Source organism: Alphaproteobacteria bacterium, assembly GCA_033762625.1.
Taxonomy (GTDB): domain Bacteria; phylum Pseudomonadota; class Alphaproteobacteria; order UBA9219; family RGZA01; genus RGZA01.
The window spans coordinates 1-115,343 of record JANRLI010000005.1; the positions used below are offsets into that span (position 1 = coordinate 1).

The following is a 115,343-nucleotide window of genomic DNA, read 5'->3' on the forward strand; positions in this document are numbered from 1 at the left end:
CAACCCCGTGGAATCGCCCAAACCGATGGTGTTGGAGGTGGCAAAAATACGAAAGTATGGGTGCGGCGTAATCACCGAGTTTTGATCCAGCAAGGTAAGCTTCCCCGAAGATTCCAAAATTCGCTGAATGACGAACATCACATCAGGGCGGCCTGCATCATATTCATCGAACACCAATGCAGCGGCATGTTGCAACGCCCATGGCAATAATCCTTCGCGGAATTCCGTTACTTGCTTTCCGTCTTTCAGCACAATCGCATCCTTGCCGATTAAATCGATACGGCTGATATGGCTATCGAGATTGATGCGGATGCACGGCCAATTCAAACGTGCGGCCACCTGTTCGATATGCGTGGATTTGCCTGTGCCGTGATAGCCTTGCACCATCACGCGGCGGTTATGTGCAAAGCCTGCGAGAATGGCGAGCGTGGTTTCTTTATCAAACTGGTAGCTGTCATCCACCGCTGGCACATGTTCGGAGGCGTTTGAAAACGCAGGCACCTGAAAATCATTGGCGATGTTCAGGCCAAAGGTCTGTTTTACGGATACGCGGATGTCGGGCGCGCCAAGTTCTTCGGTACGTACTTTTGCTTTTGCGGCAGATGACATGAATTCTTCCTATATGATATCTGAAACGAAAATAACGGGTTTAATGTGGTGCGTCACGCGATTTATGCTGTGTTTATTCTTTAATCTGCGGCATTTTCCATATTCACGGTTTCAAAGGCGTAGAATTCCTTCAAGACTGTAAATGCAACATTGAGGCGTTTGATTTTTTCTTCCGCATCCGCGTTGCCTTTTTGAACATCGGGATGGTGTTGCTTCACCATATCGCGGTAGCGTTTTTTGATACCTTCGAAATCAATCGGCGGCGCAAGCCCCAGTTCGCGTAGTGCATTAAGCTGCGCGGCATAACGCGGATCAACGCCCCGTTCCTGCGCTTTGGCATGAATATGTTCGGCATTCTGTTCGATATCATCTTCATCAAAGACGCGTTTGAATGCCGCGCGTACCTTGCGTTCGATCTTGCGGTCGCCCATGGGCCATGTCGGGCGTTCCCATGTGGTGCCTGCCCGCAGCGCTTCTTCGATTTCGGCAACGCTCATGCCCTGATAATAATCCCATGCGGCGTTATAAATGCGCACATGGTCAAGGCAGAACCAGTAATAGCTCTCAAGATTATAGCGTGATTTGGGCGCGCGAAACTCGCCGCGCTGCCCGCAATTGGGATTATCGCAATGGCGCACTTGCACCATGGCTACGCGGTCACCAATCCATTTTTTGAAAAGGTGCGGCGCGTTTTCCGGATCATGCATATTTATATTTTGCTGCGATGCGTCTGCGCTACGCGCAACCCGCCCTGCAGTATGAGGCGACTGCTCTGCGCCCCCTTTTCCAAAATTGGGCGCAACCGTGTCTGCCCCGGTTCCGTACCGTTGCTCTTTGAAAGATTTTTTGGGCGCGGGTTTCGCCTTCGTTGCGGCGAGCGCTTCTTTCAGTTTATCAAGATTGGTCTTTATTGCGTTTTTTGGCATACTTCCCAGAATATCAAATTAAGGGTAGGGTTTGAACATGAAAGACACGTCTTATGCCACGCGCATTGAAAAAAAAATCCGCGAAAACCTCTCGCCGGAAACTTTTTTATTGACCGATGACAGCCACCGCCATGCGGGGCATGCAGGTGCCCACCCCCATGGAGATAAGGGTGGCGAAACCCATTTCACCCTTGCCATTACTTCATCCGCCTTTAACGGGCTTAGCCGCGTTGCCCAGCAAAGGCTGGTCTATAACCTGCTGGCCGATGAAATGAAGGAACGGGTCCATGCGCTGGTTTTGGACCTAAAACCCACTGCCTAAACCAATCGGCTGAATACATAGCAGCCAAAATACCACACATCCCGATATTCAACCTAAGGTTGTCATAAATATGTTGTAACAATCAAAAGGTGTATTATATTACAACTATAAGTTGTATGGAGATAAAGCCATTCCCGCATACAAAAATGGCGATATGCACCATGCCACTGCCCACACAAATGAATGTACGCCCTGCATACCTATGTAACCACCCTTTTAGACCATAACTGAGAATGGAGAGAATTCATGACGTTCAATACATCCCATATGGCTTCCCGGCAGCCTGTTGAACCCGCGCCCCAAAAGCATGAAGAGATGGCGACGCTTAAATCATCACTGATAAGCCGCAATATTACGTTGAACGGCCACCGCACATCGATGCGCCTCGAACCTGCGATGTGGAATGCATTGATTGAAATATGCCGCCGCGAAAAACTCAGCATCCACCAATTGTGCAGCATGGTTGCGCAGCACAAGGCGGAGGAATCGTCGTTCACCGCCAGTGTGCGCGTTTTCGCAATGAGCTATTATAAATCTGCCGCCACCGAAGAAGGTCACCGGCAAGCAGGGCATGGCACCGCGTTTCTGTTTACCGCCAAGCAGGATTTTGCAGCGTTAAAACCTCGCGCTATACGAATGGTCTAATAGGCACAAGCACACCGCTACTTAGACCGCAATTTCCAAAACCATTGCCCAATCAGCATCGCAACCATCATTCCTGCACATTGCGCTATGATAAATGCCAGCACCCCATCAGGGGCAATGCCCGCAAATGTATTTGACAGCGACCGAGCGATCGTAACAGCAGGATTTGCAAAAGAAGTTGAAGCTGTGAACCAGTAAGCAGCGGTAATGTATAAGCCCACAGCATAGGGTATGGCGGCAGGCGAGCGTGATTGGCAGCCAAAAATGGTAAGTAACAGCCCGAAGGTTGCCATTGCTTCTGCAAGCCATTGGCCTGGGCCCGTCCTAACTTTTTCCGAAATCTGCCAGACTGGTAATTCGAACATCAAATGTGCAAGCCATACCCCTATGACGGCTCCGGTAATTTGTGCGGCAATGTAAAAGACCGCATCACCCCAAGGCAATTCCTTTCGCAAGGCAAAAGCAATACTAACGACCGGATTGAAATGCGCACCGGAGATGTCGCCAAATATCAGAATCAGAACGATAAGCCCGGCGCCAGTGGCCAGGGTATTTCCTAACAGTGCGATTGCTTCGTTACCACCAGCAAGCTTCTGCCCCATCATGCCGGAGCCGATCACGATCATCAGCAAAAAGGCCGAGCCAAGAGCTTCGGCGGTAAGGCGTTGTGGCAAAGACATTAACATGCTCCGTGGGTAATCAATTATGTCCATGATTATTGACATATTATATTTTTTATGTCCATATTTATAGACATGAATATACACGCAGCCCTTATTGCCTTTGATGCGCTATCGCAGGAAACGCGACTTAAAGCCTTTCGCCTGCTGGTTGAATATGGTCCTGAAGGTATTGCTGCAGGCATCTTAAGCAATAAGCTCAAGATTCCGCACAATACGCTCTCGTTTCACCTTGGCCACATGAGTCATGCAGGTCTCGTGGTCTCTCGCAAGGTTGGCCGTTCAGTTATCTATTCGGCTAATTTCGCATTCGTACAGACGCTCATCCGTTTCATGATTGAGAACTGCTGCATCGTGGATTTTGCCCGCGTCGGGAAAGACAAGAAACGCGGCTGTGATGTCATTGAGTTATCCGAATGCTGCCCACCTTCTAAAAAAAAGAAAAAACATGAATGAACTTCCCAAACACATTCTGTTTCTATGCGTAGCCAATTCAGCCCGTAGCCAAATGGCCGAAGGCTTGGCGCGAGCGATGCTGCCAAGAGAATATACGGTTCAAAGCGCAGGGTCAGAGCCAAGCCGTGTAAACCCTTTTGCGGTAAAGGTGATGCAGGAAATCGGTATCGATATTCGCCAGCATGCCAGCAAATCGGTGAACGATATTCGCACGTCGGATGTTGAACTTGTTATCACGCTATGCGCCGAAGAAGTTTGCCCCCTGTTTCCGGGCAAGGTACAGCGCCTTCACTGGCCTATGCCTGATCCTGCCAGTAAAGAGCCATTGTCGGATGAGATAATGGCAAGCCGCTTTCGCACAGCGCGGGACGCGATAAAGCAGAAAATTATTGAGCAATTCAGACTGGAGCGCTAGCCGCAGCTATTATTAATTCAAATCCAGCACAGCCTTAACGTCGCTTGCGACCACGTGTTGCTGCACAAAGGCCTGACCGATGCCGCGGGTGACGACAAAATTCAATTGACCATCTTCGGCTTTTTTATCGCGGTACATTGATGCCAGCAGCTTGTCGGTGTTCCAGTTGCGGCCCTGAATGGAAATCGGCAGATTGACCGATTTCAAATGTTCCTTCACGCGCGCGGTATCGCTTTCCGGGCACAGGCCAAGGCGCGTTGAAAGTTCAAACGCTTTGGCCATGCCGATGGCAACGGCTTCGCCATGCAGTAAACTGTTATCATAATTTGCCATGAGTTCGAAGGCATGACCAAAGGTATGGCCGAAATTGAGTAGCGCGCGTTTGCCGGTGGATTCTTTTTCATCTTCCGCAACAATTTGCGCCTTCATCTCGCAGCTGACCTTAATGGCGTGGATCTGCTTTTCCTTCATACCTGTCAGCAATTTATGGCCCTTGGTTTCCAGCCATGTAAAGAAATCAGGGTTGCTGATGAGGCCGTATTTTACGACTTCGGCATAGCCCGCACGCAGCTCGCGCGTGGGTAGTGTTTTCAATGTATCTACGTCTGCAATCACCATTTTTGGCTGATGGAATGTACCAATCAGGTTTTTACCGCGCGCCGAATTAATCGCGGTTTTGCCGCCAACGGAACTATCAACCTGCGCCAGTAGTGTGGTTGGAATTTGAATGAAATCAATCCCGCGCATGGCGATGGACGCCGCAAAGCCGACCAGATCGCCCATCACGCCGCCGCCAAGGGCAACGAGCATGGTCTTGCGGTCAATGTTCTTTTGAAACAGATGATCAAGAATAAAGGAAAGGTAGGAGAATGTTTTGGCCTGTTCCCCTGCGGGAATAACCAGCACATCATCTTTGCACAGGCCAATGCGCGTCATATTCGCGTGAAGTTTTTCGCCATAGAGATTGGAGAGATGGCTATCAGTAATGATGATGCAGCGGCGCATGCCGAATGCTTCGCGGATGAGCAGGGGCGCTTCGTGCAACAAACCGCTGCCGATGTGAATAGGATAACTGCGATTACCCAGGGATACGGTAATCGTTTGCGGTGCTTCGTGCGGCAGGATACTTCCAAGAATGCTCATATTATTCCTTTAGCGGTATGTGATGATTTTGCACGGCCTTGAGCATGGCTTCAACCGTTTCTTCAAAGCCTTTTACATCGGTTTCGATGTGGATGGGCGCTTGGCTGTAAAACGGCGTGCGGGCATCAAGCAACTGTTGCAACTTGGCAGCAGGGTTGTCGGTTTTAAGCAGCGGGCGGTTCTTGTCTTTGGACACACGGCTGAGCAATGTTTCAAGGCGGGCTTTGAGCCAGATAACGGTTGATTTCGTTGCAATCAATTCACGTGTTCCGGCATCCATCACCGCCCCGCCGCCGGTTGATAATACGCATGGTTCACCTGCCAGCAATTTGGCGATTTTAGTGCGTTCATAGCCGCGAAAGGCTGCTTCGCCCTGCTCTTCAAAGATATGGGAGATACGCATGCCGGTCGCTTTTTCAATTTCGGCATCGGTATCAAGAAAGGGCAGGTTCAACCGCTGGGCCAGCTGGCGGCCAAGCGCGGTTTTGCCCGACCCCATCATCCCGACTAAAACGATTGTTTGACCCATGTGAACCTTGCCATAATTTTTAACTTATATTTTAGTATAAGAGGGCGTAGGTGACTATACCTAATTCATAAGATTATCTTGAACTGTTCATGCGCAATTCCCTTCATCTTTTCGTTGCAAGTTTGCTGTACCTCGGCACAGGCCTGGCGCATGCCCAGCCGCCCTATCACGCGCCTTATCATATGGCGGCAGGTGCGCCACAAGACCTCGTTTATGATGATGCCAATGAAGGCGAAGGCGTAAACATCGACACCCAAACCGATGAGCAATTGGCAACGCCGAATATGCCGATGCCACTGGCGTCGCCACCACCGCGCGTGATGCAAACGCCGCCACAACCCATGGGAATAATGGGGGGCTATGCGCCGGCGATGAACCCGCCATCGCCATTACGCCGAACCGATTATGTTGAAAAAAACGAGCTCGCCGCGCCGGTACTGACCAATTACGGGATTCTGGACGAAAAAACCGGCAGCTTGCCGATGGATATATGGAAACCGTTTTCCTATAGCGAAGCGGCAGCGCTTTTGAATAATTCAACCCATACCGTAAATAGCGGCGCGGCCAATGCTGTGTTCAAAGATGTGCTGCGGCTTGCCGGTTTAAGCAAGACGTATGAACCAAGCGGAACACCAGAAAACGCGAACGCGTTTTTTGTGGCGCGCGTCATGGCTTCGCAAGCAGCAGGGGATAGTGCAGGCGCGTTGGCATTGGCCAAAACACGCGAAACGGCATTTAAACCATTGGAATGGCAGATGTTCATCGAAGAAGAATTGCGCCAGCGCCGCGTGGTGGATGCATGCGTGTTAGCTGCGCAATATGTGCCCTCAACCAGCGGTGTGTTTGGCCAAAAAATGGGAATTTTGTGCAGCATCAAAGATGGCAAGCATGATGAAGCGCGACTTGCGTTAGATCTTTTCCGCGAAGCGGGTGATGGCGATGCGCTGTTTCTGGAATTGGCGGAGCGCGCATTGGCGCCAAATGTAAATCCGAAGGATTCCAAAAAAGCGCCCCCCAAATATGAAAATCTGTCGGTGCTGCAAGTGGCAGCAATTGCGATTGGCCGCGTGAAACTGAAAACCGATAACATCGAAGCATTGATGGTGCCGCCGCAACCGATGGTATTGGATATTGCGATGGGCGATGTTCAACGCATTAAGCTGGCGGAGCAATTTGCGCAGCGGCGCCAGATTGCATCAGATGTGTATAATGCGGTGATTAGCGGTATAAAATTTCCAGCCAAAGCAATCGAGAAATTCCGCAGCAATCCTGAAACATTGCTGACCGTGCCGGAAAAAGAATGGCCCGCGCCATTGCGCCGTGCCGCCGCTATCCGCGCGATAATTGAAGAAGAGAATGCGGCGCAAAAAGCGCATATTATTGCTGCCGCGCTGCCGGGCTTTAGTAATGCGGATTTACTTGGCGTGCTGGGCGATAGTCTGGAAGCCGATGTATCAGGGCTTGCGGCCCTTCCTGATAATCTTGCGGCTGCGCCCGCGATGGCGCGATTGCTGCTGCTGCGCGGCAATAAGGATGCGCAAAGCTGGTGGCGGCTTGCCAGCGCTGCGCCCGCAAACCGCGAAGCATTATTGCCGTTATTCCCCTTGGCGCTCCTGCGCGGCGTGATGAGCGAGGATGAACGCACCATCTGGTTTGAACAGTACGGCCGCACACAGGCGTTTTCGGGCGATAAGAAAAATTTCAATCTCGCCATGATTAAAAGTCTGGGCGTATTGATGCCAAGCAATGTGGAAAGCCAGCTTGCATCACAAAATGTGCTGCCGGCGAGCAATGCGAATGACGGGCGTTTGAATATGCTGTTATCGAATATTAGCCGCGATGCGAATGATGCGGTGTTGCGTGCGGTGTTGGCGCTTAAAGCCATGCGCCAAGATGCACTCGCCGAAAAATTGGTATTGCTGAAACTTTAAGGCAGATTTCTATCGCGCTCTGACATCAGCAAATCTGCCCATTTCGGCCATTTTTTATATGCGATATGCGTGTGGTTCAAGATGTGCGACATTTGATAGCCGTGTGATGCAAAAATTTTCTTGAGCATAGCTTTTGGATAAAGCGATACATGCCCGACGCGCGGGTCAACATACCACCATTTGGTTTTTTGCTGCTCAATATCATCCGGCAAACATTCGGTGGTAATGAAAATAAGACCATCATCGGGGTTGGTGAAGCGCACCACATCTTCAATCATCGCCAATGGATTGGTTGCGTGTTCCAAAACCTCCACAGCGCTTACCACGTTGAAAAACCCATCGGGACGTTTCACGCCCTGCGCGAAGGGATCAAAGGTAAGCGAACGCTTTGCGCCAAATGCGCCCACAAGCGCGGATTGGAGGCCAATGCCGCCGCCGTAATCAAGAAATTCCAGTTCCTTGAACGCATCAAAGAAGGCGAGATAAAAGAGGTTGCAGATTTTCCCTGCGCGCTGGCCGTTATAGGACCCATCGATGCGCGGATAATCCTTGTTATAAATCATCTGCGCAAACATGCCGTTGGTGTGCCAGTCATCCATCAGGGTCGTGAATAAAAAGCCGCAACCGGTGCAGCGGTAATAATCGACCATCAGCCCGTGGGGCGGCATGGGCATCTGGTAATAACCCAGATGGATTTTTGCCTGATTGTGAAAATCACAGCTTTCGAAAAAGACGCTGGGTGCGTTACAGAGTTTGCAGTTCGGCGTGTGCGTCATGCTTTTGTTCCGTAAAGATAAAAACGAACCATCGCAATACCATAGCTGCGTTCATCCACCATTTCAAATGATGGGGGAAGGGTGACCGCTTCGTCCTTTTTTGTTTCCAGCATGATGACGGTGTGGGTTTTCAACAATCCCTGTTTTTCAAAATGCAGGAGCGCTTTTTCACCCAGGTTTTTTCCATAAGGCGGGTCAAGCATCACCAAATCGAATTGCGGGCGCTTGAGTTCAATTTTGTGCGCATCGCTGGTGATGAGCGTGCATTGCTCCGCGCATTTGAATTTGGCGATATTGGCTTTGGTAAGCTGAATGGATTCACGGGCGTTGTCGATGAAATGCACATGTTTCACGCCGCGCGATAATGCCTCCAGCCCCAAGGCGCCGGTGCCGCAAAACACATCGGCCACATGGCATTCAGGAAGCAAGGGATGTGCAGGCCAGTTGCGGTGTTCCAGAATATTAAATATCGCGCCGCGTGTTTTATCGGATGTGGGCCGGATGGTTTCATCAGCGGGGGTTTCTAATGTTCGATTACGAAAATTTCCGGAAATAATGCGCATGATTATTTTTTCGGTTTAAAGAAAGCAGCCAAATGGTCTTTGAGCACGCGCTGGGGAATTTCTTCCACTTCGTTTTTTTCTAATCTTCCCAACTGGAATGGCCCAAAGGAAACACGCAGCAAGCGGTTCACTTCATACCCCAGATGTTCCATGATTTTGCGGATTTCGCGGTTCTTACCTTCCTTCAATTCCATGGTGACCCATGCGTTCGAACCTTTGGTGGTATCGAGCTCTGCTTTGATGGAGCCATATTTCACGCCTTCAACAGTGATGCCAGCTTCCAAGGATTTTAGTTCTTCCTCATCAATGCCGTTGCGGCCAACACGCACACGCACGCGGTAACAGCGCGACCATCCTTCGGATGGTTTTTCCAGATACCGCGCAAGCTCCCCGTCATTGGTCAGCAACAGTAGCCCTTCACTGTTTAAATCGAGACGGCCTACGCTGACCACGCGCGGCAATTCATCGGGCAGATATTCGAATACGGTGGGGCGGCCTTGCGGATCCTTTGCAGTGGTGATGAGACCAACAGGTTTGTAATAACGCCACAAGCGCGCAACATCTTTGCGCGGTAAGGGTTTGCCATCGACAATAATTTTCTGATGGTCTTCAACATTAAGGGCGGGACTGGTAATTTTTTTGCCATCCACACTGACGCGCCCTGCTTCAATCCAGCGTTCGGCATCGCGGCGTGAGCATAAACCTGCCCGCGCCAAAACTTTTGCTAACCGCTCGCCCTTAAATGTTGTTTGGCGCGATGTATTTTTATCCGCCATTCGCTCTGTTCCATCTGGCGATGGAACAACCGCTCGGGCGGTTTTTGTTTCTTTCGTTTTCATGTGGGGCATGATAGATGAAGCAGTATGAGCGATAAACAAAATTCCTTCATGCCCCAATCTTTCATGCAGCTTGCATTTAATGAAGCACGCGCGGCTGAGGCGCGCGGCGAAGTGCCCATTGGCGCGGTGGTGGTTGATGCGGGGGGCCATGTGATTGCGGCGGCCAGCAACCGCGTTGAAGAATTAAAAGACCCAACCGCCCATGCCGAGATGCTGGCGCTGCGCCAAGCGGCTGCCAAGCTTGATGCACCGCGCCTTGTGGACTGCGATTTATACGTAACGCTGGAGCCATGCACCATGTGCGCCGCCGCCATCAGTTTTGCGCGGGTGCGACGATTATATTTTGCGGCCTATGACGCAAAAGGCGGTGCGGTTGACCATGGCGCAAAGTTTTTTACGCAAGCGACATGTCACCATGCGCCGGATGTCTATGGCGGAATTATGGAAAGCGAAGGGCGCGACATATTGCAGCAGTTTTTCAAAACCTTGCGATAATCTCTAACTGCGGTGTTGGCTTTTTGGCGCTTTCTGCGCTAAAACACTTGCCATGAATTTCGATTTTGAAAACCCCCATACCTATTATGTAATTGCGGCTTATGGCGTTGCAGCGCTGGGCTATTTGGGAATTGGCCTTCATACTTTTTTCAAATCCTGTGCATCACGCAAGGCGCTGGGTGCAGTGGACAAAACAAGATGAGTAGAAGCTGGCAAGCAAAACATACACGGCTTGCGCTTATCCTGAGCATCACGGCAGGGATCGGATTAGCCGTTGCGTTGACGCTGATGGGCCTGTCGCAAAACGTAACCTATTTTTATGCGCCGGCGGATGTGCTCGCCGCGCAAGAAACATTATTGAAGGAACAAAAACATATCCGTATTGGCGGGCTGGTGGAACAGGGCAGTATCAAACATGCGCAAGACCAGAATGCCACCATTACGTTTGTGGTGACCGATTTGAAAGAAACCTTGCGGGTGCGTTATACCGGTATTACGCCGGATTTATTCCGCGACGGGCAGGGCGTTGTAGCCGAAGGTAAGTTGACCGCGCCGGGCGAATTCACCGCAACCACGTTGCTGGCCAAGCATGATGAAAAATACATGCCGCCCGAAGTTGCCAAAGCGCTTGAAAAGAATAAGGAAAAGCCATGATGCGGAAATGGTGGTTACTGCTGGTTCCCGTATTGGTTTTTGCGGGTTTTGTCTGGTTGGCCATCGCGGGCTTAACCCAAGACAAGAACGGCCAGCCGCTGGTTTCATCGGCGGGTAAGGCTGTGCCGGAAATGAAATTGCCGATATTAAACAGCCGCAAGCTGCTTACCGACCACGAGTTGAAGGGTAAAAAAGTACTGGTGAACTTTTTTGCAAGCTGGTGTGTGCCATGCATTGCCGAACATGAATTTTTAAAAGCGGTGCAACTTGCTATTCCGCTGCCGATTATTGGCATCGTCTATAAGGATAAAGATGCGGCAATCAAAAAATATCTCAAGGAACATGGCAATCCGTTCCAGACCGTGGCGCTTGATCGTGAAGGACGCGCTGCAATTGATTGGGGCGTGACAGGTGTGCCGGAAACATTTCTGGTTGGCGCAGACGGCGTGATTATCAGCCATGTGTCAGGGCCGCTTAGCATTCCCGTATGGGATAAATATTTTAAACCTCATTTAACCGAATTCCTTGGCAAGGATAACAGAGGCAAGGATAACAGATGAACAAATGGGCAATCGCTTTTGTCTTTTTGCTGATATCTGCCATGCCGTGCTTGGCGATCGAGGCGGGGGAGCAGTTAAAAGATGCGGCGCTGGAAAAACGCGCCATGCAATTAGGGCAACAGTTACGTTGTGTGGTGTGCCAGTCGGAATCCATCAATGATAGCCCGGCAGGGCTTGCCAAGGATTTACGTACATTAGTGCGCGCCAAGCTGCAGGATGGCATGACCGATGCCCAAATTTTAGACTTTATCCATGCACGATACGGGGATTATGTGTTGCTTAGCCCCCCTGTGAACGATGCCACAGTTGCACTATGGATTGCGCCATGGGCATTTTTGGGGGTGGGTTTTGCCCTGTTTGCGTTGTTTGTATTGAATAATCGCGGCTGGACCAAAGATTAATCTTTACCTTTTTCAACCAAGAATTCAGAGAATCGTCAAAAAAAGCATGGAATCACCGTGTGCAAGCGTGCCAAATCCTTAAAACATTATTAACATTGTTTTTTGACCCCTTTAAAACCACATATGGGGTTGAAAATCGCCTCTAACACCCCAAAATAACCCGTCTCGTAGTTCAAAAACAGGGTTGAGTGGCCAAAATAGACCCGCTAAGCGACGAATATTGCCTGTTTGAAAGAAAAAAGCAAAATTAACCCTTAAAAACTTGCGCTTTTGCGGTTTTGGCTTAATGTGCGTAACTCAATAAATACTAGAAAAAACGGGCTTTTACTACCGACCCAGAGGGGTATAAAGCGCCTAACTATTTGAAACATATATGACCTTTTTGGTCTTTTGATAACTTTTAGGGTGTTGATAACTATGGCCCTCACGAAAAAGAAACCAGCAGCAAAGCCTGTTGCTAAAAAACCTGCTCCAAAACTTGTTGGTAAGGCAAAGCCTGTCGCCAAATTGGTAGCCAAGCCACAAATGAAACCTGTGGTTGCAAAGCCCGTTGCTAAATCTCCTATCAAGCCAGAGCAAAAGCCGGTGGCAAAGAACACTGTGCAAGCCGGTGGCCGCACCATTGTGAAACCTGTTTTGCCGGTGAACAAAGAAAAAGAAAACGCGCTGCGTGAAGCTGCCAAGATCGCCGAAAGCCTATCGACCAAGGTTGATAAGCCAATTACCTCGGTTGAACGCAAAAAGGATTTAGCGCCGATTGACCCCAAGGAAGCTGCAAAAGCCATCAAGCAAATCAAAGCATCATTCTTTTCATCATTGGGTGGGGGTTCAACTTCCGCGCCAACGACAGTGACCAGCTCCGCCAATTCTCCATTCCCGCCACGTATTCAGGCATTGGTGGATAAGCAGGAAATTGTTGACCTTATGTATTCCTATGCACGTGGCATTGACCGCTCGGAAGAAAATCTGTTGCGCTCGGTATTTCACCCTGATGCGTCGGTTGATTTTGGCCCCGGTATTTTTCAGGGCAGCGTTTCCGAATATATTCAATGGGCGCTTGATGTACGCGGCCATATGAAGGCAACCCATCACATGGTGGCCAATGTGCGCGTGGATTTGCGCGGCGATGTGGCCTTGTGCGAAAGCTATTTCATGAACTGGCACCGCCTTGATAAATCAACCGGAAAGGAAGATTTCTTTGTGGGTGGCCGTTATCTGGATAAACTGGAACGTCGCCCCGGCGGCGCATCGGGCGTTTGGAAGATTGCCCACCGCAAACAGGTTAAGGATTGGACACGTACCACCCCGGTTGCAGAATTGTTCTATCACCTCAACCCCGATGCGTTATGGGCACATCACAGCCGCAACGATTTGTCCTACGGCATTGAAAACTTCCCGACCGGAAACAATGCCAAGGCGCCAGCGTTTTTAGGTAAGCGCTATGATGCGAAAAGCATGAAGTTATAAACCAGTTTCTACATATTGGTCTGCAAATTGCGTCTTTCTGTGCTTCCGGTGCTCACGTACTTAAATGTACGCTGCGCTCCGGTTCTCGAAAGCCACAATTTTCGACTCAATCTGTAAAAACTGCATTTCCGAATTTAGCTACTTTTTGTCGCGCCGTGTCATGTCCACAGGGCTTAACGCGGGCGTGAATAGTTGCTATATCTAGGGCATGAACTTCGTAGCCCTGTTTCATCCCCGATGTGTATTCATCCTATCCCTGCTGGTGGCCATTGCCGCGCTGGGCGCTGCGCTTGTGGCGCAATTTGTTTTTGATTTGAAGCCGTGCATTTTGTGCCTCTATTCACGCATCCCTTATGCGTTACTTATTCCGCTATCGCTTGTTGCATTGCTGTACCCCGAAAAAAACCACCGCTTGTTTTTAATCCTGATCATGGTGTTGTTCTTCGCAAGCTTTTGCATCGCGTTTTTCCATATTGGCGTCGAGCAGCATTGGTGGCAATTATCCGGCGGTTGTCCTGTAGAAGCGTTAGACACTACTAAAACATCGGAGCAGATGCTGGCGGAATTATTGGCTACGCCGCTTGCGCCGTGCGATAAGGTGGCGTGGCGCTTATTCGGTATTTCCATCGTGATATGGAATGCGGCGCTGGCGCTTGCGATGCATGATTATGTCTTGATTGCATTCGTGCTGCACGCGAGGAAAGCTAGGGCAAGGTTATGAAGCGTAAGACGTCCCTTGAACGTATGCTGCGCGTGAACCAAGCCGGTGAATATGGCGCAAAACGCATTTATGCGGGCCAGCTTGCGGTGCTGAAGCGCCGCGGTGCATCCAAAGAGACATTGGACCAAATTGCGCATATGGCGGCGCAGGAACAAACGCATCTCGATACATTCAACACCATGGTCGCTGCGAACCAAGTGCGCCCAACTGCATTGCAACCGCTGTGGCATGTCGCCGGTTTTGCGCTTGGCGCCGTTACGGCATTGATGGGCGAAAAAGCCGCGATGGCATGCACGGTTGCGGTTGAAGAAGTGATTGATGGTCATTACGCGCAGCAAAGCGAAGCGCTGAACGATAATCCCGAATTAAAAAAAGTAGTTGATCAATTCCGCGATGAAGAAAACGAACACCGCATGACAGCGTTGGAAGCCGGCGCGGAGCAAGCGGTGGGTTACCCCGTATTACGCAAAGTGATACAAGCAGGTTCGAAAGCTGCGATTTGGCTCGCCGAGCGCGTTTAAACCGATTCCAGTTCGGAATCCCAGTAGAGGAAATCGCGCCAGGATTGATGCAGGAAGTTCGGCGGGAAGGCTCTGCCCCGTTCTTGTAATTCGAACGATGTCGGTTGATAGGGATAGGTTCTGGGGTGCATTCCGCATTCATGCGGCAGCTTTGCGCCTTTGCGTAAATTACATGCCGAACATGCGGTGGTGACGTTTGACCACACGGTGCGCCCACCATGGGCGCGCGGCGTCAAATGGTCAAAGGTAAGTTCGGATGTATTTTTCTTCATACCGCAATACTGGCACATGAACTGGTCACGCAAGAACACATTGAAGCGCGTAAAGGCCGGATGCCTGTTCACCTGCACGTAATCTTTGAGCGCGATGACGCTGGGAATTTTAATGTCGAGGGAGGGTGAATGTGCAACGCGGTCATAGGTTGCAACGATATTCACACGGTCTGAGAAAACGGCTTTAATGGCATCTTGCCATGACCAAAGCGATAACGGGTAATAGCTGAGCGGCCGGAAATCGGCATTGAGCACGAGGGCAGGACACGTATCAAGCGAGGGTAGCACTAAGTAAAACTCCTCTCATATTGAGGAGTATGGCGTAACTTGATGAAGTTACCCTTAACCAAATCTTTAGCGTTTCGCACTTGCACCATGAACATATGCTTCAGCATATATCCTTGTTAAACAAGGTTTTTGTCATTAGCAAGGCTGATTTGGGGCGGTTTTCCGCGTCGTCCATTTAAGCAAAAATACGTTGCAGAAATGCTGCGCCAATACGAATTCCGCTTTCATCAATACTGTGGCCCAGATTGGGTTGCAAATGCAATTCGCATGGTATCGCTTCGGCTTGCAGCATTTCCTGCGCCTTTTTTGAATAGTCGGGCGAGACAATATCATCCATCAACCCGCTGACCAGACAAATGGGCGGGCGGCTTCTAATCTCCGCATGCAGAGATTTGTGGCTGAGCAATGAACCCGAATATCCAAGAATACCTGCAAGCCCATCTTCGCGGCGCGGGCCAACATCAAGGCTGACCATCGTGCCTTGCGAAAAACCAACCAGGGCTAGTTTGTTGGACGGCAGTGAAAATTCCGCCAGCAATTTATCTATGTAGTCATTGACGATGGGCCGATTGGTAATCATATCCGCCGCCATGACTTGCGGCGTGCGGTCTTTAAGCGAAAACCATTGGCGACCAAAGGGTGCCATATCATAGCGGTGCGGTGCATCGGGCGAGACAAACACGCAGGCAGGCAAAAGGTTTTGCCAACGATGGCCTAAGTCCAGCAGGTCTTTGCCATCGGCGCCCACGCCGTGAAGCAGCACAACAATCTGTTGTGGTTTTTCGGCAGGGATAATGCGGTAATCATTCAGCTTCATGGTGTTATTTGGCGGCAGGTGTTACTGGCGCGAGCGCGGCAAAGGATACGGATGCGTTCATTTCAATCTTTTGCGATGTTTCAACGCCGCCCATACTGTTCGTTACGCCTTCCATTTGCGGTGCGGATGCAACTTGCGCATCCATCATCGCCATACGCCCTTTCATCATCATTACCTGCGGTTGCATGATGCCGCCTGCACCGCCAAAGCTGATATTTGCGATGCGGAATTTGCGGTCCGGATAGGCAGCGTTGATGGTTTCAAGTTCCTTGGTTGCTTGTGCCATCAACTCCTTGCGGAGTTGTGCGCGCACCGCTTCAAATTCGGCAAGGGTTGGCGAAAAATCAACGCTGACCACGGCGATTTGCATCCCTGCTTTGCTGGCTGTCTTGGCCTTGGCCTGAATGCCGCCCAATTCGCTTTCAGGCAGACGCGCTTCGAATAGCGCAACCCATTGTTCAATGCCGCTGGGATCCTGATTGCGGTTAAAGCTGGTTAAACGCCACTCTGTTTTATTATCGGCGGTCTTTGATGCCAGATCACCCACGGCTTTGATCATCGTATCGCGCGTCGAGCTGGCCTTTTCGCCAACCACTGCGGCATTCACCGAAACGGTAACACGTGCAGCTTTGGCCTGCACCCAGCCTTCGGAAACGAGGTTGACGGAAATCATGTCATCGGGTTTGGCTTCTTCGCCCGCATATACAAGGGAAGGAAGGAGAAGGGCAGATAGCAGAACAAGTGCGCGTAGCATCATAGCAGGCTCCTTTTGATTGAATTAAAAATCCAGATTAGCGTAATTGGGCGGCGGTGGCAGACCAGGGATATGATCAGCAAGAAGTGGGCGAAAGGATGGCCGTGATTTAATGCGCGCATACCAGATATGCGCATCATCGTATTTATCCCACATAATATCGCCCAGATAATCAATGACCGATAAATGTGCCGCTGCGCTGATATCAGCCAGTGATAATTCATCGCCCGCCAGCCAGTTATTTTGCCCCGCCAGCCAGTTGATGTATTTCATATGTTCATCGAGCGCGGTATAGCCCTTGCGGATGGTGAGCGCATCGGGCGTTCCCAAACTTTGCAAACGCTTCAAGGCTTTTTCGCCCAGCAGCGTCACGCCCACATCGGCATAAAAGACGCGGTCAAAAAAACCGCTTAAGCTGCGCACCTTGGCTTTTTCTTCCAAGGTATCGCCGAGCATGTTCGGGCGGTCTTTCACCTCCTCCAGATATTCGCAAATGGCATGCGTATCGGAAAGGGTGAAACCATCCTTGATGACCAATAGCGGTACTTCACCCGTGGGTGAAAGCGCCATGAATTCCGCGCGGCGTTCCCACGGTTTTTCAATCACCGGTGTAAACGCCATATCTTTTTCAGCCAGCAACAGCCGGATTTTCCGGCTGAACGGCGATAGGGGATGGTGGTAAAGGGTGTACATCAGGGAAAAGCGCGAAAAGCACTGGAAAAGGAATGAAGGCGCTAGAATAAGTCACAAATCACTTTGGTTTCAACCTGCAATCAGCATCCTATTCGCGGAGTTGGTAAGGTTCATTAATGGGCAATTTTGCTGCGAATACTTTCGTTTTGCGGGTGTATATTTCCAGCATTAAAACGCAGGCCAATTTTTTAGGTGAGCATTATGTATCCGGTTAATTGGGTTACCGCAAAAGTGGTCGAGAACTGCCCCCATCATTTCATCATGGAATGGGAAGGTGCCAATGTGCCCAAGGGCGCAAAGGTTGGCGGTCTTGTGGTGACCGAGATAAAAGGCAATCTGCTTGAAAACCCAAAAACGCCACTGATTGGCTTTTTCATAGTGCTGGATAAGCCCGATAGCTTTAACGGCAAATGGCGTATTCTGGTGGGCAGCGACCACAATACCGCAACAAACCCCGATGGCAGCGTGTGCGTCAATGCGCCACCGCATGTTTTGGATGAACTAAAAAATTATACCGGCAGCATCGTGCCGCGTGATGAGGCAGTTAGCGGCGCTATTACGCGCCGTGCAGGCGCAACGCAGCGTACATACGCAAGATAACTAATTCAAATTAATCACCAGCACTAATCACCTGTGGTGATGCGTTCGACCAGTTGCTTCACGGTTGGAATAAAGCCATTGGCATAGAACGGGTCGCTGGCAAAGCGGTAAGCGTTGTGGCCAGCAAACATCAATGAATTCTCCACGTCACCATCATGGCTGATGTTCTGCAATGTCTTTTGAATGCAGAAACTGCGCGGGTCTGGCTTGCGGCCAGTGGTGCCTTCTTCGTTCTGCGACCAGTTGGAAAAATGGCATGCGGACAGACAGCCCATGCATGCGACTTGGTCAGCGAGAATTTCGCGCTTGCGCGGTTCATCAACGAAAATAAGCGTGTTGTCGGGTGTGCGCATCGCTTCGGTGAAGCCTTGGGATATCCAGCCTTGCGCACGTTCTTTATCGTGCGGGGCAACAAATACCCCGCGTGAACGCGGGCCAATCGGCAATTCCGCAGTGTGTTCGCCCACGGCAGTTACCGAATACGGAATTTGCCGTTCGGAACGCGCGGTGAGTTCGAGCAAGAACGGATTTTTTACGGCGGATGAATAAAATCCGGTTGGCGAAAAGTGGTTTAAATAAATATCGCCCTTTTTTAAGGTGAGCAGGCGTTTTTTCCACGCATCCGATATCGGGCTTTCCTTGGTCATTAAGGGGCGCGTACCGAATTGGAACCCCATGGGCCCCAGTTCGCTATTGCCAATCCAGTCTTTCCATTCGCGCAGATACCACACGCCGCCCGCCATGATGATGGGGGTGTTTTCCAAACCCAGCGTGCGCATCAAATCGCGCAAGGCCTTCACGCGCGGGAATGGCGGTTCGGGTTTGAGCGGATCTTCGACATTCGATAGGCCGTTATGACCGCCCGCAAGCCACGGGTCTTCGTACACCACCGCGCCTAACCACTGCGCAAATTTGTGATAGGCGCGTTTCCAAAGCGCATTGAATGCGCGCGCGGATGACACGATGGGATAATAATAAACGCCGTAGGATGCGCAGATTTCAGCTATTTTATATGGCATGCCCGCGCCGCAGGTCACGCCGTGCACCATGCCTTTGGTTTGTTCCAAGATGCCTTTTAAAATACGTTCTGCGCCGCCCATTTCCCACAAAATGTTCATGTGGATGCGGCCTTTGCCATTTGACATTTCATAGGCGGTTTTGGCTTGCGTGATACCGCCTTGAATGGCATAGGCAACCAGTTCTTCATGACGTTCTTGACGCGTGCGGCCTTTGTAGATTTGCGGGATGCGGTTGCCGTTGGCATCATAGCTGTCGGCATTTACGCCGGAAAATGTGCCAATGCCACCCGCAGCAGCCCATGCGCCGGAGCTTTCACCGTTGGAAACCGAAATACCTTTGCCGCCTTCGATGATGGGAAGAACTTCGCGGCCGGACATGATAATAGGGTTGAGCGTAAACAATGCTAAATCTTTCTAGTATCTAAGAGGGGGTGACGCTACCAGATGAACAGGCTGCGTACAATTTGAATGGCGGAGATGATGAAAAGGATAACAATAACGCTTATTCCCATGATGAAGCCGGGGAAGCGGTTTTTAGGATTTTTGTAATACGCCATGGCGTAAATAATCCGGCTGATGGGCCAGAACACACCAATTGCGGCGGCGATTTCATCACGCGCAGCTAGCGCGGTAATCCATAGCAGCGGCAAAAAGATAACCAGATATTCAACCGAATTGGCATGGGCGCGAAGTACGCACATGAATTCTTCAGGGCCGGTCATGGTTGGAACCTGAACGCCATATTTTTTGCGGGCCACGCCGACCTGATAGGCCAGCACGAACACCACCAGCAGGGTGAATAACGTCACAAGACCGGTAAATGGCCAGCCAAAGACGTTGAGTTCAAGTGCTTCGCCAATACCAGCGGGCATGCCATTCATGACTGGCGCAGAAGATGGAATGATTTCATTCATATGGAGCGTCGCATGCAAGAGGGAAAGGAAAAACCTGAAGAGGGGCGCAGCATATCAGCAAGAGGGGCTGTGAAAAAGCATATTTATCACTATACCAACGGGTAAAAAAGCTTATATTGATTGATGTTATTCAAATCAATGGGTTTGAGAGGGGTTGGAACGATCCCCTTGAACCGCTCATTTTAGAACCCCGCTGCTTGAAGGACCATTCATGTCACGCCCTTGCCTGAAACCTGCTGAAGTGAAATCCGCTTTGAAAAAGCTCCCCAAATGGAAGCTCGCCAAAGGCGGAAAAGCCATAGAGCGCGAATATACGTTCAAGAATTTCAGTCAGGCCTTTGCCTTTATGACGCGCTGCGCGATGAAAGCCGAAAAGCTTAATCACCATCCCGAATGGGGCAATATTTACGATTGGGTGATGGTGACATTGACCACCCATGATGCGGGCGGTGTAACGGAACTGGACATCCAGTTAGCAACCGCGATGGATGCGTACGCGAAGTAAGTTATTTAAAAATTACGCTCAATCATATGAACTTCGCCCGCAGCGAAATTATCCTGCGCACGTTCATAATGGCGCGCGGCAACGCTTTGCGCAGATGATGGCAATGCGCCGTGATAGCTTAGTTGCTCATTCGCCTTTTGAATAAGCCCTTCGACTTGGTGTTTTAAACCCAGTTCCAACAATTGCGCGGAAAACGATGGATGCGGCAGACCATCACCCAGCCGCGATGATGCAGGATAAATCGGCGTAATTTCCAACCCCACCGCGCCATCGGCAAACGGGCCAACATGCGCAACGCGTTGCCGCATCAATTCGTTTTGACGGGCGCTTTGACGTGTCAGAATGGGTTTGGACGAAAGTGGGAATACCGATATCGACATGAAACAGCAGCAGTTGGATTGATTCGCGAACCAGCCCAGTATGGGAAGGAATTATCTTGTCCGTACAATCAAAAGCATTTCTGTGGATAACTTTGCGCCGGTAATGATTCGGAATCTGTCAGGGTTGGCATCATCCGTTTATTGTTTGTTTACATCATCGCTCCCCAATTCTACGCTGCTACCCTTGGGTCTTTCGCGTTTCTTTCAAAGTGATTTGGTATGAAAAAAACTTATCTAAGCCGTTTTGCGCTTTTGCTGGCCGTTATGTCGGTAGCTGCATTTGGCACTTTATCGGTTTCGGATGCTTACGCTGCCGCACAGTCAAACGCGCATCATGCCAAGACGCATCACGCCAAAAAAACAACAGCCAAGAAAAGCAAAAAATCCGCCAAAACCGCGAAGAAGCCGAAAAGCGGTTTTGAATTAAAGGCGCCGCCGGCATCAAAGGCGGCGCATGCGCGCGCGATTATGGGAACACCTGATCCGAATGTCGATGAACCATCGGAAATGATTACTGCGATCAAGAACCGCGCGCAGGATAAATTCTGGGATGGCAAGCGCCCTTATCCCGAACAATTGCGCGAGCAAATGAGCCCGCCACCACCCGCGCCGATTTTTACCGGCGCGATTGCGCAAAAGGAATTGCAAAAGCGGGATGGCACCAATCCGACAGGTCTTCGTAACGATACATTGCGCCGTGCCAGCTATTCCGATATTTCCGGCGTAACCTTTGATGATCAGCCCTTGCGCATGAACGCATCGGAAGCATTCCGTCGTTCGCTCGACACGGTTTCATTCGAACTGGGTCGGCCGTGCAAGACCCAAGAATATTTTGGCTGGCCGATGCAGCAAAGCGAGCAAGCGCGCGTTGACCGTATTTTTGAAGAAACCAACGCCAAATTCAAATTGCGCGGATATAATTTGCAACCCAAGAAACCGCGCTCGGTGGGCAGCGATGTTGCCGCCTTTACTGCAGACCGCAGCAATAAACGCATTTTGGGAATTTGGTCAGCGGGGGATGTTGGCTTGCTATTGCTGATGTGCGATTCAGATGTGCCAGCAGCCACCGCAGCAAAAGCAAAACCCGATGCGGCGCTTTCCAAAAAGAAACTGCGTAAAGCGAAAAAGAAATCACGCAGCGCCGTAACATCAACATCGATTACCCCGTCCAGCACTGGCGCAACACAGCCTGATGCGCCCACAGCAGGCGGTGATCCGAATGGTGGTGCAAGCCCCGCCGGTGCACCCACAGAAGCAAAACCGCAAGTTATTCCTGGCGCGCCGCCAAAAACTTTGCCGCCAGAACCTGTACAATCCGTGCCAACGCAACCAACAGCTCCGGCTGTGCCTGCGCCATTACCCGCGCCAACCCCAGTGCCAACACCTGCTGCACCAGCACCTGAACCAAAGGCGGAAACACCGCCTGCAAATTCTGGTGTGATTAATCCATCGAACGCATTTATCCCTGCCGATGCGCCAACCGCGATGAAAGCAGGTACGCCGGATATCAAGCCACCAAGCGTGGATGGCGCAGTAGATGCTGCCAAAGACGCAGTTAAAGACGCGGTTAAGCCATAGGCGCAAAAGTTAATCTATTTACTTTCGTTATCTATCCATAAAATGCCCGATATAATTTATCGGGCATTTTTTTATGACATTTAAAGTCCAAGTCGCAGGGTTGCAGGGCAGTGAAATTGTGCATCTGCGCCCGATTAAGCCATGGTCACACTGGGACAGCGCGGTGACGGTTGCGTATTTCGGCGCGGCTGCGGCGATGATGCTCACGCTTGGCGCTGAGGTGACGAATATTCTATCGGGTGGTCTTGCTGATCCAACCTCGTCGGTTGATGTTGCAAAGCAGGCAAGCGGTGTTGCGATCTGGTGGTTTGCAATGCAGGAAGCGCGGCAAGCCTATCAGGATCTGAAACGCTTTATTCAAGTCACCAGCGCAGCGATTGAAAAACTACCGCAGGTATCGCATCCCATGCTGGATGCGTATCGCAACGAACTTTATACCCAGATGCGCAAGAACGGCGATATGCGCACCATCCGTTTTGTCGATAAAGATGATATGGAAACGATACTGGGTTATCAGGAACGCAGTTTGTCGCCGCGTGCCTGCACCAATCCCACGTTATCAAATAATGTAATCTGCATTGGCGTAAACCGCGCCTTTTTGCGTAGCCGTGACCATGTGATGCAATTTGCAGTTGTGGCGCATGAGGTCGCGCATCCCTATGGATGGAACAAGATCCAGCTTATCGCCCGCGGCATGCAGCGCGCCAATACGCAAATGGTTATCTTTGGCGTGTTGCAGGCATTGGCTTTTCAAAATCCTATCACCCTAGGTTTGGCGCTGACATCGGCGGTGGTGGTTCCCGCATTATTGCAGGCGCATTATCGCCGGCAGGAATTCCGCTGTGATCGGGGCGCTGCGCTATATACGGGCGATGCTGCGAATGTTGCCCATGCGCTAACCCAGCTTGAACATAATGCGAAGCGCTTTTCGCCAACCCAATCACGTCTGGGCGGATCATCGACCGCTACAGGCTGGCAGGATAAATTGAACCAGATCATGTGGCGCGGGATTGAAAAAGGGCTTGGCGCATTGATGGATACACATCCGCCTGTCGAACGACGCATTCGCGTGCTGCATACGCTTGCCAAACACCAAGCGTATCAGCGACAAAAACTGGGATAAACGGGAAGTGTAGCGTTAGCCGGCTTTTTTGGAAGCCGTGCTGGTGCCTGCATGTTTACGGATGAAATCCTTCACAATCGGCTGAATCTCACCTCTCCAGCGGCGGCCATTGAAAATACCGTAATGGCCCACGCTTTTAATCAGGTGATCTTCTTTTTGTGATGCCTTCAATCCGCTGCACAAATCATGTGCGGCGATGGTTTGGCCAGGCGCGGAAATATCATCCAGCTCCCCTTCGATGGTGAGCAGTGCGGTTTGTTCAATCGCGCTTGGGTCAACAATCATGTCTTTCCAGCGGAAGGTGCCTGCGGGCAATGCGTGTTCCTGAAATACACGTTGCACGGTTTGCAGATAAAATTCTGCGGTGATGTCCATCACCGATAAATATTCATCATAGAATTTGCGGTGCGATGCGGCGGATGAACCATCGCCCTTTACCAGATGGTGGAACAGGCGAAGATGCTCACCCACATGGCGATCCATATTCATCGACATAAAACTGGAAAGCTGCACGAAGCCCGGATAAATCTTGCGCATCGCGCCCGGATAATAGGGCGGAACGGTAGTGGTTACGGTGCGTTCAAACCATGATAATGGCTTGTCCTTGCCCAGTTGCGTTACCTTGGTTTGCGCACGGCGCGTATCAATCGGGCCGCCCATAAGCGTCATGGAGCGTGCTTGAGCAGGATCATTCATCTGCGCCATTAGCGATACTGCACAGAGCACCGGCACCGCAGGCTGGCATACCGCCATCACATGGACCTCGGGTCCAAGGGCACGAATGAAATCCATGATATAGGAGATATTATCTTCCAAATCGAATTTGCCATCACTTAGCGGCACAAGGCGCGCATCGATCCAGTCGGTGATATAGACATCATGTTCGGGCAACATCGCTTCCACGGTGCCGCGCAGCAGCGTGGCATGATGGCCCGACATCGGCGCAACGATTAAAACCTTTGGATCGATATTCGGGGTCTTGCGTTCGAAATGCAGCAAATTGCAAAACGGTTTGTGCATCACGGTTTTGATGGTGACGGGAATGCGCACATCGTCAATTTCGGTGTGGTCCAGCATCCATTTGGGTTTGTCATACCGGCGCGTCGTGCGTTCGATTAATTCGGCACCTGCCGCCATCACACGGGCGTAACCGGTTTCAGGCATCAACGGATTTTGGAAAATGGCTTTGGTAACACCGGCCAAAGCGCGCATCGGCGCGGCCATAAGATGTGAGAAGTCATAAACGTGATAAAGCATATCTGTTTCCTGACACCGCTATTGCAGCATGTAAACATTAATAAGAGGTAACTATTTGATAACCATAGATAAGTTGACTAGCGCACTATAGAGGCAGGGTATGAAGGAGGGTTTAATCTTGTTGTGCATTTAATATAAAAAGACAAGGTCGAATCATTATAGTTCAAAGGGTTAGAAAGAAAGACGAAAATACCATTCCAGCGTATGTAGCGCATAAAAACCTTTAAAGATCATGGGCGCGGTTTTGGCAAACTGCGTAACCAAAGGGTGGTGAGAAGGAAGGCTGTAACCCCGTCGATCCGTTTGCGCTGTATGGGTGTTTGCTGGATGCCCAGTGTTTTGGTGGAGCCAAGCCAGATGCGTATGGCTTTGCGTTGCTGGGCTTTCATCCGCAATTGTTTTTCAAACGCATCAAGGCTAAGCAAAATGCGCAACGCGTCAAGCTTGGCGGCTGCAATATCTGCCAGCAAATTCAAAATCACATGACAGGAAAAAGGATTACGCTTGGTTTGAATGAAAAGGCCGGAGCGTTTTGCGCGCAGGTTCATCAAGGTGGTGCGTGCGGCATGAAGTTCCTGATACGCGGTTGCGCGGTGGTTTAAAACAGCAAGCATAAGTATCCTTTAAAGTAACGCCCGTATTAGCGGGCGGGTCAGCAGTCGCTGCCCTCAAAAATAAAACTTAGAATATGAGATAAGCATACGTTCCAAGTGTTTTACTTGCATGAACGCAAAATGCTTTCAGCAAAATTTCAATTTTGAAATTAGTTCAAATTAAAAGTATTTTACTCAAACGCCGTAAGGCTTCGCTCGCATAAGCTCCCAGATTTTTCTTGGGAACGACGGTCGTCGTTCTTATGGCATTGCGGCGAGTAATTTATCTGCGTTGGGCGAGGTGAATTTGCGCTCGACCAAAATGGCTTCGGGCACGGCGCCTTTGCCGTAGAACGCTTCATTCCAGCCATTATCCGGGGTAATGACAGTGCCATCTAATGAAATGCCAACATATAACCCTTCAGAGCGCGCAAACGCATAGACATCTGCATCTTGTCCCAAACCGGTTGCCGCATGTGCGCCGCGCCCAATCGTGCCGATGGATGCGCCCGCATCCGCGCCAAGCGTGAGTTCGTGGTCAAGCAAGGCGCGCAAACCTTTTTCGCTCATCACGGTTAGGATAAGTTCGGATGACTGTCCACCAAGCTGGAATCCGTAATTGATGCCGCCAATGGTATAGAATGCAGGATTGCTCCATTTATTATCCGGCCCTCTGGCCAGTAACACACCGCTGCCGCCATGGCCGCCAATAAGAAAGCTGAGCTTGATCATGCGCGGCACAATCAGGATTGCTTTCGCTCTGGTGGCGAGATTAAGCAGCGATGGATAATCAGGGTTTGATAACATCGATTCCACCGTGGCCTGTGCCTTGACCAGCAGTTCTTTTTGATCGGTGATGTCATCGGGCGCTTTAACCGGCGGAGATGGCTGCGTTTCTTCGCGGGACATACCGCTGACTGCATAGGCGGGCGCGCTGATCAGCGCAAAAAGCAGGAAGACATAAAAAGGCAGAAAACGCATGAGTGTCCTTGGTATTGATTCGAAAGCAATATAATAGATTTAACCTGTGTTCAAAACAGGGCAAGTGGGTATTCGTGCTAAAATCTGCGCGGGTGTGGCTTACTCGTTCAAATTGAGCAGATTCCCGCGTTTTCTTGCGCCATGCAGTGTGGCGAAGAAAATACAGATGGCAATAGCAAGGTAGAGCAGATTGGTGAGGCTGGCATGCAGCATCAAGGTTGCGTCAACCACCCCGCCAGCGGCAAGTACGCGCAGGCTTTCGAACACATGCGAGATAGGCAAGGCATGGCCGATGAGCTGGAAGGGGAGCGGCAAAATATCAATCGGGTAATAAACCCCCATGAAGGGGATGAATGCCCAGCTTAGCATCCAGCCAAACCATTCCGCGCTTTGCCCGAAACGCAGCAACAAACTGATGAGCAAGATGCCGCAGGTAACCCCCGCTAGCAGCATGTTCAGCGTAAAGGGCAACAACCATTCCCCAAGGCTAAGCAGATTATAGCCGAATAACACCCAACATAATGCCACCGCAGGCACCAAAGCGAGCATGCGGATCAGCATGATAACCACATACGATGCCAGTTGTTCCCAGCCACGCATGGGGCTGGTATAGAGCTGCCCCAGATTGCGCGAATAGATTTCTTCGACAAACACCAACAGGAAACTGAGCTGGCTGCGCAGGAAAAATTCCAGCAACAAGGTCGCGCCCAAAATGGAATGGAAGTTTATTTCCGCGATCCCGCGTTGTTTGAGCAGATAATAATTCATAAAGCCCAGCAACATGGTGTTGATGACCGGCCAATAGAGGCTTTCAAACAACCGCGGCATGGAATGCAACAGCAGCGTAACGTAACGCAGCACCAGCGCATAAATGCGACGAATGGATAAAATCACCGCGTTCATGCCGTGCCCGTTTCGCGCACCACATCCAGAAAAATAGCTTCCAGATTAGTGCGGTTGAATTGCGCATAGAGTTCGTTGACGGTGCCGCGGTGCATAATCTTGCCTTTATGCATCAGCAGCACATGATGTGCCATCCGTTCCACTTCCTGCATATTGTGCGATGCCATTAAAATGCTTGCGCCGGTGTCTTGTTGATAGTGCTTCAGATAGTTGCGCACCCAATCCGCGCTATCGGGGTCGAGGGATGCGGTCGGTTCATCCAGTAACAAGACCTTTGGTTTATTGAGCAAAGCTTTGGCAAGCGAGACACGGGTTTTTTGCCCTGCGCTTAGGCTCCCGAATTTTTTATGAAGGAAATCCTTGAACTGTAATGCGACTGCCAATTCGTCGATGCGGGCTTTTAAATGGGGTACTCCGTATAAATCACCATAGACCGACAGATTTTGTGCCGCAGTAAGCGCTGGCGGCAAATCCACATAAGGGGATGAAAAATTCATATCGGGCAAGGCAGCAAAACGATGGGTCGCCATATCATGGCCCAGAATATGCGCGCTGCCCGACGAGGGAAGGGATATGCCCAGCAACATCATCATGGTGGTGGTTTTGCCCGCACCATTGCTGCCCAGCAGCGCAACAATTTGCCCCGCATCAACCGAAAAGTTGATTGTGTTAACGGCAGTAAAGCCAGCAAATGTTTTAGAAAGATTTTGCACAAGAATAGGTTGCATGACGTGACTATATAGTCATGTTTGCAGCAAACGTGTAGGTAAATTTTAGTATTTTTTGCTGGTGAGAATGGGAACACCGGTTTTGGAAATACCCAGCAGACGGTCAATAAGCCGTCCCTGGAATTGCCTGAAGCCCAGTTCGCGGCCAACGGTAATCGCATCCTCACTATCACAGCGGCACAAGACGACACTTTTCTCGCCAAATTCCGATAGCAGCAATTTCACTTCTGCCAAGGCGGGTGGCTGCGCGGTGTTCAAACCTTCTGGCGCCCAATAGACTTTGAAATAATCAAACCCCAATTTGTTTTTATCAAAAAAGGGCAAGGTGTGTTGAGTTAACCCATCAAGGCAGAGCTGGTAGCCGCGTTCACGAAGGAAATCGCGCGCAAATACAAACGCGCCCATATCGCTGAATAAATCCACCTTATGTACTTCAACCACTACGCGGCCGCGCAATTGCGCAGGGATAAGCGCATCAAATTTCGCAAATTCAGGCGACAGTACGGTTTGCACATTCAAATTCAAACTGAATGGCATGTCAGGATTGATGCCAGTATTGGAAAGCAGCGTGAGCACGCGTTTATCCAGCGTGCGCGTCAGGTAATGGAACAGCCAGCGGTCTGAAAGCAAATCGATATCCGGCGTGCAGATTTTTTGCAAATCATCGATGGAGACATATGCTTCCTGAAACAATGGTTTGGGAATGCCGGTTTCATCAATCGTACATGCCATTTGACGGCGTAGAATATTGGTCAGGTCCGCGCGTTCCAGAATGGAAATCAGCTTGGCCAGATCGCCGGGCACAAACGGGCGCCCACGGGTCGATGTTTTGATGTTCTTGGCTTCAGTGGCTTCCTTGGTTTTGCGCAGGCGCTCCATGCTCTTGTATAAAATGAGCACATCTTGCTGCAATAAATCGTAATTTTCTTCAAAGTCGTAATAGCTGGCAAAGCCACCGGTTTCATCATCGCTGGAATGGTATTGCGCGAGCGGATCTTCGGAAAACAAAATGCGCAATTTATCCACTGCTTCGATGAGCGAGTGCATTTCAACGTCTTTGCCAAGGAAAAACAAATCGCCATTGCTGAGCGTGAAAATGTGGCCAGCGTAGGATTTAACATGGTTTTCAAAATTATCGGCCGCGATACGCAAATAATGTTCGCGTCGGTTATGATGCTGCAATTTCGAAAAATGGATATGCGCCGCGATGCGGCCTTCGCGGAAGGCGCCCATACGTTCCACCGCATCAAGCAATAGCCGTTCCGGCATTGCCACACGTTCTTTGTTGGTGTCTTTGGAAAGTTGCCATACGGAATTGTTCGGCGTGACCGATGGGAAGGCGGGTGCTTTGGGATCCTTGGCCATTCACGCGTTCCTTAAAATAAGTCAGCACTCATACTCATGACCGGTTTTGCGCCCGCCTGAATATTCATCATGCGTGCATTGATCTCCGGCAGGACCTTGGCAAAATAAAAATCAGCCGTTTTAAGCTTGGATTCATAGAATGCTGTTTCGCTGCCTTCAGCAATCTTGGCATGCGCAGTCTTGACCATCAGCAGCCACATATAGCCCAGCACCAGCAGTGAAAAGCCACGCAGATAATCGGTGGCGGCCGCGCCCGCTTCTTCGGGGTTGGCGAAACTGCGCTGCGCCATCAGCAATGAAATCATCTGGAAGCGCTGGAAGGTTTTGGCAAAGTTCGGCAAGATATCTGCAAATGCGGGATTATTGGAATTTTCCTTGATGAATTCCGCGCAGGGCCAGAAGAAGCGACGCAACATGCGGCCAAATCGTTCCGGCATTTTGCGGCCAACCAGATCAAGCGCCTGAATACCATTCGTGCCTTCGTAAATTTGCGTGATACGTGCATCGCGCACAAATTGTTCAACGCCATATTCGCGGATATAGCCGTGCCCGCCCATAATCTGCACCGCCAAATTTGCAGCATCAAAGCCATGATCGGTCATCAGGGCTTTGGTGATGGGGGTGAGCAGCGCGACGAGTTCGCCTGCTTCCTCGCGCACGGTTTCATCGGCATGTTTGGTCTCGATGTCCAGATTCATGCCAACCCAAACCGCCAAGGCACGCGCGCCTTCGGTGATGGATTTCATGGTCAGCAACATGCGGCGTACATCGGGGTGTGCAATGATGGGATCGGCCACTTTATCCGGGAATACCGCGCCCTTTAATCCTCTGCCTTGCAGACGGTCTTTGGCGTAGGATAGCCCGTTTTGATAGGCAATTTCGGCAATACCCAACCCTTGCAGACCAACCGCAAGGCGGGCTTCGTTCATCATGGTGAACATCGCTTTCATGCCCTTATTGGGAACGCCAACCAGCCAGCCGGTTGCGTTATCAAAGTTCATGACACAAGTCGCGGATGCCTTAATCCCCATTTTGTGTTCAATTGAACCACACACCGCGCCATTGCGCGCGCCAATTCCGCCATCATCCTTCACCAAGAATTTTGGAACAAGGAATAAGGAAATGCCGCGTACACCCGCAGGCGCATCAGGAAGTTTAGCAAGCACCAGATGGACGATGTTCTCTGTTAAATCATGTTCACCGGCGGAGATGAAAATCTTTGTGCCAGAAATCGAATAGCTGCCATCACCTTTTGGAATGGCTTTGGTTTTAATGAGGCCAAGATCGGTGCCGCAATGTGGTTCGGTCAAGCACATGGTGCCCGACCATTCACCGGTAACCATTTTTGGAAGATATTTTTGTTTGAGTTCAGGGGTGCCATGTTTTTCAATGGCGTTATACGCGCCGTGGGAAAGCCCCGGATACATCCCAAAGGATAAATTGGCAGAACACACCATTTCATCGAGCAGAAAGTTCAGCAACAACGGCAACCCTTGGCCGCCAAATTCCTTACTGCATGAAAGGCCCATCCACCCGCCTTGGGTGAATGTTTCGTACGCTTCTTTAAAACCTTTTGGCGTGGTTACTGCGCCATCTTTAAACTTGCAACCTTCTTCATCCCCCGATTGGTTGATGGGCAGCAATACTTCTTCGCACAGTTTTGCGCCTTCTTCCAAAATGGACTGGAACATATCGGGCGTTGCTTCTTCATAACCGGGAAGTTTGGCAAGCGCGGCCGTATCAAAAACTTCGTTCAGCAAAAATTGCATATCACGTAAGGGGGCTTTGTAGGTGGGCATAATTTCCTCGCTTTAAGACGCTTTTTGCAATTGACCGTAAACCACAAACCCGATGCCCGACAGCATCAGTAACCCGCCAATCACCATGGAGGTATTGAGCTGTTTTTGACCGAATAGCAGATAGGCAAATAACGGGATAAGAATGACGTAGAGAATTTCAACAAGCCCCGTATAGGTGGCGGAATTCAATTTCAAACTGAGATGCAAAAAGCTGGAAGCGACGATCACCGCCAAGGGCACAGACCACAACCATGGTTTATGCTCGTGGGTAAAGAAGGGTGTAAAATCGATGGGTGATTTTAACAACAAGCTAACCAGTACGGCAGCGCCCAGCATGCCAATACCATGTCCGGCAAGGCCGGTGGGCACGGAAATAACATCGTAATTGCGAGCATTGACGGTGTAAACAAATGCCCAGCCCAGTGCTGCAAAAATTGGTAGATAGATGGCGATATTCTTCAATTCCATACCAGTTCCACTTATTGGTTTCACGTTCTAGTTACGCAATGGCTTTCCAGTTTCCAGCATGTGTTCGATGCGGGCAATCGATGCAGGTGTGCGAATAAGTTTCATGAACCCTTCAAATTCCAGTTTGTACACATCATCTTCGGTCATGACTTTGATGATGTTGGTGTTCTTGCCCGTGAGGATATCGGCCAGCACATCGATTACCACTTCATCATGCGGCGTTACTTTCCCAACCGCTTTCATCGCACCGACGGATAAGCCAATCGCGGCTTTGCCCGGCGGGCCTGCCAGACGATAGGTATAGGGTTCTGGCGCTTTGTAATCTTTTGCCAAATTCAATGCGGCGTTCTTCGCATCCTGCAATAAACGGTCAACATTGAAGGTGATGGTATGATGCCCATCCAAAAGCACCATCATATCGCGCGCTTCAAAGGCGGATTTGGAATATTTGGCGGTAGCAATTTGTTCGAAGACCTGTGCCAGCGCAGGCATTGGGCCTTTCTTTTGCTTGGGATGATGATAAGCGCGGCCCAGTAATTGCGCGCAGCCGCCCCAACCGGGGATAACGCCAACGCCAACTTCTACCAAACCCGTATAGGTTTCAGCATGCGCCACAACGTGGTCAGCATGCAGATGAATTTCACAGCCGCCGCCCAGCGCCATGTTATGGGCAACCGTGACTACAGGGAATGGTGCATAGCGCAATTGGCGGTAGGTGTTCTGGCCTTCCTTTACCAATTGTTCGATGGTTTCCCATGAAGCGATGTTGATCGCGAAAAGTGCAAGGCCAAGATTTGCACCAACGGAGAAGTTCGAGCCTTCGTTATGAATGACCAGTGCTTTGTATTTTCCATTGCTTGCAGGAATGATTTTACATGCTTCCTGCAAGGTTTTGAAAATATCGGGATCAATCGCGTTCATCTTGGTGTGGTATTCGGCACATAATACGCCATCGCCCACATCCCATAAACTGGCGGAACCGGTTTTGAATACAGGTTTTTCAGCCGCGCGTTTCACATCAGACAGCAGCAATACGCCCGCCGCACGTTTGACAGGTTGGAATTCACCCGATGTCGTCAGGTAATGCAGCTTGCCATTGATGGTTTTATAAAAGCTTTTTCCAGCGGCCTTTTGCAGCAATTCGGGGATGCGTGCGTTCTCACGCTTCAAACGGTCAATGAACCAGTCAACGCCCAAACGGTCAATCAGTTCAAACGGGCCTTCGCCCCAATTATAGCCAAAGCGCATCGCTTCATCGACCGCAACAATATCATTGGCGATCTGCGGAACGAGCGATGCAGCGTATGATAAGCCATCACGCAGACATGTCCATGCGAATTGGGAAATTTTATCGCTGCCTTCACATAGTTTGGCGATATTTTTTCCGGCAGATTCCAGCGCGGAAAGTTTTGCACTTTCGGATTTGGAATATTCGCCCGTTTTCAGATTGATGGATTCCTTGACCTTGCCACCGTTTTCTTTGTTGATGCGGTAAAAGCCGCCCTTACCTTTACGGCCCGTATAGCCATCGGCAATCATTTTATTGAATAGCGGTACATCGCGGTGCAGGGCGCGATACGCATCTTCGGATGGCAGCGTTGCCAAGAAACTTTTTGCGATCAATGGCATCAAATCAAGACCAACCAAGTCGATGAGGCCAAACACGCCTGTTTTTGGCATGTTGAACGGTTTGGAGCACACAGCATCCGCCTCTTCAACGCTGATGCCCAGATCCATCGCGGCATAAACCGCGCGTTCCATCCAATAGGTGCCGATGCGGTTGGCGATAAAGCCCGGCGTGTCTTTGCATACCACCACGCCCTTGCCCAAAACCTCATCGCATGTTTTGCGGATAAGCGCAGCGGCATCGGGGCGTGTTTTCGGGCCGGTTACAAATTCCAGCAGACGCATATAACGCGGCGGGTTGAAGAAATGGGTAATTAAAAAATCAGCTGCAAATTCTTCCGATTGGCCGCCGGTTAAAACACCAAGTGGAATGGTGGAGGTGTTGGAAGAAACAATGGAGCCTTTTTTGCGAACGGCATCAATTTTTTTATAAAGGTCGGCCTTGATAATCGGGTTTTCGATGATGGCTTCGATGATCCAGTCCACCTCGCCAAGTTTATTCAAATCATCGCGCAGATTTCCGGCGGCAATGCGCTTGGCAAAATCCTTGTGCATAAACGGTGCGGGATCCATCTTCAGCAATTTTTCCAATGCGCCTTTGGCAACCACATTGGGGTCAGATGCGCCATCCGGCACGATATCCAGCAACATCACGGATAAGCCAGCATTGGCGAGATGCGCTGCAATCTGGCTGCCCATGACGCCCGAACCAATCACTGCGACTTTGGAAATTTTTTCAATCATAAATAGTTCTCCTGATGGGGCGCTTTATACAGCTTCCAGAATGGTTGCGATGCCTTGCCCGCCGCCAATACACTGCGTGGCGAGCGCGAATTTTTTGCCGGTACGTTGAAGCAGCGATGCGGCTTTACCGGTGATGCGCGCGCCGGTTGCGCCGAGCGGATGGCCAAGCGCAATTGCCCCGCCATCAATGTTGATCTTTGCTTCGTCCAATCCAAGATCACGGATGCAGGCCAAAGATTGCGATGCAAAGGCTTCATTCAGTTCAACAACATCGATATCGGCAACGGTAAGGCCAGCGCGTTGCAATGCTTTACGCGTTGCGGCAACAGGGCCAATGCCCATAATTTCCGGCGCGCAACCTGCAACGGCAATGCTGCGGATTTTTGCTATTCCCTTCATGCCATTGGCACGAAGGAAATCTTCCGAGACGACCAAGGTTGCGGCAGCGCCATCGGTTAATGGGCTGGATGTTCCTGCGGTCACGCTGCCTTTTTCTTCAAAGGCAGGTTTTAGGTCAGCCAGTTTTTCAACCGTGGTTTCAGGGCGGATGCAGCCATCGCTGTTAGCAGAATAGCCATCAGCAGAAATGGGGATGATCTCGTCGGTTAAATAGCCTTTGCCTTGCGCCCCGGCTGCTTTTTGATGGGAGCGCACGGCGAATGCTTCTTGTTCGGGGCGTGAAATTTTATACATGCGCGCGACGTTTTCCGCCGTAGTGCCCATGCCCATATAGGCGCCAGGCAAGCGCAGCGTAAGCGCCGGATTTGGCAATGGATTAAAACCGCTCATGGGAACGCGGGTCATGCTTTCAACGCCCGCGCAAATAAATGCTTCGCCCGCATTCATTTGAATTGCGCCTGCCGCCGCGTGAATACTTTGCATTGATGAACCGCAGAAACGGTTGATGGTTTGCCCCGCAACCGATTGCGGCAAGCCCGCAAGCAGCACCACAAGCCGCGCCATATTCAACCCTTGTTCACCTTCGGGAAATGCGCAGCCGAGAATTAAATCTTCGACATATTTGGCATCCATGCCGGTTTTTTTGAGAAGGCCAAGCACGGTTTGCGCGGCCATGTCATCCGCTCTTATGCCTGCCATCGCCCCTTTATTTGCCGGTGTGAAGGGGGAGCGTGCATAGCCCGCAATATAAACGTGGCGCATATTTAAACCCTGTGTTGAAAAACCTATGAGGCAGGAAAACGTAAGTAGAAACTTAAGAATAAGTCAGCATTTCTGACTAAATGATGAAGAACATCGTGTCTTGCGCAGGACTGGTTAATGGATTTTAACCAACTATATAATTTCCATAAAGCATCTGACCTCCATTACTTTCAAAAATCTAGGTTATGATTTTGATAGAGGCAGTGATTCATTGAAGGACGGGAACAATCCATGACGCGTATGGTTAGAAAATCAGTGGCAATTACAAAAACCGCAGCATTTGATTTTACATTGATTGCCGCGAGCAGCATGTTGGCTATAGCCGCCATAATAATTAAACTGATCGGTTAAATATCAGATAAATAATTGATTTTATTTATTTTTATTCAGTGGCATCGAACTGAATCTGCGTCTATAACCAAGCTCCGTTAACAGGGCGTTGTTTCGAAATCATATTTATTCCGAGTTAAAGATAATGCCTGAAAAAGTTTTGGGCATTTTTTATGTTATCATCCGTAAATCACAGCGCTGCTTCGGGCGATCTTGCAGTGCAGCACGATTTTCTTACCGCACTTGAACGTGTTTTTGAATTTGCTGAAGCCCAGCATGAAGGTGAAACGCGTCACCGCCCCAACAGCGACGGCAGCCCGCGCGATTATCTGTGCCATACCCTAGAAGTTGCATTTATCGCCGCCCATTACGAAATGGTGATGCGCAAAAAATGCGAAGATAATTTTGATGATCGTTTTGTCGTGCAGCAGCTTATTCGGGTGGTGAGCAATACCGCGCATAACACCAAAGACCAGCTGAAACATAAATTGCGTCGTGTTGTAAAACGCCTTGACCAATCACAGATGCGCGAAATTGTCGGACTTATTTGCCATGATGTGATTGAACGCGCCTATAAGCGCGATTTGCAGCCCGGGCAGGTACGAACCGCGGCAGAAAAAGAAGCGATTGCCAAACCTTTGCTGGCTGAAATTGCCAAACTGTTTCCAGGTGCGGATGATGTGGTGTTTCGTTTAACCGACCCATCTGAAGTCATGAGCAAGCAGATGAAATCCGCAGCGCAGCAACAACGCGCGCTGGATGATCCGCTTTACGCAAAGTTAAAGAGCATCGACGGGCTTGCCAATACCAATGATCAGGCATCCATCCCCGATGATGCACGCGGGCGCGATGATATGCTGCGCAAACTGGGTGATATGTATAATGTGGTAGAAGCGGGATGCGCGTATCGCCCGTCATTGCGCCATATTCACATGGCTTACCTGATTATCCACCAGCGCACAGTAAACCGTCTCAACGCCGCTTAGATTTTGCTTTTGGCGTTACTTTTGCTGGCACCGGCGCGGTGCGGTAAATTTCGAGCTTCAGCATTTTGCCTGCACCAATGCTAAAGCCATCGACATTACCGGTGAGCAGGGGCATGAGCTGAAAAAACTTCGCTTTTTCCAGAAATTCGGCTTTCTGCCCGTTTTCTACAACGCCGATTAAACAGGGATTGCGCTTCATTTCAACCGCAAGGCGTTCACCCATATTCAGGAATTCGGTTTTTATCCTCGCGTCAAATACAAGGCTTGGCTCGCTATAGCCTGCGGTTGCCAACATAGGTTGTTCGCAGTTTTCCAACACAGGAAGATTGCGCACAATCTGTTCACTGATAAAGAGATGATGGAGATTGGGCAGCATCACGCCAAATAACGATGCCATCAGCATGACAGCCGCAACGGGAAGCGGGGAAAGACCGATGGATGGATCAGATTGTTTGCCGCGCATCAGATGAATGGCGGTTAAACATGCGGCAAAGGCAAGTGTGCCAGCGAATAATGCCCAATAAAATAACGTGCCTTCCAGCATAATCGGAAGCGCGGCAGGAATGAGTGCAAAGCCAAGCGATACACCCGCAAAGGCTAGATAACAAAAACCATTCCATAACGAATGACCCGTATCGCGCACACCTGAAAACAGCCAACGCATGGCAAGCAGACATAACGCCGGATAAGCAGGCAGCACGTAATGCGGCAATTTGGTCAGGGTAAATTCAAATACCAGCCAGATGGGAATGGCCCATGCCAGACAAAAGCGCACATCTTTGTCATGACGTGATGCCCAGATATATGGAATTGCCAGCATGAAGGGCAGCGATGCGGGCCACAGCATTGCGGGCAAAATAAATGAGTAAAGCCCCGGGAATGCAAAGCCCCATTGATGGGCAAACCCTTGCACCTCCCAGATTTTGGCGAATAAATCATGGCCGGCAGAATTTTTATAAAACTCCGCACCTGCTTGATGGGTAATCAGAATAAACCATGGCAGGATAAGCAGTAGCGCAAATGGAATGCCCAGCAGCGGATTTAGTTTTTTTGCAAAGCTGATCGGTTCTTTGAACAGTTTTAGGGTGATAAGGGTGCCTAGTGGTGCCAGCAGAACCAGCGGGCCTTTAATCAGAAAGCCCGCAGCCAGCGCGCCCCAAAATAACAGGAAATCTTTTGCCTTTAATGCCTTGGCCTGTACGAAGGCTTTGGCGAGCACAAACTGACAGGCCACAATGGTTGCGAGAAGCATCGCATCGGTTTTGGCAAGGCGCGTTTCCACATTCAGCATGAAACAGCAGGCCAGCATAATGCCCGCGGCAAATCCTGTTTCCGCATTCAGCAATTTGCAGCCCAGCGCCGCAGTGAGCAGCACCGCAAGGATTGCACCAATCAGCGATGGCAAACGATAAGGCCAGATGCTGTTCGCAATCTCATCACCCGCAATGCGTTGCACGATTTGTACAGCGCCGGCTTGTAGCCAGTAAATGCCGATGGGTTTTTTGTAACGCGGTTCATCTTGAAAGCGGATATCGACCAGATTGCCCGTTTGCACCATCTGCTTGGATGCCTGCGCAAAGCTGGGTTCATCACGGTCAAACACCGGCAGGGTAAAAAACCCGGGCAGGAAAATGGCCAGACAAAATAAAACCAGCACGCCATAAGCCGCGCCGGTTAAGCGTTTTTCATGCGGGAATAAATTGGATGATAAGGTTTTAAACATTGCGCATCAGATTATGGTGCGCTGCTGCTTACTTCAACAGGCTTATTTTTTGATATGCTGCAGCGTGACTAATGCTTCGCTGGCCGCTTTTAGTTCTTCGGGCGTCAATTCGTGGCTTTTGGCGCTAAGCTCGGTCACTTCAAAGGATAATTCATGCAGGATTTGCGCAGGATTATTGGCAAGCTGCTTGGCTTTGATGTTATGGATAAAAAACACGTTGCGGGCATAGATGAAGAGCCCCAGCGACTGTCCGACGATAAATACAAAATCGTTTTTCAAAATGGCATAGATAAGCAAAACCAGACCGCCGCCAATGCTGAAGACCCAGAAAATTTCCGGCACCGCGCTGCGGCCCATTTTCTCGCTATGCACCCATTGGGCGACAAAGCGCATCATGAACAGGGCCTGACCCAATAGGCCAAACAGCACTAAAAAATTGAAATGACCGGATAGCCACGTCCAGATAACGTCAAATACATGATTAATCATGGCAGGGAAGATAGAACGAAACCTAGTGTGGGATTGAAAAGTACGCTTAAGTTTTTGACATAGACTGGTTTAGCGGACTTTTCAATCTAAACCACACTAGTTTTTATAATTTTACTAGTGTCCTTATCGATTTTGAAGTTCGTTGAGGGCGTGCCACAAAGTGAAGCGAACTTCAAAAATCGGGACACTAGGCCTTAAGCAACAGCCTGTTTTGACGAATCTGTAGATTCAGCAGCTAAATTGCTGATTGTTTCGGTGTGTGGTTCGAGCTGTGCAGGAATTTCCGACAATTCGTTGAAGGCAGCCGAAAGCTCTGCCGCTGCTTTTTGCAGCACAGGTGTGGCATCGCTGGGCACAATCAGCGCGTCCTTTACAAGGCCACATAGGGCAAGAAAAACACTCGGTGTCATATCTACTCGCACGGTACTCTATCCTTACAAAAGCATATTCTTTTTTTATTTTTCGCCATTCGCTCTGCGCTCTCATTTGAAGAATGGGCACGCAACCGCTCGGGCGTTTGTCTTATTTTGGAACCTTTGGCCTCTTTGTTGGGCTTTTTTGATTCTCTATCCTCAGATTACTCCCTAACCATGAAAGCAAAAACACCTGAAATCACATTTTTTAGATGTAACTAAAAAATGTGTAAAACAAGCATTAAGCTAAGGAAAATGGGCGTTAATCCTGGCCTTTTTGAGTATTTTCGAGTTTTTTCAGGGTGATGGCCGTTAAAATTCGCAGCAAAATAATGGCGCCGCAAAAGAAAAATACGCCCCCAGCCATCAAAAAAAGCGGTGGCATCATGGTTGAATCAAGGGCTGGCCCGCCTTTACGGATAACCGTTGCGCCTTGATGCAGTGTATTCCACCAATCAACCGAGAATTTGATGATGGGAATATTGATTAGCCCAACGACCAATAAAATCTGGCTCGCTTTTTCACCGCGCTGTCCACCATCGGATGTGTCATCAAACGCATTGCGCAAAACTATAAAACCAACATAGAGAAAAAATAAAATCAGCATTGATGTCAGTCGCGCATCCCACACCCACCATGCGCCCCACATGGGTTTGCCCCAGATGCTTCCGGTAATCAGGCAAATCGCGCTTAGCACTGCACCAACAGGTGCGGCGGCCTTGCAGAATAAATCAGCAACGGTGTGTTTCCACACAAATGCGGACATAGCGGCAAGCGCCATAACTGTATAAAGCGCAAGCGCCATCCACGCAGCAGGCACATGCACATACATAATACGCACGGTTTCGCCCTGCTGATAATCGGGCGGGGATGTCACCAATGCGGCATGGGTTCCAAGCGTGAACAGAGCAAGGCTTAAGGCGCCGAATAGCGGCCACAGGAAGCGCGCAATGTTCTGGAAACGGCTGGGATTGGCAAAGTAATGCAGCATGGTGAACCTATGAAGCTTCTATGGCGGAGCGAAGTGCAGCGCCCGTTAAAAATGGCAGCGTTGACGAATAGAGAACCAATAATGCGCCAAGGAAGTACAGGGCTTGCAAGCCTTCACCTTCAGCGCCAGCGGTAGCAAGGCTGACCGCAAAAATCATCACCGGAATATAAAACGGAATAAGCAAAAGCGGTAGCAAGAGGCCCGCATTTTTTGCGCCAAGCGCCAATGCCGCGCCCAGCATTCCCAATTGCTGGATGATATAGGATGCAAGAAGCAGCGCGAGGATAAGCACCGGCATGTGCATAACAGGTACATGCAGCAGCACCATGAGAAGAGGGCTGCACACAATAATCGGTAGCAATAATGCGCACCATTGCGCTTTGCTTTTTACTATTGCGTAAAACGAAAGCGACATGCGCGAGCCATGAATAATATCCAGCGTACCGTTTTGATAATCCATGCTGAACAGTTTTTCAAAACCAAGCATCTGTCCAAGCAAAATGGCAAGCAACAGCAGGCCGGGAGCAACGTGTTGCAATTGCACTGCATCGGGGCCAAGTGCAAAGGGGAATAACGTAACCATCAACAGCACAAAGACCAGATGCGCAATGCTTTGTGCACGTGTGCGCCATGCAATGACCGTTTCACGTTTGAAGAGTGCAAGAATGGCGTTCATGCGGCGGCCTGCAATTGAATGATTTGCGCGCTGTTAATCGCCAGATCATCATGGCTGGCGATAATCGCTGCGCCGCCATTTTGTGTATGTTGCCCAACAAGCTTGAGCAGCATTTGCACACCCGCAGCATCAAGCGCGGCCTGCGGTTCATCCAGCAACCAGACATCTGCCTGTTGCACTAACAGCCGCGCAAAGGATAAACGGCGTTTTTGCCCGTTGGATATTTGCGCCGCCAATTGATGACGCTGCGCGGTTAGCCCCAGCGTATCCAAAATCAATTCATTCGTGCTTTTTTGTCCATCATTCCCCGTTTGCTGCGTGGCATAAAGGGCGCGCCAGAAATCCAGATGTTCAATCGCAGTCATCGAAGGGTGCAGCGCATTGGCATGACCCAGATAAAGGTATGAGGATAACGGCGCGCCGTTATACGGGAATAAACCCGCCAATGCGCGCAGCAATGTGCTTTTCCCGCTGCCATTTTCCCCGTGCAGAATAAACACGCCGCCGGCATCAAGCGTAAAGTTTACCGGCGCAAAAAGATTACGCTTTGCACGCGTGCAGGAAAGGTTGGTTATGGTAAATGGAAAAAGCGGCATGCCGCCAAACTAAAACCCTTGGCAACATGGTGCAAGCGCTGACTTATAAAGCGCTGGCTAAAGCCACTTATCTAAAGCCACTTATCTAAAGCCACTTGGTTTCAATCGGTGGCGGTGGAACGATGGGCTGCTTGAGCAGCTCGAATACTTCTTCCAAACTATGCGCAACCTGATACATGCTGCGGTGGCGTTCCGTGGCAAAGCCTTCTTTAATCAGATTATCCATCAGTTTAATCAGCGGATCCCAGAAACCACCATCATCAAAAATGATGACGGGCTTTTCATGCAATTGAAGCTGCTTCCAGGTGATGATTTCAAAGGCTTCATCCAATGTGCCAAAACCACCCGGCAATACCACAAATGCATCGCTGCGTTCCGCCATCATTGCTTTGCGGGTATGCATGCTTTCAACCACATGCAATTCGGTTAAGCCGTTATGTTCGATTTCTTTGGATTGAATATGCTGCGGAATAATGCCGATGACTTTGCCGCCTGCATTCATCGCGGCATCGGCCACAATACCCATCAGGCCTACGCGCCCGCCACCATAGACCACATCAATGCCCTTTTGCGCGAGCATGGTACCGATGGTTTTCGCATTATCTTTATAACGCTGCGCCACGCGCGAGGATGATCCGCAATAGACGCACACGCTGCGGATAAGAATTTTTTCGGCCGAAGGGTTGGTGCTTGGCTTCCATTGTTCGGACGCGGCAAGATTCACCTGTGGTTCAGATGTCATGGGTTGTTTCATGATTTAAGTGGGGTTGATGGTGATTGAACCGTATAATGCATACGTAATGAAGCATAGCGCAATAGCTGTTAACAGCTTATTAAGTAGCGAAATCAGCTGCGAATTCCTTATTTTAAAGCACTATAAACACGTGCGAAGCCATGTTGCAGCTGCTAAGGCAGGGCGGCCAGTTCATCAAAGCAGCACACGACAAAAATGCCCCAGCTTGCGCTAAGGCATGCGATTGGCGAAATACGTTTATTGAATTAGTGAATCACGCGGCTGGTTTGGTTTTGTGCATCCGCACTGACTTCGCGTTGTTCAAAACGCTGGGCAAGCGCGTTGATGTCATTGCGCGCACGGGTTTGCGCTTCGGCGAGGAGCAGCGTCTGGCCTTCCATCTTTTTCTGGTTTTGTTGCAGCACCGATAATGCTTCTTCCACTTTTTGGCCGTGGGTGATTTGACGAGCAAGAGCTTCGGAAACGGCGGAGGCCAGATTGGCGCGAAGGCGCTTTAGCCACAGCATTGCGCCGAGTACAAAACCGCCCGCAGCAACAACCATAATTCCAAGCATGATGAGGGTAGGCAGATTAATAATGTTATCCATTTTCAGCGTCTCCCTTATGCCAAGAATGGTACCAGAGCGTCTGTTGTCAACGCAAGGGGGACAGGAGCAAGGGAAAATGCCATTAACCCGTAATATCGCGGTTTATCCCCAGAATTGCGGCCCCGCCGTTAAGCTTTGCGCGGTATAATTGCAGGGCTTCCAGAACGCGCTGAACATAATTGCGCGTTTCGTTAAAGGGGATGGTTTCAATCCAGTCCACTACCCAATCCACATCCTTGCCGCGCGGGTCGCCCATGGAGCTGTTAAGCCATTGGCGCATGCGTCCTGGCCCCGCATTATACGAACCGATGGTGAGTGGCAATGAGCCATCGAAATTTCCCATGAGTTCTTGCAAGTAAGCAGTACCCAGCGCCACATTGGTTTCCGGATCATATAAATTGGTTGGGTCAACCGACAGGCCCGCTTTATTCGCGACATGCTTTGCGGTGGAAGGCAAGAGCTGCATCAAGCCTTGCGCGTTCGATGAACTGGCAATACGCGCGTCGAACTGGCTTTCCTGACGCGTGATGGCATGGGCAAGCGGCGCAATATCGCCCGATACAATATTCAGAACCGGATACCCTTCAACCGGTAGCGCGATTTGTTTTTTCGCGGCGGCCTTTGCAACCTTCACCGCGACATCCGGCATGTTGAGTTGCAAAGCAAGGCCAGCCATTAAACGGAAATCATTTTCCTGTGTCGCATTATTCGCAAAGGCCAGTGCAAAACGCTCCGCGATTTTCTTGGCGCCCACTTCCGCCAATTGCGTGACAATTGCGGTGGTGACAAGACTGTTAAAATACGAAACGGCATCTGATGGTATGGGCGGCGCATTGGCAGAAATCTGGCTGGTGGGATAGAGACGTGCGGCCGCCAATTGTCCGTAATAGGTTGTGCCGAAACTGGCAGCACGGGTGAACCAGCTTTGTGCCTGTTGCGTTTGGCCCAACGCTTCCTCGGCGCGGCCAATCCAATACGCCGCACGCGCAAAGGTGATAGGGGCGGTTGCGTTACCATTCAAGCGCTGGAAATGCCCAAGCGCAGCGGTTGGATTATTGAGATAACGCAGCGCCAGCCAGCCTGCCATGAATTCAGCGTCGGAAAATTCCTGCCCCTTTAATGTGCCATGCTGCGCCGCCATTTGATAAGCTGCGGCATAGCTTCCGGTGGACATCAAATCGCGAATAACCAGATTGCGTTCTTCCCACCATTCATCGGGTCGGCCAAGGCGCGATGAAGCCGCACGCATCATCGCGTAAGCGCCTGCCATGTCGTCATGCTTGCGGCGCCAGCGTGTGCGTTCATACATCAAGCCCGGATCATTTTGCAGATTGCCCGGTACGCGTTCCACCAGCTTGGGCGCTTTGTCGCTATTTTTGGACAATGCAATGCGCGCTTCCGCAAGCGCCTTTAAGCCCGGGCTAATCATTCCATAAAGCCGTTCGGCCTGTTCATATTGCTTTTCCCACAATACGCGGTCGAGGCGGTAAAAGGTATCTGCGCCGGAAAGCTGCTGACCAAAGCGGTTGATGAAGATGCGCTGTTCATCTTCCCCCAGATTATCTTCGCGCCAATGCTCGCGAATGGCTTTGGCAATTTTCGATGACTGGCCCGTTTGCGATAATGCATCAATATAATTTACAAATCCGTCACCGGTTTGCGCCGGATAGGCAGTAAAAAATGCGATGAGGGTTTGCGGATTGATATTGCCGTCAATTTTCTTTTCGGCTTGCTTGGCGATGTTCTTGCGGTCGCTTTCCGGCCAATAGGTGTGGTTCAATAAAAACTGGTATGCGGTATTGAAATCATACGGGCTGTCATCTTGGCCCATGGCAAGGCCCGTAATCACATCAATCATCAACGGGTTATTGCTGCCCTGTATGGCGCGCACGGCTTCCTGCCCTGAGCGTGTATCCAGCGCCGCCAATGCTGCGCGAAGCCCGCCGCCATCATAGCTAAAACTGCCCGATGAACTGCTGGATGAATTGCCGATTGATGAACTGGGGCCGCCTGCGTAAGCGACTGCAAATGCTGGGGTTATTGATGTTGTGAGCCATAAAAAAGCGCAACTGAAAGCGATTAAGCAAGTGATTATCCACTGGCAAAATGCAGGTGAAGCAGTTATCATTTTTGAAGAATTTAGAGGATTTAGAGGTTTCATATGTTGCGACTGCAAGGATTGATGACCGCGCTGGTGACCCCGTTTCGCGGCGGACAGGTTGATGAAAAAGCGTTCGAGCGTTTTGTAGATTGGCAAGTTAAAGAAGGCGTTAACGGTCTTGTGGTGTGCGGCACGACCGCTGAAAGCCCGACCTTGTCCGAAGCCGAACAAGACCGTTTGCTGGAAATTGCGGTGCAGGTCAATGCGCGCCGTGTGCCCGTGATTATGGGAACCGGTTCGTTCGATACGGCCGATGTCATTCGCCGCACGAACCAAGCGCAAAAGCTGGGTGCGGATTGCGCGCTGATTGTCACGCCGTATTACAATAAGCCTAGTCAAGAAGGGTTGTTCCAACATTTCAAAGCGGTGCATGATTCGACCGAATTACCCATATTGCTTTACAACATTCCGCCGCGTTGTGTCGTGGATATTTTACCGCCAACTATGCAGCGGCTGTCACAATTGCCCCGAATTATCGGGGTTAAGGATGCGACCGCCGATTTGACCCGCCCCGTGCGCACCCGTATTGATTGTGGCGATGCGTTCCAGCAATTCTGCGGCGATGACATGTTGGCTTCGGCGCATCTGGCACAAGGCGGCGTGGGCTGCATTTCGGTGAGCGGTAATATTGCGCCCCGCCTATGCGTGGAAATGCAGGATGCGTGGCGCGCTGGCGATATGCCACGCTTTAACGAATTGCGCGATCTATTAATGCCGCTGCATCAATCCATGTTCCTTGATACCAACCCCGTGCCGGTGAAATATGCCGCCAGCCTGCTTGGCTTAATGAGCGAGGAAGTGCGCCTGCCCATGGTGCCCTTGCAGCAGAATGTAAAGGCGCAAATAGCGCAGGTATTGCAGCAAGTTGGCCTTACCTCTGCAAAAGCGGCTTAATGAACAGCCGTATCGAAGCCCAGAAATATGTCGCGCAGAACCGCAAGGCGCGATTTGAATTTGCCATTACCGATAAGCTGGAAGTGGGCATGGTGCTGACTGGCACCGAAGTAAAAACGCTGCGTGGCGGCGGCGTCAGCATCAACGAAGCCTATGCCGGCCCGGCGCAAGGCGAGATTTATTTGTTTAACGCCAATTTCGCCGAATACAAAAAAGCCGGCGCGCATCTGCAACACGAAGCAAACCATCCGCGTAAATTGCTTATGCATAAGGCGCAGCGCAATAAACTTATTGGCGCGGTACAACGTGAAGGGGTTTCACTGGTACCCCTTTCCATCTATTTCAATGAAAAGGGCAAAGCCAAGCTGGAGCTGGGCGTTGCCAAAGGCCGCAAGAAAGAAGACAAGCGCGCCGCGATAAAAGAACGTGATAGCAAACGCGAAGCGGCGCGGGCGATGAAGAACAAGGGACGGGAATAATATCAAAATTCAAGGGAGCCGCTTATGAATGAAGTAGCAGAGTTATCGCCAATGAAAGATCCGGTTATCTTATTTGGCATAGCTGGAATAAGCCTCACCATCCTTTTTTATCTCTCGGCCTTAGCCAAAGAGTGGCTAAATAAAAATGCATCTACGGTCACCACGGGAACAATCAATAGCGCGGGTGCCATTAGCAATCCGGTTGTAGGCATCTATGATCTGTGCGGTGATCCCAATATTAGTGCCGATGAAAAAGTCCTTGGAACTATTTTCAGCAAAGTTCTTAAAAGTACGGTTTATCCACCGCGCTGCAATGTCTTGTTTTTATATTGCAAAATTGGTGCGGACGGAAAAATTGAAAATACATCTGCCAGTTTAGGCGAAATCATTGATGCATCTGCTGCTTCGATTGCCATCGTGGCTACTGAAAATATCGGCAATCATTACATTCAGACAGGTAAAAGAGGGCCGCATAGCAGGACCAATCTTGTGATGACGACAAATCGTAATGGTCCAGTCTTTATGAGGTTTTTTGAAAAACTATTCAATGCCATGAATGCAGGAGAACCCATGACCGCAGCTTGGAGTAGGTTGGCTCCGCAGATTGCAGGTATGGAGCATAAAGATTGTCCGGGTACAATTTTCTCTGCTGAACTTGGTGATATTACTTTTAGAAATTGATGCAGCTGGCCGCCATAGAAATTCTGATATGTATTTCCCTGTTTTGTTCTCTTGATAACTTCGAAAAGTTACTTACCTCTAAGCTCTAACCCTTCAAGGAGCATGCCTGTATGACCAGCCTGTTTGACCCGCTTTCGATTGGCGATATATCTCTCAAAAACCGCATTATCATGGCACCATTGACGCGCATGCGTAGCCAGCAACCGGGTAATATCCCCCACGCACTCAATGCCGAATATTATGCGCAGCGCGCAGGGGCGGGGCTCATTATCACCGAAGCAACGCAGATCACCCAGCAGGGCCAAGGATACCCCGCAACACCGGGCATTCATTCAAAAGAACAGGTAGCAGGCTGGAAATTAGTGACCGATGCCGTGCATAAAAAAGATGGAAAGATCGTATTGCAACTTTGGCATGTGGGGCGCATTTCGCATCCATCGCATCAACCCAATGGCGGTTTGCCGGTTGCACCATCAGCGATTGCTGCAAAAAACAGCGGAACCTATACAGCCGATTGGAAGCCAACGCCCATCATGGTACCGCGTGCATTGGAAACGAATGAACTGTCCGGCATTGTGAATGATTACCAAGTGGCCGCGCAGAACGCGAAGGATGCAGGGTTTGACGGCGTGGAAGTGCACGGCGCGAATGGATATTTGCTGAACGAATTTTTAGAAGATGGTTCGAACCAGCGCACCGATAATTACGGTGGCAGCATTGAAAACCGCGCGCGCTTATTGCTGGAAGTGGTCGATGCCGTTGTGGGCGTGTGGGGTAAAGGCCGCGTGGGCGTGCGTTTATCACCCTATGGCACCTTTGGTGATATGAGCGATAGCAACCCTGAAAAATTATACACCTATGTTCTGCAACAACTCAGCGCGCGCGGGATTGCCTACGTGCATGTGATTGAACCGCGTGCAACGGGTGCAGGTGGCGGTGACAGCGTGATGGAAAACGCGCCCAGCACATCGACCATCTTCCGCAAACATTTTAATGGCGCGTTCATTTCCGCAGGCGGTTACACACCGGAAAGTGCGAAGGACGTGGTAGCAAAAGGCAATGCGGATGCGGTGGCATTCGGGCGGTATTATATCTCCACGCCGGATCTGGCGGAGCGTATCAAGGCGGGAGTCCCGCTCAATAAATACAACCGCGCCACATTCTATGGCGGCGGCGAAAAAGGATATACGGATTATCCAACCGCGGATAAGGCGAACGCTGCCGAATTAGCTGCGTAAGCTTGCGCCGATCTTTTGTGCGGCGGCAATAACCTTGGCGGAGAATGCATCCAAATCCGCATCGGTCAGGGTTTTGCCGCGTGGCTGCAGCGTTACCGAAACCGCCAATGATTTATGGCCTTCCTGTACGCCCTTGCCTTCGTAGACATCGAATAATTCAACATTCGCAATCAAATCCTTATCCGCAGCGCGGATGGCTTTGATGAGTTTATCTGCAGCCACATCACGCGCCAAAATGAACGCATAGTCACGTTGCACGGCTTGTAAATCAGGAAGGTCAGCTAGTGGTTTGGCAGGACCCGTATCCTTAATCGCGGGCAGTGCATCAAGGAATACTTCAACGCTCACTAAGGGATGAGGGATGCCAAATAGTTTTAAAAGTCTTGGGTGGATTTCGCCAAAATGTGCGAGTACCGATGGGCCAAGGCGAAGCACGCCCGAGCGACCCGGATGGAAATATTGTTGGCGCGATGCCTCTGCGCCTTGCGGCGCAACCGGCCCTGCGCTGAACGGTTCTATCTGCAAATTACCTGTCGGGGCTTTTACCGCTTCTAATGCTGCCAACGCATCGGCTTTTGCATCGAACACATCAACGGCACGTTCCTTTACATTCCAGCTGCGTGGCATATTGCCCATTCGTACTATAGCAGCGCAGAGTTGCTGGCCTTCAGCCTTGGCGGATTTATAAATAGGGCCAATTTCAAACAAGGCAACATCGTTAAAGCCTCTGTATGAGTTGCGTTCTGCTGAGGCAATTAAGTTAGGCAAAATTGTAGAACGTAAAACGTCTAGTTCAACATTGATTGGATTTTTAATTACTAAGCTAGGGTGAATACTAATAAATTGTTGTGCAACTACCGAGGGCATGAATGACCATGTAACGGTTTCAAGTAAACCGCGCGCGGCGAGTGCGCGGCGCATCATCGCCGCTTTTTTCTGTGGTGCAGAAAATGCAGAAACCGTGAGCGAGGATGGCCGCACAAGTGATGTCGCGGGGATATTCGAATAGCCTTTGATACGTAAAATTTCCTCAACGCAATCGGCTTCCATGCTCAAATCAGGACGCCAGCTGGGGAAGGCCACATCAATGATGCCTGATACACTGTTCACAGTGCAGCCTAGCGCTTGTAAGATTTGCTTTTGCTCCGCAACAGGTACGTCCAGCCCGCCCAATGTTTTGCAGCGGTCAGGGCGCAAGGTAGTTGCGCGTTTTGGCGCGGCTTCATTGCCCGCAATCACCAATTCGCTCACCGTTACATTTTCTGGGCCGCCGCAGCATTCAATAATAAGCTGTGTGGCTAGTTCCGTGGCATCGCGCATAAAGCCAATATCCACGCCGCGTTCAAAGCGGTAACGTGCATCGGAAATAATACCCAGTTTGCGGCCTGCCAATGTTGTACGTGCGGGGTCAAAATAGGCGCATTCCAAAAACACATCGGTGGTCGCATCACTGCATCCGCTTTCCAAACCGCCCATGATACCGGCGATGGCATGTGCCTTTTCATCATCGGCAATGACGGTGATGGTTTCATCAAGCGTATATTCTTTTTCATTCAGCGCGGTGATCTTTTCACCGGCCTTGGCAACGCGCACCTGAATATTGCCTTTTAATTTGGATGCATCGAACACGTGCAGCGGGCGCGCATGATCGAACGCCATGAAATTGGTGATATCCACCAATGCGGAAATCGGTTTTAGGCCGATGGATGTCAAACGGTCTTGCAGCCATTTGGGTGATGGGCCGTTCTTTACACCCTTTATCATGCGGCCGATGAAGAGCGGGCAGGCAACTTTATCCTTATCCGATAAGGCTAAATTCACGCCGATCGCGCTTTTGAATGTTGGCTTTTGCTGTTTAATAGCAAGGGGTTTCAGTGTGCCCAAACCCGCCGCTGCTGCATCACGCGCAATGCCGCGCACGCCATTGCAATCGGCGCGGTTGGGGGTGAGTTTGATCTCGAATTGCGGGTCATTTAGCCCTGCGTAATCTACAAATGAACCGCCCACCGGTGCATCTGCTGGCAATTCCATAATCCCGTCGGATTCAGCGCTAAGTTGTAATTCTTTTCCGGAACACAACATACCGCGGGATTCTACATCACGGATCTTGGAGATCTTCAGCGTGATATTCGCGCCGGGCACAAAGGTGCCGGGTGCACCGAACACGGTTTTCAAACCGGCACGCGCATTGGGCGCTCCGCACACGACCTGCACGGTTTCTTTGCCAATATTTACCTGACATACACGCAGGCGATCTGCATTGGGGTGTTGTTCGGCTGTTACAATTTGCGCAATCACGAATGGCGCAAGCGCTTGCCCGGGATTATGCACGCCTTCCACTTCCAAGCCGATATCGGTCAGCTTGGCGGAAAGCGCATCGACGCTAACCGATGTATCCAGATGGGTTTTGAGCCAGGAAAGGGTGAATTTCATGTTATGTCTTTATGCTTAAGGTGCCGGTGGAATGACAGGGATATAAACCGCGGCATCGCATACATTCGTGCCGCTGATGAAAGATGGTTTGGTGTTGCGCGTAGCGCGAAGATAATAAACCGCGCGGCAATCGGTAATGTGTTGTGCCGCATCGAGCCCCTGGGCAAGGCCGCGCGTGATGGTATCGGGATCGGTGGTTGCGCCGCTTTGATCGCCGCGCCCATCGCCGCCATCGGTTGCAAAAAAGTTGCCCACACCGATTTTATCCTTGGGTAATTCATTGTGCATGGTTAGTGCGAACTGCAAGGCCATGTGGTTGGCACGGCCGCCATCACCATCAAAGCCTTCGGGCGCTTTGACCGTGGGTTCGCCGCCCGCAAACAGCATGACGCGTTTACCGCGATAATCGACATTATCATAAAAGCCGGTGCGGGTGAGGGTGAGCGCGACTTCGGCGAATTGTTTGGCAGCTTGCGCGGCATCACCGCTGACCCAATCGGGCAGGACAATCGGCACAAAGCCGTGTTCACGCGCATAGGTTGCGGCCGCATTGATCGCCATGCGGTTATTGGCAATGACGCGTGTAAAATCTTTGTTCCCTGCGGCGAAGGTTGGGTGTGATGCATCAATGACCGGCGCGGTTTCATTGCCAAGGAATGCGACCACTTCATCGGGGAAGGGATATTTTGCTTTTGCAATCGCGGCTCTGGCTTCGGCATAACCGGTGGGGTTAGGCACGCTGGGGCCGGAACCAATCACTTCAAGCGGATCGCGGCCATCCGCGGAAGGCGGCACATCGGATACAGCATAGGTGCGCATTTCAATTTCCGGCCCAGCTAGCGCAGCAAGACCGCCACCGGGAAGTTGCGATAGCACGCGGCGCACGATATTCATATCCACGATATCAAGGCCGCTATTGACCAGGGTTTTTGCCGCAGCAAAGGCTGCTTCTCGTGATAAGCCTTGTTCAGGTTTGAAAATAAGTGCGGAAGCACCGCCCGACATGAACATTAAAATGCGATTGCCGCGTTTGCCGTTGGCTTTCAGTTTTTCAACCGCGGCGATGATCGCGTCTGCCGCTGCAACACTGGTGTTATCGGGATCAGGGTGCGCCGCAGTAATCGCTGTTAATACGCGCGTATTGGCAAGGTTGCCCTTTTTGGTGACAACGATGCCGGAAAAGCCATTTGGGCCTAATTGCTCAATCAGTTTTTTTTCAGCCTGAATAGCCATTTCTTCCGCGGCCTTGCCCACGCAAATGACGAGCGTATCGCCTTCGGCTTCGGGAAGGGTGCTGAGATGTTCAGGAAGCGTGACTTTGGGTTGCACGGCATGAATAGCGGCATCTTGAACGTGTTGTAGTGTTTCAAGCTGTTCTTGGACAGATGGCATGGTTAACCCCCACGGGCCAGATTTGGGATATCCAGTGCAGCAAAACCATAATGGCGCAGCCAGCGTAGATCGGATTCAAAGAAAGTACGCAAATCAGGGATGCCGTATTTAAGCATCGCCAAGCGTTCAACGCCCATGCCGAATGCGAAGCCTTGGTACTTGGTGCTGTCGATCTTGCAGTTTTCCAAAACATTTGGATGCACCATGCCGCAACCCAAAACTTCCAGCCAGTCGTCCCCTTCGCCGATTTTCAATTCACCGTTCTTGCGGGAACAGCCGATATCCACTTCCGCGCTGGGTTCGGTGAACGGGAAATAGGATGGGCGGAAACGCACGTTCAAATTCGGCGCACGGAAGAAGGTGCGCAGGAAATCCATCAGCGCGCCTTTTAAATGACCCATATGGGTTGCTTCATCAATCAATAACCCTTCGACCTGATGGAACATCGGCGCATGGGTTTGATCGTAATCGCAGCGGAACGTGCGGCCCGGCGCGATGATGCGGATGGGCGGTTTGGTGGACAACATGGTGCGCACTTGCACCGGTGAAGTCTGTGTACGCAATACAAGCGGCTCGCCTTTGGCTTCGCTGCGCCATTCGCTCTGTTCCGCTGGCGCGGAACAACCGCTCGGGCGATGGGCTGCGCCCACAGAATCATCAGCCAGATAAAAACTATCCTGCATTTGGCGGGCGGGATGCCATGGCGGCATATTCAGTGCGGTGAAGTTATAAAAGTCACTTTCCACATCGGGGCCTTCGGCGATTGAAAAGCCCATATCGGCAAAGATGGTGGAGATTTCTTCGATGGTTTGGCTGATAGGGTGGATGGCGCCTTTTACTTCCGCGCGTACGGGCAAAGTGATATCCACTTTTTCATTTGCCAGTTTTGCATCCAAGGCTTTGGCATTTAAAACTGCGCGGCGTGCCTCCAGCAATGCGGTGATTTCTTCCTTGATCACATTCACTTGTGCACCGAATTCCTTGCGTTGGTCGGCGGGCAGCGTGCCAAGGGTTTTTAAAACTTCCGTCAGACGGCCCTTTTTGCCCAGCGTGTTCACGCGTACTTCTTCAAGGGCCGTGACATCATTCGCGGCTTCCACAGCGGCGGTGCATTCTTGTTTTAGGGCAGATAGGTTTGTCATGGACGTACTATGGGAGAAATTGAGCAAAAAAATAAGGGGCAAAAAGAATTATCTCTTTGCCCCTTAATACGTTTATTCGCCATTCGCTCTGCGCCATATTGTGCGAAGCCTCTGTGCTTCGCACAATCGGCCCTGCAATCGGCGCAACCGCTCGGGCGGTAAGGTTTGACCTTAAGCGGCTTTCTTTTTAGCAGCTGGCTTAGCGGCCAATGCAGCTTTTGCTTGTTCGCATACGGCCGCGAAGTTTGCAGGTTCTTTGGCTGCCAATTCAGCAAGCATCTTGCGGTTCAGCTTGATGCCCGCAAGGTTGAGGCCATTGATGAGGCGACCATAGGTGGTACCGTTCGCGCGTGCGCCAGCATTGATACGCACGATCCACAATTTGCGGAAGTTGCGCTTGTTGGTGCGGCGATCGCGGTATGCATAACGCAGTGCCTTTTCAACCTTTTCAATCGCTACGCGAAAGCAGGTTGAAGCACGGCCACGATAGCCCTTTGCCATATCGATAATTTTTTTGTGACGTGCGTGGGTTGTGACCCCGCGTTTAACTCTTGCCATAGTATATCTCCTTAAAAAATTTGATTAAGCGTTGCGCAGGTAATGCTTGATGATGTTGTCACCATCCGTCTTGAACAGCACCTTCATGCCGCGCGCATTACGTTTCATTTTTTGTGTGCGTTTACGCAAACCATGGCGTTTACCGGCGTAGCCGGATTTAACTTTGCCGGAAGCGGTTACTTTAAAACGCTTTTTGGCACCCGAATGGGTTTTGATCTTGGGCATTTTCATCTCCGTAGTTGAGGTTGTCATGAAGTGGCAGGCAGCCCTTACTGGCCCGCAGCACTTTGGAAGCGGTGGTTCTAGCAAATGGGCCAAGGCCAGCGCAACAGCTGTTTTATTGTTAACACTTCAAAACAAGGGGCAGAAAACCACAATTATTCATAAACAAGTGGTTACGGAAATGGCATGGGAAAGGCCATTATTCCATTTTTAATCAATATCTTAGAGGATATGAGGGGTTGAAAACCACGTCCTTAAATCCGCACTGCTTTGAGTGTTTAATAAGCCATGTTGAAGTCCCTCAACATTCACGAGTTCATTATTATAGAAGATCTGGCGCTTACCTTTAAGCCCGGGATCACGGTGCTGACCGGTGAAACCGGTGCCGGTAAATCGATTTTGCTGGATGCGCTTGGCCTGATTTTGGGCGATGTGGGCGAAGCCGATTTAATCCGTGCAGGTTCCAAAGACAGTTTTGTGCGCGCGCAATTCGAAGCCAGCACCAAGCATCCGGTCTGGAAGAGCCTGACACCCTATGACATCGAAATAAAAAGCGACATTGTCATCGAACGCATCCTTGATCGCGAGGGACGCAATGACACGCTGGTAAACGGCAAGCCGGTTCCCATCGAGATTATGAAAGATGTTGGCTACCAGCTGTGTGAAATTCACGGCCAGTTCGCCAATCAATCCATTCTGGATCCGAATAAGCAACTTGAGCTGCTTGATTTGGTGGGCGGTTACCGCGTGCTGCTGGAGCAGACCGCTAAAGCATGGTGGGATCTAAAAGGCTTTGAAAAAGCATTGGATGATGAACGTAAATTCATGGCCAATTCTGCTGCGGAGCGTGAGTTTCTGAGCAAAGCGGTGGCCGAATTGAAGGCGCTGCGCGCCGCGCCCGGCGAATTTGAAAAAATGGACGCCGAATATAACGAATTGGTGCGCATTCGCACCATCAATGAAATGTTGCAATCCATCCAGTCGCAATTGGTGGCCGGTACCGGCGCGCAGCGCTTGCTGGTTTCGGCCAACCGCGTATTGGAAAAGCAAAAGAATTTGGATCCCGAAGTTTTGGAAAATCTGGTCAAGCATATGTCGGCCTGTTTGGCATCGTGCCATGCCGCTTCGGATGAATTACTGGTCGTTATGCCAAAGTTTGAATTCGATGCTGAGCATATGCACAAGGTTGAAGACCGTTTGAACAAATTCGATGCGATTGCCGAAAAGCATGAAGTGGCAGGAAATGAATTACCCGATTTGCTTATTCGTCTGGATGCAAAATTGCAGCGTATTTTGAAAGCGCCCGAATTCATCAAGGAATTGGAAGACAAGGTGATGGTGGCCAAGGGTGAATATGCCCGCAAAGCGCAAGCATTATCCGAAGCACGTAAACATTCTGCCAAGGATTTAAGCGAACAAATTACAGCGGAAATGCCGCCGCTTAAATTAACCCGCGCGCAATTCATCGTGGAGGTCAGCGAACTGCCGAGCAACCGTTGGTCGCATCTGGGTATGAACGAAGTATTATTCACTGCGCGTATCAACCCCGGTATGCCGTTTACTACCATTGCCAAAACCGCATCGGGCGGTGAGTTGGCACGTATGATTCTTGCCCTTAAAGTGATTGTGCAACGTGTGCAATCGACCGAAACACTTATCTTCGACGAAATCGATACGGGGCTTGGTGGTCCGACCGCGTCTGCCGTGGGTGAACGCTTGGCGCGGCTTTCCGACCAGACACAGGTGTTTGTGATTACCCACAGCCCGCAGGTTGCAGCCAGAGGCGAGCAGCATCTGAAAGTTGAAAAAACCGCCGATAACAAGACGACGACATCGAACGTGCTTATGCTTAGCGAAGAAGAACGCTTTGATGAAATTGCCCGTATGCTTGCGGGTGAAGAAATTACGCCGGAAGCAAGGGCTGCTGCGCAAAGTCTTATGCGTGAAGCCGCCCGCGCAGCAGTACAGCGCCGCAAGGAGTTGCATCCAGAGCGTGATATCGAAGCCGAATTGCTAGCCGAAGCCGCCGCGCGTAATGCAGCAGTAGCGCCGCCATCTGAACAAACCTCTGCGCATTAAAATAGTGACGCATTGTTGCGTATAGTTTAAGAAATTGAAATCATAGTTATTTTTATTCCAAAAATGCGATTTTTTGATGAAAGTAATATTCTCTTCAGGAGTTTCAGGACAATTTGTTAAACTGGCTATCTTTATGATGGAAAAAAGATATGCCAACGCCAATTTATAACGCGACGATTTTTAATGTCAGTGATGTCACTAATGCCGCTGACCGAATTATTCGGTCTGGTGAATATGAAGAGTTTTCTAATTTATTGACTGCGCTGCGCGATGCGCCCGAGTTGAGTATCGGCATAGAACCTATCCAAGTTGCCACGGTATTGCCACGTCTTATAAGCGATGAGGCAATATTTACCAGAGTTTTTCAAGAATTTAAAGATAACCCAAAATTTAAAACTGCACTCACTCAGGCGATAAAAGAAAGTTCCAGAAGGCTTGGCGTCTCTTTCGCCGTCAGATACGGAGGTATAATACTTGAAGAGCGCGATCCACTAAAAGTAGACACTTTAGAGAAGCTCACTGAGCACGACAAAGAACTATCTGATGCATTTTTTGTTGGCCTTAGATGCGATATGGATGAAGCCAGCACCGGACGTCACGGGAATTTAGGTGCCTTTGTTAAAGGCACCGATAAAGTACGGCAGTTGGCAAAAATTGTGGTGGCATCGGATGTAACACGATATCTTGATGAAGAAGATGACAGGTTCAAAATAAAAAGCATCCAAGAGCTTCTACCCATCCTGAAAGATAAACCTGCCCTGCGCGCCGGTATAACAGAAAAACACATAACGGCGCTTGTGCACGATGTTCTACAAAAAAATATAAGCAATCTGCACGATATTGAAGATGCCCTCAAGGATGATGCACGGCTTCATGCGGCATTTGTGGTTGCCGTGTCAACATACAAGCCTCCAAAACCAGATGGTCATGGTGAACATATCCGAGTCAAGGTGAGAGAAGATTCAGCGATTTCCCAGGGAACCGCATGGCCAAGCGATAAAACGGTTTTTCGTAGCCATCATCCGGCAAGAGACTTTTCTGACTACCAGAGATCGTCCATCGAACGTCAGTGGGATGATCATGTTTATGAAAACAAGAAAGTTTATAAAGACCAAATCGTATACACCTATAGCCATGGCGCTTCTGTAACCATTACTTCCAATAGTATTATTTTTGGAGGCAAACCAAGTAATGAAGTAATCATGAAAGGCATCGAGCATGCTCGTGACAACTGGAATTTCAAGGCACATGTGATTTCAAATGATAAAGATTTTGTTGTTCGGGTCATGGCATGCGCAGAATTGCTGGGTGTTGAGCTTACGCATGAGCATTTAAATATGCTAGGGCGATTGGATATTGAACGGAGTACCGAATTCAGTAACGCGTTTAAGGCATTTATTGAGCAATATCCTCATTATGCCAGAGCATATGAGAACAACCGTCAGCGTGAAGCGCAGAGATCTCAGCAAGCGCAACGAAGCAGAGGCCTTGATCGCGGGCTGGAAAGATAGATTGCCGCGTCGGGCTAATGCCCTCCTCGCAATGACGGTCATATTGTGAGTTTAGTTCTTGATGTCCAGCGCGGCGCGGATTTGCGCAAGCGTGGATAAAAGACCGCCAAGATAGCGGATTTTTGGCAGCATCGCGACCTTGGTCACGTGCACTTCATAAATTTCATCTTCATGGAACAAGTGCTGGTCTGGATCTTTGGGATGCCATTGCGCTTCTTCCTCGGTTAATTCGCGTGCGACGTATTTTTTAGTAATACGGCAAATTTCGTTATGAATGGGGTTATAGCCATTGATGTTTTTGATGATACGCTGGGCTTCACTGCGCCAACCCATTTCACGCCATTTATCCAGCGTGCCTTCGCGAAGATTGCTGGGGAGAGGCCCCAGCAGGCGTTCCACGGATTCTTCACGCATGTACATATCCATGCTGACAAACGGGTTATCAAGCTCGGGCACATGGCTGCGCTGGATTTCGGTCAGCACTTTTTTGCGGCCGTCATAGCCACCCTTCATAATCTGGTATTGGGTCAGTTCGTCCGCTGCTTCCTTGCCATCGCAGATGCGTAGGCGGAAGCCTTCGCGCGGATTGGCATTCACCGCAAAGTTGATGCCGAATTCCTGACCAATTTGGGTGAGTTCCACGCCGTTGAGCGGGCAGCGGTCTTTGAAAATCTTGTTCTCAAGGCTTTGGCCAACCTTGTCTTCGGCAACGCCATGCAAATGACCTTGCATAATGTCAAAGCGCACATTGGGCTTGGCAATACTGTTAGGTGTGCCTTCGATTTTCGAAACTTGTACAACGCCAACCGTTTCGTATGAACCAGTAATGCCAGATCCCATAATTGCAATCTTTATAAAAAAGTGTGGCTTTAAAAAATTGGCTGATCAAAAATTGGTTAGTAAGCGTTCAGTATAGTCAGCACCCGTTAACCCAAGCATAAAAAACATGGTTAACGGATGGTAAAGATTTGAGCTGAAAACAGACTCTTTTAGCTGCTTCGACTTATCCACCATGGGCCAGCATCAACCGCGTGAACATGCCAATCGCATTGATCTGGCGAAAGAACAGTTCAGGGTCCTGCGTATCCCAGTTAAAGCCCATGGTGGCGGCGTGTTCAGGCGGGACCTGTTTGATGTAATGCGCGATCGCGTTCTTGAACACGCCCACGGCGTTGTCATTCAGCGTGTACAGCATCTGGTCGGATGTGGCTTGCCATGCGCTGCGTTTTCGAAACCATGCATGGGTGAGGCGTGATGCGGGAATGGAATGGGTCGCCTGTGCCAGTGGCGCGTAGCCCACGTTGTGCCCCACCCCGTTTTGACTGAGTGATTTGATGCGGCGCAGGCAATCGGATTCCTCTCCGGATAATAAACTGTGAACTTCCAAACCGGTGCGACCCAATGCGGGGTTGAACCCGCCACTTTGCACAAGCGCAGATTTGCGGAATGCGATATTGGCGCCAACAGGTTCATCACTTCCGGTCAGCAATTTAGTGGTGTCGCCAAAATCACAAAGCGATAAGTAGGTCAGTAAACGGTCATCCAGCCATACAGGCTTTGGAATGGCATAATCCGGCACAACCTTCCCGCCGATGACGGCGCAGGATGAACCCAATTGTTCAAATGCTTTTTTGTATTCAGCGAGTAATGCGGGTGCGGCGACTGCATCATCATCCAGATAGAAAATGAATTCACCTTGCGCGTGTTGTGCAGCAAGATTGCGTGCGTTGGATAACCCCGCGCGGTCAACGGTTGCGTAGGTTAGGCCAGCGGTTTTGCCCCAACGGTCGGATGATGCCTGACGTTCGGGCGTTGCTGGCGAATTATCGATTACCCAGATATCGAATTCGGATGAGGGCAGGGTTTGTTTTTGTAAACTTTCGATCGCGCGCGGCAAGACATCATAGCGGTTATAGGTGCAGATGACGGCGGAGAATTGGGGCATGTCAGCTTCCGTATTTTTTCAATAATGCATCACGCCAAGCAGGCACGCGGTCATATTGATGCACCAAGGTGAAAGGCGCACCCGATGGTGTGCGCACCGTGTTGCCATCAAAAACAGGTTCGGCTTCGGTGAGGTGGGGTTTATACCCGCCCAGTTTTACAGGGTCAGCGGTAACGCCCAATTGACATGCCCAGCCCGCATTGGCGGGCGCGAAGTAGGTAATGTCGCGGTAGGCTTTGGTATTTAGAATGATGTTCAGCGCGGCCTGATCAGGATTGATGGATTGCCCCGCTTTGGATGCCAGATAAACGGTGAGGAACAGATCGACCATCGTGTCAATCTCGCCCGCGATGGTGCCGGCATTGATGATGGTGTTTTTACAAAAAGCCGAATAAATATCGCCGCCATAGCTTTGCAGCAGGTTCTGTTTGCCCCATTTTTCATGCTCATACGCGATGGATTCCTGCGGCGCGATGATCTTTTTATTGCCGATATTTTGTTCGATCCATGTGCTGGGGTTTGTTTGGAACAACACATCGCGCACATCGGGCGCAATGACATAACGCAGATTATATTTTTCCTTCGCGCCTTGCAGGAACAGCCACATATGCATGAAGCGTTCAACCACAATGTTGAACGGTTTGGTGTAAACCACGCCTTCGGCATTTTGTTCAAAGGCGAAAATCGTGAAACCGCGCGATGCCAGTTCGTTGATTACCGATTGTTTGATGTTATAGCACAGCATCGCTTTCATACCGGAAAAGCCAGAGCGTTCCAGTGACACGACCCATGGCTTTATCGCTTCGAAATCATAGCCGGTGATGGAACCGATAACCAAGTCTTGCATCATAGTGATGTTGTCCATGCGTTGGATAAGGTTATTACGCGTGAACACTCGCTCTGCGCTTCGCGCAACCGCTCGTGACCAAGGCTAGGGGTTTGATAGAACGTGTATCTCATTTTACCGCCAACATACGAAGGATGGAATTGCGTGCAGGAACGGGGTTGCGCGTGTCATCCACGCGGTCGGCTGTTTTGAAACCGGCTTCGAGTAACATGCGTTTTAGCTTGGTTTCATCAAAGCCGTTGATATGCCCCATGCCGGGGATTTTATATTCGCTTTCGGTCATCCAGCCGCCGAACAAGTAAGACATGGCGTCTTCAAAGGCATCACCGGTAGGGTTCAGCCACGGCACATTGGCGTGTTCGGCCCAATCATTCTTGGCGACGCGTTCACAGATCCAGCGTGCATCAGGGCAGGTGATGTCCAAAACACCGCCCGGTTTCAAAATGCGCAGGATGTCTTTCAGCACGGCAGGCGCGATGAATTTATCAAGGTGTTCAATCACATCGCCGAAGTAAATTTTGGTCGCCATATCATCCGGGAAAGGATAGGGGAGTTTGCGCAGATCATGCTGCACATTCACGCGCGGCCACGGATGAAAATCAACGCAGATATTTGCATCGGGTTTGGGATGGGGGCCTGAGCCAAGATCGATGATCATTGAATAACTTTTAGGATATCGGAAAGCGTGTGTTCGATGAGGTGATTGGATGTAACGTAATCATATGCCTTTTTAATCTGACCCGGCCAGTTTTTATTCGGGTGCTTAAAGTCGCGCATAAAATGCAGTAATTCGGCATCATCGGTATAGGTAAAGCCGTATTGTTGCATCAATTCCGCGCCCGCAATCCGCCGCGCCGCCCACGGGGTTTCATTCAGCATTGCTTCCAGCAATACCAATCCGAACCCCTCCTTTTCGGAATGGAGGATGAGGAGGTCCGCTTCACACATCGCATCCATCACGGTTTGCTTATCATCCAGTAAAAGCGGTTTGACGAATTGGGATGCGGCAGGCATTGCACCCGCACGGTTATCATAGCCCGTGAGCACCAAGGTGGTATCGCTTACGCCTGTCTGATTGAATACCTCCACCAACTCGCGCATTTTTTTGTGTGGCCAATATCCGCCGCACGACAGAAACATTTTTGGCGTGGTGATAGCATGCGCAGCACGGAACCCTTCGCGGCCCAAGGATACGTCCGCACGGATGCCATGGCGCACTTCCACCGCTTTATGTGCGACATTGTGTTTTTCAACATGTGCCCAATCAGCAGGCGTTGAGCACCCCAGCCAACGCGCACCGTGTAATGCTTCAAGTGCAACTGGTGTTTCGGATGGCAGAATAAGCATATACAGGATGGGTGATGGAATTTTTGCGGCGTTTTTCAATACAAAATCCTGCACCGCGACATCCGCGCCATGCACGATAATCAAATCGAATTTCTGGGTGAGGATCTGGCCATCGCTGGTGACATGCACGCCGCCGCGGTCGCCTTCATGTTGGCCAGCAAGAACCGATGCGTTATGCCCTGCCGCGACGGCAGCTTCCGCCATATCGCGCACATAATATTCACTCCCGCCAGGATATGGTGGATAGCGGTGAACAACAAAAAGAAGATTAAACGTGCGAGGCGGCGCGCCCACAGCTTTTACGCAACCTGCGAATTATCTGGCGCAGCTTCATCGCCATCTTCATCAAGGTCATCAAGGATGGGGGATGGTTCGCGCGATGGTTGGTCATTACGTGAACCGTGCGGTTGCGGACCGGCTGCTGCGTTCTGACCGCCAGCGCGTGCGATTAAATTTGCAAGCTCAGCCAGTTCAATGAAGTTATCGGCTGCGCGGCGCAACTCATCGGCCACCATGGGCGGGGATGAACGCATGGTCGATACAACGCTGACGCGCACACCCTTGCGTTGGCATGCTTCAACCAAACGGCGGAAGTCGCCATCGCCGGAGAAGATGATGATGTGATCGACCTTTTCGGCCATTTCCAGAACGTCAATCGCCAGCTCGATATCCATATTGCCTTTGATTTTGCGGCGACCAAATGCATCGGTGTATTCTTTGGTTGGTTTGGTAACCATGGAATAGCCGTTGTAATCCAGCCAATCGACCAGTGGGCGGATGGGGGAGTATTCTTGGTCTTCCACTAATGCGGTATAATAGAATGCACGGATCAGGCGGCCGCGCTGCGCGAATACCTCCAGCAATCTGCGATAGTCGATATCAAATCCAAGGCCACGGGCGGCAGCGTATAAATTCGCGCCATCAATAAACAGGGCGCAGCGCTCTTCTTTGTAAAACAGCATGGCAGTATCTCCTAAAATCCCAAATTTCTTATTTATCCGGATATTTACTTTTTTTGATTTTTATTTCCGAAAACCCAATCTGTTCATAGCATTACCCTGTTTTTTAATGAAGCGCAAGCTGCCCTAAACCCGCCCCATTGAATTAGTTGTTTACAAAAACCATTCTGGTCATTATCAAAACCCTTAATAACCACTTCATATTACAGGATGTCGCCCGATGGCACGCGTTACCGTTGAAGATTGCATTTTACTTGTTCCTAATCGTTTTGAATTGGTGATGATGGCTGGACAGCGCGCACGCGAAATCGCATCTGGCGCAGCGCTGCACGTTGACCGCGACCGCGATAAAAATCCGGTGGTAGCGCTTCGCGAGATTGCTGAAGAAAAACTCAGCCTTGAGGGCATGAAGGAAAGCCTTGTGAAAGGTTACCAACGCCGCGTTGACAGTGACAGCAGCGAAGAAGAACTAAAGGAATTGATGGCGGAAGAACAAAAATGGGCAACCGCTGCCGCAGCAATGGCCGAAGGCATGGCTGGCGCTGATGAAGATGAAGAAGATGATGAAGAAGGCGCAGCCGATGAAGAATTGAACGAAGTTCAATTCGAAGACGCATCACCCGATGATCTTAAGGAATAAGGTCAAGCGTCACACCACGACGTTTTAACCAAGTTAAAACCCCGCAAAATGCGGGGTTTTTTTATTTGCTGGTTTTGTGTGTAAGCTAAGGGTATGGCTCTCTATCCCTTGGATGAAAAAAGCATATATAAAACGCTGCATGATGGCATTGTGTCCTATGCGGGCGAGCTTTCACCACGGCAGCAAGCATGGCTTAGGAATGCAATCAATGAAGCGGTGCAATTTCCCGTCACAGATGTAGTAAGTAACCGCTTGTTCAGTGACCCCTTCAAGGTCGCAGGAATTTTAATTGAAGAAAAACAAAGTCTGGAAATCATTATCGCCAGCCTGATTTACAGCCGCGTTAAAAAAGAACTGCTTTCCGAAGATGCGTATCTGAAAAAACTGGAAGACATCGCATTGAAGTACAATGCAGATGTTCAGCGCATGGTCCGTTTTGCTTTGCAAGAAGCCTATACGGATATGCCGAAAGTCAGCCGAAAATTGCAACAAAAATTCGATGCAAGCAACGAAGCACGCAAAGCGCATTTTGCTGCTATTCGCCAAGAGAAGAAAATCAACCCCGGTGCAAAGGCCAAACCGCAACAAACGCTGGAAGAAAAACAAACCAGTATTTTTGTGCGCTATGTTGATAGCCGTAATCCTGTGCCATCCAGCCAGGCGATACGCATTGCAGACCGGTGGGTATTGTTACAGGACATTGATCCAGATCATGCAAGCGACATAGATAAGGCACGCATTAAAGAAAGCTGGTACGTGCATGCGCAGATGGCAAATAATCACGGGCTTCGCCGTTTTTATTATGACTTTGGAAATTTGTACTATCGTACATTCTATCCTGAAACGTATAAGGCAATCGAGCAATCCCTGGAGATTCTGGCAAATGCCGTGGGCAAAGACGGCAATCCGCTAAACGACGTGATTGATTATCTCAGCACCCATTTGGCAGGGCCGAGCACCGGGCTTGAGCGTAAATTCAGCCTTGAGGATGTTGAAGGCGGATTTTACATAAAAGAGCGACTTAAAAAATCAGTTGTATCGATATGTACGAAATTGATCGGCGATGGAATTGATCCGGAAGATTTTTTCAAAAAACATGCATTGCAAATCGGCAATGACCCCACGGCGCGTTTACGCATTTTGCTTCAGGAGGTGTTGAAGGAGGTATATGATCTATTTGCATTCGCAGTGATTATGGACGAAAAGCCGCTGATTGAAAAAGGGTTGATCGTCGATGAACCGCACAAGCCGTGGCATGCACATAAACACGCTTGCGTGATGGGCGCGGAATTCTTGACCATGGGTTGCACACAAGGATTGCCGCTAAGCAGGCTGGGCTATTCTGTATTGCCTGCGCGCCGCAAAAACTATTTTGAAAAGCCACGCGGGCGGCGCTCTTACCGCAGTTTGCATGTAGGTCTTTCCAAAAAAGTATCGCTGCCCGAATTAGGTATTGATGAATTGGACGTGCCGATTGAAGTGATCTTCCGCACGCCAACGGTGCATTTCGAAGCGGAATACGGCAAGTGGGCGCATAACCGGTTTAAATCGGAAACCATTCGCGGCGAAGCGGCATGGGAAAATGCGCAAACCCAAGTTACCGCCCGCAGCAAGGCGTATCTGTTCACGCCCGATGGCGAGATCCTTGAATTCAACAAAGGTACGCGCATTCGCGATGTGGCGTTTGAAATCAATCAGGATCTTGGATTGTATTGCAGTGGTGCAACAGCATATCGCGGACATAGAAGCTGGCGCGATACGGAACACACCGAATTACCGGAATTGGTGTGTTTGTCGCCTGATGCGTTGATCGATGATATTGATGGTTGCACCATTAAGATCCATGCCAATGTTCCGCGTGCGGTCAAACAGTTGCGCCGCGGGAAAGTTATCGGCTACCCCATGATGCCGCCCAAACATAGTGAAGAATCCCTCAATGCGATGTTGGAGAACGTAACAACCGATATTGCAAAACGAAAAATTAATACAATTCTTAAGCGTCTTGGACTACAATCCAAGCCATGGAAACCTTCCTCTCCGCGCTAGTAACTCTTACCGTGATCATCGACCCGCTGGGCACTGCGGCGGTCTATGGCGCGTTGACGGCCAGCCTTGCCCATAGCGAAGCCGAAGCGATTGCCAAAAAATCCTGCATGGTTGGTGCGGGCGTATTGTTGTTTTTTGGTGTCATGGGTTCTGTTGTGCTTTCGATGCTGGGCATCACGCTGGATGCGTTCCGCATCGCCGGCGGATTGTTGTTATTTGTCACGGCTTTTCGCATGCTGATGGGTGACCATGACCAGCAAAATATTCAAAAGGATGGTTCGGTCTATTCCGATCGCGGGGATATTGCGGTATTCCCGCTTGCCATTCCGCTGCTTTCTGGCCCTGGCTGTATCACGGCGATTATCCTGCTTACCAATAAATCGCATGCATGGTTTGACCAGTTGCAAGTCTATGCCGCGATGGCGCTGGCAGTTATTGCATCCTATGTGTGCATGAAGGCCGTGCAGCGGTTAAAGACCGTGCTGGGGTCTGGCGGTATTCAAATCATGGCGCGGCTGATGGGTATCTTATTGGCAGCCATGGCCATTCAATTTATTGCCGATGGCGCTAAAGGCCTTATTCAGGCCATGCACTAATCTCAACGATATGTTAATATCGAATGGCTAGTTTTAACGCCTAGTTTTATGGGGCAAACCCGCTATTTTATGCAAATGACACCGGACGACACAAAACCACAGCCCGAACCTATAAGCGCAGAACCTGCCGCTGCGCCTGTGGCCCCGCGTCCGAAAAAGCCGCTGATCCGCCAATATGAACTTGTGGACCGTGTGCGCGCATACGACCCCAAAGTGGATGAAGAATTATTGAACAAGGCGTATGTGTTTTCCATGAAAGCGCATGGCACACAAATGCGTCATTCCGGTGATCCCTATTTCTCGCATCCTTTGGAAGTTGCGAGTATTTTGACGGAGATGAAACTGGATAGCGCATCGATTGCAACCGCGCTGCTCCATGACACGATTGAAGATACCGGCGCGACCAAAGAACAGCTGACGGAATTGTTTGGCACTGAAGTTGCGCATATGGTGGAAGGTGTAACCAAACTCTCGCGCCTTGAATTCCAAAGTGAAAAAGCGCAACAGGCCGAAAATTTCCGCAAGCTTGTCGTGGCGATGGCGGAAGACATTCGCGTGTTGCTGGTCAAGCTTGCTGACCGCTTGCATAACATGCGCACCATTCACCATGTGAAAAAACCCGAAAAGCGCCGCATGAAAGCGATGGAAACGCTGGAAATCTATGCGCCGCTGGCCCAGCGCATGGGGATCAAGCAAATGCAGGAAGAGCTGGAGGATCTGGCGTTTTCTGTGCTGCATGCCGAAGCGCGCGACAGTATTTTGGCGCGCCTTAACTTCCTGCGCAGCGAAGGAAGCGATGTCGTCAATTCGATTATTACCGATTTGCAAGGCGTGATGGATAAGGCGGGATTGAAAGCCAAGGTTATTGGCCGTGAAAAAACGCCGTATTCGATTTGGAAGAAGATGCAGCGCAAGAATATTGTGTTCGAGCAGCTATCGGACATCATTGCCTTCCGCATCATTGTGGACAGCAACGCCGATTGCTATCATGCGCTGGGCATCATCCACAGCCAGTATTCAGTGGTGCCGGGCCGTTTCAAGGATTTTATCTCCACGCCCAAACCCAACGGCTATCAAAGTTTGCACACGGGCGTAATCGGACCATTAAAGCAACGCGTGGAAATCCAAATCCGCACTAAGCACATGGATGAAGTTGCCGAACTGGGTGTGGCTGCGCACTGGGCGTATAAGCAGAATGATGAAAAGACCGATGGCCGCCAATACCGCTGGCTACGTGAATTACTGGATATTGTGGAAAGCGCACAACGTCCTGAAGAATTTCTTGATTACACCCGTCTTGAACTGTTTCAGGATCAGGTATTCTGCTTTTCGCCCAAGGGTGATTTGATTGCGCTGCCACGTGGTTCAACACCGGTAGATTTTGCCTATGCCGTGCACAGCAAGGTGGGCGATAAATGCGTGGGCGCAAAAGTGAACGGACGAATGGTGCCGCTGCGCACATCTTTGCGTAACGGCGATCAGGTTGAAATCATCACCTCGAAGACCGGTGCACCGTCACCCGCATGGGAACGCTTTGTGGTTTCGGCAAAAGCGCGCTCGCATATCCGCCGGTTTGTGCGCCAGCAACAGCGCGGCGAATATGTAGCGCTGGGCAAGCCCATGCTGCAAAAATTATTTGCTGAAGAAGGCTTACCTTTCCACGAAAAAGAACTGGAAGCAGTGGTTGGCAAATTCCAGGCCGAAGATTTGGATGATTTATATGCCAATATTGGCGCATCGTTGCATTCCGCGCGGGATGTGTTGCGCGCGCTTTATCCGCAGCATCAGCCCAAGCAGCCTGAAAAGCCTGCCAAGAAAACCGATAAGGCTGCGGAAAAAGAAAAAGATAAAAAGACCAAACCGCTTACGCTGCGCGGGCTAATTCCCGGCATGGCGGTGCATTATGCGCGCTGTTGCCACCCGCTGCCCGGCGATCGCATCGTAGGAATTGTGGTAACAGGTAAAGGCGTGACCATTCATACAACCGATTGCGAAACGCTGGAAAGTTTTGCAAACCAGCCCGAACGCTGGATTGACGTTGCCTGGGATGACAGCGCGTTCCATGCCGGAAATGTCATCGGGCGTTTGAATGTGGTGATCGCCAATTTGCCATCCGCATTGGCGAATTTGACCGGCGCGATCAGCAAAGCCAATGGCAACATTACCAATTTGAAGATCACCAACCGCAGCGTCGATTTCTTTGATGTGTTTGTGGATGTGGAAGTTTCCAACGTGCAGCATTTAACCACCATCATGGCGGGCATCCGCTCCACCCCTTTGATGATTAGCGTGGAACGCGCCAAAAACCGTTAAAACCCCCTTTAAAACGCGATTTAGTTTCATGCAGTGATGTTATGCTCGCGGCATGAAACAGGTATATGCCGATATCATTGCCGGATTGGAAAAGGCGGGCGCATTCAAGGAAGTGCTGGGTGAACCCGGTATCTATCCCGGATATTTCTTTACATCCCGAAGGCTGGATATGCGCACCACGATGATCAATCATCGCTCGCGTGTTTTGGCCTTCGATATCTACATGCCACTGCATGCAATCATGCCATTTTCAAAGGAATGGATCGAACAAGCCATGACCCGCAGCTTCTCGCCCATGGTGATGGCAATATTCAGCCACCAAATGCAAACGGTTTATGCCAAAGCAAATGAATATGATGAAGCGCATAAACAGGGATATGAAATGCGCCCGCTCAACAAAGAACCGGGATATGATGTTTTTCGGACAAAACACGGGCATCCCGAAACCGTGTTTATGCGTGAATTCGTAAAGCATCATCCTGAAATTCTTGCGGCATGTGTGTTGATGCAAGTGGCGCATATCGAATTTCTTTCGCAGCTGGACAAGATGATCGCGGTCGATGCGCAGTTGCTGCCTGAGCAACGTAAGATTGCGCGTAAAGCAGTGCGTGCTTTGTCCGAAGCATTTTATAGGGGTGAATTTATATCAGGGCCCGCAACATATATTGCCATCAGCTACCATGACCGCATCACCAAGGACCGTAGTATCGCGCCAGATTATTCATTGCCGGTAACCCAGCAGGATTTTACGCAAGGCTGGGACAAAACCATTCATCGCGGCGGCATGGAAGTTCACCCGGGTAAAGACCATGTGCAGCAACATCGCCGTGCATGCCCGTGGTTGAACCGCGCAAAAATCGTATCAACAGAATTATGTGCAGGTGTAACGCATGACGAACAGAAGCGTGATCTGGCGATGGGGTTTGGCACATGGTGTATTTATACGATGCTTAAAACAAAAGATGTCGCGGCGCGTCACAGCAAGCAATATGCATTTTTAATGCGGCCTGCCCGCGTCAGAAAAATGGCGGACAGCTTTCCATTCAACAGCCTGCCAGGCATTGATGATCCTGCTTAGCCCCAACCCTTAAAGGTCAGGTTATCATTCGGGGTTGCGATTTTGCAGTGGGGCCTGCCGATGCCAGCGCGATGCCATTCGTTATTGCAGGGCCGGTGAAAATATCATTCAGGGCGATGGTTTCTCCGGTTGTATGATTGGTAACACGGCCATTTCCCGGCACGAAGGTTTGACCCTCGGGTAATATCGCAAGCCGGAATGCATCTTGCCGACGCCGGCTTAGCCCCGTGTGGTAATCGGTGCCGGGCATGGTATAGGCATTTGCGATATAGGCGGGTATGCCTGCGATACGGTCGCTCGTGATATAGTCGGAAATCTTTTTTGCAAATTTGACAGCAGATCTGTCAGTGAGGTTGTAGAGCGTATCCAGCACCGCTGATTGCATGTTGGGTGACAGCTTGTCAAACTTGTCGAGACCGATATGTGGTACGATAAAGCTTTCTATCTTCTGACCGATTTTATGAGCGGTTAGGGATATTGCCTGATTGTGATCGATTAGCGCTTTCGAAGTGATATTCGTGCCAAGCACCCCGCTTGCTTGAGAACGCGTTTCAGCGCCGCGGTTGTAGCCGAAACCGATTTGGGTACCAGACCTATCACCCGATGCGCGCGCATAAAATCCTTCATGCACGGCTATTTGTGCAAGCAGGTTGCGCGTGACATATTTTGTATAATCAATGGCCATGGGGTGCTCTGAAGTGTTAAACTATCAGGTAAATCTTCACATAATGCTAATAAAGGCCCTGAATTAACATTCAAGGCATAGCTTGCGCAGCGCTGAAGAAGGCCTTGCGTTAGCTTGTTTTTCATGGTTTTTTAGCGCCCTTACTTATCTTCAGGGAATAATGTCATGGGTAAAAAAGCATATAAAGTCGCGGTTGTGGGTGCCACGGGCGCTGTTGGTAAAGAGATGCTCTCGATTGTTGCGGATCGCCAATTTCCGGTGAGCGAAGTGGTCGCGCTTGCTTCAAAAAATTCCGCGGGCAGTGAAGTATCATTCGGCGAAGATAAGGTTTTGACCGTACAAGATCTTGCAACCTATGATTTTAAGGGCACCGATATTTGCCTTTCATCTGCGGGTGCAAAAATTTCAGCTGATTTCGCGCCGCGCGCAGGACAGGCGGGCTGTGTTGTGATTGATAACACATCGCATTTCCGCATGGACCCTGATGTGCCGCTCATTGTGCCCGAAGTGAATCCGGCTGCGATTGCCGGATACACCAAACGCAATATTATTGCGAACCCCAATTGCTCCACCATTCAGATGCTGGTGGCGTTAAAGCCGTTGCATGACGCTGCAAAAATCAAACGCATTGTCGTTGCAACCTACCAATCGACATCGGGCGGCGGCAAAGAGGCGATGGATGAGCTGTTCACCCAGACCCGCGCGGTGTTTGTCAACGACGCGTTGAAGCGCGAAGTATTCCCGAAACAAATCGCATTCAACGTCATTCCGCAAATCGATGTGTTCATGGAAGATGGATACACCAAAGAAGAATGGAAGATGGTTGTGGAGACCAAAAAAATTCTTGATCCCAAAATCAAGGTCACGGCAACCTGCGTGCGCGTACCGGTATTTATTGCACATTCGGAAGCGGTAAATGTGGAATTTGAAAATCCCATTTCCGCAAAGGAAGCCGTTGCGTTGCTTAAGAAGGCACCGGGCGTTGTGGTGACCGACCATTTATCTGCCGATGGGTATGTGACCCCCGTTGAAGTGGCAGGGGAAGATGCGACTTATGTTTCCCGTATCCGCGAGGATATTACGGTTGAAAACGGTCTTTCCATGTGGATCGTCTCCGATAATTTACGCAAAGGCGCAGCGTTAAATGCGGTGCAAATCGCAGAAGAGCTTGCCAAGAATTATCTCTGACCTATTTAAAGGGTATGACCGAACTCACCCCCAAAGAAATTGTTGCCGAACTTGATAAGCACATTATCGGGCAGGGCGATGCCAAACGCGCGGTAGCGGTTGCCTTGCGCAACCGTTGGCGCCGCCAGCAATTGCCCGATGATTTGCGCGATGAGGTTTTGCCCAAAAACATCCTGATGATCGGGCCAACCGGCGTTGGCAAGACCGAGATTGCGCGCCGGCTGGCAAAGCTCGCCGATGCGCCATTCATCAAGGTGGAGGCAACCAAATACACCGAAGTTGGCTATGTGGGCCGCGACGTTGAACAGATTATTCGTGACTTGATGGAAAGCGCGGTTGCGCAAGCAAAAGTAAAATCCCGCAAAGACGTAATGGCAAAAGCCGAAAAACTGGCCGAAGAACGTCTTATTGCAGCATTGGTGGGAGAAAGCGCCAGCGCGGAAACCAAACAGAAATTCCGCGCCATGCTGAAGAATGGCGAGCTGGAAGAGCGCGACGTTGAAATTGAACTGAATGATGACAGCCCGCTTTCGATGCCCACGGTGGACGTGCCCGGTATGCCCGGCGCGCAAATGGGCATGCTGAATCTGGGTGATATGTTCGGCAAACAATTTGGCGGCGGGCGCACCAAAACCAAGCGCATGCACGTAAAAGAAGCGCGCGAAGCACTGGTTCAGGAAGAAGCCGATAAGCTGCTGGATCAAGACAAGATGGTTGCAAGCGCAGTGGAAGCGGTAGAACAGCGTGGCATCGTCTTTATTGATGAAATCGATAAAATCGCGGCGCGCAGCGAATTCCGCGGCGGCGGCGATGTGTCACGCGAAGGCGTGCAACGCGATTTATTGCCCTTGATTGAAGGCACAACTGTTTCAACCAAATACGGCATGGTAAAGACCGACCATGTGTTGTTCATTTGCTCGGGCGCATTCCATATCGCCAAACCATCCGACCTCTTGCCGGAATTGCAGGGGCGTTTGCCTATTCGCGTGGAACTTTCCGCCCTTACGCAACAGGATTTACGCCAGATTTTGACCGATACGCAGGCCAATCTGGTGCGCCAGTATAAGGCACTCATGGAAACCGAAGGCTTGACGTTGACGATTACCGGCGATGCGGTGGATGCGCTTGCCAAACTTGCCGCCGAGATCAACGCGACGGTTGAAAATATCGGCGCGCGCCGTTTGCATACCGTTTTGGAACGGCTGCTTGAAGATATCAGCTTTGATGCGAGCGAGCGCAAGGGCGAGACCGTGACGATTGATGCCAAGACCGTGCAGGAAAAAGTTGGCGCATTGGCCAAAAACGCCGATTTATCGAAGTTTATTCTTTAACGAATTCCCTAATAAAAACGCGCGAAAGCATTATTGGCTTTGCCTGCCCATGCCCCCAGCCAGTACATTCCTTGGCATATTTTAAGGAATTCGAATGGTTGGTATTAAACAGGGTTTTGTGATCGTGGGAATGGCAGTGAGCATGACGCTTGCTGCGCAATCGGCGCGCGCGCAAAATACCCAACGTCCTGCGCCGCCATCTTACAGCACCGATATTGCCGAAGAAGAGGTGTTTCACCGCCTTGAAGAACTGGATAGGAAGCGCAAGAATTTTGCAAAGGTCATTCCCGCGCAAGAATGGCAAACCGCATTGTTGGGCTGGGGCGATGACCCGCCACGCCCGCAATATCTGGCAAGTTTGTTCAGACAATATGACGACAAAAAAACCACCCGCAAAGCCAAACAACAAACCATTCAATGGGTTGAAATTTTGGCTGATGAACTGGTGCAACGCGGCGATGCGCATATGTTTTTACTGCTCGCATCGCATTATGTGGCGTATGACACCCGTGTGACCTTCTATAGCCCGTTTCGCGGTGCAAATACGACATTTGGTTTGGGCATAAGCCGTCTTGGCAAATTATTGCAAAAGAGTCAGGCCAGCCTGTCGAAAGATGAAAGAGACGCATTTCAAAAAGATTTGGGAGCCGCGATAGCTGCGCAACTGGTGGTTACAACAACCGATGAACATGGCGAAACACAAAGTACACCTGCAAACGGATTTATTACCGCCATTTTGGGCTATGAATTATTGACTGCTTATGCGTATAGCGATGAAGCCTTGAGCGTGCTGGACAATGAATTAAAAAAAGCAAAATTCACATCAAAGGATATGCAAGGTTTTCTCACCATGGACGGTATTCGTGATTTTCAAGTGGTGGTAAGCCCGTTCTTATCCATCGCGCGCGAAAAATCACCCGTGTCGCATTTATTAAAACTGGGCTTGCGCGTGGATAAAGATGTCGGTGAGGCGTTACGTGATTTGTTCATCGATGCAATTAAAGTCGATGACCCGCAGACCGCCATGATAGTGATGGATCATACCTATGAACTGGCGGCGCAGCAGCGTTTTGCCGGAATGAGCGATACCTTGGCGCAGCGCATGTTATCGCCGATTTGGGATGAAGCGGTAGCAAGTATTATGACTCCAAAAATCATGCAGGGTATATATTTAAAGCAGTATATGACACCCGGGAGACGTATTCCGCGTACCTTTACCGTGGCTCGTTCCAAACGCTTGACGCCTGCGCAAGCAACCGAAATGCAAGGCGTATATACCGAATTGCTGAAAGCAACGGTAAAAAAACCTGAAGCATTTTATAAATTAGTGGATGATTTTTCAGGCGATGCAGTATTTGCGGCAGCGCTGGCGCAAACCAACACCGAATTGCTCAAACAAAACATCATGCCGCATATAACGCATTTAACCGCGGTTTATATGGCGGATACGAGCTTTACTTCAAACATGAACAGCAATCTGCGCATCTCGCAGTTAATCAAGCTGGATGCAGAGTTGCAGCCGACAAAGCGTGTAACAACGACCACGTTTCAACGCGATATGTTTTTGTTGGCACGTGCATGCAAAGGATACCCTGAAAGAGCACAACGGCTCGCCAATATATTGGCGAGTGCAAATGCCAGCGGATGGGATAGGCATATCACCAAATCCTTTATCGATGCGGTGCGCAAGGAAATCGCAGCGCCGGAAGGAAGCGCGGCAAACGAAACGCTGGATGTCATTTTGCGTGTACAGGCGGATATGCGTGCCCGCGAACGCGCTTGGCAAGCCCGCACGCAGGTTAAACCTAACACTAAATAGGATAATTTTATTTTAGTGCGCGCCAGCCAATATCGCGGCGGCAAAATCCTTCATCCCAGTCGATATGATCAACTGCCAAATATGCGTAATGCTGCGCCTGTTTTAAATTCTGGCTGAAGCCCGTTACGCCCAGCACGCGCCCGCCATTGGCAACAACCGCGCCGTTATTATTCAGCGTGCCAGCGTGGAACACCACGACATTGGGAAGATCAGCAGCTTTATCAAGGCCTTTGATCACGGTGTTTTTTTGATAGCTGCCAGGATACCCTTTTGCAGCCATCACAACACACAGTGCAGCACTGTCATGCCATTCCAACTTTACATCTTTTAATTGTCCTGTTGCGGTTTTATACAGCACATCCAAGAAATCGGATTTTAAACGTGGCAACATCGCTTGCGTTTCGGGGTCACCAAAGCGAGCGTTATATTCGATAAGTTTAGGCCCTTCGTTCGTAATCATCAGCCCTGCAAACAGTACCCCGCGAAATGGCGTGCCATCGTTTGCCATTTGCTTTGCGGTGGGAAGAATAATACGCTGCATAATATCTTCTTGCATGGCGGGTGTAACAATGGGTGCGGGCGAATAAGCGCCCATCCCACCGGTATTGGGACCTTCATCATGATCAAAGGCACGTTTGTGGTCTTGCGCATGGGCGAACATGATGGCGGTTTCGCCATCACATAGCGCGAAGAAACTCGCTTCCTCGCCTTCCATGAATTCTTCAATCACTAATTCTGCACCGGCCTTGCCAAACGCGCTATGCAGCATCGCATCATCAATCGCCTGTAAGGCTTCGGCTTTGGTCATGGCAACGGTTACGCCTTTACCTGCGGCAAGGCCATCAGCTTTGATAACGATAGGCGTGCCGTGTTCTTCGACATATGCTTTGGCTTTGGTAATATCCGTAAAACGCGCATAACGGGCGGTAGGAACATTGGCCCTTGCGCATAAATCCTTCATGAAGCCTTTGGAGCCTTCCAGCTGCGCGGCATTGGCATGCGGGCCAAAGGCGGGTATGCCGGTTTTTTCAAGTTCATCAACAAGGCCATTTACCAATGGTACTTCTGGCCCGACAATCACAAAGTCGATGGAATGTTCATGCGCTGCGCGTACAATTGCCGCATTGTCTTCAACGCTGATCGGCAAACAAATCGCCAGCTCTGCAATACCGGCATTTCCGGGCGCGGCGTAGAGTTTGGTCAGATTGGGTGAATTACTGATAGTCCAGGCAATGGCATGTTCGCGTCCGCCGGAGCCGATAATAAGTACGTTCATAATGCTAATGCCTGACCGTTATGGGGCTGGTAAAAATCGTCCATTTCTTTTAGCTATATATAATGCATTACTCAATACAGACCTTGCATCTTCATGTCATTACTTGACCAACCGATTGCCGGAAGCAACCTTCCCGAATATACAGTTGCGGAACTTTCCGCGCAGCTCAAGCGCAGCGTGGAAGAAGAATTCGGTCATGTGCGCGTGCGCGGCGAGATTTCGCAGCCCAAACTTCACACCTCCGGTCATTTGTATTTCACATTGAAGGATGAAAACGCGAATCTTGCCGGCGTGTGCTGGAAGGGGCAAGTCGGCCGTTTAAAAGTCAAACCCGTTGAAGGCATGGAAGTGGTAGTGGAGGGGCGTCTCACCACCTATCCCGGCCAGTCAAAATACCAGATTGTCGCGGAGCAAATGGCATTAGCGGGCGTTGGCGCGCTGATGAAAATGCTGGAAGACCGCAAAAAGAAATTGGCAGCCGAAGGGTTGTTTGACGAGGCCCGCAAAAAACCACTCCCCAAAATGCCAAAGGTGATTGGTGTAATCACATCGCCAACCGGTGCGGTGATAAAGGATATTTTGCACCGTGTGGCGGAACGCTTCCCCGTGCATGTGCTGGTGTGGCCAGTGAATGTGCAGGGTGAAGGTGCAGCGGTGCAGATTGCAAATGCGATTGCAGGTTTTAATGCATTATTAGATTCCGCCCGAGCGGTTGTTCCATCGCCAGATGGAACAGAGCGAATGGCGAATAAAATTCCCGTTCCAGATGTGCTGATTGTTGCACGCGGCGGTGGTTCATTGGAAGATATGCTGCCCTTTTATGAAGAGATTGTAGTGCGCGCTGCCGCCAATAGCCGCATTCCGTTGATTTCTGCCGTGGGTCATGAAACCGATACCACGATGATTGATTTCGCATCGGACAGGCGTGCGCCAACGCCGACAGCGGCAGCAGAAATGGCTGTACCCGTGCGGCTGGATTTATTAGCGATGCTGCGCGAAACGGGAATGCGGTTGGATGGCGCGGCACGACGATGTGTCGAGAAACAAAAACTGCAACTGGAACGCGCGGCAGGAAAACTAACGCATCCACGCGTATTGATGGAAACATTGGCGCAGCGTCTGGATGACAGGGCAGAGCGCTTGGCAACAGCGGTAACGAACATGCTGAGCCGTCAACAGCAGCGGTTGCAGCGTTTAGCAGCAGGGTTGAATATTTTGCCGCTGAAACAGAATGTGCAGCATGGCAAGCAAAAGCTGGAAAGCCTAATCGGGCGCATGAATAAAGCTGTGCAAATACAGTTTGAAAAGAAAACGCAGCGGCTTGTTGCAACCGGACAATTGTTGGAAAGTCTTTCCTATCACAGCATTTTAAAGCGCGGGTTTGTATTGGTCCGTGATGCTCAGGGACATACCATCATGCGTGCAGCGGATGTAAGGCCGGCCAGCGAATTAACGCTGACCTTTGCGGATGGTGATAAGAAGGTTAAGGCTTAAGCTGGCGCAGTTGTTTATCAAGCGCGGTTTGATCATTAAATGAAATCTCGACATCGCAAATTTCGATGTGTTCACGCAAACTTTGCGGAATACGCACGGCGTCTTTTGCGGTGGTAATGCAGCGCGCGTTTAGACTTTTGGCGTCATCCAACAATTTCCTGATTTCATAGGCGCTCCACACATAATGGTCAGGAAAATCAACCGTTTTTACAATCTTGGCACCTAATGCCTTCACGCCGTCATAGAATTTCTGCGCATGGCCAAGGCCACAAAAAGCCAGCACATTCTCATTCATTAAATCAATATCGCATACTGTTTTGGAAGTTGCCTTTATCACCGGCTTTTGTGCAGAAAGTATTTTTAGTGTCTCGTCGTTTCCATTTTTATTATTGCTGGCAACCCAAATCACCGCCGTGGTTTTGGAAAGAGATTCTGCTAGCGTTTCACGAAGTGGCCCTGCCGGAATAACACAGCCATTGCCAAGACCGCGCACAGCATCAATAACAAGAAACGAAATATCCTTATGCAGCGTCGGATTTTGCAATCCATCATCCAGCAGCAGCACCGTTGCGCCTGCCGCGATGGCGGCCTTCGCCCCTGCGACCTTATCCTTTGCGACCCAAACGGGAACGGCGGAAGATAGCATCAGCGGTTCATCGCCCACTTCGCCAATCGTGTGCAGATGCGCATCTACCCGCACAGGGCCTTTTAAATAGCCGCCATAGCCGCGGCTAATCACATGGGGTGAAAACCCCTGGTTTTGCAGGTGTTTTGCAAGCAGTTGCACGATGGGCGTTTTGCCTGAACCGCCCAGCACTACATTGCCAATACAAATAACCGGCACAGACATTTTTTGCGGTGTTATGCGGCTGCGCAGATAATTACCAAAAGCCGCATAGAGTACCGCAAAGGGATGCAGGATGGTTGCGATAACCCCTTTTTTTTCAAACCAGAAATGTGGCGCTGTCAGTTTCATAGCTAGCTGTTCAAGGTTGTGTTAAGCAAGGGTTGCAATTCCATCATCACGCGGTCAAGCACATGTTGCTCGTTATCGGCATAGGCTTTCGCTTTGATGCTGAGCTGCATTTGCTCAGACGGATTTTGCAGCAAAAGGGTCAGCGTGCTTACCAGCTCATCTTCATTTGATACTTGCCGCGCTGCGCCAGATGCCAGAATGTTGCGCGCCATTTCTTCAAAGTTGTGCATATCGGGGCCAAACATAATCGCGCAGCCAAAATGCGCGGCTTCCAAGGGATTGTGCCCGCCGGTATTACTAAAGCTGCCGCCGATGCAAACATGCGGCGAAACCTTGTAAAAAAGGCCTAATTCGCCAAAACTGTCGGCGATATAAACGGCGGTATCCGCGAGCGGTAATTGATGCGTGGAACGGCGCAGGCCGTTTAGCTTTAGCGGTTTAACAATACGCTCCATAATCACATCAGCGCGTGCAGGGTGGCGCGGTACAATGATGGTGAGTAAATCAGGAAATTGCTCAACCAATTTTTGATGTATGCGGCAGGCAATTTCTTCTTCCCCTTCATGGGTCGATGCCATGACCCAAAGCGGACGATTACCAATCGCTTTCTTTAATGCTGCAAAATCGGCTTCATTCACGGGCAATGGCTGTGCGGCGCCTTTTAAATTACCCACGCTACGCGCCGAGGTTGCGCCAAGTTCACGGAAACGAGCAGCATCCTGTTCGCTTTGCGCCAACACAACGGTAAAGACACGCAGTAATGCCTTTATCCAAAGCTCGGCATAATTGCCCCAGTTGCGCGCGGATTTTTCACTGATACGCGCATTTAAAAGAGCGGCAGGAATTTTCTTGCCGCGCAGTGTGCCAATCATGTTCGGCCAGAGTTCCGATTCCACCAAAAGCGCCAGATTTGGCTGCCAATGGCGCACAAAACGGCGCATGGCTTCCATGGTATCAACAGGAATGTATTGATGAATCACATTCGCTGGCAGGCGCGTTGCGAGCAGTTCCGCGGAGCTTTTTGTTCCCGTGGTGAGCAGCAAAGCTGGTTTCTGCGGTAATTCATTTAAGCGGTTAAGCAGTGGCAGAAGCGATAATGCTTCCCCCACACTTGCACCGTGACACCAGATAAGTTTTCCTACGGGTCGCACGCCCGATGGATAACCAAACCGTTCATGTAACCGGCTGATGTCTTCCTTGCCCTTTGCAGCGCGGATATGAAGATAGATGGGTAGCAGCGGTGCAATTAAGAAAGTAAGCGTGCGGTAAATGGTTGGATAGAATTTTGGCAGCGTTTTGATGCGGATGTGCATTGCATGCAAAAAATCCATAGCGCGTTCAAAGCGGCGAATACGTCGCAACGCGTATTGCGTGGGGGCTTGCAGATTATCAAGAAACTGCTTGGTGCAATTTTCCCATGAATAGTTTTCAGCAACAAAAGCATGACACAATTCCGGGGCTGGTTTTAAAGCCGCCGCTTTTAATGCCGCTTCACGCAAATCATCCTGTAATACAACAAAACCTGCTGTTTTTGCGCTATCGGCAAAGACATCAATCGGGCCTTGCACGGGGTAAGCAGCAACCGCTAGGCCGCAGGCGGCAGCTTCCAAAAGCACCAACCCAAAGGTATCGGTTTTCGATGGAAACACGAACACGTCGGATGCCGCATAATGCCGCGCCAAATCTTCGCCGGTTTTTTTACCAAGGAAATGGACGTTTGGATAGCGATGCCTGAAATCCGCTTCGCCGGGGCCATCGCCAATCACCACTTTGCTGCCGGGTAAATCCAACGATAGAAACGCATCGAGATTTTTTTCAACCGCTACGCGGCCCACATAAATGAAAATCGGGCGCGGCAAGTCCTTAAGCGGCGCAAAATCCTTGCCATAGGGTTTGAAGATGGTGGTATCCACCCCGCGCGACCAACGACGGATTTTGCTGATGCGGTGCTGGCGCAACATGTGTTCGATGGTGGGTGTTGAAACCATCACCGTGCAGGATGGAACATGCACACGCTTGATGAATTGGTAGGTAATGAGCTTGACGGCTTCTTTAAAAAACCCCGGGACACGCTTTTCAAGATATTCGGGAAAACAGGTGTGATAGGCCGTGGAATAAGGGCGTTTTTGTTGCACGCAAATATGGCGCATGGCCATGCCCAAAGGGCCTTCGGTGGCGATATGAATGTAATCGGGCTGGAACTGATTGATGACTTTTCGAATGCGATTATCCGCAAAAAATTCCAATTTGATTTCCGGATAGCTGGGCGCAGGAAAGGTGAAGAGGCCCGGTTCTGGCCCAATCATTTTTACCGTGTGGCCCATTTTTTCAAGTTGGCGCATGGTTTCTTCCAGCGTACGCACAACGCCGTTCACCTGTGGATGCCAAGCATCAGATACGATGAGGAGTTTCATGCCGGTTCCAGTGAAGAGGGCGCCAATAATTGTGAGCGCTGCGTGGGCCAGTGAATGATTTCAAGACGGCCATCATGGTGTTCAACCAATGCAGTGCAGGATTCAACCCAATCCCCATCATTGCAGTACAACACATCTTCAACCGTGCGAATTTCAGCGCGGTGAATATGACCGCAGATGATGCCTGCACATTTGTTCTGCCGCGCTTCTTCGGCAAGAAAATGCTCGTAATCATTAATGTCTTTAACAGCGCCTTTGACTTTTTGCTTTAGATACGCAGAAAGCGACCAATAGGTAAGGCCCAGCGCTTTGCGCACCGTGTTAAATACCCAGTTGATGGCGATGGCAATGCCATAAGCCATGCTGCCGAGTTTGGCGAGCCATTTGGCACAGCCCATCACCGCATCAAACTGGTCACCATGCATGACCAGCATGCGCTTGCCGTCGGCGGTTTCGTGAACCAATTGATTGATAACCGGAATGCCGCCAAAACTTTTGCCCAGATAATCACGCGACATTTCATCATGATTGCCGGGGATATACGTAACCTTCGTGCCTTCGCGCGACAATTTCAGGAAGTAATGCAGAACTGAATTATGGGATGCCGGCCAGAACCATTTTTTCTTAAGTTCCCAGCCATCAACAATATCGCCAACCAGATACAGTGTTTTACTGGTGGTGTGCGAAAGGAAATCGAGCAGTAAATCAGCCTGACACCCACGGGTGCCAAGATGGATGTCGGATAGCCAGATGGTGCGGTAAGACAGCATGGCCGCCAGTGTAGTGGGGCAGTGCGCCCCCTGCAACAATCTATATTACACCATTCGCTCTGCGCCTTGTTGTTGCGAAGCCTCTGTGCTTCGCACAACCGACCCTGCAACTGGCGCAACCGCTCGGGCGAAAAGATTATTCGCCTGCTACGGTCATGCCTTCGATGCGCAAGGTAGGTGCATCCACGCCGTAGCGATGGGTCAAATCATTCGCGGCGCTTAAATTCTGGAACATCGGCTTTAAATTTCCGGCAATGGTCATTTCATGCACGGGGAAGGAAAGCTTTCCGTTTTCAATCCAGAAGCCTGCCGCGCCCTGGCTGTAATCACCCGTTAGGGTGTCGCCGCCATGCCCCATGGTTTCGGTGACATAAAATCCTTCTTTAATATCGGCGATGAGTTCTTCCGCCGTTGCCTTGCCAGCTTCCATGTAGAAATTGCTGGCACTGATGCCGGGGATGCCACCGACACCGCGGCTGGCATGACCGGTACTTTTCAAATTCAACTGGCGCGCCGCGCTGCAATTCATCATCCATGATTTTAAAACGCCATTTTCAACAAAAGCCATGCGCTGTGTTGGCAAGCCTTCGCCATCAAACGGGCGGGAGCGCAGTCCGCGCTTCATCAGCGGGTCGTCAATCAGATTGATATTCGCAGGGAAAACAGACTTACCCATGTCATCAATCAGGAACGAAGCCTTGCGTGCAATCGCGGTGCCATTCATGGCGCTGAGCAGATTGCGAAGGAGGGAAGAGGCAACGCGCGGTGCAAACACAACGGGAATTTTTTTAGTTGGCATTTTGCGTGCATCTAAACGGCTTACGGTACGTGCAGCGGCTGCTAATGCCACGTCTTGCGGGGTGCGCATATCGCTGGCGTGCTGGGCGCTGCAATAATCGTAATCGCGTACCATGTGGGTGTCTTTTCCGGCCACCACTTCAATGGATAACCCGTGCGATGTGCCGCGATACCCGCCAGAAAAACCATGGCTGGTGACAAATGCAAACCCCGATAAGCCCCAGCTGGCATTGCTTTCTTCAACATTGGTGACTTTGGGAACAGCGCGTACAACTTCTTCCATGGTTTTGGCAGATGCAATCAGTTGGTCAGCGCCAATTTCAACGCCATCAAACAAATCCAAATCGGGAATGTGTTTGGCAAGCTGGTCTTGCACGGCCAACCCGGCGTAAGGATCTTCCGGCGCCAGCTTGGCCATGTGTACAGCGCGCTCAACCATTTCATTCAAGCGTTCCTTGTGAATGTCATGCGTGGCAACGCAGGCCTGTTTCTTGCCAATAAGAACGCGAAGGCCAAGCGATGCGCTTTCGCTGCGTTCCAGTGTTGAAAGTTCGCCGTTACGTATCGCGGCAGAAACGCCCATGCTTTCAACGTAAACGCCATCGGCTGCATCTGCGCCAAGGCTTTTGGCTTTCTTGATAAGTGTTTCAAGATGTTCGAACAGATGGGCAGGAACGGTAGGAGAATGTGTGGCTGAGGACATGCGCGTTTAGACCTATAAGAATTGGTCTTTAGCAATTACCCCTTAAACCTTAAAAACGCTACTTATATTTTAAAGATACCGGCGTTTTCGGTAATCCATGCCAGGAAATTGTCAAACGACATGGGTTTGCTGATGAGGTACCCCTGCGCCAGATCGCAGCCGCGGTCTTTGAGCATGTTCCACACGGCCGCGGTTTCGATGCCTTCGGCCACAACCTTTAAATTCAAATTATGACCCAAATCGATAATCGTATTGGCAATCATCTGGCTATCGCGGTTTTCGGCCATGTCCATGACGAAGGATTTGTCCATTTTCATCGAGCTGAACGGCATGCGTTGTAATTCGCGCAAGCTGGAATAGCCCGTTCCGAAATCGTCAATCGCCACACCAAATCCGCGCAGACGCAGGCGGGTAAGCACATCCATAATCTTGCGCACATCGCGCATGGCTTCGCCTTCGGTCACTTCGATGGTGATTTTTTCATTGGGGATATGCTTTGCTTTGCATAATTCATCAAGACGGTCGGGCACGCCCAAATCAATGAGGTTGCTGGCGGTCATGTTGATGGAAATGGCAACCGGAAATCCTTTGGCATGGAATTCAACAAGATTATCTACAGCGATTTTCATGACCTGATTGGTCATTGCCTGCATCTCTGCCGTATCCATCTTATCAAGGAAATGGTCGGGCGATAAAATACCATGCTGCGGATGGTTCCAGCGCACCAATGCCTCCATGCCGCGCACACGGCCTGTGACGATGTCCACGATGGGTTGATAAAACACCGCGACTTCCTCATCCTTCATCTTGCTGTCGGATACATCGGTGGTTTTGGCAGCCGTTTTGGTTTCGGCTTTGCCCAGCATATCAAGTGTTTCGCGCAGCGTGGCGATTTCAATGGGTTTTTCAAGAACGCCAATCACGTTGATGCCATGTGCCGAGCCAAGGCGTTTGGCGGAGTTCAACACGCGCACGTCATGGCCGCTCATGAGCACAATCGCGCAGCCTTTAATATGGTCGCCAAGATTACGTAAAAGTTCTACGCCGTCGGTTCCCGGCATCATCAAATCAAGCATGATGCAGTTGGGCTTGAATTCCATCAACGCTTCTTCGACTTTGCTTGGATCGCTGATGGTTTTGGCTTCAAATCCGCGTGTATCGGCAACGTCTGCAATCAATTCGCAGATATCGACTTCATCATCAACTATGAGCAGGCGCTGTGTCATGGGTGCAGCTTATCCTCACCTGCACCTGAAGCGTTAGGTTTTTTTTTCAGCGACGAAACGAGATGATGAATGCCTTTACGTACGTCTTGCGCCGAATATGGCTTTTCGATTACTTCAAGGGCGTAATGGTTCAAGAAATCCCGAACAGGAATGCTGAGTGTGTCACCGGTCACGAACATGATGCGTGAGAGATATTTGGGTTTATTCGCTTCTAATGCGCGGTAAAGGCCAGGGCCATCCAGCACCGGCATACGCAAATCGCTGATGATTAAATCGACATCTTGCTGATCCAGCAGATCAAGCGCTTTCTGGCCGTTATCGACCAGAATGAGTTCATGGCCATTTTCTTCGAGAATATCTGCCAAGGTCTGACCCAGTTCCACCTCGTCATCCACAATCAGGATTTTCTGTTTTGGCACTTTATAGTTATGCGCCTTGGCCTGCGGATCTTCTTCCTGAACTTCTGTATTTTTGCTGATGGGCAGCGAGAACATGAAGCGTGCGCCGGTCTGGAATTCGCCTTCTTGCGGCGTGTCTTGGACATTTTCAACCCAGATGCGCCCGCCATGACTTTCGACGATGTTATGGCATAGTGAAAGACCAACGCCTGTGCCTGAACCCGCAGGTTTGGTGGTAAAGAATGGTTCGAAAATGCGGTGGATGATGTCGCTTGGAATACCTGTTCCATTATCGGTCACTGCAACATAGACCATGCCGTCATTCTGGTCGCCTTGGCCTGTCCAGCTATCGATGGTTATGCTGCGCTTGCCGTCTTTTTCTTGCAGCACTTGTTTGGCGTTCATGACCAAATTGGTGATAACTTGTGTCATCTGGTCGCCGTCAGCCAGCACATTGGGCAGGTTTGTATCAAGATGACGGATGAGTTCGATATTATCGGTACGTAGCTGGAAGGCCAGTAATTCAATTGCGCTTTCGATCACTTCATTGATGGATACAGCCTTGCGTTCAGGCGGCTTACGGCGGGCAAGTGCAAGGAAGCTCTTGATAATGCGTGCGCAGCGTTCACCGGCTTTGTGGATTTTATCGGCACGGCCCGTGGTCTTTTCATCTTTGGCACTTTCTTTAAGCAGTACGGCTTGGCCGACAATAACCGATAGCGGATTGTTTAGTTCGTGCGCAACGCCCGCAAGCAAGCCGCCAAGTGCCGCAAGCTTTTCGGATTGTTGCAGTGCGGATTCCTGATCTTTGATTTTGATTTCTGCCAATTTACGCTCGGTGATGTCATTGATACCAATCACGGCGCATGGGCGGCGTTCATAATGAATGGAACGCGCAGAAACCGCCGCATAGAACGTCGAATGGTCAGAGCGTTGCAGCAAGAATTCGCGCAAATCTACGCCGCCGGTTCTTTGAACATCCATCATCATTTCGCGGCGCGCTTCGGTATCGGTAAAGAAACTGTCGAGGGAAGAGCCAATCAGGTTTTCCATGCTCATGCCCAGCGCATTCACCGTTCCCTGGCTTACATATACAATCTCACCTTCATTTAAGGTGGCGATAAGCACCGGAACCGGATGCGCTTCGGCAATGCTGCGGAAGCGGATTTCGCTGGCTTTCAGGCGGGATTCTGCGCGTTTCTTTTCGGTAATATCGCCAACCGAACCCACCAGGCGCAAGACTTTACCGGTGGATGAGCGCACAGCAACACCTGTGGTTGAAACCCACACAACCTGTTTGATATTGTTGCGGTCTTTACGCGTGATGCGGTAATCGAGCGTGAAGGATGTTTCCTTTGCCGAATGCATGAATGCAAAGAATTTTTCGCGCACCATTTTCCGGTCTTCAGGGTGAATGATGCGGAACCATAATTTGAGAATTTGTTTCTGATTGGTCAGGGCCGCACCAAAAATACGGCGCAAGCGATCGGAGAAATAAGCCTGACGCGTTGTCAAATCCCAGTCATAGAGACCTTCGTTTGAACCAAGGGCTGCCATGCGGAAGCGTTCATTACTGGTTGCCAGTTCGCGTTCCTTTAATTCCTGGCGTTTGGCGAATTGGCTTGCAATCACCACCGCAAACAACATCGAGCATAAGGCATAGGACAGCGCGTTCAAATCGCTGGCGATGCGCGAGATGCCAAAGGCCGACCATTCGATGGGCAGCGTGCTGAGCGTACCAACGCACACCACCGAAAACGCCAAAACGTGCGCCAAGCTACCGCTGATGCGCAGGAGATAGGCAAACAACCCCGCGAGCAAATAAATGAAAATAACGCCGACGCCAATAAAGGGCAGCCATTGATTAACAAAGTTCAGGTCAATAACCGCGAGCACAAACATACCTGCCAGCACCGCGATGCTGACAAAGAGCAGATAACGGATCGGCGATTGCATTACATCCAGTTCAAGATAGACCATCGTGAATATGGCGCTGCACACATAAAATAAAATCAATGCAGTTTGCTTGATAAACACAACGGCAAGCTCGTCCCTGCTGATACGGTCCATATAACCGCTGGCAGCCGCCATATGCAGCATCAGGCACAGCACCATCAGCATCAGATAAATCTGGCTGCGGTCACGAATGGCAAGCCATGTCGAAAACAGATAGATAAAGGATGCGGTAATCACACCAAGGAATGTGCCGGCGGTCAGCGATGGTTCAACACCCATCAATGTCGCGAGCGATATGCGTGATGGACTAGCGATTTGTGCAAATGCAGGCGTTGCAAAACAGATAATGACAACGCAAAGCGCGAGCGCTGCACTGAAAAGCGCGCGGGCAAAAGGCGATGGTTTTTGCGGTACAGTATTGAACACGGGAATAACAGGAGTTATTGGACAACCCCCTATTTATCGCTGCAAAAGCCTAAGAACCCTTTACTAAAACGCAGCAAAACATAGCAAAAAGCCGTTATAGATGAGGAACGATGCAGCCATGTTTACCTTATGTGTCTTTTGCGGGGAGTTTTGTCAGCAGTTCGTCAACGATGCTTGATAAAGCGTTAATAAAAACTACTTCACTAAAAGAAGAAGAAAAGAAGAAGAAAAGGAGAAAGCAATGACCACGTTGACCCACAAAGCCACCAAACCCGAGCCACAAAATCTGATGATCGCCAAGCGCGCATCCAATGAACGCGGCTTTACCAATATTGATTGGCTGAAAAGTTACCATAGTTTTTCCTTCGGTAATTACCATGACATCAATCATATGGGTTTTGGAAATTTGCGCGTCATCAATGATGATGTGATTGCACCTGCACAAGGCTTTGGCACACATGGTCACCGCGATATGGAAATTATCACTGTTGTGCTGAGCGGCGTGCTTGCGCACAAGGACAGCATCGGCAACGGCACCAGCATTCTTCCTTATGATGTGCAACGCATGAGTGCGGGCACAGGCATTGAGCATAGCGAATTCAACGCATCGAAAACGCAAAGCACGCGCTTGCTGCAAATATGGGTGTTTCCGGAAACGCGCGGCCTTAAACCTTCGTATGAGCAGCAGAAGATTACGCCGGAAGAACTGCGCAATAAACTGTGCCTGATTGCAGCGCGTAATGATGGCGCAAAACGCGGCGCGATTACCATTCACCAGAATCTCGATTTATACCGAACGCAGATTGATGCCAATAAAACCGTGCGTTTTGATATGAATGCAGGGCGCAAAGTGTGGATACAAGTGGCAAGTGGCAATTTGACGATTAATGGTCATGAGGTAAGTGAAGGAGATGCACTTGCGCTGATGTTTCCCCCTGTTTCGGGGGGTCAGGAAGATTTTGGTCCTGTGGCAATAAATCTACAGGCGAAGTCGGATTCTGACGTATTAATTTTCGATCAGCCAGTATAGATTCCGGTTTTTACTCAAGTAGTAAGGTTAACATCTAATCTTATTACTTGGGTATTTACCAAATTTTATAAATAAAGACTTTTATTTGCCAGTATAGATTTAATTATTACTAGTATTAATTGACTATTAACCATGTTCTTGACTTAAAAGTTACCTGTTTATTACTGTAAAAACTGCATTTTTCTTCATTTTCAAAATACAATCATCTAATACTTTCAAATAAACCGTGTTATGGTGAGTTCTTATCAGGGGATATCGGGAATAACCCGAATTTGGAAAAACCAGACCCTGCGCGACGGAGGAGAGAAGTATTATGGATGACGAAACACTGTTACAGACCCTAAAAAACGGTTTGATGATTGCAGGTCATGAAATGGGCCCCGTGGGTGACCACTGGCCGGCCATTCACGCCATCAGCAAGGGCATGGAAAAAGAATTTACCCAAAAGCAGACCGATGAAGCGGTGCTTGGCGAGTTAGAATTCCATTTTGCAGATATACTTCACAGACTGGAAGAAAAAGCCAAGCAGGCAACCCCTGAAGGTCGTAAAATCATTTTAGAATTTGTCAAAGAGAAGTGGGAAGAATACTACTCCATCTTTGAGCCAATCGATGCAAAGCATATGCCCAAGTCGGATGATCTTGTCGTTGAAGGCGTCAATGAATATTCAAACGTCAGCGCGGCATTCCATATTATCAATAATCTTGGAGTACGCTCATGAGTATTTTAAAAGGCGACAGATGGGTTTTTGAAGCAAGAGAGCGTGGCCTGCAAGGCATGCTTGCGCAACGTGCGCTTGACTTGCAATTGTTGGAGCAGCGGTTACGTGCAGCGCCACCTTCGGACAGAAAATTGGTAGCTCCTGAGGTTGCAGATGCCCGTTCAATTTCAACAGCAGGTGCAAACGATGTAAGGATCAGGAGAGCAGTGGCTGCCAAGCAGGCACCCCCAGTGCAATTGGATACAAAGCTTGCCGCAGTCGAACCACGTGTACCGGATGGAAACGGGCGCAAATTCACCCCAGGTGGCAGCGCGCCAGTTTGATACGCAAGGGATAAATATTCAAAAGAGGCCCTTTTGGGCCTCTTTTTTTATGCGCGGTTTGGCGTGGCAGTGATGATGTAGTTCACATCGACATCAGCAGCATTGATAGAAAATGTGCCGGATAGGGGATTATAGCATAGGCCCACAATCTCATCCGTATTCATGCCCGCAGCGGAAAGCCAGCCGGATAATTCCGATGGTTTGACAAATTGCCGCCAGTCATGTGTGCCACGCGGCAACCAGCGAAGAATATATTCCGCGCCGATAATCCCCAGCAAAAATCCCTTTGGACTGCGATTTAGTGTTGAGAAAATCATCAAGCCGTTTTCCTTTAACAGCGTTGCTGCCTGTTTAACGAAATGCGCTTGTTCATCCACGTGTTCAATTATTTCCAACGCCAGCACCACATCATAGGTTTCTTTGGCAGCAACCAGCGCATCGACATCGGATGTGCGGTAAGTAACATTTACATTATTTTCCTGTGCGTGATGCTGTGCGGCGGCGATGAGTTTCTCGCTCGCATCAATTCCTGTAACACTGATTTTTTCTGGTGCGCCCCATTGCGCGAGTGGTTCGCTTACCAAACCTGCTGCGCAACCCATATCGAGAATGGTTATATGCTTCGGGTCTTTGAAATGTTCCGTGATTTTGCTTTTAATGTAATCCAGTCGCACAGGGTTCAGTTTATGCAATGGCGCCATGGGGCCCGATGGGTTCCACCATTGCCCTGCCAATGCCGAAAAACGGCTGATTTCAGCATCATTAATGGTGGTGTTAACGGTTTTTCTTTTCGCCATTTGGTCTGAACCTTGCCAAAACGCTTGCGTATTTCAATGGTCAAAGATAGGTTCTGCGCTTCTTAAAAACAATCCATATAATTGACGCATCATGGCTACACTTGTTTTAAAATTTGGTGGTACCTCCGTTGCAAATCCCGAGCGCATTCAAAATGCCGCAAAAAAGGTAAAGGCGGAACTTGATCTGGGCCATAAGGTTGTGGTGGTCGTTTCCGCGATGTCGGGCGTGACCAACCAGTTGGTTGAATATGTGCGCACCATTACCCCTTCCTATGATCCATCGGAATATGACGTGGTGGTGGCTTCGGGTGAGCAGGTAACCAGCGGGTTGATGGCGCTTGCGCTCCAGCAGCTGGATGTGAAGGCGCGTTCCTACCAAGGCTGGCAATTGCCGTTTTATTCCAGCGACAAGCATGAAAAAGCGCGTATCGATGAAATCGGCACGGAGTTGATGAAGGAGTGCTTCAAGCAAAACATCACGCCGGTTATTCCGGGTTTCCAAGGTGTGACACGTAATAACCGTATTACCACATTGGGCCGCGGTGGCTCCGATACATCGGCAGTAGCATTGGCGGCGGCATTGAAGGCTGACCGCTGCGATATTTATACGGATGTGAACGGGATTTACACCAGCGATCCGCGCGTTGTGCAAAAGGCAAAGAAGATCAGCCGCATCGCGTATGAAGAAATGTTAGAACTCGCATCGTTGGGTTCCAAAGTTTTGCAAACACGTTCGGTTGAACTTGCCATGAATTACAAAGTACCGGTTCAGGTGCTTTCAACCTTTGAAACAAGCGTGGGCAGCGATTTGCCCGGAACATTTTTAACTGATGAGGACGCCATGATGGAAAAGCAAATGGTCACCGGTTTGGCACATAGCCGTGACGAAGCACGCATTACCCTGACCAATGTGGAAGACAAGCCCGGTATGCTGGCGCGCATCTTTGGACCTTTGGCCGAAGCCAATATCAACGTCGATATGATTGTGCAAGCCGCATCCGATGACGGCAAAACCGTGGACGTGACCTTCACCGTTCCACGCGCCGATATCGTACGTGCAACCGAAGCGCTCACCAACAACAAGCAGACGATTGCCTATAAAGAACTGCAAACCAATAAGGATGTTGTGAAGATTTCGGTTGTCGGTGTGGGCATGCGTTCCTATGCCGGTGTGGGCCAGATGATGTTCAAGGCATTGGCCGATAAAGGCATCAACATTCAGGTGGTATCAACATCCGAAATCAAGATTTCCGTGTTGATTGAAGAAGCCTATACCGAATTGGCACTTCGCACCCTTCATACCACCTATCAACTTGATGCAGCGTAAGGCATGACCCTTAGCTGGAATCAAATTCGCGCCAACGCCGCCAAGTTTTCTGAAGAATGGTGTGACGCGAAATATGAGAAAGGCGAAACGCACAGTTTTTATAATGATTTCTTTGAAGTGTTTGGCGCGAACCGTCGCAATGTGGGCGTGTATGAGCAAAAAGTAAAACAGCTCAACGATAAAACCGGTTTTATTGATCTATTTTGGCCCGGCACATTGCTGGTCGAACAAAAATCCGCCGGACGTAATCTGGATGCCGCAAAACAACAGGCGCTGGATTATATTGTTGCATTAAAGCCGAATGAAAAGCCGCGTTATTTGCTGTTATCCGATTTTCAAAATTTTCAATTAGTTGATTTTGAAGAAAATAGTGAACACACATTCCATTTATCCGATTTAAAAAATAACATCCGCCATTTTGGATTCATCGCGGGTTATCAGCAATTAAAATACCGCGACCAAGACCCCGTTAACATCGAAGCTGCGGATTTGATGGGTAATCTGCACCGCTTGCTAGAAGAAAACGGATATGTGGGGCACAGCCTGCAATTATTGCTGGTACGCATTATGTTTTGCCTGTTCGCCGATGATACGGGTATTTTCGATAAAGACAGTTTTTTGCGCTTCATTGAAGACCGTACGCAAAGCGATGGCGCGGATTTGGGCGCAAAGCTGGTGGAACTGTTTCAGGTATTGGATACCGCCAAGGATAAACGCCAGAAAAATCTGGATGAAAGCCTTGCCGAATTCCCATATGTGAACGGGCAACTATTTGCCGAACGCATTGATACGCCTGCGTTTAATCAGGCAATGCGCACCGCCTTGCTGCAATGTTGTTATTTCCAGTGGTCAAAGGTTTCGCCTGCATTGTTCGGGTCGTTATTTCAAACGGTGATGTTGCCCGCTGCGCAGCGCGCGCAGGGCGCACATTATACCAGCGAGAAAAATATTTTAAAAACCATCCACCCGTTATTTCTGGATGATTTACGCGCAGAATTTGAAACCATAAAGCAAAGCACAGGTACCCAGCGCGCCAGCCGATTGCAGAAATTCCATGAAAAATTGGCGAGCCTTACATTTTTTGACCCTGCCTGCGGGTGTGGAAACTTTCTTATTCTGGCATACCGCGAATTGCGCGAATTGGAATTGGAAGTACTTAATGAAAAATATCCGCGCAATAAAACCGGCGAACGCCAATTGGAACTGGATGTTAAAAAAATATCGCTGATCGATGTTGACCAGTTTTATGGCATCGAGATCGAGGAATTCCCCGCGCGCATCGCCGAAACCGCCATGTGGCTCACCGACCACCAGATGAATATGAAATTGTCGGACATGTTTGGCGAAGTGTTTGCCCGCCTGCCATTGAAAAAAGCCCCGCATATCCATGTGGCAAATGCGCTGCGCACGAATTGGGGCGATGTGTTGCCACCCGAAAAATGCAGCTTTATTTTGGGCAACCCGCCGTTTATCGGCAAAGCATACCGTGATGCAGGCCAACAGGAAGATATGCGTTTGGTCTATGGTGATGCGAAAGGCACATCTGATTTGGATTATGTAACGTGCTGGTTTACCAAAGCCGCCCAGTATATACAAAATACAAAAGCCCATGTTGCGTTTGTATCAACCAATTCTATCACGCAGGGTGAACAGGTTGCATTATTGTGGCAGCCTCTTGTTCAAGATATGCACATCAAACTGCATTTCGCCCATCGCACCTTTAAATGGACGATTGATGCAGATCGTGCGCAAGGCATGCGCATCGCATCCGTATATTGCGTGATTGTTGGGTTTGGATGTGTTGATGTAGAGCACAAGAAAATCTACGAATATGAAACGGTCAAATCTGAACCGCATTTAATTACGGTAAATAATTTAAATCCCTATCTTGTCGACAGTCCATATATATTTGTTACAAATCGCTCAAAACCAATTTGTAACGTACCGGAGATATCTTATGGTAGCTTTGCGTTGGATGATGGGCATTTTACATTAGATCAAAGTGAATACGATTCTATTGTAAAGCAATATCAATCAGCAAAGCAATTTATGCCTAGATTTATTGGTGGCAAGGAGTTATTGCACAACATTCATCGTTACTGCCTTTGGTTGAATGAGGTCAGCCCAGAAATAATTAAATCTATACCACCGTTTATCGAAAAAATTGAGCAGGTAAGAAAATGGAGAAAACAAAGCAAACGAGTGACCACTGCTAAACTGGCAAACACACCTTCTGTATTTGCTGAAATCAGACAACCAAATACAGATTACATCGCTATACCAACTCTATCTTCTGAGAACAGAGATTATATTCCAATAGATTTGCTTAAGCAGGACGTAATTGCCTCAAATCAGATTTATGTCATTCCGCATGCTACAAACTATCATTTTGGTGTATTAACATCAGCAATGCATATGGAATGGATACGCACAGTCTGTGGGCGATTGGAAAGCCGCTATCGATATTCCAGTAGTATCGTTTACAACAACTTCCCATGGCCCGATGTAAATGAAAAGCAGCGAGCGGAAATAGAAGCCAAGGCACAAGCCGTGTTGGACGCACGCAAGGAATTCCCGCAAAGTAGTCTTGCCGATCTGTACGACCCCAACACCATGCCGCCCGTATTGCGCAAAGCACATGATGCGTTAGACAAGGCGGTGGATAAAGCATACCGCGCTGCGCCATTTAAAAATGAACGCGAACGTGTTGAATTTTTATTCAACCGTTATTTGGAATTGACTGAACCGCTCACCGCCGCCCATGCGCAAGACCTTGCAAAACCTGCACCCAAATCAAAAGCCAAAAAAATCAAAGGATAAAGTATGACTCCCTATCTTTCCAAACTAACCAAGCGTGGCCGTGATTTCCTGGGCTCGGAGCTTGCCATTATGGGCGGCGCGATGACATGGGTTTCGGAGCGCAAACTGGTTTCCGCGCTTTCAAACGCGGGCGCGTTCGGTGTGATTGCGTGCGGTTCGATGAATACCGATTTGCTGCGCGCGGAAATAAAAGCAACCCGCGCGCTGACATCCAAACCGTTTGGCGTCAACCTCATCACCATGCATCCGCAACTGGATGCGCTTATTGATGTGTGTATCGAAGAAAAAGTTTCGCATATTGTGTTGGCGGGCGGACTGCCACCGGCAACTGCGATCACCCGTGCAAAAAATGGCGGCGCTAAAGTCTTGGCCTTTGCCCCCGCATTGGTGATTGCCAAAAAACTTATTCGCAGCGGCGCGGATGCCATCGTGATTGAAGGCATGGAAGCAGGCGGTCATATTGGCCCCGTTAGCACCTTTGTTTTAGCCCAAGAAATTCTGCCGCATATTACCGAAGTGCCCGTATTTGTTGCGGGTGGCATTGGTCGCGGCGAAGGCATGCTGGCGTTTCTGGAAATGGGCGCGGCAGGCGTGCAGCTTGGTACACGGTTTGTATGCGCGAGCGAATGTGTGGCTCATCCCAATTTCAAAAAAGCATTTATGCGCGGCGCGGCGCGTGATGCACAGCCAAGCATGGCGCTGGATGCCCGATTCCCGGTTATCCCGGTTCGCGCGCTTGCCAATGATGGCACACGCGCATTCATGGAAAAGCAGCGCGAAGTTATTGCCAAGTTTGATAAGGGCGATTTGGACCAAAAAGCTGCCCAATTGGAAATCGAGCATTTTTGGGCAGGCGCTCTACGCCGCGCTGTCGTTGATGGCGATGTTGATACAGGCTCTGTCATGGCTGGCCAAAGCGTCGGCATGGTCGATAAAGAGCAAAGCGTTGCCCAGATTCTGGCAGAATTGATGGGCGAGGCCGAAGCTGCATTGCTCCGCCGCGCATAAACTACAGCTTACCAAAAAAACGCTCCCGAAATGATGGACAGCCGCCCTTTTCCTTTGCTAAAACAAAGCGATGTGGTGATAATTTAGGCACGTTTTGGTGATTCAGGGTTTCCCACGGTTTGTAAGAGACGATGACGCGTTCCAGTAAGCAGGTTTCGGTAAGGCAATTATCATTTGATATGACATCCACAAATTCACCCAGCCAGCAGAACGAGGAAAATTCAGCAGAACATTTTGCTGAAGTATCGGCAGCGAGTGAAGCGCTCGCAAAGGCAAGCGAAGCCTTGGATGAGTTGCGTGGATTGGCCGCAAAAGTAGAAGTGGATGGATTGGTGGTGGATGCTGCCCATCTTCAAAAAGCGGGCGATGGACAGATCAACGAAATCACCGCGCCAAGCGTTGAAGAAGCACCGCCTGAGAAACCTGCCGAATTGCTTTCCGAAGTTTTGCAAAGCAAAACAGATGAAATAAAAAAAGCCGCCACGGTTCAACCTGTTGCCGCCAAACAAAAGGTTGGCGAAGTGTTGCGCGCTGCGCGCGAAGCAGCGGGGTATGCGATTGAAGATATCGCGGCGGAAGTAAAAATCAAACCGCAACATCTTCTCGCGATTGAAGAAAGCCGTTTCAATGATTTGCCTGCGCGCACTTATGCGGTGGGTTTTGTGCGCGCCTATGCCGGTACTTTGGGGTTGGATGTGGACGCGTTGGTAGCGGAAACACGGCGCGAAGTATCGCAATATATGCCGCAACGACAGCATCAGATGATCATGCCGGAAGCGGTTTCAGAGCAGCCCTTGCCGAGCTCGTCGCTGGTGGTTATCACCGCTGCACTCGCCTTTTTACTGTCTGCTGCTGGATATGTATTCACGCGTGACACATCGGTAACCGCGCCAACCCAGCCGCCAGCTATTTCCGCACAACACAAACCTGCTGCACCCGTTGCCGCAGCACCGCCGCCGGCTGTGCAACAGCAGGTTGTTCAGCCGCCGGTTCAGACACAACAGGTTCAACCGCAAATGCAGCAGCAGGTTCAACAGCCCGCTGCCGTTCCCCAACCAGTGGTGCAAGCTGTGCCGCATGAAGAACCCGCAAGTGTGGATACCGCAGATGTGGATACAACCCATGTAAGTTCCGGTTTTCTGCAAAAAGGATTGGTTGCTCCGGCAACGCCAACCGGCCCCGGAAAAGCCGCGCCGCCATCACGCATCAAGTTGAAAGCCGTTGAAGAAACGACCGTGCAGATTTTTGATGCATCAGGACGTATGGTTGCCGAACGTGTGATTAACAAAGGCGAAGCGTTTTATGTGCCTGATAAAGCGGGGCTGACTTTAGCAACGACCAATGCGGGCGCGCTGCACATGCAGATTGACGGGCGTGAAATGCAACCGCTGGGCGATCCCGATGAGGCGATGCATAATATTCCTTTAAATCCTGATAGTTTGTTGAAATATCTGCAATAAATTGGCCCCCTTAAAGGCTAGCTTTTGCCCCTTTTTTGGGCTATATCAACGCGAAGAAAATAGGAAAATAAATGTTACACGACGATATTAATAGTGTTCGCCCATGGCGCCAAATTCAGCGCAGGGCATGCCGCAAGATTAAAGTTGGTCCGTTGGAAATGGGCGGGGATGCGCCGATTTCGGTTCAGACCATGACCAACACATTGACCAAAGATGTTGAAGCGACCGTTGCGCAGATTAACCGCTGCGTGGATGTAGGCGCCGATATGGTGCGCGTATCATGCCCCGATGAAGAATCGACAGCAGCGTTAAAAGAAGTTGTAAAGCAAGCGCGCTGCCCGATTTCGGCGGATATTCACTTTCATTATAAACGTGCATTGGAAGCTGCCGAAGCGGGCGCGGCGGAACTCCGCATCAACCCCGGCAATATCGGTTCAGCTGACCGCGTGAAGGAAGTGGTGAAAGCCGCCAAAGATCATGGCTGCGCCATTCGCATTGGCGTGAACGCCGGTTCACTTGAAAGCGATTTGCTTGAAAAATATGGCGAGCCTTGCCCGGATGCGATGGTGGAAAGTGCGCTCGACCACATTAAAATTCTTGAAGACAATGATTTCTTTAACACCAACATTTCTGTAAAAGCATCGGATGTATTCCTTGGCGTTGCATCCTATCAGGCGCTGGCCGAAGCATGCGATTACCCGATGCATATCGGTATTACCGAAGCGGGCGGTACGCGCATGGGCACGGTGAAATCATCCATCGGTCTTGGCATGCTGCTGTGGTCAGGTATTGGCGATACGCTGCGTGTATCCCTTTCAGCTGAGCCGGAAGAAGAAGTAAAAGTCGGTTTTGATATGCTCAAAAGCCTTAACTTACGCTGCCGCGGCGTGACGGTTATTTCATGCCCGTCTTGTGCGCGCCAGAACTTCAACGTGATTAAAACAGTTGAAGTGCTTGAACAGCGTTTAAGCCACATCACAACGCCAATGAGCGTGTCGGTAATCGGCTGCGTGGTCAATGGCCCGGGCGAAGCAACCTATACCGATATCGGGTTCACAGGCGGCGGCAAGAACACCCATCAGGTTTATATTGCTGGCCAGCCTGCGCACCGGTTGAAAGACGAAGATATCGTTGATCATCTGGTTGGTTTGGTTGAAAAGAAAGCTGCTGAAATTCAAGCAGGGCTTGATGCCAAGAAAGCCGCCGAACTGCAAGCAGCCGCAGAGTAGATTTCCTTTATGTCAATGGCTGAAAAATTTTTGGCTGTTCAAGCCAAGCATGAAGAACTGGGCGCAAAGCTAGAACAGGGCGATAAGCTGTCGTCCAAAGAATTCGTGCGCTGTTCCAAGGAATATGCCGATTTAACGCCCGTCGTTGAAGCGATATCCGAATGGAAAGCCGCGCTTAAGGAAAAAGAAGATCTGGAAGGGTTGCTTAAAGACCCCGATATGAAAAGCATGGCGGAAAGCGAATTGCTTGCGCTGACGAAAAAACTTCCTGAACTTGAACGCGCCATTCAACTGCAATTACTTCCCAAAGACGAAGCCGATGAAAAGAACGCTATTCTGGAAGTGCGCGCAGGTACGGGCGGCGATGAAGCCGCATTATTCGCAGCTGTGCTGTTTGATATGTATAAGCGATATGCCGCCGTTAAAGGCTGGAAATTCGAAGTTATGGATATTTCCGAAAGTGATTTAGGTGGGCTGAAGGAAGCCAGTGCCAGCATCACGGGCCGTAATGTATTTGCGCGGTTGAAGTTTGAATCTGGCGTGCACCGCGTGCAGCGCGTGCCCGAAACCGAAAGTCAGGGCCGCGTGCATACATCTGCTGCAACCGTGGCTGTTCTGCCGGAAGCCGAAGAAGTTGATATCAATATCAATGAAAGCGATTTGAAGATTGACGTTTACCGCGCTTCGGGCGCTGGCGGACAGCACGTTAATAAGACGGAAAGCGCCGTGCGCATCACGCATTTGCCAACCGGCACGGTGGTGGCGATGCAGGAAGAGCGTTCGCAGATTAAAAACCGCGCCAAGGCGATGAAGATTTTGCGCAGTCGCATTTACGAGAATGAACGCAGCAAGCTTGCCAGCACCCGTGCGGCAGACCGTAAGACACAGGTTGGCAGCGGTGACCGCAGTGAACGCATTCGTACCTATAATTTTCCGCAAGGCCGTGTGAGCGATCACCGCATCAACCTCACGCTCTATAATATTGATGCGATTGTGGATGGCACGGAACTGGATGAAATCATCGAGGCCTTGATGGCGGATGACCAGATGACCAAGCTTGCCGAATTCGCAACATTGTGAGCCCCCATATGAAAAGAGGTGAAGCGCTCATTTATGCATCGCAACGCCTCAAAGAAGCAGGCATTGAAGACCCCGAACGTGAAGCACGCTTGCTATTAACCTATGCCCTGCAATGCGAGGCGCTGGAACTGATTATACGCCCGCGTGTTGAACTGAATATAGATGAAGAAACCATATTTAAAGGCTGGCTGGCGCGGCGCGAAAAACGCGAGCCCTTGGCGCGCATTCATGGGCTTCGCGAATTCTGGGGTCTGCCCTTTGGTCTGAATGAAGCAACGCTGGAGCCGCGCCCCGATACCGAAACCTTGGTGGAATGCGTTTTAAAAAAAATTCCTGATAAGCATGCGCGCTTGCGCATTCTGGATATTGGAACAGGAACAGGATGCATCCTGTTATCGCTGCTGCATGAATACCCCTATGCGCAAGGCATGGGGACGGATAAATCCGCGCGCGCATTAGAGGCCGCGCAGCAAAACGCGGTGCAGCTGGGTTTGAAAACACGCGCCAGTTTTCTTGAAACCCATTGGGCAGATAACGTAAACGGCAGGTTCGATGTGGTGGTGAGCAACCCGCCCTATATTGCAAAAGCAGAACTGGCCGATTTGCAGCCAGAAGTGCGCGACTATGACCCGATGCTGGCCCTCGATGGCGGGGAAGATGGCTTGGAGCCATACCGTAACATTACGCCATCTGCCAAAAACCTGCTTGAAAACGGCGGTTTATTGGCATTTGAAGTGGGTCATAGGCAGGCCACCGCCGTTCAGGAGATATTAAAACAAAACGCATTTAGAGATGTGGGAACGCGCCACGATTTTCAGAATATTGCGCGCGTAGTCTATGGAATTACTTCCAGTCACTAAGACCGTATTTTTGCAAAATTGATTTTAGCTTTCCACTGCTGCGTAAATCGGCAATCCTTTTATCAATTAGCGCGGCATATTCTTTTGCTTTCGGATTAGTGGGGGAGAATGCCACAAAAATTTCGCTGAGCTTATCAGGGTCACGGCTAATTTGCAGTTTTTTGGCAATCCCAGCCTTGTTCACACGGTAGTAAAGCACATTCGTATCTTCGCAAATGACATCAAGCTTGTATGCCAGCAGATCCTGAATATTTTTATCAAGCGCATCATCACCGGAAGAAAACGAAATCCGTTTCAAATTGGCGCTGTGTTTTGCAATGTAATTATCGATGGATGTGTTGTAGCTATAGGCTTCAATCACGCCAAGCTTCATGTCCTGCAAATCCGCTACCGATGAAATGCTGATGTTTTTATCCTTCATGGTTGCATAGCTAATCGATGAAAGCCCAATTGGTTCAGCGGGAAACACAAAGTCTGGTGCATCGTTTTTGGCTGCGCCAATAATCGCCACGAATTCGTTTTTGCGTGTGCGTTCGATGCTTTCGGCCCAGTTCAGATTTTGATAATCAACCGTGTGGCCTGCGCTTTCAAAAATGGTTTTTAGGACTTCAATACCATATCCGGTTTTTTTATCGGCAGCAGCGCAGTTATAGGGGCACCAGATATCGGCGCGAACAGAAATGGGTTCGGCAATTGCCGGCAGCGCCAGCAACGACAAAAATACAATCAGTAGGCTACGCATTACATTGCACCGTAATTAGGGCCACCACCACCTTCCGGCGTAACCCAGTTGATATTTTGCATGGGGTCTTTGATATCACAGGTTTTGCAATGAATGCAATTCTGCGCATTGATTTGCAGATGGGGTTTATCATTCGCATCGGTTACAATTTCATAAACTGCCGCCGGGCAATAGCGCGTTTCAGGGCTGGCATAAAGTGCGTGGTTTACATCAATTGCCAGTGCAGGATTTTTCAGTTGCAAATGCACGGGCTGGTCTTCGGCATGATTGGTGCCGGTTAGGGAAACCGATGTCAGACGATCAAAACTGAGAACCCCATCGGGCTTGGGATAATTGATTTTGCTGCATCCTGCCGCTGGTTTAAGCGCAGAGTGGTCAGCACGGTTGTGGAAGGTCCATGGCGCTTTACCCTTCATAATATAGGTATCAAACGCGGCATAAAGCATTCCAAAAAATAAACCGAAATGGAATGCCGGGCGGATGTTGCGCACTGCTTCCAGTTCTTTCCACAGCCAGCTTTGCTTAATGGCAGCGGTATAGCCCGACACTTCATTGCTGTCATAGCTTTTGTTGAAATGCTCATAAATCGCTTTGGCGGCAACCATGCCGGATTTCATCGCGGTATGATTACCTTTGATTTTGGGCACATTCAAAAAGCCAGCTGCATCACCAACCAATAAACCGCCGGGGAAAGTCAATTTGGGAATGGATTGAAAGCCGCCCTCGTTGATTGCGCGTGCACCATACGCAATACGTTTGCCGCCTTTTAGAACTTTGGCAATTGCTGGATGGTGTTTGAAGCGCTGAAATTCTTCGTAGGGTGAAAGATATGGATTTTGATAATCGAGCCCGACAACAAAGCCGATGGAAACCAGATTTTTTCCATAATGATACATCCATGAACCGCCATAGGTTTTCATATCCATTGGCCAGCCAACCGTATGTGTAATGCTGCCCAGTGTGAAGTTTTCAGGTGCTATTTCCCATATTTCCTTGATGCCAATGCCATAGGTTTGCGGGTCAACACCATCACGCAAATTGAATTGTTCAAATAGCTGTTTGGTAAGTGACCCGCGGCAGCCTTCGGCAAAAATGGTCTGTTTGGCGACCAGTTCCACGCCCGCGGTGAAGCTTTCGGTGCGCTCGCCTTTTTTGGAAATGCCCTGGTCACCCGTTGCAACGCCGCGTACACATCCTGTTTCGTCAATCAGCAATTCTGCACCGGCAAAGCCCGGATAAATTTCAACGCCTAACTTTTCAGCCTGCTCACCCATCCAGCGTGCAAGCTCGCCAAGGCTGATAATGTAATTGCCTTTGTTGTGCATGGTGGGTGGATTGGGCAATGGAATGGCGATATTTTTGGTAAGGAATAAAAATGAATCTTTTTTTGCCTTGGTGGTTAGTGGCGCGCCAAGTTCAGACCAGTTTGGAAACAGCTCTTCAAAGGCGCGTGGTTCAAGCACCGCGCCAGATAATAAATGCGCGCCGATTTCTGCGCCCTTTTCGATGATGCAAACGGAGAGTTCCTTGTTGTCTTTTGCGGCCAATTGTTTGAGATGAATGGCAGCCGAAAGCCCTGCCGGACCAGCGCCAACAATTAACACATCATACTCCATGGTCTCGCGGTCAGTCCTGCCGTTGGGGCGCTGCCAATTACCTGTCATATCATCCTACCAAGGGGGTTAATAAAGATGGGAGATAGCCTGTTTTTTCTATAGGGTTTTCCGGCAGGTAATTTAAACTAGAAACCATGACGGATTCGTTAAACCCAGAACTAAGCCCATATTCTGCGCTTTCATGGCAATTGGCTATGGGCGTGGATGAAGCGATAGCGGAACAACCCATAGACCGTACGCTGCCAAGCGCGGCTATATCCGTTATGCCTGCGCAATCTTCAGGAACGGGAATTTCAGAGGGGATTTCAGAAAAGGGTTTTTCAGAAAATTTGGCATGGCAATATGTTGAAGTGGAGCGCATTGCTTCCTATAAGCCGCCTGTTCACAAGCCCGTTTCCCTCGTTCCGAGTTTTGTTCCAGGCCAAGTACATGCAACGACATTGGACGAGTTGCGCGCGGAATTGCAGGCGTTTGAAGGATGCGCACTTAAAAAAACATCAAAGAATTTGGTGTTTGCCGATGGCAACCCCCAAGCACGTATCATGATGGTTGGTGAGGCGCCCGGCGAAGACGAGGACAGGCAGGGATTGCCATTTGTCGGTGTATCCGGAAAATTGCTGGATAAGATGATCGGCTGCATCGGTCTGGACCGCACGAATGTGTATATCAGTAATATTGTGCCATGGCGCCCGCCCGGAAACCGCAACCCAACCGATAGCGAAGTGGCGGTATGTTTGCCATTTACCGAAAAGCATATCGCGATTGTGAAACCCAAATTTTTAATTCTGCTTGGCGGCGTTGCGGTGAAAAGTCTTTTAAAAAGCAAAGACGGCATTACCAAAATGCGCGGCAAGCAATTCACCTATACCTATACCGACGTCGTGACCAATGAAGCGGTCACCATCCCCTGTTTTCCGATGTTTCATCCTGCTTATTTATTACGTCAGGCGTCACAAAAACGCCTTGCTTGGAACGATTTATTGCTGCTTAAAAAGGCAATTGACGCCAGTGCAAATTAACCTTTTGCCGGATAAGATATTGATATTGCACAGGTAGAAATTTGATAGTTTTTTCGTGCATTTATTATTGTGATTTTACTTGCGCCGCATGAATCCGTTGTTTAAGACGCAGGCATTATGTTGCTTCAACAATCGAAGCGGCAAGCGCGGGGAACACCGATATTCCGGCGCTTCATACTCGCAATATTAGTTACCCCAATTTTATTGGGCACAGTGCTAAGTCCGGGTATCGCCGCAGAACCAACAATTTCATTACGCGATTTTAATCTTGGCACGTTTGGTCAAGAAACACTCTCGCACATCCGCACGCTTACGCAGAATTTTCTGGGTAAACCCGAACCCGTAGCGGTAACCCATGCTGCTGTCGCGCCGGTCGTAACTGTGCCTACCCGTACATCGACCAAAACACGTAATCTGGTGCGCGGCATGAAACAGCAGGAAGCGGTTGAAGCCAGCGCGCCGATTCCAGAAATCGCCAAATTGTTGAGCGCAAGGGATGAAAAGAATTACCGTAAATTATTTGCAGCGTTAAAAGATGGTCGCCTTGATGATGCGCAGGCGATTGTACACGACATAAAAGACGGTGAATTGATTGGCGTTGCACAAGCATTATTCCTGCTGCATCCGCGTAATCCCAATTTGAAATATGGTGAATTGGCCGAATGGCTGCATCGCTACAACGATTATCCGCAGGCGCAGGATATTTATAAGAAGGCGCTTTCGATGCGCACCGTCGGTGATACCAAGCTGACGCAGCCGCTACCAGCCAAGATGATTGTCCCGCCAACGGTTGGCAGGCCGATGATGGCGGAAACCCTGGACTGGAAAAAACCGCGCGGCTTCGCCGTTGAGAACTTATGGCGCACGGGACAGTTTGAAGAGGTTTTGAAAAAGCTTGCTGATCTTGATCTCGCCACAGACGAACCGTTTGAAGCGTATTATCCCGCATGGGTAAAAGGTCTGTCGGCGTTTGCTGTGCAGGATTATGCCGAAGCATCACGTAATTTCGTAAGTATCGCGAAAGCAGAAAACGTACCCGATGTGAACCGAAACGCGGCCGCATTCTGGGCGGCGCGTTCGTTTGAAAAAAGCCTGCAAACCGACTTAGCGGCCTATTATTACGAACAAGCCGCATCTGATCCACATAGCTATTACGGCATGCTGGCATCGGCGCGTAAGGCGAGCGATGATAAGGCATTATTGGATGTATGGCGCGAGCCAACACTGACCAAGCAGCATGTTGCAAAACTAAGCCAAACACGTGCAGGCGCGCGCGGCCTGGCCTTATTGCAAATTGGCGAAAAAGAATTGGCATTACGTGAGCTGCAAAGCCTTACTTATTCTAAAGAGGGAGATAAACCAGAATTGCAAGATGCGCTGGAAGCATTAAGCGAAGCCGCGGTGTTGCCGAATTTGTCGATGCGCCCGCGTAAGTTTGCGCGCGGATCTTATCCCGCCTTGCCATGGCAGCCTGCGGGTGGTTTGACATCGGACCCTGCATTGGTGATGGCGATTGCCTGGAATGAATCCCGTTTCGAGCCAACCGCACGCAGCCCAAGCGGTGCACGCGGTGTTATGCAAATTATGCCGGATACGGCAGAGCGTATCAGTATGGGCAGCAGTGGTAGCTTGTATAATCCAACCGCAAATATCGCCATTGGGGATCGGTATATTCAGCATTTGTCCGGCATGTCCGGTATTGATGGAAATCTGTTGCTGATTATTGCGGGCTATAATTGCGGCCCGGGCAAAGTGCAGCAATTGTATAATGATGAACGCCACGGGAAAGATCCGTTGCTGTTTATTGAAAGCATGCCGCTGAAAGAAACCCGCGATTATGTGCAAAAAGTATTGGCAACCTATGCGTCATACCGTGTTCGTTTTGGAAAGCCACTCGGCGCCATTGCATCGCTTAGCCGCGGCGAATGGCCGACATATGAAATTGTGCGCACGGCCAGCAAATAATAAGCGGACGACGAGTTAGTATTGCAAATACTTCTTCATTAAATTCAAAAACTTTAACTGGTTTTCTTTGGCTTTTTCTGTATCGCCTTGCCGTTGATAGAGTTGGCCCATGACTTTATAAGCCTGAAAGAAGTCCGGATTAATTTCTACTGCGCGCTGTAAATGATGCATGGCTTGCGGCGCATTAGTGGGCGATATCTTCAGCAGCACTTGCGCGAGATTATAGCGTGTTTGCGCATAGTTATCTTCAATTTCAATTGCGCGGGTGTAATGCGTGATTGCCGAAGCAGTATCACCTGCATCATCATAAGCCATGGCGATATTGTTATGAACGCGGGCTTTTTCCCCGCCGTTTTTTAGAATGTTCGAATAAAACGAAATTGGTGTCGCCCATACCGCGTTTTGCTGATAGGTCAAAATGCCCAACGTGCCAGCGATGATGATGACGACACATAACCCAAGCGTTTGCGCTGTGTCGGATTTAAGCTGGTTTATCGAATGCACCCCATGTTCGCATAGCGCAAGAAACAGCCCGATGCTTGGCAGATACATCCAATGTTCCAGAAAAAATGCGTTTACCGGAATCAATAATCCGGTGTGGAGCAGATGCGCAAAACCAAACCACAAAAGGCCCCATGTGATGCAAACCCATGCCGCGCTGGTCTTCTTGCGAATGAAGGAATAAAGCACGATAGACGTGCATAATATGAATATTGCAATTCCGATAATAACCTTGATGGATGATGCATCTGCATAAACAGGGAATGCGCGATCAAAATGCAAATTGGCAGGATAGAAAATAAGCGCAAGATAATCGGGCAGGGTTGCAGCAAAGGTGAAAAACCGGACAAAAAAATGTTCGGTATAGATATTTTGTACCTTATAAAAATCGAGACCATTTAGTTTCAAAATCGTCATACGCAGAATAACGTAACCGAGCGCAATGACCCATAACGGCCATGTCTTTAGATAAGGGGCGATGGTATGGCGATGTACATCGTTGCGGTAAATACACGCCAACACGAGCAATGGAAAAGCCAGCGCTGTTTCTTTTGATAGCAGCGCAAGGATAAATGCGCAGCAGGCAAGCAGCATCGTGCGCCCCGTGATGCCTTGCGTAATAATGGCAAGTCCGCACAGGCAAAAGAAGCTATACAACGTGTCGGCAGTCGCGCTCATATAGGTGACCGCTTCGGTATGCATGGGATGCAATGCCCATAGCGCGGCGGCGATAAATACGGGCAGGCGCGCCATGCCAAGGCGTAAGCCCAACACCACCACAAGGCAGGTGTTAAATAGATGCAGAATTAAATTCGGGATATGAAATGCGGGTGCGGATAGCCCCGCCAATTGATGGGTGATGAGATAAATCACCGTTTGCAAGGGACGGTAGAATGAATCAATCCCCGCCGCGCCGGATGTGGAGGATGATGTGAATATAAATGGCAAAAACCCGAAGCTGGTCAGGTAGCGGTTTTTCTGGATAAGAAATTCATCATCGAGCAGGAACGCGTTGTGGAAGATATTGCTATAGGCGGCTAGCACACAGAGCAGCAGCGCGCCAACGCCTATCGTAATAATGTGCTGCTGGGGGAAAGGCTTTTGCATGCCCCCACTAAGCGGCACAAATCATTAAAAAAGCCTATATGCATAAAAAAACGCCCCGATTTTCATAATTAAAAACCGGGGCGCGGGATAGATAACGCATGTTCAGCGGATTAATCGCTGCTTACGACTTTCCATGAACCATCGGGTTGACGGCAAGCCGTGCCATAGCTTTGTTCGACATGACCACCCACACGAACATCGCGTTGGTATTCGCGGCAGTAGGGATCATTGGAAATCACGCGGCCCTTTTTTGCGACGACAGGTGCTTCCTCGTAGTAAACAGGTTCTGGCGGATTAACATACACAACGCGTGTAGATGAGTAGTATGGCGCTGGGTAGTAGTCCGGTTCATAAAAGCGTGGGCCAACCCAAGGATTGAAATAGGAGCGTTCATAATAGCCACGGTGCCAACCCCCATGATTCCAGCCTTTGTTCCAACCATGATGACCGCCGCGATACCCCCCGTGATGACCGCGATAATAACCATCACCATCGCCAACCGTGAAACCGAAGCTTACGCTATCAGCAAGCGCAGGAAGTGCGCCGAGGCTGAGAACAGTAGCGGTAACAAGGGTGAGAATTTTCTTCTTTAACATTCAAGACCTCCGTAAAGGGACCTTTGGTAAGGAATGGTTTTAGTTGACTGTATGTCTGCGGCGGAATAATGGCGAAGAAATTCCCCAATTAAGATAATGTATTAAGATGGCTTATGGATTCGTTCTAAGGCATAAAAAAACGGCGGCGAAGGTTGCCCCACGCCGCCGTATATAATGTGTTGACCTAATTACTTGGTCTTCCAGCTACCGTCAGCAGCCTGATACTTCGCGCCCTTTTCAAGGCCGGCAATGATGGTGCTTGCAAATACAGAGCCAACAACGGCAACGCTTTGCCCTTTCTTGGCGGCAACAGCGGCGTATTCAGCTTGGCGTTTGGCATTCACCTGGTCAGCCAAAGCTTGCACCGATGGGTCGAGTGCGACCACAAATCCATCAGCCTTTTCACCGATTTGGCCAGCGGCACGGGCGCTGTGCAAATCAGCAAATGCCGGAAGCGCGATGAGGGAAAAGATAAAAGCAGCGGCGGTAAGGAAACGGTTGTTCATATGATGAGCTCCTTAGTTAAGCGAATGGATGATTAGAAAATATCTTTGTTCTTGGCGATAACCTTGCGGGCATCTTGCTGGATTTCAACTTTTACATGCTGTTCGATGTTGACGTTGAGATTGATTTCAATCGGCTTATCGGGCGCTTGCACGGCAACGGTTGGCGTGCATGCGGCGATGCCGAGTACAACGAGGAGTGCTGGAAGCGCAAGGGCGAGAGATTTATTTTGCATGTAGTTCCTGCTTTAAGAACGTGTGGGGGTCGATAAGGGATAGAATGCTTTGCTGAACGAAGTTTAACAGGTCACCCGTTAAATGCACGTTCAATTTTACAGGACGGCCTTCAACAACATCGGGATTGCTTCCTTCAACTGCCATGATCACGGATAATTTATTATCTTTGTCGCTATCCATGCTGATGGATAGAAGCTGATAATGCAAATTCTTCATCACGTCACGCACAAGGGTGATTTGTTCGTTGTCGCCCGGAATGGTTTCGGGGTTTAGTGAAATAACGCCGGGTTTTTCGTTTGCAAGTTTGCCCTGACCAATTGAAATTTTACCATCATGTGCGATGGACACAGGAATGCTGCCCGATACATCACCGGTAGCGTTGGTTTCCTTGCCTGTCAGCATCATCATCAACGCATTGACAGGTACATGTTCGACATTCAAGGTCACGTGGATATCTGCTTTGCCATTTAAAGGAATGATTGCGTTTTTAACCGATAACACGCCTTTATTCCATGGCATCGCGGCAGAGATAAGGTGAAATTGTGCCTTTTCTGGAGCGCCAAGCGGGTAACTGAGCTGGAAGGATGAGCGCGTTGTCTTGTCGGCGCTGTCCAAGCGGCCATCCAGCGTGATGGTGTTGGCGCTCGCTTCAATATTTCCTGAACCGGTAAGTGTTGGAAAAAGATTATCTTGTCCGCGTGTTACAATATTATCGGCTTGCCATGCACCTTTCCATTTATTGTCGGATGTATCCAATTCCGCTTTCATGTGAATCTGGTCGGCGTTCAAGGTGATGCCCGATGCCTTGAGTTGCGCGTTTTTAGAAATCACATCAATCATCGCTTCCGGAAATTTCTGGAACATGATGACAAGCGGTGCTTCGGCATTATATGCAGGGGTGGTGACATGCACCGTGCTGTTTTGCAGTTCGGCTGCGTCAAGGCCGAAGGCGTAAATCTCATCCTTTGTCACCGGAATAACGAGGGGCGCGGGTTTATCGGTTGCGTTTACGCTATGCAGCGCAGCGCCGTTAAGCAGCCAATTATCAGGGGTTTGCTGCAATTGCATATTCAACCCGCTAAAGGCCAGGTGGTTGACGCGCCCCGCCAGTAAATCACGCGGCGAGAAGGTGATGGTCATTTTATCAAACAGCGGAGAGGCATCTTTGGATAGACGCAGATTTTCCAGCTGCGCGCTTTGCAGCCCGATATGGGTGATGTCCAGCGTGGATCCTTCAAAGCCGTTTTGTGCGAGCAGCTCGATAATTTTTTGCTGCGCGATGATTTTCCATGGCACAAAAAGTGCTGCCGCCGCGACCAGCATGATGAGCACGGCGGTTGTGAATTTAAGCGGATGTTTTTTGATATGTTTGACTGGCATGAACGTCTTTTGAAAATCTTTGCTGTAATGCAGCATAAGCGAGAAATCGGCAAAGGCAAAATGTTATGATGGATGAATGGGTTACCGTAACTGTGTCTTTATCATGTTTTTATGCACTGCAATAACGGCGGTTTTATGCTGCGCTGCTTCAACGCAGATGCGAGATAACCCTTGTAAAATATGCATAAATTGAAGGTTTGCACCTTCGGTCCTAAGCCGAATTTAATCATGTTTTGTTACGCTTTGGTTCGCAGCAAATGCGCTGTGTTTCTTATGGAGGAGTACAAATGAGTAAGGTCAATGGTCTTACGGTGCTTATGACTATAGTGGTGCAGCTTATCATTGGTTACTTGTGGTACGGTTCTTATCTGTTCGGTGATATCATCAAAACAGGCGGCGGACATGCCATCGATTTCTTACAAACCGATGTCACATCCCTATTGTTATTGGTATTGAGCAGCTTTGGTCTTACCCACATCCTTGAAGGCGTGGTAAAGCACAATGATGTAAAAGATATCAATGACGGGATTAAAACCGGTCTGACCTTTGGTATCTTTGGTCTGGGCTTGCCCTTGTTGATGCTCTTGAACCTTATGGGTGTTGCTAAAGTTGCAATGCTTGTAATCTTCATGCACCTTGTGCTGGTAAGCATTCTTACCACCTTGGTTATCATTAAAACCAAGAAGGATTAATTCTCCGATAGGTACTAAACGGGGGCGCTCCTCAATTACTTGGCGCCCCCGTTTTTTTATGCCTTAATTTAATAATACATCGATTTTTAAACCCCTTATCTGTGCCGTCATTGCCATCTTTTTTGCTGTCTTTATGCAAATTTTATCCAGGCATTTCCGGATACCGGGGTGGAAAGCTATACCGGCTACCTGCACAATTGTGGCTCGATTTGTATTCAAATGCACCCTTTGGTTTTTCAGATAAAGCGCATAAACTGCCGACGTATTTTGTATAGTGTAAGCGTGACACCCTGACTGCCATCCAAACCTCTCTTAAACTGGCCTAACTCATGAATAGATTTGTTGTTGTTATCGTGCTGCTCATCATTCTTGGCGGGGGATGGTTTTTGCTGGCGGGGCACAGTGCGGATAAGGCCAAGAATGGCCCGCCTGCGGTAAACGTGGTGACTGCCAATGTAGAACAAAAAGATTTGCCGCTGGATTTGAATGTGATTGGCAATGTAGTTGCCAACCAGACTGTTGCGATCAAATCGCGCGTTGATAGCGCGATTATGGAAATACATTTCAAAGACGGGGATGAAGTAAAGAAGGGCGATATATTATTCGTGCTGGATCGCCGCACGTTGGAAGCGCAATTGCAATCCCTTAAATCAAACCTCGCGCGGGACCGTGCGCTTTTGGAAGATGCGCGTATGAAATATAACCGCGCAAAAGATTTAAAACAAAAGGGTTATGAAACGGTTGCCAATTACGATACTGCCAAAGCGAACTATGAAAGCCAGCAGGCCAGTGTTGCTGTTGACCAAGCCGCAATTGATAGCGCGAATGTGCAATTGGGTTATACCGTGATTACCGCGCCAATTGACGGCAGGGCGGGTACCATCAACCTGACGGTTGGCAATAATGTAAAAGCAAATGATACAACGCCGCTGGTGGTGTTGAACGAGATTAAACCCATTCGTGCGCAATTAGCGGTGCCGCAAATCTATCTGGCGGCGCTGCGCAAATCGATGGCCGAGACGATGCCTGAGGTGATCGCGCGGATCGATCATGATGAAAATCCGGTCGTTGGCAAGCTGACCTACATTGACAATCAGGTGGATGCCGCCAGTGGTACTTTTGTGGCGCGCGCAACATTTGATAATATGGATGAGCGGTTATGGCCAGGTATGTTCGTGAATTTGACCGTACGCCTTGGCGTTGAAAAAGGGGCATTGATTATGCCCGAAACAGCAGTACAGCATGGACAAAGCGGCGATTACTTTTTTGTGATTGCCAATGGAAAGGCTACCAAACAACCCGTAAAGGTCGAGCGTGTGTTTGAAGGCATGGCGGTCATTACTGCCAATGTAAACGCCGGTGATGCAGTGGTGGTTGATGGTGCACTGACGCTTAAAGACGGTGATGCTGTTTCGGTGCGTTACCCTGATGTGCCAAAAGAGGCACCCAAACCAGCAGATAAACCTGCTGAAAAGCCGGCTGAACTTATTCCGTTAGCGCCGACACCGGAAGTGCCCTCCGTTACCGATAAATCCGCAACTGACAAGCCAGCACACGCACAACACTAAATCCTCATGAACATTTCTGAATTTTGTATTCGCCGCCCTGTCTTCACCGTGTTGCTGATGGTGGCACTGTTGGTAGGCGGTATTGCCGGTTACCGGATGCTGGCAGTCAGTGCATTGCCACGCGTTGATTTTCCAACCATTCAGGTGACGGCGAATTTGCCCGGTGCAAGTCCAAAGACAATGGCATCATCCGTTGCAACACCGCTGGAGCGGCAATTTTCGACGATTTCCGGCGTTAGCGCGATGACGTCGACCAGCTTTCTGGGGTCAACGCAAATTACATTACAGTTTGATTTAGACAGAAACATCGACGGCGCAGCGCTTGATGTGCAGACAGCGATTTCCGCAACCTTGCGCAAATTGCCCAAGGAAATGACCACGCCGCCATCTTTCCAGAAGGTAAATCCGGCTGACCAGCCTGTGTTATTCATCGCCGTATCATCCGATACCTTGCCTTTATCGAAAGTGAATGAATATGCCGATACCATCATGGCGCAGCGCTTATCGACATTACCGGGCGTGGCGCAGGTTTTGATTTACGGTACGCAAAAATACGCTGTGCGCGTGCAGGTTGATCCCGGCAAGCTGGCCGCGAATGGATTGTCGATTGACACCATAAGTAATGCCTTGTCATCCGCTGCATCAAATGCGCCCGTTGGGATTATCAGTGGCGCAAAGCAGTTATTTAACATCGACATTGCCAATCAACCCAAAGAAGCAAAAGATTTTGGCGAAATCATTGCCATGTGGAAAGACGGCAAGCCGCTGCGCATCAAGGACGTTGCAACCACTGTGGACAGCGTAGAGGACACGCGCGTTGCCGGTTATTTGAATAGCAAGCAGGCGGTGGTCATCGCCATTCAGCGCCAGCCGGACAGCAACACGATTGAAGTGGTTCAAAAGGTACGCGCATTGCTGCCTGTTTTTAAAACCCAAATACCGACAAGTATTGAATTGACGCCCATGTTTGACCGTTCCGTTGCGGTGCGTGACGCTGTGCATGATGTGCAGTTCACGCTTGGGGTCACGATTGTTCTGGTTGTTCTTGTTATTTTCTTGTTCTTGAAAACCTTGCGCGCGACGATGATTCCGGCGCTTGCCGTACCGCTTTCCATCGTCGCGACCTATGGCGTAATGGCGCTATTCGATTTCAGCATCAACAGCATTTCATTGCTCGCCATTACGTTATGTGTGGGCTTTGTGGTGGATGATGCGATTGTGATGCTTGAAAATATCGTACGGCATATTGAAGAAGGCATGAAGCCGTTTGATGCTGCGATTAAAGGCTCCAAGGAAATCGGCTTTACGATTATGTCGATTACCTTATCGCTGGTGGCGGTGTTTATTCCTGTATTGTTCATGGGCGGAATTGTGGGGCGCATTTTCCATGAATTTGCCGTGACCATCAGCATGGCGATTTTAATTTCGGGCTTTATAGCGTTGACGCTGACGCCGATGTTGTGCTCGCGCTTTTTAAAAAATCCACGCGAGCATCAACAGAAGGGATATGAGCTCTGGCTCGATAAGATGTTCGACAAGGTACAAGATGCTTATCGTGCATCGCTGGAATTTGTGTTGCAGCACCAGAAGACGATGTTGCTGGTTACGGTTGCTAGTATTGGCCTTAGCGTTTATTTGTTTGTGGCCGTACAAAAAGGGTTTTTTCCGCTGGAAGACACCGGCTTTGTCTTTGCGCAAACCGAGGCGGCGCAAGATGTCTCTTACGCGCAAATGCTTGATAAGCAAAAGCGCGTCGCGGCAATTGTGAAAGCAAACCCTTTTGTCACAGATGTGTTTTTTGCACTGGGCGGTGGCAGAGGTTCTTATAATACGGGTCGTCTCTTCTTTGGATTAAAACCGCGCAGCGAGCGTCCATCGGCGGCAGTCATTATGCAGCAGCTGCGTAAATCAACAGCGGCGGTTGAAGGTCTTAAAACCTATATGCAGCCGGTACAGAATTTTTCCATCTCCGGCCGTTTGGCGAAAAGCCTTTACCAATACACCTTACAAGGAAGCGACCTTGACGGGCTTTATTTGTGGTCTGACAAATTCATGAACGCGATGAGCAGCGATCCGATTTTTCAGGATGTGACCACCGATTTGCAGCTTAAATCCTTGCAAGCGATTTTGGATGTGCAGGCGGACAAGGCCGCCAGCTATGGCATCACCAATGATATGATCCGCGATACCCTATATAAGGCGTATGGCGCTGCGCAGGTGGCAACAATTTACACGCCGAGCAATGATTACGCAGTAATTCTGGAAACCGACGAGAAGTTCCAACAAACGCCTGAAAATATCGGCCATCTATTCATTCGCGGTACGAACGGCAATGTGCCCTTGTCGGAAATTGCAACGGTGCGCCGCGGTGTTGGCGCGCTTTCCATCAATCATCAAGGGCAGCTGCCATCGGTAACGATTTCCTACAATCTTGCGCCCGGAAAATCACTCGGCGAAGCAACGCAAAAGATTGAAGCATTAAAAAAACAACTGGGGATGCCCGAAAACATAACCGGTAACGCCGCAGGCACTGCGCAGGCTTTTGCGGATTCATCATCCGGGCAGGGGTTGCTGCTATTGCTTGCAATCATCGTTATCTACATCATTCTAGGCATGTTGTATGAAAGCTTCATTCATCCGATTACCATTCTCTCCGGTTTGCCGTCGGCGGGTATTGGCGCAATTTTATTCCTGATGCTGTTCGGGATGGATTTGAATGTCATGTCACTGGTGGGGATTGTATTGCTGATTGGTATCGTCAAGAAAAACGCGATTATGATGGTCGATTTTGCGATGCAGGAACGGCATGCAGGTAAACCCCCGCATGATGCAATTTACAATGCGTGCTTGATGCGCTTTCGCCCGATTATGATGACGACCTTTGCCGCGCTGTTCGGCACATTGCCGATTGCGATGGGAATTGGCGCGGGCTCCGAACTACGTCAGCCCCTTGGCATCGCCATTGTGGGCGGGCTTTTGGTCTCGCAGCTGCTCACGCTGTACATCACGCCGGTTGTGTATTTATGGCTGGAAAAACGCCGTTAATTCAATTTTAAAGGGTCAGGCCGCACCTTTTATATACACCCACTAAAAGGCCTTTCACCTAGGTAAAATTGTGACTGATTTACGCATTTCACAAGTTGATTTAAGCATCGGCGCCGACGAAGCCGAGCTGGTGCAGCAATGCATTGATGCGCGCTGGCTATCGGAAGGACCGCATACCAAAGCTTTTGCCGAAAGTTTATTGGCGTTCACGGGTTCCAAATTTTTATCCTTTGCGCCGAATGCAACCTTGGGGCTGTATCTGGCATTTCTTGCTTTAGATGCGCCGCCAGGTAGTGAAGTTTTAATTCCGAGTTATACATTCTATGGCTCGGCAACGGCGGCTGTGTTCGCAGGGCTTAAACCCGTTTTTGTCGATTGCAACCCAAAGACATTCAACAGTGATGTAGAGCATTTCAAGGCTGCGCTAACACCCAATACGCGGATCATGATGCCGGTGCATATCTATGGGCAATGCGCGGATATGACCGCATTGATGGCCTTTGCCAAGGAACATAAATTACTGGTACTCGAAGATGCTGCGCAAGCCTTGGGTGCAAAGCATAAAGGCCAACAAGCAGGCACATTTGGCGATATTGGCGTGGTGTCATTCTATTCCGATAAAACCATCACAACCGGCGAAGGCGGCATGTTGATGACGCAGCGTGAGGATCTGCATGCGAAGATAAGCCTGCTGCGTAACCAAGGCCGCCCGAATGCCGGAACATTCATTCATCCATCCTTGGGAATGAATTTCAGAATTACGGATATTCAAGCCGCTATTGGCCGCGCACAATTAAAAAAATTCGATGCCATTTATGCGGCCAAGGTTCATAAATGGAATTTCTATGCCAACGCATTAAAGGGCGTGGGCGATCTGCGATTCATGGATGTGCATAAGGACAGCAATCTTATTGCCTTCCGTTTTCCGAT

110 protein-coding genes (1 of these 110 running past the window's edge) are annotated in these 115,343 nt (G+C 49.9%); 49 read left to right on the top strand and 61 right to left on the bottom strand.

All coding sequences use genetic code 11. From position 1 onward, the window contains the following. On the bottom strand, positions 1 to 609 hold a 609-nt coding region (locus SFW65_02180), incomplete at its 3' end, for an AAA family ATPase (protein MDX1921920.1). Positions 610 to 689: 80 nt separating this feature from the next. After that, positions 690 to 1,535, bottom strand: coding sequence for a DnaJ domain-containing protein (locus SFW65_02185; GenBank protein MDX1921921.1), 846 nt, complete (start codon positions 1,533 to 1,535; stop codon positions 690 to 692). A 37-nt stretch (positions 1,536 to 1,572) separates the two neighbouring features. On the opposite strand from SFW65_02185, the gene SFW65_02190 reads away from it, so the two are divergent. Next, entirely contained in the window at positions 1,573 to 1,857 is a 285-nt protein-coding gene (locus SFW65_02190) for a BolA family protein (protein ID MDX1921922.1), read from the top strand. 246 nt (positions 1,858 to 2,103) lie between these two features. Beyond that, positions 2,104 to 2,502, top strand: a complete 399-nt coding sequence (locus SFW65_02195) for a ribbon-helix-helix domain-containing protein (GenBank protein MDX1921923.1) — start codon at positions 2,104 to 2,106, stop codon at positions 2,500 to 2,502. A gap of 17 nt (positions 2,503 to 2,519) precedes the next feature. On the opposite strand, the gene SFW65_02200 is transcribed toward SFW65_02195, so the two are convergent. After that, positions 2,520 to 3,188 carry an MIP/aquaporin family protein gene (locus SFW65_02200; GenBank protein ID MDX1921924.1) on the bottom strand — a complete coding sequence of 223 codons (669 nt, stop codon included), beginning with the start codon at positions 3,186 to 3,188 and terminating at the stop codon, positions 2,520 to 2,522. A gap of 69 nt (positions 3,189 to 3,257) precedes the next feature. Here SFW65_02200 and SFW65_02205 point away from each other — a divergent pair, with 69 nt between their 5' ends. After that, positions 3,258 to 3,638 (top strand): helix-turn-helix domain-containing protein, encoded by a 381-nt coding sequence (locus tag SFW65_02205; GenBank protein ID MDX1921925.1) that lies wholly within the window; start codon positions 3,258 to 3,260, stop codon positions 3,636 to 3,638. Next, positions 3,631 to 4,053 carry an arsenate reductase ArsC gene (locus SFW65_02210; GenBank protein MDX1921926.1) on the top strand — a complete coding sequence of 141 codons (423 nt, stop codon included), beginning with the start codon at positions 3,631 to 3,633 and terminating at the stop codon, positions 4,051 to 4,053. Before SFW65_02205 ends, SFW65_02210 begins: the two co-directional genes overlap by 8 nt. Before the next feature lie 12 nt (positions 4,054 to 4,065). On the opposite strand, the gene aroB is transcribed toward SFW65_02210, so the two are convergent. Both aroB and SFW65_02220 read right to left on the bottom strand, forming a co-directional pair. Next, positions 4,066 to 5,196: a 3-dehydroquinate synthase gene (gene aroB, locus SFW65_02215; protein ID MDX1921927.1), complete on the bottom strand. Its 1,131-nt coding sequence runs from the start codon at positions 5,194 to 5,196 to the stop codon at positions 4,066 to 4,068. Position 5,197: 1 nt separating this feature from the next. Continuing rightward, positions 5,198 to 5,725 (bottom strand): shikimate kinase, encoded by a 528-nt coding sequence (locus tag SFW65_02220; protein ID MDX1921928.1) that lies wholly within the window; start codon positions 5,723 to 5,725, stop codon positions 5,198 to 5,200. 89 nt (positions 5,726 to 5,814) lie between these two features. Here SFW65_02220 and SFW65_02225 point away from each other — a divergent pair, with 89 nt between their 5' ends. Further along, on the top strand, positions 5,815 to 7,656 hold the full coding sequence (locus tag SFW65_02225) for a hypothetical protein (protein MDX1921929.1): 1,842 nt from the start codon (positions 5,815 to 5,817) through the stop codon (positions 7,654 to 7,656). Here the strand turns inward: SFW65_02225 and SFW65_02230 are convergent. The 3 genes from SFW65_02230 to SFW65_02240 are packed head-to-tail and all read right to left on the bottom strand — an operon-like array spanning position 7,653 to position 9,834. Next, positions 7,653 to 8,432, bottom strand: a complete 780-nt coding sequence (locus SFW65_02230) for a class I SAM-dependent methyltransferase (GenBank protein ID MDX1921930.1) — start codon at positions 8,430 to 8,432, stop codon at positions 7,653 to 7,655. The genes SFW65_02225 and SFW65_02230 overlap by 4 nt on opposite strands. Then, positions 8,429 to 8,995 carry a 16S rRNA (guanine(966)-N(2))-methyltransferase RsmD gene (rsmD, locus tag SFW65_02235; GenBank protein MDX1921931.1) on the bottom strand — a complete coding sequence of 189 codons (567 nt, stop codon included), beginning with the start codon at positions 8,993 to 8,995 and terminating at the stop codon, positions 8,429 to 8,431. Before rsmD ends, SFW65_02230 begins: the two co-directional genes overlap by 4 nt. Positions 8,996 to 8,997: 2 nt before the next feature. Next, a complete protein-coding gene (locus SFW65_02240) occupies positions 8,998 to 9,834 on the bottom strand; it encodes a pseudouridine synthase (GenBank protein MDX1921932.1) in 837 nt (278 codons plus the stop codon). A gap of 24 nt (positions 9,835 to 9,858) precedes the next feature. Between SFW65_02240 and SFW65_02245 the strand changes: the two genes are divergently transcribed. The 8 genes from SFW65_02245 to SFW65_02280 all read left to right on the top strand — a co-directional run bounded on the left by SFW65_02245 (position 9,859) and on the right by SFW65_02280 (position 14,653). Beyond that, positions 9,859 to 10,329 (top strand): nucleoside deaminase, encoded by a 471-nt coding sequence (locus tag SFW65_02245; protein ID MDX1921933.1) that lies wholly within the window; start codon positions 9,859 to 9,861, stop codon positions 10,327 to 10,329. A 52-nt stretch (positions 10,330 to 10,381) separates the two neighbouring features. Further along, positions 10,382 to 10,531, top strand: a complete 150-nt coding sequence (locus SFW65_02250) for a hypothetical protein (GenBank protein ID MDX1921934.1) — start codon at positions 10,382 to 10,384, stop codon at positions 10,529 to 10,531. Further along, positions 10,528 to 10,983, top strand: coding sequence for a cytochrome c maturation protein CcmE (gene ccmE, locus SFW65_02255; protein ID MDX1921935.1), 456 nt, complete (start codon positions 10,528 to 10,530; stop codon positions 10,981 to 10,983). Before SFW65_02250 ends, ccmE begins: the two co-directional genes overlap by 4 nt. Further along, positions 10,980 to 11,543, top strand: coding sequence for a DsbE family thiol:disulfide interchange protein (locus tag SFW65_02260; GenBank protein ID MDX1921936.1), 564 nt, complete (start codon positions 10,980 to 10,982; stop codon positions 11,541 to 11,543). Before ccmE ends, SFW65_02260 begins: the two co-directional genes overlap by 4 nt. Beyond that, positions 11,540 to 11,944 (top strand): cytochrome c-type biogenesis protein, encoded by a 405-nt coding sequence (locus SFW65_02265; protein MDX1921937.1) that lies wholly within the window; start codon positions 11,540 to 11,542, stop codon positions 11,942 to 11,944. The genes SFW65_02260 and SFW65_02265 overlap by 4 nt, the downstream gene beginning before the upstream one ends. A gap of 417 nt (positions 11,945 to 12,361) precedes the next feature. Continuing rightward, positions 12,362 to 13,411 carry a nuclear transport factor 2 family protein gene (locus SFW65_02270; protein MDX1921938.1) on the top strand — a complete coding sequence of 350 codons (1,050 nt, stop codon included), beginning with the start codon at positions 12,362 to 12,364 and terminating at the stop codon, positions 13,409 to 13,411. 208 nt (positions 13,412 to 13,619) lie between these two features. Beyond that, positions 13,620 to 14,132, top strand: coding sequence for a disulfide bond formation protein B (locus tag SFW65_02275; GenBank protein MDX1921939.1), 513 nt, complete (start codon positions 13,620 to 13,622; stop codon positions 14,130 to 14,132). Next, positions 14,129 to 14,653 carry a demethoxyubiquinone hydroxylase family protein gene (locus tag SFW65_02280; GenBank protein MDX1921940.1) on the top strand — a complete coding sequence of 175 codons (525 nt, stop codon included), beginning with the start codon at positions 14,129 to 14,131 and terminating at the stop codon, positions 14,651 to 14,653. Before SFW65_02275 ends, SFW65_02280 begins: the two co-directional genes overlap by 4 nt. On the opposite strand, the gene SFW65_02285 is transcribed toward SFW65_02280, so the two are convergent. The 4 genes from SFW65_02285 to SFW65_02300 all read right to left on the bottom strand — a co-directional run bounded on the left by SFW65_02285 (position 14,650) and on the right by SFW65_02300 (position 17,477). Beyond that, a complete protein-coding gene (locus SFW65_02285) occupies positions 14,650 to 15,213 on the bottom strand; it encodes an HNH endonuclease (GenBank protein MDX1921941.1) in 564 nt (187 codons plus the stop codon). The two genes, SFW65_02280 and SFW65_02285, sit on opposite strands and share 4 nt — an antisense overlap. A gap of 175 nt (positions 15,214 to 15,388) precedes the next feature. Further along, a complete protein-coding gene (locus SFW65_02290; GenBank protein ID MDX1921942.1) occupies positions 15,389 to 16,030 on the bottom strand; it encodes a dienelactone hydrolase family protein in 642 nt (213 codons plus the stop codon). A 4-nt stretch (positions 16,031 to 16,034) separates the two neighbouring features. Beyond that, positions 16,035 to 16,787, bottom strand: a complete 753-nt coding sequence (locus SFW65_02295) for a hypothetical protein (GenBank protein ID MDX1921943.1) — start codon at positions 16,785 to 16,787, stop codon at positions 16,035 to 16,037. A 21-nt stretch (positions 16,788 to 16,808) separates the two neighbouring features. Further along, positions 16,809 to 17,477, bottom strand: a complete 669-nt coding sequence (locus SFW65_02300; GenBank protein ID MDX1921944.1) for a glutathione S-transferase family protein — start codon at positions 17,475 to 17,477, stop codon at positions 16,809 to 16,811. 201 nt (positions 17,478 to 17,678) lie between these two features. Here SFW65_02300 and SFW65_02305 point away from each other — a divergent pair, with 201 nt between their 5' ends. After that, positions 17,679 to 18,077, top strand: coding sequence for a hypothetical protein (locus SFW65_02305; protein MDX1921945.1), 399 nt, complete (start codon positions 17,679 to 17,681; stop codon positions 18,075 to 18,077). Between the two features lie 23 nt (positions 18,078 to 18,100). On the opposite strand, the gene SFW65_02310 is transcribed toward SFW65_02305, so the two are convergent. Next, on the bottom strand, positions 18,101 to 19,474 hold the full coding sequence (locus tag SFW65_02310; GenBank protein MDX1921946.1) for a nitronate monooxygenase: 1,374 nt from the start codon (positions 19,472 to 19,474) through the stop codon (positions 18,101 to 18,103). 59 nt (positions 19,475 to 19,533) lie between these two features. Further along, positions 19,534 to 20,010 carry an MAPEG family protein gene (locus SFW65_02315; GenBank protein MDX1921947.1) on the bottom strand — a complete coding sequence of 159 codons (477 nt, stop codon included), beginning with the start codon at positions 20,008 to 20,010 and terminating at the stop codon, positions 19,534 to 19,536. A 211-nt stretch (positions 20,011 to 20,221) separates the two neighbouring features. On the opposite strand from SFW65_02315, the gene SFW65_02320 reads away from it, so the two are divergent. Next, positions 20,222 to 20,515 carry a 4a-hydroxytetrahydrobiopterin dehydratase gene (locus tag SFW65_02320; GenBank protein MDX1921948.1) on the top strand — a complete coding sequence of 98 codons (294 nt, stop codon included), beginning with the start codon at positions 20,222 to 20,224 and terminating at the stop codon, positions 20,513 to 20,515. A 5-nt stretch (positions 20,516 to 20,520) separates the two neighbouring features. Here the strand turns inward: SFW65_02320 and SFW65_02325 are convergent, their stop codons facing one another. Beyond that, entirely contained in the window at positions 20,521 to 20,895 is a 375-nt protein-coding gene (locus SFW65_02325; GenBank protein MDX1921949.1) for a hypothetical protein, read from the bottom strand. A 219-nt stretch (positions 20,896 to 21,114) separates the two neighbouring features. Between SFW65_02325 and SFW65_02330 the strand changes: the two genes are divergently transcribed. Next, positions 21,115 to 22,473 (top strand): hypothetical protein, encoded by a 1,359-nt coding sequence (locus SFW65_02330; GenBank protein MDX1921950.1) that lies wholly within the window; start codon positions 21,115 to 21,117, stop codon positions 22,471 to 22,473. A gap of 73 nt (positions 22,474 to 22,546) precedes the next feature. Further along, complete coding sequence (locus SFW65_02335) at positions 22,547 to 23,596, top strand: M48 family metalloprotease (GenBank protein ID MDX1921951.1); 1,050 nt, start codon at positions 22,547 to 22,549, stop codon at positions 23,594 to 23,596. 15 nt (positions 23,597 to 23,611) lie between these two features. Here SFW65_02335 and phaZ read toward each other — a convergent pair whose 3' ends face one another. The 10 genes from phaZ to SFW65_02385 all read right to left on the bottom strand — a co-directional run bounded on the left by phaZ (position 23,612) and on the right by SFW65_02385 (position 35,221). Further along, a complete protein-coding gene (gene phaZ, locus SFW65_02340) occupies positions 23,612 to 24,853 on the bottom strand; it encodes a polyhydroxyalkanoate depolymerase (protein MDX1921952.1) in 1,242 nt (413 codons plus the stop codon). Between the two features lie 230 nt (positions 24,854 to 25,083). Then, entirely contained in the window at positions 25,084 to 25,467 is a 384-nt protein-coding gene (locus SFW65_02345) for a hypothetical protein (protein ID MDX1921953.1), read from the bottom strand. A 240-nt stretch (positions 25,468 to 25,707) separates the two neighbouring features. Further along, positions 25,708 to 26,427, bottom strand: a complete 720-nt coding sequence (locus SFW65_02350; GenBank protein ID MDX1921954.1) for a lipid-binding SYLF domain-containing protein — start codon at positions 26,425 to 26,427, stop codon at positions 25,708 to 25,710. A gap of 99 nt (positions 26,428 to 26,526) precedes the next feature. Beyond that, the gene (locus SFW65_02355) at positions 26,527 to 27,330 is read right to left on the bottom strand and encodes an ABC transporter permease (protein MDX1921955.1); all 804 of its coding nucleotides are present in this window, start codon (positions 27,328 to 27,330) and stop codon (positions 26,527 to 26,529) included. Continuing rightward, positions 27,327 to 28,058, bottom strand: coding sequence for an ABC transporter ATP-binding protein (locus SFW65_02360; protein MDX1921956.1), 732 nt, complete (start codon positions 28,056 to 28,058; stop codon positions 27,327 to 27,329). The genes SFW65_02355 and SFW65_02360 overlap by 4 nt, the downstream gene beginning before the upstream one ends. Before the next feature lie 45 nt (positions 28,059 to 28,103). After that, positions 28,104 to 29,423: a hypothetical protein gene (locus SFW65_02365; protein ID MDX1921957.1), complete on the bottom strand. Its 1,320-nt coding sequence runs from the start codon at positions 29,421 to 29,423 to the stop codon at positions 28,104 to 28,106. 11 nt (positions 29,424 to 29,434) lie between these two features. Next, positions 29,435 to 31,222: an acyl-CoA dehydrogenase C-terminal domain-containing protein gene (locus tag SFW65_02370; GenBank protein MDX1921958.1), complete on the bottom strand. Its 1,788-nt coding sequence runs from the start codon at positions 31,220 to 31,222 to the stop codon at positions 29,435 to 29,437. Positions 31,223 to 31,234: 12 nt separating this feature from the next. Then, positions 31,235 to 31,690, bottom strand: coding sequence for a hypothetical protein (locus SFW65_02375; protein MDX1921959.1), 456 nt, complete (start codon positions 31,688 to 31,690; stop codon positions 31,235 to 31,237). A 27-nt stretch (positions 31,691 to 31,717) separates the two neighbouring features. Further along, positions 31,718 to 34,060, bottom strand: a complete 2,343-nt coding sequence (locus SFW65_02380) for a 3-hydroxyacyl-CoA dehydrogenase NAD-binding domain-containing protein (GenBank protein ID MDX1921960.1) — start codon at positions 34,058 to 34,060, stop codon at positions 31,718 to 31,720. Between the two features lie 24 nt (positions 34,061 to 34,084). Next, positions 34,085 to 35,221, bottom strand: coding sequence for a thiolase family protein (locus SFW65_02385; protein ID MDX1921961.1), 1,137 nt, complete (start codon positions 35,219 to 35,221; stop codon positions 34,085 to 34,087). A gap of 503 nt (positions 35,222 to 35,724) precedes the next feature. Here SFW65_02385 and SFW65_02390 point away from each other — a divergent pair. Further along, a complete protein-coding gene (locus SFW65_02390) occupies positions 35,725 to 36,537 on the top strand; it encodes a hypothetical protein (protein MDX1921962.1) in 813 nt (270 codons plus the stop codon). Here SFW65_02390 and SFW65_02395 read toward each other — a convergent pair. From SFW65_02395 to SFW65_02435, 9 genes are all read right to left on the bottom strand, one after another. Then, positions 36,524 to 38,260, bottom strand: coding sequence for a glycosyltransferase family 39 protein (locus SFW65_02395; protein ID MDX1921963.1), 1,737 nt, complete (start codon positions 38,258 to 38,260; stop codon positions 36,524 to 36,526). The two genes, SFW65_02390 and SFW65_02395, sit on opposite strands and share 14 nt — an antisense overlap. Before the next feature lie 42 nt (positions 38,261 to 38,302). Then, positions 38,303 to 38,749, bottom strand: a complete 447-nt coding sequence (locus SFW65_02400; GenBank protein ID MDX1921964.1) for a lipid-A-disaccharide synthase N-terminal domain-containing protein — start codon at positions 38,747 to 38,749, stop codon at positions 38,303 to 38,305. 194 nt (positions 38,750 to 38,943) lie between these two features. Then, a complete protein-coding gene (locus SFW65_02405; protein MDX1921965.1) occupies positions 38,944 to 39,159 on the bottom strand; it encodes a hypothetical protein in 216 nt (71 codons plus the stop codon). Between the two features lie 265 nt (positions 39,160 to 39,424). Then, on the bottom strand, positions 39,425 to 40,153 hold the full coding sequence (locus SFW65_02410; protein ID MDX1921966.1) for a heme ABC transporter permease: 729 nt from the start codon (positions 40,151 to 40,153) through the stop codon (positions 39,425 to 39,427). A 7-nt stretch (positions 40,154 to 40,160) separates the two neighbouring features. Continuing rightward, positions 40,161 to 40,829 carry a heme exporter protein CcmB gene (locus SFW65_02415; GenBank protein MDX1921967.1) on the bottom strand — a complete coding sequence of 223 codons (669 nt, stop codon included), beginning with the start codon at positions 40,827 to 40,829 and terminating at the stop codon, positions 40,161 to 40,163. Next, positions 40,826 to 41,425 carry a heme ABC exporter ATP-binding protein CcmA gene (ccmA, locus tag SFW65_02420; protein MDX1921968.1) on the bottom strand — a complete coding sequence of 200 codons (600 nt, stop codon included), beginning with the start codon at positions 41,423 to 41,425 and terminating at the stop codon, positions 40,826 to 40,828. The genes SFW65_02415 and ccmA overlap by 4 nt, the downstream gene beginning before the upstream one ends. 85 nt (positions 41,426 to 41,510) lie before the next feature. Further along, positions 41,511 to 42,167: a TIGR00730 family Rossman fold protein gene (locus tag SFW65_02425; GenBank protein MDX1921969.1), complete on the bottom strand. Its 657-nt coding sequence runs from the start codon at positions 42,165 to 42,167 to the stop codon at positions 41,511 to 41,513. Positions 42,168 to 42,424: 257 nt separating this feature from the next. Continuing rightward, positions 42,425 to 42,766: a hypothetical protein gene (locus tag SFW65_02430; GenBank protein ID MDX1921970.1), complete on the bottom strand. Its 342-nt coding sequence runs from the start codon at positions 42,764 to 42,766 to the stop codon at positions 42,425 to 42,427. A gap of 82 nt (positions 42,767 to 42,848) precedes the next feature. Then, positions 42,849 to 44,894, bottom strand: a complete 2,046-nt coding sequence (locus SFW65_02435) for a lytic transglycosylase domain-containing protein (GenBank protein ID MDX1921971.1) — start codon at positions 44,892 to 44,894, stop codon at positions 42,849 to 42,851. A gap of 33 nt (positions 44,895 to 44,927) precedes the next feature. On the opposite strand from SFW65_02435, the gene dapA reads away from it, so the two are divergent. The 4 genes from dapA to SFW65_02455 all read left to right on the top strand — a co-directional run bounded on the left by dapA (position 44,928) and on the right by SFW65_02455 (position 48,219). Next, the gene (dapA, locus tag SFW65_02440; GenBank protein MDX1921972.1) at positions 44,928 to 45,821 is read left to right on the top strand and encodes a 4-hydroxy-tetrahydrodipicolinate synthase; all 894 of its coding nucleotides are present in this window, start codon (positions 44,928 to 44,930) and stop codon (positions 45,819 to 45,821) included. Then, positions 45,821 to 46,300: an SsrA-binding protein SmpB gene (gene smpB / locus SFW65_02445; GenBank protein MDX1921973.1), complete on the top strand. Its 480-nt coding sequence runs from the start codon at positions 45,821 to 45,823 to the stop codon at positions 46,298 to 46,300. The genes dapA and smpB overlap by 1 nt, the downstream gene beginning before the upstream one ends. Before the next feature lie 24 nt (positions 46,301 to 46,324). After that, positions 46,325 to 46,981, top strand: coding sequence for a hypothetical protein (locus tag SFW65_02450; protein MDX1921974.1), 657 nt, complete (start codon positions 46,325 to 46,327; stop codon positions 46,979 to 46,981). 110 nt (positions 46,982 to 47,091) lie between these two features. Next, a complete protein-coding gene (locus tag SFW65_02455) occupies positions 47,092 to 48,219 on the top strand; it encodes an alkene reductase (GenBank protein ID MDX1921975.1) in 1,128 nt (375 codons plus the stop codon). On the opposite strand, the gene pheT is transcribed toward SFW65_02455, so the two are convergent. From pheT to rpmI, 5 genes are all read right to left on the bottom strand, one after another. Further along, on the bottom strand, positions 48,208 to 50,652 hold the full coding sequence (gene pheT / locus SFW65_02460; GenBank protein MDX1921976.1) for a phenylalanine--tRNA ligase subunit beta: 2,445 nt from the start codon (positions 50,650 to 50,652) through the stop codon (positions 48,208 to 48,210). The two genes, SFW65_02455 and pheT, sit on opposite strands and share 12 nt — an antisense overlap. A 15-nt stretch (positions 50,653 to 50,667) precedes the next feature. After that, positions 50,668 to 52,044 (bottom strand): DUF4147 domain-containing protein, encoded by a 1,377-nt coding sequence (locus SFW65_02465; protein ID MDX1921977.1) that lies wholly within the window; start codon positions 52,042 to 52,044, stop codon positions 50,668 to 50,670. Positions 52,045 to 52,046: 2 nt separating this feature from the next. Next, positions 52,047 to 53,186: a phenylalanine--tRNA ligase subunit alpha gene (pheS, locus tag SFW65_02470; GenBank protein MDX1921978.1), complete on the bottom strand. Its 1,140-nt coding sequence runs from the start codon at positions 53,184 to 53,186 to the stop codon at positions 52,047 to 52,049. A gap of 171 nt (positions 53,187 to 53,357) precedes the next feature. Next, positions 53,358 to 53,744: a 50S ribosomal protein L20 gene (gene rplT / locus SFW65_02475; protein MDX1921979.1), complete on the bottom strand. Its 387-nt coding sequence runs from the start codon at positions 53,742 to 53,744 to the stop codon at positions 53,358 to 53,360. 24 nt (positions 53,745 to 53,768) lie between these two features. Further along, entirely contained in the window at positions 53,769 to 53,969 is a 201-nt protein-coding gene (rpmI, locus tag SFW65_02480) for a 50S ribosomal protein L35 (GenBank protein MDX1921980.1), read from the bottom strand. A 285-nt stretch (positions 53,970 to 54,254) separates the two neighbouring features. On the opposite strand from rpmI, the gene recN reads away from it, so the two are divergent. After that, the gene (recN, locus tag SFW65_02485) at positions 54,255 to 56,045 is read left to right on the top strand and encodes a DNA repair protein RecN (GenBank protein MDX1921981.1); all 1,791 of its coding nucleotides are present in this window, start codon (positions 54,255 to 54,257) and stop codon (positions 56,043 to 56,045) included. 149 nt (positions 56,046 to 56,194) lie between these two features. Continuing rightward, the gene (locus tag SFW65_02490; protein MDX1921982.1) at positions 56,195 to 57,556 is read left to right on the top strand and encodes a hypothetical protein; all 1,362 of its coding nucleotides are present in this window, start codon (positions 56,195 to 56,197) and stop codon (positions 57,554 to 57,556) included. Between the two features lie 51 nt (positions 57,557 to 57,607). Here SFW65_02490 and SFW65_02495 read toward each other — a convergent pair whose 3' ends face one another. The 6 genes from SFW65_02495 to SFW65_02520 form a co-directional block, all read right to left on the bottom strand. Beyond that, positions 57,608 to 58,396, bottom strand: a complete 789-nt coding sequence (locus SFW65_02495; protein ID MDX1921983.1) for a hypothetical protein — start codon at positions 58,394 to 58,396, stop codon at positions 57,608 to 57,610. A gap of 163 nt (positions 58,397 to 58,559) precedes the next feature. Beyond that, the gene (locus SFW65_02500) at positions 58,560 to 59,501 is read right to left on the bottom strand and encodes a glycosyltransferase (protein MDX1921984.1); all 942 of its coding nucleotides are present in this window, start codon (positions 59,499 to 59,501) and stop codon (positions 58,560 to 58,562) included. 1 nt (position 59,502) lies between these two features. Beyond that, positions 59,503 to 60,351, bottom strand: coding sequence for a hypothetical protein (locus SFW65_02505; GenBank protein ID MDX1921985.1), 849 nt, complete (start codon positions 60,349 to 60,351; stop codon positions 59,503 to 59,505). 106 nt (positions 60,352 to 60,457) lie between these two features. Further along, positions 60,458 to 61,006, bottom strand: a complete 549-nt coding sequence (locus SFW65_02510) for a methyltransferase domain-containing protein (protein MDX1921986.1) — start codon at positions 61,004 to 61,006, stop codon at positions 60,458 to 60,460. Beyond that, on the bottom strand, positions 61,003 to 61,899 hold the full coding sequence (locus SFW65_02515) for a glycosyltransferase (GenBank protein MDX1921987.1): 897 nt from the start codon (positions 61,897 to 61,899) through the stop codon (positions 61,003 to 61,005). Before SFW65_02515 ends, SFW65_02510 begins: the two co-directional genes overlap by 4 nt. 95 nt (positions 61,900 to 61,994) lie before the next feature. After that, positions 61,995 to 62,657 (bottom strand): NYN domain-containing protein, encoded by a 663-nt coding sequence (locus SFW65_02520; GenBank protein MDX1921988.1) that lies wholly within the window; start codon positions 62,655 to 62,657, stop codon positions 61,995 to 61,997. A 217-nt stretch (positions 62,658 to 62,874) separates the two neighbouring features. Between SFW65_02520 and rpoZ the strand changes: the two genes are divergently transcribed. From rpoZ to SFW65_02545, 5 genes are all read left to right on the top strand, one after another. Continuing rightward, positions 62,875 to 63,294 (top strand): DNA-directed RNA polymerase subunit omega, encoded by a 420-nt coding sequence (gene rpoZ, locus SFW65_02525; protein MDX1921989.1) that lies wholly within the window; start codon positions 62,875 to 62,877, stop codon positions 63,292 to 63,294. Positions 63,295 to 63,387: 93 nt separating this feature from the next. Next, positions 63,388 to 65,340, top strand: coding sequence for a hypothetical protein (locus SFW65_02530; GenBank protein MDX1921990.1), 1,953 nt, complete (start codon positions 63,388 to 63,390; stop codon positions 65,338 to 65,340). Continuing rightward, positions 65,316 to 65,936, top strand: a complete 621-nt coding sequence (locus SFW65_02535; protein ID MDX1921991.1) for a MarC family protein — start codon at positions 65,316 to 65,318, stop codon at positions 65,934 to 65,936. The genes SFW65_02530 and SFW65_02535 overlap by 25 nt, the downstream gene beginning before the upstream one ends. Positions 65,937 to 66,098: 162 nt before the next feature. Next, a complete protein-coding gene (locus SFW65_02540) occupies positions 66,099 to 68,249 on the top strand; it encodes a bifunctional (p)ppGpp synthetase/guanosine-3',5'-bis(diphosphate) 3'-pyrophosphohydrolase (protein ID MDX1921992.1) in 2,151 nt (716 codons plus the stop codon). A 52-nt stretch (positions 68,250 to 68,301) separates the two neighbouring features. Beyond that, positions 68,302 to 69,327 (top strand): hypothetical protein, encoded by a 1,026-nt coding sequence (locus SFW65_02545; GenBank protein ID MDX1921993.1) that lies wholly within the window; start codon positions 68,302 to 68,304, stop codon positions 69,325 to 69,327. A gap of 16 nt (positions 69,328 to 69,343) precedes the next feature. Here SFW65_02545 and SFW65_02550 read toward each other — a convergent pair whose 3' ends face one another. Beyond that, positions 69,344 to 70,012, bottom strand: a complete 669-nt coding sequence (locus tag SFW65_02550) for a hypothetical protein (protein ID MDX1921994.1) — start codon at positions 70,010 to 70,012, stop codon at positions 69,344 to 69,346. 165 nt (positions 70,013 to 70,177) lie between these two features. On the opposite strand from SFW65_02550, the gene SFW65_02555 reads away from it, so the two are divergent. From SFW65_02555 to SFW65_02565, 3 genes are all read left to right on the top strand, one after another. Beyond that, positions 70,178 to 71,200, top strand: coding sequence for an aspartate-semialdehyde dehydrogenase (locus tag SFW65_02555; protein ID MDX1921995.1), 1,023 nt, complete (start codon positions 70,178 to 70,180; stop codon positions 71,198 to 71,200). Positions 71,201 to 71,214: 14 nt separating this feature from the next. Then, positions 71,215 to 72,531, top strand: coding sequence for an ATP-dependent protease ATPase subunit HslU (gene hslU / locus SFW65_02560; GenBank protein ID MDX1921996.1), 1,317 nt, complete (start codon positions 71,215 to 71,217; stop codon positions 72,529 to 72,531). A gap of 94 nt (positions 72,532 to 72,625) precedes the next feature. Continuing rightward, positions 72,626 to 74,350 carry a hypothetical protein gene (locus SFW65_02565; protein ID MDX1921997.1) on the top strand — a complete coding sequence of 575 codons (1,725 nt, stop codon included), beginning with the start codon at positions 72,626 to 72,628 and terminating at the stop codon, positions 74,348 to 74,350. A 7-nt stretch (positions 74,351 to 74,357) separates the two neighbouring features. Here the strand turns inward: SFW65_02565 and purD are convergent, their stop codons facing one another. Further along, a complete protein-coding gene (purD, locus tag SFW65_02570; GenBank protein ID MDX1921998.1) occupies positions 74,358 to 75,626 on the bottom strand; it encodes a phosphoribosylamine--glycine ligase in 1,269 nt (422 codons plus the stop codon). A gap of 93 nt (positions 75,627 to 75,719) precedes the next feature. On the opposite strand from purD, the gene xseA reads away from it, so the two are divergent. Beyond that, entirely contained in the window at positions 75,720 to 77,120 is a 1,401-nt protein-coding gene (gene xseA, locus SFW65_02575; protein ID MDX1921999.1) for an exodeoxyribonuclease VII large subunit, read from the top strand. Here xseA and lpxK read toward each other — a convergent pair. The 6 genes from lpxK to SFW65_02605 form a co-directional block, all read right to left on the bottom strand. Then, complete coding sequence (gene lpxK, locus SFW65_02580; GenBank protein ID MDX1922000.1) at positions 77,110 to 78,096, bottom strand: tetraacyldisaccharide 4'-kinase; 987 nt, start codon at positions 78,094 to 78,096, stop codon at positions 77,110 to 77,112. The genes xseA and lpxK overlap by 11 nt on opposite strands. A 2-nt stretch (positions 78,097 to 78,098) precedes the next feature. Then, a complete protein-coding gene (locus SFW65_02585; GenBank protein MDX1922001.1) occupies positions 78,099 to 80,510 on the bottom strand; it encodes a glycosyltransferase N-terminal domain-containing protein in 2,412 nt (803 codons plus the stop codon). Then, entirely contained in the window at positions 80,507 to 81,280 is a 774-nt protein-coding gene (locus SFW65_02590) for a UDP-2,3-diacylglucosamine diphosphatase (protein MDX1922002.1), read from the bottom strand. Before SFW65_02590 ends, SFW65_02585 begins: the two co-directional genes overlap by 4 nt. 136 nt (positions 81,281 to 81,416) lie before the next feature. Next, positions 81,417 to 82,781: a TldD/PmbA family protein gene (locus SFW65_02595; protein MDX1922003.1), complete on the bottom strand. Its 1,365-nt coding sequence runs from the start codon at positions 82,779 to 82,781 to the stop codon at positions 81,417 to 81,419. Positions 82,782 to 82,843: 62 nt separating this feature from the next. Then, positions 82,844 to 84,007, bottom strand: a complete 1,164-nt coding sequence (locus tag SFW65_02600; protein MDX1922004.1) for an EAL domain-containing response regulator — start codon at positions 84,005 to 84,007, stop codon at positions 82,844 to 82,846. Then, positions 84,004 to 86,787, bottom strand: coding sequence for an ATP-binding protein (locus SFW65_02605; GenBank protein MDX1922005.1), 2,784 nt, complete (start codon positions 86,785 to 86,787; stop codon positions 84,004 to 84,006). The genes SFW65_02600 and SFW65_02605 overlap by 4 nt, the downstream gene beginning before the upstream one ends. Before the next feature lie 241 nt (positions 86,788 to 87,028). Here SFW65_02605 and SFW65_02610 point away from each other — a divergent pair, with 241 nt between their 5' ends. From SFW65_02610 to SFW65_02620, 3 genes are all read left to right on the top strand, one after another. After that, complete coding sequence (locus tag SFW65_02610; protein ID MDX1922006.1) at positions 87,029 to 87,817, top strand: pirin family protein; 789 nt, start codon at positions 87,029 to 87,031, stop codon at positions 87,815 to 87,817. Between the two features lie 313 nt (positions 87,818 to 88,130). Then, positions 88,131 to 88,538: a hypothetical protein gene (locus SFW65_02615; GenBank protein MDX1922007.1), complete on the top strand. Its 408-nt coding sequence runs from the start codon at positions 88,131 to 88,133 to the stop codon at positions 88,536 to 88,538. Further along, positions 88,535 to 88,861, top strand: a complete 327-nt coding sequence (locus SFW65_02620; GenBank protein ID MDX1922008.1) for a hypothetical protein — start codon at positions 88,535 to 88,537, stop codon at positions 88,859 to 88,861. The genes SFW65_02615 and SFW65_02620 overlap by 4 nt, the downstream gene beginning before the upstream one ends. A gap of 47 nt (positions 88,862 to 88,908) precedes the next feature. Here the strand turns inward: SFW65_02620 and ubiG are convergent, their stop codons facing one another. Next, positions 88,909 to 89,658, bottom strand: a complete 750-nt coding sequence (ubiG, locus tag SFW65_02625; GenBank protein MDX1922009.1) for a bifunctional 2-polyprenyl-6-hydroxyphenol methylase/3-demethylubiquinol 3-O-methyltransferase UbiG — start codon at positions 89,656 to 89,658, stop codon at positions 88,909 to 88,911. Positions 89,659 to 89,749: 91 nt separating this feature from the next. Here ubiG and SFW65_02630 point away from each other — a divergent pair, with 91 nt between their 5' ends. From SFW65_02630 to prmC, 7 genes are all read left to right on the top strand, one after another. Then, positions 89,750 to 90,985, top strand: a complete 1,236-nt coding sequence (locus tag SFW65_02630) for an aspartate kinase (protein MDX1922010.1) — start codon at positions 89,750 to 89,752, stop codon at positions 90,983 to 90,985. Between the two features lie 3 nt (positions 90,986 to 90,988). Continuing rightward, entirely contained in the window at positions 90,989 to 93,805 is a 2,817-nt protein-coding gene (locus SFW65_02635) for a DNA methyltransferase (GenBank protein MDX1922011.1), read from the top strand. 3 nt (positions 93,806 to 93,808) lie between these two features. Continuing rightward, a complete protein-coding gene (locus SFW65_02640; GenBank protein ID MDX1922012.1) occupies positions 93,809 to 94,813 on the top strand; it encodes a nitronate monooxygenase in 1,005 nt (334 codons plus the stop codon). A gap of 131 nt (positions 94,814 to 94,944) precedes the next feature. Beyond that, positions 94,945 to 96,273, top strand: coding sequence for a helix-turn-helix domain-containing protein (locus tag SFW65_02645; GenBank protein MDX1922013.1), 1,329 nt, complete (start codon positions 94,945 to 94,947; stop codon positions 96,271 to 96,273). 71 nt (positions 96,274 to 96,344) lie between these two features. Then, a complete protein-coding gene (ispG, locus tag SFW65_02650; protein MDX1922014.1) occupies positions 96,345 to 97,502 on the top strand; it encodes a flavodoxin-dependent (E)-4-hydroxy-3-methylbut-2-enyl-diphosphate synthase in 1,158 nt (385 codons plus the stop codon). Positions 97,503 to 97,511: 9 nt separating this feature from the next. Then, positions 97,512 to 98,582 (top strand): peptide chain release factor 1, encoded by a 1,071-nt coding sequence (gene prfA / locus SFW65_02655; protein ID MDX1922015.1) that lies wholly within the window; start codon positions 97,512 to 97,514, stop codon positions 98,580 to 98,582. Between the two features lie 8 nt (positions 98,583 to 98,590). After that, positions 98,591 to 99,442 carry a peptide chain release factor N(5)-glutamine methyltransferase gene (gene prmC / locus SFW65_02660; protein MDX1922016.1) on the top strand — a complete coding sequence of 284 codons (852 nt, stop codon included), beginning with the start codon at positions 98,591 to 98,593 and terminating at the stop codon, positions 99,440 to 99,442. Here prmC and SFW65_02665 read toward each other — a convergent pair. Further along, positions 99,426 to 100,184: a transporter substrate-binding domain-containing protein gene (locus SFW65_02665; protein ID MDX1922017.1), complete on the bottom strand. Its 759-nt coding sequence runs from the start codon at positions 100,182 to 100,184 to the stop codon at positions 99,426 to 99,428. The two genes, prmC and SFW65_02665, sit on opposite strands and share 17 nt — an antisense overlap. Next, positions 100,184 to 101,848 carry an electron transfer flavoprotein-ubiquinone oxidoreductase gene (locus tag SFW65_02670; protein MDX1922018.1) on the bottom strand — a complete coding sequence of 555 codons (1,665 nt, stop codon included), beginning with the start codon at positions 101,846 to 101,848 and terminating at the stop codon, positions 100,184 to 100,186. Before SFW65_02670 ends, SFW65_02665 begins: the two co-directional genes overlap by 1 nt. Before the next feature lie 86 nt (positions 101,849 to 101,934). On the opposite strand from SFW65_02670, the gene SFW65_02675 reads away from it, so the two are divergent. Together SFW65_02675 and SFW65_02680 are read left to right on the top strand one after the other, a co-directional pair. Further along, complete coding sequence (locus SFW65_02675) at positions 101,935 to 102,819, top strand: uracil-DNA glycosylase (GenBank protein MDX1922019.1); 885 nt, start codon at positions 101,935 to 101,937, stop codon at positions 102,817 to 102,819. Between the two features lie 117 nt (positions 102,820 to 102,936). Further along, the gene (locus SFW65_02680) at positions 102,937 to 104,784 is read left to right on the top strand and encodes a lytic transglycosylase domain-containing protein (protein ID MDX1922020.1); all 1,848 of its coding nucleotides are present in this window, start codon (positions 102,937 to 102,939) and stop codon (positions 104,782 to 104,784) included. Between the two features lie 15 nt (positions 104,785 to 104,799). Here SFW65_02680 and SFW65_02685 read toward each other — a convergent pair whose 3' ends face one another. The 5 genes from SFW65_02685 to SFW65_02705 all read right to left on the bottom strand — a co-directional run bounded on the left by SFW65_02685 (position 104,800) and on the right by SFW65_02705 (position 109,108). Further along, positions 104,800 to 106,392, bottom strand: coding sequence for a tetratricopeptide repeat protein (locus SFW65_02685; protein ID MDX1922021.1), 1,593 nt, complete (start codon positions 106,390 to 106,392; stop codon positions 104,800 to 104,802). Between the two features lie 110 nt (positions 106,393 to 106,502). Further along, entirely contained in the window at positions 106,503 to 106,988 is a 486-nt protein-coding gene (locus tag SFW65_02690; GenBank protein MDX1922022.1) for a hypothetical protein, read from the bottom strand. 188 nt (positions 106,989 to 107,176) lie between these two features. Next, on the bottom strand, positions 107,177 to 107,494 hold the full coding sequence (locus tag SFW65_02695; protein MDX1922023.1) for a DUF1318 domain-containing protein: 318 nt from the start codon (positions 107,492 to 107,494) through the stop codon (positions 107,177 to 107,179). Positions 107,495 to 107,526: 32 nt separating this feature from the next. Continuing rightward, a complete protein-coding gene (locus SFW65_02700) occupies positions 107,527 to 107,727 on the bottom strand; it encodes a YnbE family lipoprotein (protein ID MDX1922024.1) in 201 nt (66 codons plus the stop codon). Then, the gene (locus SFW65_02705) at positions 107,717 to 109,108 is read right to left on the bottom strand and encodes a YdbH domain-containing protein (GenBank protein MDX1922025.1); all 1,392 of its coding nucleotides are present in this window, start codon (positions 109,106 to 109,108) and stop codon (positions 107,717 to 107,719) included. The genes SFW65_02700 and SFW65_02705 overlap by 11 nt, the downstream gene beginning before the upstream one ends. A 287-nt stretch (positions 109,109 to 109,395) precedes the next feature. On the opposite strand from SFW65_02705, the gene SFW65_02710 reads away from it, so the two are divergent. The 4 genes from SFW65_02710 to SFW65_02725 form a co-directional block, all read left to right on the top strand. Further along, on the top strand, positions 109,396 to 109,800 hold the full coding sequence (locus SFW65_02710; protein MDX1922026.1) for a hypothetical protein: 405 nt from the start codon (positions 109,396 to 109,398) through the stop codon (positions 109,798 to 109,800). A gap of 329 nt (positions 109,801 to 110,129) precedes the next feature. Then, positions 110,130 to 111,368 (top strand): efflux RND transporter periplasmic adaptor subunit, encoded by a 1,239-nt coding sequence (locus SFW65_02715; protein MDX1922027.1) that lies wholly within the window; start codon positions 110,130 to 110,132, stop codon positions 111,366 to 111,368. A 6-nt stretch (positions 111,369 to 111,374) separates the two neighbouring features. Then, the gene (locus SFW65_02720) at positions 111,375 to 114,413 is read left to right on the top strand and encodes an efflux RND transporter permease subunit (protein ID MDX1922028.1); all 3,039 of its coding nucleotides are present in this window, start codon (positions 111,375 to 111,377) and stop codon (positions 114,411 to 114,413) included. A gap of 70 nt (positions 114,414 to 114,483) precedes the next feature. Then, a protein-coding gene (locus SFW65_02725; protein MDX1922029.1) for a DegT/DnrJ/EryC1/StrS family aminotransferase crosses the window boundary here: on the top strand, positions 114,484 to 115,343 show its 5' portion. 241 nt of this gene lie beyond the right edge of the window; the window shows 860 of its 1,101 coding nt (coding positions 1–860); the start codon lies at positions 114,484 to 114,486; its stop codon lies off the right edge, out of view.

Excerpts from the sequence above, each read along its gene's own strand:
- SFW65_02185 (MDX1921921.1), bottom strand. The coding sequence starts at position 1,535 with ATGCCAAAAAACGCAATAAAGACCAATCTTGATAAACTGAAAGAAGCG.
- SFW65_02190 (MDX1921922.1), top strand. The coding sequence starts at position 1,573 with ATGAAAGACACGTCTTATGCCACGCGCATTGAAAAAAAAATCCGCGAA.
- SFW65_02195 (MDX1921923.1), top strand. The coding sequence starts at position 2,104 with ATGACGTTCAATACATCCCATATGGCTTCCCGGCAGCCTGTTGAACCC.
- SFW65_02200 (MDX1921924.1), bottom strand. The coding sequence starts at position 3,188 with ATGTTAATGTCTTTGCCACAACGCCTTACCGCCGAAGCTCTTGGCTCG.
- SFW65_02205 (MDX1921925.1), top strand. The coding sequence starts at position 3,258 with ATGAATATACACGCAGCCCTTATTGCCTTTGATGCGCTATCGCAGGAA.
- SFW65_02210 (MDX1921926.1), top strand. The coding sequence starts at position 3,631 with ATGAATGAACTTCCCAAACACATTCTGTTTCTATGCGTAGCCAATTCA.
- aroB (MDX1921927.1), bottom strand. The coding sequence starts at position 5,196 with ATGAGCATTCTTGGAAGTATCCTGCCGCACGAAGCACCGCAAACGATT.
- SFW65_02220 (MDX1921928.1), bottom strand. The coding sequence starts at position 5,725 with ATGGGTCAAACAATCGTTTTAGTCGGGATGATGGGGTCGGGCAAAACC.
- SFW65_02225 (MDX1921929.1), top strand. The coding sequence starts at position 5,815 with ATGCGCAATTCCCTTCATCTTTTCGTTGCAAGTTTGCTGTACCTCGGC.
- SFW65_02230 (MDX1921930.1), bottom strand. The coding sequence starts at position 8,432 with ATGACGCACACGCCGAACTGCAAACTCTGTAACGCACCCAGCGTCTTT.
- rsmD (MDX1921931.1), bottom strand. The coding sequence starts at position 8,995 with ATGCGCATTATTTCCGGAAATTTTCGTAATCGAACATTAGAAACCCCC.
- SFW65_02240 (MDX1921932.1), bottom strand. The coding sequence starts at position 9,834 with ATGAAAACGAAAGAAACAAAAACCGCCCGAGCGGTTGTTCCATCGCCA.
- SFW65_02245 (MDX1921933.1), top strand. The coding sequence starts at position 9,859 with ATGAGCGATAAACAAAATTCCTTCATGCCCCAATCTTTCATGCAGCTT.
- SFW65_02250 (MDX1921934.1), top strand. The coding sequence starts at position 10,382 with ATGAATTTCGATTTTGAAAACCCCCATACCTATTATGTAATTGCGGCT.
- ccmE (MDX1921935.1), top strand. The coding sequence starts at position 10,528 with ATGAGTAGAAGCTGGCAAGCAAAACATACACGGCTTGCGCTTATCCTG.
- SFW65_02260 (MDX1921936.1), top strand. The coding sequence starts at position 10,980 with ATGATGCGGAAATGGTGGTTACTGCTGGTTCCCGTATTGGTTTTTGCG.
- SFW65_02265 (MDX1921937.1), top strand. The coding sequence starts at position 11,540 with ATGAACAAATGGGCAATCGCTTTTGTCTTTTTGCTGATATCTGCCATG.
- SFW65_02270 (MDX1921938.1), top strand. The coding sequence starts at position 12,362 with ATGGCCCTCACGAAAAAGAAACCAGCAGCAAAGCCTGTTGCTAAAAAA.
- SFW65_02275 (MDX1921939.1), top strand. The coding sequence starts at position 13,620 with ATGAACTTCGTAGCCCTGTTTCATCCCCGATGTGTATTCATCCTATCC.
- SFW65_02280 (MDX1921940.1), top strand. The coding sequence starts at position 14,129 with ATGAAGCGTAAGACGTCCCTTGAACGTATGCTGCGCGTGAACCAAGCC.
- SFW65_02290 (MDX1921942.1), bottom strand. The coding sequence starts at position 16,030 with ATGAAGCTGAATGATTACCGCATTATCCCTGCCGAAAAACCACAACAG.
- SFW65_02295 (MDX1921943.1), bottom strand. The coding sequence starts at position 16,787 with ATGATGCTACGCGCACTTGTTCTGCTATCTGCCCTTCTCCTTCCTTCC.
- SFW65_02300 (MDX1921944.1), bottom strand. The coding sequence starts at position 17,477 with ATGTACACCCTTTACCACCATCCCCTATCGCCGTTCAGCCGGAAAATC.
- SFW65_02305 (MDX1921945.1), top strand. The coding sequence starts at position 17,679 with ATGTATCCGGTTAATTGGGTTACCGCAAAAGTGGTCGAGAACTGCCCC.
- SFW65_02310 (MDX1921946.1), bottom strand. The coding sequence starts at position 19,474 with ATGTCCGGCCGCGAAGTTCTTCCCATCATCGAAGGCGGCAAAGGTATT.
- SFW65_02315 (MDX1921947.1), bottom strand. The coding sequence starts at position 20,010 with ATGAATGAAATCATTCCATCTTCTGCGCCAGTCATGAATGGCATGCCC.
- SFW65_02320 (MDX1921948.1), top strand. The coding sequence starts at position 20,222 with ATGTCACGCCCTTGCCTGAAACCTGCTGAAGTGAAATCCGCTTTGAAA.
- SFW65_02325 (MDX1921949.1), bottom strand. The coding sequence starts at position 20,895 with ATGTCGATATCGGTATTCCCACTTTCGTCCAAACCCATTCTGACACGT.
- SFW65_02330 (MDX1921950.1), top strand. The coding sequence starts at position 21,115 with ATGAAAAAAACTTATCTAAGCCGTTTTGCGCTTTTGCTGGCCGTTATG.
- SFW65_02335 (MDX1921951.1), top strand. The coding sequence starts at position 22,547 with ATGACATTTAAAGTCCAAGTCGCAGGGTTGCAGGGCAGTGAAATTGTG.
- phaZ (MDX1921952.1), bottom strand. The coding sequence starts at position 24,853 with ATGCTTTATCACGTTTATGACTTCTCACATCTTATGGCCGCGCCGATG.
- SFW65_02345 (MDX1921953.1), bottom strand. The coding sequence starts at position 25,467 with ATGCTTGCTGTTTTAAACCACCGCGCAACCGCGTATCAGGAACTTCAT.
- SFW65_02350 (MDX1921954.1), bottom strand. The coding sequence starts at position 26,427 with ATGCGTTTTCTGCCTTTTTATGTCTTCCTGCTTTTTGCGCTGATCAGC.
- SFW65_02355 (MDX1921955.1), bottom strand. The coding sequence starts at position 27,330 with ATGAACGCGGTGATTTTATCCATTCGTCGCATTTATGCGCTGGTGCTG.
- SFW65_02360 (MDX1921956.1), bottom strand. The coding sequence starts at position 28,058 with ATGCAACCTATTCTTGTGCAAAATCTTTCTAAAACATTTGCTGGCTTT.
- SFW65_02365 (MDX1921957.1), bottom strand. The coding sequence starts at position 29,423 with ATGGCCAAGGATCCCAAAGCACCCGCCTTCCCATCGGTCACGCCGAAC.
- SFW65_02370 (MDX1921958.1), bottom strand. The coding sequence starts at position 31,222 with ATGCCCACCTACAAAGCCCCCTTACGTGATATGCAATTTTTGCTGAAC.
- SFW65_02375 (MDX1921959.1), bottom strand. The coding sequence starts at position 31,690 with ATGGAATTGAAGAATATCGCCATCTATCTACCAATTTTTGCAGCACTG.
- SFW65_02380 (MDX1921960.1), bottom strand. The coding sequence starts at position 34,060 with ATGATTGAAAAAATTTCCAAAGTCGCAGTGATTGGTTCGGGCGTCATG.
- SFW65_02385 (MDX1921961.1), bottom strand. The coding sequence starts at position 35,221 with ATGCGCCACGTTTATATTGCGGGCTATGCACGCTCCCCCTTCACACCG.
- SFW65_02390 (MDX1921962.1), top strand. The coding sequence starts at position 35,725 with ATGTTATCATCCGTAAATCACAGCGCTGCTTCGGGCGATCTTGCAGTG.
- SFW65_02395 (MDX1921963.1), bottom strand. The coding sequence starts at position 38,260 with ATGTTTAAAACCTTATCATCCAATTTATTCCCGCATGAAAAACGCTTA.
- SFW65_02400 (MDX1921964.1), bottom strand. The coding sequence starts at position 38,749 with ATGATTAATCATGTATTTGACGTTATCTGGACGTGGCTATCCGGTCAT.
- SFW65_02405 (MDX1921965.1), bottom strand. The coding sequence starts at position 39,159 with ATGACACCGAGTGTTTTTCTTGCCCTATGTGGCCTTGTAAAGGACGCG.
- SFW65_02410 (MDX1921966.1), bottom strand. The coding sequence starts at position 40,153 with ATGCTGCATTACTTTGCCAATCCCAGCCGTTTCCAGAACATTGCGCGC.
- SFW65_02415 (MDX1921967.1), bottom strand. The coding sequence starts at position 40,829 with ATGAACGCCATTCTTGCACTCTTCAAACGTGAAACGGTCATTGCATGG.
- ccmA (MDX1921968.1), bottom strand. The coding sequence starts at position 41,425 with ATGCCGCTTTTTCCATTTACCATAACCAACCTTTCCTGCACGCGTGCA.
- SFW65_02425 (MDX1921969.1), bottom strand. The coding sequence starts at position 42,167 with ATGACATCTGAACCACAGGTGAATCTTGCCGCGTCCGAACAATGGAAG.
- SFW65_02430 (MDX1921970.1), bottom strand. The coding sequence starts at position 42,766 with ATGGATAACATTATTAATCTGCCTACCCTCATCATGCTTGGAATTATG.
- SFW65_02435 (MDX1921971.1), bottom strand. The coding sequence starts at position 44,894 with ATGATAACTGCTTCACCTGCATTTTGCCAGTGGATAATCACTTGCTTA.
- dapA (MDX1921972.1), top strand. The coding sequence starts at position 44,928 with ATGTTGCGACTGCAAGGATTGATGACCGCGCTGGTGACCCCGTTTCGC.
- smpB (MDX1921973.1), top strand. The coding sequence starts at position 45,821 with ATGAACAGCCGTATCGAAGCCCAGAAATATGTCGCGCAGAACCGCAAG.
- SFW65_02450 (MDX1921974.1), top strand. The coding sequence starts at position 46,325 with ATGAATGAAGTAGCAGAGTTATCGCCAATGAAAGATCCGGTTATCTTA.
- SFW65_02455 (MDX1921975.1), top strand. The coding sequence starts at position 47,092 with ATGACCAGCCTGTTTGACCCGCTTTCGATTGGCGATATATCTCTCAAA.
- pheT (MDX1921976.1), bottom strand. The coding sequence starts at position 50,652 with ATGAAATTCACCCTTTCCTGGCTCAAAACCCATCTGGATACATCGGTT.
- SFW65_02465 (MDX1921977.1), bottom strand. The coding sequence starts at position 52,044 with ATGCCATCTGTCCAAGAACAGCTTGAAACACTACAACACGTTCAAGAT.
- pheS (MDX1921978.1), bottom strand. The coding sequence starts at position 53,186 with ATGACAAACCTATCTGCCCTAAAACAAGAATGCACCGCCGCTGTGGAA.
- rplT (MDX1921979.1), bottom strand. The coding sequence starts at position 53,744 with ATGGCAAGAGTTAAACGCGGGGTCACAACCCACGCACGTCACAAAAAA.
- rpmI (MDX1921980.1), bottom strand. The coding sequence starts at position 53,969 with ATGCCCAAGATCAAAACCCATTCGGGTGCCAAAAAGCGTTTTAAAGTA.
- recN (MDX1921981.1), top strand. The coding sequence starts at position 54,255 with ATGTTGAAGTCCCTCAACATTCACGAGTTCATTATTATAGAAGATCTG.
- SFW65_02490 (MDX1921982.1), top strand. The coding sequence starts at position 56,195 with ATGCCAACGCCAATTTATAACGCGACGATTTTTAATGTCAGTGATGTC.
- SFW65_02495 (MDX1921983.1), bottom strand. The coding sequence starts at position 58,396 with ATGGGATCTGGCATTACTGGTTCATACGAAACGGTTGGCGTTGTACAA.
- SFW65_02500 (MDX1921984.1), bottom strand. The coding sequence starts at position 59,501 with ATGCCCCAATTCTCCGCCGTCATCTGCACCTATAACCGCTATGATGTC.
- SFW65_02505 (MDX1921985.1), bottom strand. The coding sequence starts at position 60,351 with ATGATGCAAGACTTGGTTATCGGTTCCATCACCGGCTATGATTTCGAA.
- SFW65_02510 (MDX1921986.1), bottom strand. The coding sequence starts at position 61,006 with ATGATCATCGATCTTGGCTCAGGCCCCCATCCCAAACCCGATGCAAAT.
- SFW65_02515 (MDX1921987.1), bottom strand. The coding sequence starts at position 61,899 with ATGGCGGAAGCTGCCGTCGCGGCAGGGCATAACGCATCGGTTCTTGCT.
- SFW65_02520 (MDX1921988.1), bottom strand. The coding sequence starts at position 62,657 with ATGCTGTTTTACAAAGAAGAGCGCTGCGCCCTGTTTATTGATGGCGCG.
- rpoZ (MDX1921989.1), top strand. The coding sequence starts at position 62,875 with ATGGCACGCGTTACCGTTGAAGATTGCATTTTACTTGTTCCTAATCGT.
- SFW65_02530 (MDX1921990.1), top strand. The coding sequence starts at position 63,388 with ATGGCTCTCTATCCCTTGGATGAAAAAAGCATATATAAAACGCTGCAT.
- SFW65_02535 (MDX1921991.1), top strand. The coding sequence starts at position 65,316 with ATGGAAACCTTCCTCTCCGCGCTAGTAACTCTTACCGTGATCATCGAC.
- SFW65_02545 (MDX1921993.1), top strand. The coding sequence starts at position 68,302 with ATGAAACAGGTATATGCCGATATCATTGCCGGATTGGAAAAGGCGGGC.
- SFW65_02550 (MDX1921994.1), bottom strand. The coding sequence starts at position 70,012 with ATGGCCATTGATTATACAAAATATGTCACGCGCAACCTGCTTGCACAA.
- SFW65_02555 (MDX1921995.1), top strand. The coding sequence starts at position 70,178 with ATGGGTAAAAAAGCATATAAAGTCGCGGTTGTGGGTGCCACGGGCGCT.
- hslU (MDX1921996.1), top strand. The coding sequence starts at position 71,215 with ATGACCGAACTCACCCCCAAAGAAATTGTTGCCGAACTTGATAAGCAC.
- SFW65_02565 (MDX1921997.1), top strand. The coding sequence starts at position 72,626 with ATGGTTGGTATTAAACAGGGTTTTGTGATCGTGGGAATGGCAGTGAGC.
- purD (MDX1921998.1), bottom strand. The coding sequence starts at position 75,626 with ATGAACGTACTTATTATCGGCTCCGGCGGACGCGAACATGCCATTGCC.
- xseA (MDX1921999.1), top strand. The coding sequence starts at position 75,720 with ATGTCATTACTTGACCAACCGATTGCCGGAAGCAACCTTCCCGAATAT.
- lpxK (MDX1922000.1), bottom strand. The coding sequence starts at position 78,096 with ATGAAACTGACAGCGCCACATTTCTGGTTTGAAAAAAAAGGGGTTATC.
- SFW65_02585 (MDX1922001.1), bottom strand. The coding sequence starts at position 80,510 with ATGAAACTCCTCATCGTATCTGATGCTTGGCATCCACAGGTGAACGGC.
- SFW65_02590 (MDX1922002.1), bottom strand. The coding sequence starts at position 81,280 with ATGCTGTCTTACCGCACCATCTGGCTATCCGACATCCATCTTGGCACC.
- SFW65_02595 (MDX1922003.1), bottom strand. The coding sequence starts at position 82,781 with ATGTCCTCAGCCACACATTCTCCTACCGTTCCTGCCCATCTGTTCGAA.
- SFW65_02600 (MDX1922004.1), bottom strand. The coding sequence starts at position 84,007 with ATGACACAGCGCCTGCTCATAGTTGATGATGAAGTCGATATCTGCGAA.
- SFW65_02610 (MDX1922006.1), top strand. The coding sequence starts at position 87,029 with ATGACCACGTTGACCCACAAAGCCACCAAACCCGAGCCACAAAATCTG.
- SFW65_02615 (MDX1922007.1), top strand. The coding sequence starts at position 88,131 with ATGGATGACGAAACACTGTTACAGACCCTAAAAAACGGTTTGATGATT.
- SFW65_02620 (MDX1922008.1), top strand. The coding sequence starts at position 88,535 with ATGAGTATTTTAAAAGGCGACAGATGGGTTTTTGAAGCAAGAGAGCGT.
- ubiG (MDX1922009.1), bottom strand. The coding sequence starts at position 89,658 with ATGGCGAAAAGAAAAACCGTTAACACCACCATTAATGATGCTGAAATC.
- SFW65_02630 (MDX1922010.1), top strand. The coding sequence starts at position 89,750 with ATGGCTACACTTGTTTTAAAATTTGGTGGTACCTCCGTTGCAAATCCC.
- SFW65_02635 (MDX1922011.1), top strand. The coding sequence starts at position 90,989 with ATGACCCTTAGCTGGAATCAAATTCGCGCCAACGCCGCCAAGTTTTCT.
- SFW65_02640 (MDX1922012.1), top strand. The coding sequence starts at position 93,809 with ATGACTCCCTATCTTTCCAAACTAACCAAGCGTGGCCGTGATTTCCTG.
- SFW65_02645 (MDX1922013.1), top strand. The coding sequence starts at position 94,945 with ATGACGCGTTCCAGTAAGCAGGTTTCGGTAAGGCAATTATCATTTGAT.
- ispG (MDX1922014.1), top strand. The coding sequence starts at position 96,345 with ATGTTACACGACGATATTAATAGTGTTCGCCCATGGCGCCAAATTCAG.
- prfA (MDX1922015.1), top strand. The coding sequence starts at position 97,512 with ATGTCAATGGCTGAAAAATTTTTGGCTGTTCAAGCCAAGCATGAAGAA.
- prmC (MDX1922016.1), top strand. The coding sequence starts at position 98,591 with ATGAAAAGAGGTGAAGCGCTCATTTATGCATCGCAACGCCTCAAAGAA.
- SFW65_02665 (MDX1922017.1), bottom strand. The coding sequence starts at position 100,184 with ATGCGTAGCCTACTGATTGTATTTTTGTCGTTGCTGGCGCTGCCGGCA.
- SFW65_02670 (MDX1922018.1), bottom strand. The coding sequence starts at position 101,848 with ATGACAGGTAATTGGCAGCGCCCCAACGGCAGGACTGACCGCGAGACC.
- SFW65_02675 (MDX1922019.1), top strand. The coding sequence starts at position 101,935 with ATGACGGATTCGTTAAACCCAGAACTAAGCCCATATTCTGCGCTTTCA.
- SFW65_02680 (MDX1922020.1), top strand. The coding sequence starts at position 102,937 with ATGTTGCTTCAACAATCGAAGCGGCAAGCGCGGGGAACACCGATATTC.
- SFW65_02685 (MDX1922021.1), bottom strand. The coding sequence starts at position 106,392 with ATGCAAAAGCCTTTCCCCCAGCAGCACATTATTACGATAGGCGTTGGC.
- SFW65_02690 (MDX1922022.1), bottom strand. The coding sequence starts at position 106,988 with ATGTTAAAGAAGAAAATTCTCACCCTTGTTACCGCTACTGTTCTCAGC.
- SFW65_02695 (MDX1922023.1), bottom strand. The coding sequence starts at position 107,494 with ATGAACAACCGTTTCCTTACCGCCGCTGCTTTTATCTTTTCCCTCATC.
- SFW65_02700 (MDX1922024.1), bottom strand. The coding sequence starts at position 107,727 with ATGCAAAATAAATCTCTCGCCCTTGCGCTTCCAGCACTCCTCGTTGTA.
- SFW65_02705 (MDX1922025.1), bottom strand. The coding sequence starts at position 109,108 with ATGCCAGTCAAACATATCAAAAAACATCCGCTTAAATTCACAACCGCC.
- SFW65_02710 (MDX1922026.1), top strand. The coding sequence starts at position 109,396 with ATGAGTAAGGTCAATGGTCTTACGGTGCTTATGACTATAGTGGTGCAG.
- SFW65_02715 (MDX1922027.1), top strand. The coding sequence starts at position 110,130 with ATGAATAGATTTGTTGTTGTTATCGTGCTGCTCATCATTCTTGGCGGG.
- SFW65_02720 (MDX1922028.1), top strand. The coding sequence starts at position 111,375 with ATGAACATTTCTGAATTTTGTATTCGCCGCCCTGTCTTCACCGTGTTG.